This window comes from Ruegeria sp. BF12 (assembly GCF_056538705.1).
The window spans coordinates 1-82828 of sequence record NZ_JBQFTP010000016.1 but is presented as its reverse complement, the minus strand read 5'-3'; the positions used below and the strand labels follow the sequence as shown (position 1 = coordinate 82828).

Here is an 82828-nt window from a genome sequence, read left to right as displayed (position 1 = left end):
CCGATCGCGATGGAAGACGGCCTGCGTTTCGCCATCCGCGAAGGCGGCCGCACCGTCGGCGCCGGCGTCGTCTCGAAAATCATCGAGTAATCACGGTAAGTCGGGTTTCGACCCGACATAGCGTTGAAACTAAAGAAGGCCGCTCCCTTGGGGGCGGCCTTTTTTGCGTTTTCCTAACTCCGAAAACACCCTTTTCTAGTCGTTTTGATTTGTCCGGAACTCCGCGCCACTTTTTTGAATCGCAGGTCTTCGAATTCGGGAGTTTTCTGGTTGCCTCGACGGCTGTCAGGAGTGACGGTATGTTGTTTCATCACTTGACCTGATCCGCTTTTGAGGAGCTTGTTTGATGCAAACTTTGGTTCAAATCCATTAATTCATGGAAGACTACCTTCTTCTTTCTTTTATTCTTCTTGGGTCAGGCATCGCCATTGTCCCGATTGCCGTGTGGCTTGGGCTCGGGTCAGTTCTGGGTTTCCTCATTGCCGGGATGCTTCTTGGTCCTGTCCTGACTGCGCTGAATGTCGATGTCGTTAGCATGGAGCAGTTCGCAGAATTTGGCGTTGTCATGATGCTGTTTCTGATCGGGTTGGAACTGGCGCCAAAGAAGCTCTGGGACTTGCGGCGCAGGCTATTGGGGCTAGGCGGGCTGCAACTGCTTTGCACGACCCTGGCGATTATGGCGCCGGTGATGGCACTTGGCCAACAATGGCAGGTGGCGCTGGCTATCGGACTGATCTTTTCATTGTCGTCCACAGCCATCGTGCTTCAGACACTGCACGAAAAAGGTTTGCTCATGGGCAGTGGCGGGCAATCCAGCTTTTCGGTCTTGTTGATGCAGGACATCGCCGTGATCCCAATTCTCGCGATGTTGCCGCTTTTGGCGCTGCCCGACCTTGCCGCGATGGGGGGCAGCTCTGTTAGTCACGGACCCACGACAAGCACCGGGCATTCGTTGAATCTTGTGCAGGGCCTGCCCGGATGGTTGAGAGCGCTTGTCACGCTTGGTTCGATCACACTGGTCATTGTCGGCGGGTCTTATCTGATCGGACCAGTGTTCCGGTATGTCGAATCCGCCAATCTGCCTGAGCTGTTCACAGGTATGGCGCTTACCATTGTCGTCGGGGTTGCCGTGTTGATGATGGCCGTTGGTCTGACCCCGGCATTGGGCGCGTTCATTGCAGGTGTGGTGTTGGCCAACAGCGAGTATCGCAATGCACTGGAAAAAGAGATCACTCCGTTCAAGGGGCTGTTTCTTGGGTTGTTTTTTGTCAGCGTCGGGGCCTCGGTGAACTTCAGATTGATGGTTGATCACATCGGTCTGGTTGTCGCGCTGACCCTTGGTGTGATGATCATCAAGGCAGTGGTTCTTTTCGCTCTGGGCCGATTGTTTGGCATTTCCGGCGCAGGCAATTGGCTGTTTGCGCTGGGGATGGCGCAGGCCGGAGAGTTCGGGTTTGTGCTGTTGTCTTTTTCGGTCGCTACGCATGTATTGAATGCTGATCTGGCGAATACTCTGATTATTGTCGTTGCCTTGTCGATGGTGCTGACTCCGCTGTCTTTTTTGTTTTACGACAAGGTCATTTCACCCCGGTATGCGCCGTCTGCCGCGTCTGAAGATTAGCGGCACCGTGGCCCCGGCCGAGGGCACTGAGATAGTCAGCCTAGAGACATGGTGCCGCTCGGTGTTGAATTGATCGCCCCGATCGCGATGGAAAACGCTCTGCGCTTCGCGATCCGCGAAGGCGGCCGCATCGTCGGGGGCAGCGTTGTCTCGAAAATCATCGAGTAAGTCGCTCCCGCGAATACCGACAGAAAGGGCACCCAAAAGGGCGCCCTTTTTTGTTAACCCTCTCCCAGGCCATAGTGAGACGAGGGCTGGTGAAATCTGCGATCGACAACCACACCGACGCAAACTACCCGAACAGGCGTTCATTGGGCCGTTTTGTAGTTTGGGTAGGGCTATAGCTGCGGTGAGTTTTGCAAGTTGCATTGTCCAAAAAAGTGCTCATAAATATCTCAGTCGATCCACTCTGAAGCGAACGTTCAGGGAATTCTTTACAATGCACGAAATCGTACAAAGGCTGTCCAGGCGTTTGAAGCGCAGCTATGAGGTTCTGCCGAACAAAGAGACAGGCAAATACATCCGCAGTCTAGGTTTTGACGTCCGAACCGTCATTGATGTTGGGGTCGCCGGTGGAACCGCGCATCTGTATGAGGCATTCCCCGACGCCAAGTTCGTTTTGATCGAACCGATTGCAGAATACGAAACAAAGCTTCGAAGAAACTGGTCGGGCAAAATCGACTTCGACTTTCATGCCTGCGGTGTCGGGGCGGAGGGCGGGCTGACAACGCTGCGTATCCCAACGGTTGGTACCCGGTTGATGGGGACACGCGCGACCATGCTGGAATTCGAAGAATCCGCCACAGCGCAGATGTCAAAAATCGAAGAACGGCAGGTGCCGGTGAAGACTCTTGACGAGGTTGCGTCAAACTACGAAGGGCCATTCGGTTTGAAAATTGATGCGGAGGGTTACGAAATCGAAGTCATTCGGGGCGCCTCAGAATTGTTGAAAAACTGCGCCTTCGTCTTGTCCGAAGTTTCAATTCGCCGCCGTTACCGCGGCGGCTATAAGTTCAGTGATTTCGTCTCGGTTATGGCCGGTCATGGGTTTGAGTTGCACGAGTTCATTCGGCTTCCGTCACCGCAAGCAACCGATTGCGACGCGATTTTTGCGCCTTTTGACAGCGCTTTGTTCGACTATCGGGATTTGAAGCTTTCGCGCATGGCAAAGAGGAGGCGCTAGGTCGCAGCGCTGAGACGAAAATCACGGCATAAGGCAACTTACCGACTGGTAGGCGGTCGTTGCTCTGCAGGGGCAAGGAGAGCCCGCCCCGTTGAACAGTAAAAGGCCGTCCCTCGGGGGGCTTTTGTTCTTGCCTACGCTTTTCAACTATGGCTTTTCCAACGGCAATTAATCGAATGGCGTTCGGAAACGTAATCCAGAACAAAACCGTGGCTGCCAACCCTGGCCCAAAAAGGACAATGATGATCATCCAACCGGGTGCTTGTATTAGGCCGAACCACGCTCCTGACAGTGCAAAGAACAGAAAAGTCAGAAGTAGCACTACACCTCCGATTTTCTTCGAACAGTAAATGACTTCTTGGGGAACTGCCGTTGTGTTGTGTCGTCTGAAGTAGAATATCGCTGCCAAGTATGACCCAATCGCAAACGGTAATACCGCAGTGAAATCTGGGCGAAAGTCTCGACTATGCCAAAGCGACCGAAAGGCACGCCCCGAGTTATACCCATTAAATCGTGGGAGAAAATGGAAACGAGATGGGATTCCGCAATGCCGGGTATCAAAAATGACCAAAACTGCCAGAATGATTTTGACACGATCTCTGCTCGCTTAGAACAGCCACCTCTGTTCAATCGTGGTTATGTCGTCGCTTTGGGAAAAGGTAAGAAATACACCCTTGCCAAACCCCGCCAACCCCACTAATACGCGCGAGTTCTCAACAAGAACATCAAGGCGGGGAGATTCCCGCCTTTTGGGTTCGAAGAGGGTTGGCGATGCGCGTCTGTCCTCCTCTCAACCTCAACGCCTGATAAAAGGCTGTTAATATGCAAAGCCAAAACATCCGTATTCGGCTGAAGGCATTTGACTATCGCGTTCTGGATGCCAGCACGCAAGAGATCGTCAACACTGCCAAGCGGACCGGCGCGAACGTGCGCGGCCCGATCCCGCTGCCGAACAAGATTGAGAAGTTCACGGTTCTCCGTGGCCCTCACGTTGACAAGAAATCCCGCGACCAGTTCGAGATCCGTACGCACAAGCGTCTGCTCGACATCGTTGATCCGACCCCCCAGACCGTTGACGCGCTGATGAAGCTCGACCTCGCGGCTGGTGTGGACGTCGAGATCAAGCTGCAGTCGTAATCGGAGGGTATGAGAATGCGCTCTGGTATTATCGCAAAAAAAGTCGGCATGACCCGCCTGTTCATGGAAGACGGCAAGCAGATTCCTGTGACCGTACTTCACCTGGACAACCTGCAGGTCGTTGCACAGCGCACCGCTGACAAAGACGGCTACACCGCCGTTCAGCTGGGTGCCGGTGCTGCCAAGGCAAAACGCACCTCGAAGGCCATGCGCGGTCACTACGCCGCTGCCAAGGTCGAGCCCAAGCGTAAGCTGGCCGAGTTCCGCGTCTCCGAAGATGGCCTGATCGAAGTGGGCGCCGAGATTTCGGCAGAACACTTCCTGGAAGGTCAGAAAGTTGACGTTTCGGGTACCTCGATCGGTAAAGGCTTTGCCGGTGCAATGAAGCGCCACAACTTCGGTGGTCTGCGCGCTTCGCACGGTGTTTCGATCAGCCACCGTTCGCACGGTTCGACCGGTCAGTGTCAGGATCCGGGCAAGGTGTTCAAAGGCAAGAAGATGGCCGGTCACATGGGTGCTGCCCGTGTTACCACCCAGAACCTGGAAGTCGTCAAAACCGACGCCGACCGTGGTCTGGTCTTCATCAAAGGCGCCGTTCCCGGACCGAAATCGGGCTGGGTTACCGTCAAGGACGCCGTGAAGAAGAAAGCACCGGAAGGCCTGCCTTTCCCGGCTGCTGTGAAATCGGCTGCAACCGAAGCACCTGCGGAAGAAGCTCCCGCGGAAGGTGGTGAAGCATGAAACTTGATGTAATCAAACTGGACGGCGGCAAAGCCGGCGACATCGAGCTGAACGCCGATCTGTTCGGTCTCGAGCCGCGCGCGGACATCCTGCACCGTGTGGTCCGTTGGCAGCGCAACAACGCGCAGGCTGGCACCCACAAGGTCAAGACCCGCTCGGAAACCAGCTACTCGACCAAGAAGATCTATCGCCAGAAGGGCACTGGTGGCGCACGCCATGGTGACCGTAACGCGCCGATCTTCCGCAAGGGTGGTATCTACAAGGGCCCGACCCCTCGTTCGCACGGCCACGACCTGCCGAAAAAGTTCCGCAAGCTTGGCCTGCGCCACGCTCTGTCGGCAAAAGCCAAAGCAGGTGAACTGGTTGTGATCGAGAACGCCGAAGCCGAAGGCAAGACTGCCGCTCTGGCCAAACAGGTTGCAAACCTGGGCTGGAAACGCGCTCTGGTCATCGACGGCGCGACTGTGAACGAAGGTTTCCTGAAGGCGTCGCGCAACATCGAAGGTCTGGATATCCTGCCGTCGATGGGTGCAAACGTTTATGACATCCTCAAGCGTGACACCCTGGTGCTCACCAAAGCGGCTGTCGAAGCACTGGAGGCTCGTCTGAAATGAGCGCGAAGGCAGAACACTACGACGTGATCCGCAAGCCGATCATCACCGAAAAGTCGACCATGGCGTCCGAAAACGGCGCGATTGTCTTTGAAGTGGCGATCGACAGCAACAAGCCGCAGATCAAAGAGGCCGTTGAGGCGCTGTTTGGTGTGAAGGTCAAAGCGGTGAACACCACCGTGACCAAAGGCAAGGTCAAGCGGTTCCGCGGCCAACTGGGCAAGCGGAAGGACGTCAAAAAAGCATACGTCACCCTGGAAGAGGGTAACACCATCGACGTTTCCACCGGTCTCTGATCGGACCGTCTTTGGAAATAGATGAAAACCCCCGCGAAAGCGGGGGTTTTTCGTTTCTGGACCCGACGTTTTGGGGGGCGGTGGTTTTCTCACCCGGTTATGGTATTCTGATCTTTGAATGCCTGGATTGGGGGATTAGAGATGTTCGTTTTATCGCGACAGCAAGGTTTCGTTTGTGCCAGCGCAATGGTGGTCGCTTTCATGTCCTTCGGTGCGCATGCTTTCGAAGGATCCGTCGATCCCGAGGCAGTGGGTCTGGAAGAAACGTACTCGCCCTTTGTGGGGCGCTCGTACCCGGACACCGTTTTGTTCGGTGATCTGCACTTTCATACCGAGATCTCATTTGATGCCGGGCTGATCGGCACTTCTCTGACCATTCACGACGCGTTCCGCATTGCCCGCGGTGACAAGATCATCTCAAACACCGGTCAGCCAGTGCAACTTATCCGCCCGTTGGATTTCCTGGCGATCACAGAACATGCCGAAATGCTTGGTCTGGCGACGGCGATCCGAACGTCGAACCCGCGGTTGCTGCAGGATGAATGGGGCAAACGCATACATGATCAGTTCCGGGAAGGGCAGGAGGCCCGAATGTCGGCTTTTGCGGAAATCATCGACATTGGCACCGTTCAGGGCCGCGATCCAACGGCTGGTCTGAATCTGGATGGGGACCTTTGGCTGGAAATCGTCGAGGCGGTGGATCAGTATAACGAGCCGGGGCAGTTTACTGCGTTGAGCGGCTTCGAATGGACCTTTACCCCTAAGGGCGACAACCTGCACCGCGTGATCTTGTTCGGTGACGGTGCGGACAAAACCAGCCAAACAAAGCCGCTTACATTCTTCGAAGCGCCGGACCCACAGATGCTGTGGGAGTATCTTGAGGGATACGAGGCAAGCACCGGAGGGCAAGCCATCGCGGTGCCCCACAATGCCAACATGTCGAACGGGTTGATGTTCAGCAAAAACAAGTTTGATGGTTCGCCCATGGACGCTGAATACGCAACGCAGCGGATCCGTTGGGAGCCGATGCACGAAATGACGCAGATTAAGGGCGATGAGGAAACCCATCCGAGCCTTTCGCCGGATGACGAGTTCGCGGATTTCGAGAGCTGGGACGTCGCCAATCTTTCGGGCACGGCTGCCAAAACGCCAGAGATGTTGCGGTATGAATACGCGCGGTCTGCCCTGAAGGTTGGTCTGGAGTTGGGGCGTGAGATTGGCGTCAATCCCTACAAATTCGGTCTCTACGGAACAACCGATGCTCATACGGCTATTCCAACGACCAGAGAGGATAATTACTTCGGCAAGTACCAGCACACCGAACCCTCGGCCAATCGCCACAACATCGATGTGATCCCGGCCGAAGACCCGGCGTTGCGGATCATAACCGCGCAAGAGTCGGCTGCCGGGCTGACAGCGGTTTGGGCTCGGGAAAACACGCGGGCCGAAGTCTTTGGGGCCATCACCCGGAAAGAGGCTTATGCAACCACCGGCAGCCGTATTCGCGTGCGTGTGTTCGGCGGCTGGGAGTTTGAAGAAGCGGACCTGAACGCTTCGGACTTTGTTTCCAACGGATACCAGAATGGCGTGCCGATGGGGGGCGATCTGACCAGCGCTCCTGTGGGCGGCACGCCGAGTTTTCTGATCCGGGCCTTGCGCGACCCTGACGGCGCAAATCTGGATCGGATTCAGGTCATCAAAGGTTGGCTGGATGCCGAAGGCAAATCGCACGAACGCATCTATGACGTCGCCGTGTCAGACGGTCGGGAAATCGATGAGGATGGGCGTGCACGCGCGCCGGTCGGAAACACGGTTGATGTTGAAACAGCCACCTACACCAACTCAATTGGCGCGACCGCGTTGGCGGGCCATTGGCAAGACCCCGAATTCGACCCGGCCGAGGATGCGTTCTACTACGTGCGTGTCATCGAAATCCCCAAGCCCAGATGGACAACCTATGACGCGGCGTTTTACGGAGTTCCACTGCCCGAGGCCGTTCCGCCAACCGTTCAAGACCGGGCCTATACCTCGCCAATCTGGTACACGAGCGGAAACTGAGTTGTCAAAAGGACGCCCCGGTAAGCCCGATGACCGAGAAACCAGGCGGCGCTTTGAAGCCAAAAACGGGTCCTTGGTGCAGCGTATTCTGAGACTGTTTTCTGGCCGGGCCGAGCAGCCCATTGGGGCTGAACCTGCCCAGGAAACCGAAGCAGCGCGCGCGCAGGTGATCGAACAGATGCGCGCGTTTAGCGCCGAGCCCTATTTCCAGATTGCGGATGAAACTCTGGGGCTATTGTCGGTTTTTGATGATCTGAAATGCGACCGGGCGGATGTGGACATGGTGTCTCCGGCAATGCGCAAGCACGTGGTCGGCAAGCTCGGCCCGCTGGGGTTTCGTCAGATTTCCGGCGCAGTGTTGGAGCATCCGCAGGCCGACATGCGCGTGCACATCCCCAAGTTCCACGCTCTTGGCGCGTCGCCCTTTGACATCACGCGCTACACTGACAAACGCCCGCAGGACTACTGCCTGCTGACGCCTACGCAGGTGGCTTGTCAGTACGTGGATCACTATGAGCTGGACGACGCGGTGCAACGGATCGAGGCGTTGATTGCGAAGCACCCGATCAACCTGCTCAAACTGGCGGATTATCTGGAAGGCAAACCCAAACACCGCGCCTTTCGCGAGGTGCTGGGCCATATCAAGCTCAAGCAGAGGATCGCGGTGGAGTCCGAACCGCTGTGCCGCAGGCGGTCCCTTGGATAAGAGCACAAGCCGCGCCAGCGACTGCCCGTGGGATGGCGCTACTACGACAGATCAGTGCACTTTATTGTGACACATACATCCGAACTCAAACCGAGGCGCAAACGGCCCCAAAGCGCCAGCCCGGCGGGACGGGCAGTCGCTGGCGCGGCGGCCTTCGGCCTTGGCTCCGTAGTTTGGTGCGTGACTAAAAGCAATTAGGTAAGCAAGTGTGACCGAAGAAAAGGGTGGCACCATCGGAGTGTCTAACGGTCTCTGATCGGACCTGTTTTTGGATAGAATTAATCGTCGGTGCGCATTAGTTGATGACAAAAGGCACCATGGGTTTGTTTGCACGGCCATATTTAAGTCAAGAAAACAGACTATCGGGCGTGTTCGGTCCAATTTATGAAATGAGAGACTTGGAATTAAAATTTATGTCTACCGACAATGCTCGTCTGCGAGACTGGCCTTCATTCGGGCCGATTTGTAAAAAAGTTGAGTTTGAGTTGATTCCGAAACTCGAAGGGTTCGGGTTTGCGAAGGATAGTTCTGACTCAGCCCAGAAGGTCCCACGCTATGCTCTATTTTGGTGGCCAATGTACTACAGGCTCTCACCGGGAGTAATGTGTTACATCGAAATGTTTGCATCGGCACCTATAAACCCGGAGCTTTCACTTGTGGCTTCTGCTTTTGAAGTTCGGAATTTGAAACTCACTGATGAAGAGGTTTTAGAGAGTATTCACGGGGATCAAAGTAGTGTGCGCCCCATCACTGATTTAAAGGGGCGTATAGAATACCTCGAGCTCTATCGCAGCAATACAATCCCTTTGGGTAGAGTTTTGAAGCTATGCATAACTCCGCTTTCCTATCTTGATTCGAGCGGCTTCAAACCAAAATTACGCATCATTCGACGTATCGCAGTCTATTTCGCATTTTTGCTGTGCGCTCTACTGACGTTAATATTGCTGCCGGTCATTGGATATTGCGGGTTGAGAAATGCAGCATGGTGCGAAGCAATTGAAAATGGAACCTTTCACGGTGTCTCAGGCATAGTAGATCGCGCTTGCAAGGCTTCCAAAGGGTTTGTCCCAAAGATTAAGAGTACCTTTCTGCCCTGACTGACCGAATAAAGCGCGTGATCGCTCGTTTCCCATCGCTGTCGGATTAGCGACCAGCCAAGAAGCTTCAAAGTTCCTATAGACACCCACCCCCAACACTGCTAAACGCTCCCAATCTTGCGGCCTCGGATTCGTTCCGGGGCCTCTGATATTTGTAACCGGGGACCTTCGGGGCCCTATACCCTTGGCACCTACGGGGGCCTATCACATAGCGGGGAAACTCCCTGCACTTGCTAAACGGAAGACAGAAAGCATGGCACTCAAGTCGTACAAGCCGACGACGCCGGGCCAGCGCGGGCTGGTGCTGATCGACCGTTCGGAGCTTTGGAAAGGACGTCCGGTCAAGTCTCTCACTGAGGGTTTGACCAAATCGGGCGGCCGGAACAACACCGGACGGATCACTTCACGCCGCCGCGGCGGTGGCGCAAAGCGTCTCTACCGGATCGTTGACTTCAAACGGAACAAATTTGATGTCGCGGCAACCGTCGAGCGGATCGAATATGACCCGAACCGGACCGCATTCATCGCACTGGTAAAATACGAAGACGGCGAGCAGGCATATATCCTGGCTCCGCAGCGTCTGGCTGTTGGTGACAAAGTCGTGGCATCCGCCAAGGCCGACATCAAGCCGGGCAACGCAATGCCGTTCTCGGGCATGCCGATCGGTACCATCGTCCACAACATCGAGATGAAGCCTGGTAAAGGCGGTCAGATCGCACGTGCGGCCGGTACTTACGCTCAGTTCGTTGGTCGCGATGGCGGCTACGCTCAGATCCGTCTGAGCTCGGGCGAGCTGCGCATGGTCCGTCAGGAATGCATGGCCACCGTTGGTGCCGTGTCCAACCCCGACAACTCGAACCAGAACCTCGGTAAAGCCGGTCGTATGCGCCACAAAGGCGTTCGTCCGTCGGTTCGTGGTGTTGCAATGAACCCGATCGATCACCCGCATGGTGGTGGTGAAGGTCGTACCTCGGGTGGCCGTACACCGGTTACGCCGTGGGGTAAGGACACTAAGGGTAAGCGTACCCGCAACAAGAACAAAGCGTCCCAGAAGCTGATCATCCGCTCGCGGCACGCCAAGAAGAAGGGACGTTAATCCATGTCTCGCTCTGTTTGGAAGGGTCCTTTCGTCGATGCTTACGTGCTGAAAAAAGCCGAAGCAGCGCGCGAGTCGGGCCGCAACGAAGTCATCAAAATCTGGTCGCGTCGTTCCACCATTCTGCCCCAGTTCGTGGGTCTGACCTTTGGTGTGTACAACGGCCAGAAGCATATCCCGGTAAACGTCTCGGAAGACATGATCGGTCAGAAGTTCGGTGAATACTCGCCGACCCGCACCTATTATGGCCACGCCGCAGACAAAAAAGCGAAGCGGAAGTAAGTCATGGGCAAGGAAAAGAACCCCCGCCGCGTGGCTGAAAACGAAGCAATGGCGAAAACGCGCATGCTTCGCACCAGCCCGCAGAAACTGAACCTGGTTGCGCAAATGATCCGCGGCAAGAAAGTTGAGAAGGCTCTGACCGACCTGACTTTCTCGAACAAGCGTGTCGCGCAGGACGTCAAGAAGTGCCTGCAGTCCGCAATCGCGAATGCCGAAAACAACCACAACCTGGACGTTGACGAGCTGATTGTCGCCGAAGCATGGGTTGGCAAGAACCTGGTCATGAAGCGTGGTCGTCCGCGTGCCCGTGGCCGTTTCGGCAAGATCATGAAGCCGTTCTCGGAGATCACCATCAAGGTGCGTCAAGTTGAGGAGCAAGCCTAATGGGTCATAAAGTAAATCCGATCGGCATGCGCCTGCAGGTCAACCGCACCTGGGACAGCCGCTGGTACGCCGACACCAAGGACTACGGTGATCTTCTGCTGGAAGACCTCAAGATCCGTGAGTTCATCAACAAAGAGTGCAAGCAGGCCGGTGTTGCCCGTGTGATCATCGAACGTCCGCACAAGAAGTGCCGCGTTACGATCCACACTGCACGTCCCGGTGTCATCATCGGCAAGAAAGGTGCGGACATCGAAGTTCTGCGCAAAAAGCTTGCGCGGATGACCGACAGCGAACTGCACCTGAACATCGTCGAAGTGCGCAAGCCCGAGCTTGACGCGCAGCTGGTTGCCGAGTCCATCGCTCAGCAGCTGGAGCGCCGCGTCTCGTTCCGCCGCGCGATGAAGCGGTCGGTTCAGAACGCCATGCGCATGGGCGCCCTGGGTATCCGGGTGAACGTCGCTGGTCGTCTGGGCGGCGCCGAAATCGCACGGACCGAGTGGTACCGCGAAGGCCGCGTGCCTCTGCACACCCTGCGTGCCGACATCGATTACGCACATGCCGAAGCGATGACCCCCTACGGGATCATCGGGATCAAGGTCTGGATCTTCAAAGGTGAGATCATGGAGCACGATCCGCAGGCACGTGACCGTAAAGCACAGGAACTCCAGGACGGCCCTGCACCTCGTGGTGCTGGTGGCGGTCGTCGCTAAGGAGGGAAAGATATGCTTCAACCAAAGCGTACTAAATTCCGCAAGATGCACAAAGGCCGGATCAAGGGCGAAGCCAAGGGCGGCTCTGATCTGAACTTTGGCACCTACGGCCTGAAAGCTCTTGAGCCTGAGCGTGTAACTGCACGCCAGATCGAAGCTGCACGTCGTGCCATGACGCGTCACATGAAGCGTCAGGGTCGTGTCTGGATCCGCATCTTCCCCGACACTCCGGTCACTGCAAAGCCGATCGAAGTTCGTATGGGTAAAGGTAAAGGTTCGGTCGACCGCTGGGCATGCAAAGTCAAGCCTGGCCGCGTGATGTTCGAGATCGACGGCGTCAATGACGACATCGCCCGCGAGGCCCTGCGCCTGGCCGCGATGAAGCTGCCGATCAAGACTCGCGTCGTGGTTCGCGAAGACTGGTAAGCGATTGGGGGAAACCCCGCTCGTGACAAGACTATCCCCCGTCGGGAAACCGGCGGGGGTTTTCGTTTTGATTGGGGCCGCAAATTAGTTCGACGCGACGGCAAAGCGTACTTAGGCTGACAGCGAAAAAATCGGGAGGCTATCATGGTACGACTGCGAAAGAAGGTGTTCGTCAAGGAAGTGATCACCACAGATCAACTGGGGCAGCCTTGCGCCCCTATCAGCCGCGTCGCCGCATTGGCGGTGGTTCGAAACCCTCTTGCTGGCACTTATACAGAAGACCTCTCAGAGTTGTTTGAGATCGGGGCTTTGCTTGGTGAAGAACTCGCCAGAGAAGCCATCGAACAGTTGGACGGTGAGACAATCTCGTACGGGAAGGCAGCGATTGTTGGTGTGAACGGCGACCTTGAGCAGGGCGGGGCGGTTATCCATCCAAAACTTGGCGCTCCGATGCGTACTGCGGCTGGTGGCGGTGAGGCTGTAATCCCCTCGAATGCCAAGCTGGGCGCACCGGGCTGTGCGATTGACCTGCCGCTTGGGCACAAGGACAATCCATGGTCGTTCGACCATTTCGACACAATGACGCTGAACATTCCCGATGCACCAAAACCGGATGAGATCGTACTGTGCCTGGCCTATGCGGATGGGGGTCGCCCGATACCGCGCTGCGGCAAAGGGCCTATCAAGACGTAACCCGCCAACATGGGCTGGCCTTGTCGAAGGGGCTGGGTTATGCCCGGCCCATGGCACAGATTGAATCACTTTTCGTAACCCGTCTTTACCGCGCAGCTTTGTCCGAGTTCGATCCCAAGATCGACACAGAGGAATTGGAAAGCTCCTGCCTTGTCATCGCCGAGGATGATGAGGCCGGGCAGGAATGGTGTGAGGAGAACGGTTATCCCGGTTACACTAGCTATGCCTCACTGACCGATCTGCCCTGGCGTTTCCCGATCTTCGCCGATCTGGTCAAGGCGCTGGATCAACACGTGGCGGCCTTTGCCAAGGATCTGGAGTTCGATCTGGGCGAGGGGGAGCTGAAGCTTGAGGACCTATGGATTAATATTCTGCCCGAGGGCGGAATGCACTCCAGCCACCTGCATCCGCACAGCGTAATCTCGGGCACGACCTATGTGGCGATGCCCGAAGGGGCCAGCGCGCTGAAACTGGAAGACCCCCGCTCAGGCCGCATGATGGCGGCACCGACGCGGATCAAGGGTGGTCGGCGAGATTTACAGCCGTTCATCTATATGAAGCCACAGGTGGGGGACGTCCTGCTGTGGGAAAGCTGGTTGCGCCACGAAGTGCCGATGAACATGGCCGAAGAAGAGCGGATTTCGGTGAGTTTTAATTACAAATGGGAGTGAAGCGTTGTTTTTGCCTGCACGCAATTCCCCTCTGTTTGTCATAGATGAACAAGCTACATTGATAACAGTGACTTCCGCATGAATTGATCCTATGGGCTAAACTGCAAACTTGGGTTGTGACTGATCCAGTTGAAGGCAGCTAATATGCCCATAAAGATCGGAAGGATCATCGATAAAATGTCAAAGGCAGTAATTCACTATATTTTTGCAGTTTTCTTAGCTTGGGCAGCCGTCCTGCTTTATTTGTCTGTGGCGAGTAAGCCGGCCTATTTAGGGATGGTTTTAAGACTTGCCGCGTTAGCGCCGATCTTTCTGGGCCGTGTGGCACGCGTTCAACTGATGCAATTACCCGAGGTTGAAAAGAAACCTCTTTGGGGTTTCCAATTGCCAACTGTCGCGGCTGTTTTCAGTTTGGCTTTCTTATTCGAAGCAGCTGTCAGCTACCTTTTGGCCCAATCCGCCGGATTGCCGATTGATCTCCTCGACGTCATTGGTGCGCCCATGGACAAGCGTTACTTTCTGCCAGTGTTTGGAAGCGTTAGTTTTTGGTTTAGCGCCACCGCTGTAGCCCTGATCGCGACATTCATTACAATTCCATTCGGGCTGGCGTATCGGCCGCGTCATGATGACGGCGATATTGGTGCGAATATACAAGGCTAAATCTTTCCCTTGCCACCCACCCGCCAAACCCTTATACGGCGGCATCCTGCGATCTCCCGGCGTTGTCGGGCGATTCGTATGTCTATCATTCATCCACCAGGTCCAAGGTGACCCTGTCAGGGGGCCTTCTGGTGTTTTGAGCAAAGGAAAAAGGCGATGAACGCCCAAGAACTGCGTGACAAGACCCCGGACCAGCTCCGCGAGGAACTGGCCAACCTGAAGAAAGAAAGCTTTAACCTGCGCTTTCAACAGGCAACCGGTCAGCTGGAAAACACCGCCGGCATCAAAGCGGCCCGCCGCAATGCTGCCCGCGTCAAAACCATTCTGAACGAAAAGGCCGCTGCTGCGGCATCCGAGGAGTAATCTGATGCCCAAGCGTATCCTGTCCGGCACTGTAACAAGCGACGCAAACGAACAGACCGTAACCGTTCTGGTCGAGCGCCGTTTCAAGCACCCGCTGCTGCACAAAACCGTTCGTAAGTCCAAGAAGTACCGGGCTCACGACGAAAAGAACGCCTTCAAGGTCGGCGACACTGTACGTATCATCGAATGCGCGCCGAAATCGAAGACGAAACGTTGGGAAGTTCTGGAAGCGTAAGCTTCCGGGATTTTTCCATTTGTCGAAACCCTGGGGGATCTAACGAGACCAGCCCCCACAGGTCGGGAGAAACCACATGATCCAGATGCAGACCAATCTGGATGTCGCTGACAACTCCGGCGCTCGCCGAGTTCAGTGCATCAAGGTCCTGGGTGGTTCCAAGCGTAAATACGCCTCCGTTGGCGACATCATTGTCGTCTCGGTGAAGGAAGCCATCCCACGCGGCCGCGTAAAGAAAGGTGACGTCCGCAAGGCCGTCGTCGTACGCACCGCCAAAGAAGTCCGTCGCGAAGACGGCACCGCGATCCGTTTCGATCGCAACGCCGCCGTCATCCTGAACAACAACAACGAGCCCGTAGGTACCCGTATCTTTGGCCCCGTTGTTCGCGAACTGCGCGGCAAGAACTTCATGAAAATCATCTCGCTGGCTCCGGAGGTGCTGTAATCATGGCTGCTAAACTCCGCAAAGGCGACAAGGTCGTCGTGCTGGCCGGCAAGGACAAGGGCAAAGAGGGAACCATTTCCTCGGTTGACCCGAAAGCCGGTAAAGCTGTTGTCGATGGCATCAATATCGCCATCCGTCACACCCGTCAGACCCAGAACAGCCAGGGTGGTCGCCTGCCTCAGGCAAATCCGATCGAGCTGTCGAACCTGGCTCTGCTGGACAAGAACGGCAAAGCAACCCGCGTTGGCTTCCGCATGGAAGGCGACAAGAAGGTTCGCTTCGCCAAGACCACAGGGGACGTGATCGATGCTTGATAACGCAACCTACACCCCGCGTCTGAAAGCTCAGTACGCTGAAACCATCCGTGCCGCTCTGAAAGAAGAGTTCGGCTACAAGAACGACATGCAGCTGCCCAAGCTGGAAAAAATCGTTCTGAACATCGGTTGTGGTGCTGAGGCCGTCAAAGACTCTAAGAAAGCGAAAGCTGCTGTCGAGGATCTGACTGCAATTGCTGGTCAACAGGCCGTTGCGACCAAGGCGAAAAAGTCGATCGCGGGTTTCCGCGTCCGTGAAGATATGCCGCTGGGTGCGAAAGTGACCCTGCGCGGTGACCGGATGTACGAATTCCTGGATCGCCTGATCACCATCGCGATGCCGCGTGTTCGTGACTTCCGCGGTGTTAAGCCGTCTTTCGATGGTCAGGGCAACTTTGCCATGGGCATGAAAGAGCACATCGTGTTCCCGGAAATCGACTTCGACAAAGTCGACGAAGTCTGGGGCATGGACATCGTAATTGCCACCACAGCGAAAACCGACGCTGAAGCAAAGGCACTGTTGAAAGCTTTCAACATGCCGTTCAACGCGTAAGCGCCGGGAGGATTGAGACATGGCTAAAAAAGCAATGATCGAACGCGAGAAGAAGCGCGAACGCCTGGTGGCCAAATATGCCGCAAAGCGTGCCGAGCTGAAAGAAATCGCGAATGACGAGAGCCGCCCGATGGAAGAGCGCTTCAAAGCGCGTCTGAAACTGGCGAAACTGCCGCGCAACAGCTCGGCTACCCGTCTGCACAACCGCTGTCAGCTGACCGGTCGTCCCCACGCTTACTACCGTAAGCTGAAGGTCAGCCGTATCGCGCTGCGCGAGCTGGGTTCTGCTGGTCAGATCCCCGGCATGGTGAAATCGAGCTGGTAAGGGAGACATAGATATGAATGATCCTATCGGCGATATGCTCACCCGTATCCGCAACGCGCAAATGCGCGGCAAGTCCACCGTTTCCACCCCGGCTTCCAAGCTGCGCGGTTGGGTTCTGGACGTGCTGGCGGACGAAGGTTACATCCGTGGCTACGAAAACACGACCGGTGAAAACGGTCATCCGGCCATCGAAATCAGCCTGAAGTACTACGAAGGCACCCCTGTTATTCGCGAACTGAAGCGGGTCTCGAAGCCCGGTCGTCGCGTGTACATGGGCGTCAATGACATCCCGCAGGTCCGTCAGGGTCTGGGTGTGTCGATTGTCAGCACTCCGAAAGGTGTGATGTCGGACGCAAACGCTCGCTCCAACAATGTTGGTGGCGAAGTGCTCTGCACCGTCTTCTAAGGAGGTCTGCAATGTCTCGTATTGGTAAAAAACCGGTCGAGCTGCCCAGCGGCGTTTCCGCCTCTGTGTCGGGTCAGACCATCGAAGTCAAAGGTCCGAAAGGCACCCGTAGCTTCACCGCCACTGACGATGTGACCCTGTCGGTCGAAGACAACGTGGTCAAAATTGATCCGCGTGGTTCGTCCAAGCGTGCGCGTCAGCAGTGGGGCATGAGCCGCACCATGGTTGCCAATCTGGTAACCGGTGTGACTGAAGGCTTCAAAAAAGAGCTGGAGATCCAGGGTGTTGGTTACCGGGCACAGATGCAGGGCAACACCCTGAAGCTGAACCTGGGCTACAGCCACGACGTTGATTTCACTGCTCCGGAAGGTGTCACCATCACCGCGCCGAAGCAGACCGAGATCGTTGTGGAAGGTATCGACCAGCAGCAGGTGGGCGAAGTCGCGGCCAAAATCCGCGAGTGGCGCCGTCCCGAGCCGTACAAAGGCAAGGGCATCCGCTATAAGGGCGAGTTCATCTTCCGCAAGGAAGGCAAGAAGAAGTAAGGACGCAGACAATGGCAAACAGCAAAAGAACCCTGTTTCTGAAGCGCCGCCTGCGCGTTCGGAACAAACTTCGCAAGGTCAACGCGGGTCGTCCGCGTCTGTCCGTACACCGTTCGAACAAGAACATCAGCGTTCAGCTGATCGACGACGTACGTGGCGTGACCCTGGCATCTGCCTCGACCCTGGAAAAAGATCTGGGTGTTGTTGGCAAGAACAACGTCGAAGCGGCCACCAAAGTGGGCGCGGCCATCGCCGAGCGTGCCAAGAAGGCAGGCGTCGAAGAGGCCTATTTCGATCGTGGTGGCTTCCTGTTCCACGGCAAAGTGAAGGCTGTCGCCGACGCTGCGCGTGAAGGTGGTCTGAAGATCTAAGACCTGCGGGCGGGTTTCGATCCGCCCCGATGATCCGGGGGCCCTGGCGTTAGTCGGGGCTCACTTGGATTGAAGAAAACGGCGCCGAGAGCGCCACATGAGAAAAGGGATGCCAAATGGCAGAACGTGAAAACCGTCGGGGCCGTGGCCGCGACCGTGAAGAAGCACCGGAATTTGCAGATCGTCTGGTCGCAATCAACCGTGTGTCGAAAACCGTAAAAGGTGGTAAGCGCTTTGGCTTCGCCGCTCTGGTGGTTGTCGGCGATCAGAAAGGCCGCGTCGGCTTTGGCAAAGGTAAAGCGAAAGAAGTACCTGAAGCTATCCGTAAAGCGACTGAACAAGCCAAGCGTCAGATGATCCGCGTGCAACTGCGCGAAGGTCGGACCCTGCACCACGATATCGAGGGCCGTCACGGCGCCGGTAAAGTGGTTATGCGCACTGCACCTGAAGGTACTGGTATCATCGCCGGTGGTCCGATGCGTGCTGTGTTCGAAATGCTGGGCGTTAAGGACGTTGTTTCCAAGTCGCTGGGCTCGCAGAACCCGTACAACATGATCCGCGCCACCATCAACGGCCTGCAGAAAGAGCAGAGCCCGCGTTCGGTTGCCGCACGTCGTGGCAAAAAGGTTGCCGACATCCTGCCCAAGCGGGACGAAGCACCGGCTGCTGCTGAAGCAGAAGCGTAAGGAGAGCGAACCATGGCAAAAACCATCGTCGTAAAGCAGATCGGTTCTCCGATCCGTCGCCCCGCCGAACAGCGCGCAACCCTGATCGGTCTGGGCCTGAACAAGATGCACCGCACCCGTGAGCTGGAGGATACGCCTTCGGTCCGCGGCATGGTCAACAAGATTCCGCATCTGGTTGAGATCATCGAAGAGCGCGGCTAAGCCACTTTTAGGCTTTAGCCCGACTTCGGGAAAATCACGACGCCCCGGTCAGAAATGGCCGGGGCGTCTTGCTTTATTACGGGTGTCAAAGCTGTGTTGCGCGTTCGATAATCTCGATAAGGCGTTCGGAATACGTGCCCCATTCATTGTCTTGCCGCGCGTTATGATACGCCAGAACCGCGTCGCGCTTGGCGGTGATTTCTTCTGCGTTTTTGGGATTCAGAAGATATTGCAGTTTTGCGATGTTGGCATCGCGCTGCGCCGGGTCATACGAAATGACTGTTTCCTCAAATCCATAACCATCCCACCAGTCGGAATGCCCAACGACGACGCAACCGCGATGCAGGCATTCAAGCAGATTGACCGGCCCACTTTCCGAGGTTGAAAGGGAGGCGACCATCCCAAAACGTTTGAGCGTTGCGATTTCCCGGCTTGCCGTACTTTTGTCCAGCCACTTGGTACGGCGCGCGCGCCAACGCGTGCGCCAGCCGGTTTTGGCCATGTAATTCAGCAGCAGAGTCGAGTTTTTGCGCCACCCGCGATCCAGGATCAGCATGCGCATGTTTCGACGATCCAGTTGTCCTACGACCTGTTTGAACTCGGATTTGTCGACAAGATGGGGCCCATAAGCAAAATTCCCGTCAAACTGCTCGGTGAGCCTTTCGATACGGGCAATTGCATCTGGGTCGCTGTTTTGAACGCGATTTATGGCTACGTCATTCGTGAGGAAGTATGCGCCGGCCTTTCCCGTGAATAAACCTTCCAGTGGGCGTATGTCATCGATTTTGAACGTCTGCCCGAAATGTGTGACTTCGCTGCTTTCCCAACGGCTTTGTAGCAACGTGTCGTTCTCAAGGCCGATTATCTTGTCCGTCCGGTGATAGTTTTGGTTGGGCAGACATGTGAGAAGGTATTCGCCTTGATTGAGGTCCACAGGGCTGTTCCAGGGAACGACTTCAAGCGGCCATGATGTCCGGTTCTTCAAGCCCCAATAGGTGTTATACGCCAGTTGAGAATGCCAGGACCGGTCGTTTGGATAGGCGTCAGGCGGTTTGGGCAGAGAGAGAAACAACTTCAAGAGTCTGACACCTTTCGGACGAGAGCAGTAGGGCTGCTGGTAGGCTGTAGCAGTACAATATTCAAGCAATGGCCCGCTTCAAACGATGTGTGTTCAGGAACCGGGCCGTAAAGCAACCGCTGTCGCCGCATGTGTGTCCAGTGCGTCGCGTTTGAGGTGGAGCCTCAAACAAGACCGAGCAAACTGCGCCCCGTGTATTGGGAAAGATGTCCGCTGATGAGCGACCAAGCCTTGATGCACACGGCAACCACGCAGTCAAATGGAGAGATACATGGCAACCTGTGGGCAGTGCCTATGCGGGCAGACCCGATGGGTCTATGACGGAGAGGTCAACTGGGCGTGCTATTGTCATTGTGACGATTGTCGGCGCAACTGTGCTGCTCCGGTGGTCGCGTGGCTCGGCGTTCCTTTGAAGAATTTCCGGTGGATGGGGCATCCACCCAAGACTCTCGAGAGCTCAAAAGGAGTGCATCGGCATTTTTGTGAGAAATGCGGGTCACCAATGGGCTTTGAGGCGGATCACTATCCCGGGGGTATGCACCTTTATGCCGCGTCGATGGACGATCCCACAGAGTTCACGCCAACTTTCCATGTGAATTACGAAAGTAAGCTTCCATGGCTTCAGATGAACGACGGCCTCCCGAAATACCATGGCACGCTGCTGAATGCGCCAGACGATTTGAGGGATTATTGAGCCATACAGGCTCCGCCATTCCCAAAACGCATGGCGGCTAGACCAAAATCTGCGTTGTTAGCGATATCAAGCGCGCCTATCTGACGCTTGTCCAACCAAGGAACAAGAAAGCAATAACCGGGGAATACGCCTCGGTTCAGAAAGGAAGTTGATATGGCACATACAGCAACACAAACACATGGTGGCTTTAACCTGAGCGCCCGCATTGCAAACCTGATCGAAGGCATCCGGGAAACCCGCGCACAGGCGATTGAGTATCATCGCACCTATACCGAGCTTCAGCGGCTTACCAATCGTGAGCTTGATGACATCGGAATTCGTCGCTGTGATATTGCGGACATCGCTCGTGAGCACGTTTACAAAGCGTAAGCGCAGTTAAAGACGACCCGAAACAGAGGCGCCAATTCGGCGCCTTTTTTTCGTCCGGGTTGTGTGCGCGACACAGCCGCTTCGAAACGTTCATGGAACTGTTGCGAGTGAACGGGAAATCGGTCATGTGCCAATAGGGCAGCCGGATCCGGCCGCATCGAACTGAACGAAAAAAGGCCGGGCGACGTGCAAGATCAACAGATCGGGATGCTTTGGGTGGATGGCCCGCTGAGCTTTCTGGAACAGCTGTGCATCAAGTCTTTTTTGGATGCTGGTCAGCTGGTTCGACTCTATACCTACGGAGATGTTACAAATATACCCGATGGCGTAGAGCGCTGCGACGCACGGGACGTTTTGCCCGACAGCGAATTCGTAACGCACGGTCGCACAGGCAGCCCCGCGCCGCATTCCGACAAGTTTCGGTATCGTATGCTGGCGGCTGAGCCGGGCCTCATTTGGGCGGACACCGACGCCTATTGTGTAAAGCCGTTCTCAACACAGAACGGTCACTACTACGGCTACCTTGAAGGTGAGGTCGCGATCGGGGTTTTGGGGTTGCCAGAGGATAGTGAAACTCTGGGGCTGCTGAATGAGTACACGAATGACCCGTTCCGTATTCCCCCGTGGTTGCCCAAGCGGCAGATGCAACCGCTGCTGGAAGCTCAGGAGGCTGGACGGCCCGTCAACGTACCGGAAACGTATTGGGGCGTTTGGGGACCAAAGGCCATTACTTGGGCGTTACATCAGACAAATGAGATCCGTTTTGCGCTGCCCGAACACGTGTTTTACCCGGTGAATTTCACGCGCCGAAGGGCTTTGGCGCGTCCAAATGTGAGTTTGTCCCGTTTCTTCAAGGAAGATACGGTTTCCATCCATTTCTATGGTCGCCGGATGCGGTCGATACTTGCCAACAGGTACGATGGAGTTCCGCATGAGGACAGCCTGATTGGGAAATTGCTGGCAAAACATGAAATAGACCCGCGAGAAGCCCCAATTTTCCCACATGGCGCTCCGGCCGCGGCGCAATAGGTCGGATATCAAAACTTGCATACCGGGTCGCAAAGCTGTATCGGGCTCCGGTGGCAACCTGTCCACGAGAATCAAAACCAAGAAATGCCGTGTTTGGCCCATCACGCTTCGGGGGTCACATCCGGCTTAGGAGAAGCGAAATGAAACTGCACGAACTGCGCGATAATCCTGGCGCCGCACCGAAACGCACCCGCGTTGGCCGTGGTCCGGGTTCCGGCAAAGGTAAAATGGGTGGCCGTGGTATCAAAGGCCAGAAATCCCGTTCGGGTGTGGCCATCAATGGCTACGAAGGCGGCCAGATGCCACTGTACCAGCGCCTGCCCAAGCGTGGCTTCAACAAGCCGAACCGCAAGGAATTCGCCGTTATCAACCTGGGCCTGATCCAGAAATTCGTCGACGCCGGCAAACTGGACACCAAAGCTGCAATCACCGAGGATGCACTGGTTGCCTCCGGTCTGGTTCGTCGCAAGCTGGACGGTGTTCGCATTCTGGCCAAAGGCGAAATCAGCGCCAAAGTGAACCTGGAAGTCACCGGCGCCTCGAAATCTGCTGTAGAAGCAGTCGAGAAAGCGGGCGGCTCACTTAAGGTCACAAAAGCTGCTGCGGCAGAGTAAGCGCTTGTGAGCGGGCAAAGACCCGCTTACATAGACCTCAGAGTTTTCCAAGACGCCGCCCGAGCCGGAAAACGGTTCCGGGCGGTGTTTTCATAAGAGAGACCGATTTATGGTATCAGCAGCAGAACAAATGGCAGCCAACACAAGCTGGTCTGCCCTTGGTAAAGCCACCGATCTGCGCAACCGCATTCTGTTCACGCTTGCATTGCTGATCGTCTATCGTCTGGGCACCTTTATTCCGGTGCCGGGGATCGACGGACAGGCACTGCGCGAGTTCATGGAGCAGGCGGGGCAAGGCATCGGCGGCATGGTTTCGATGTTCACCGGCGGGGCACTGGGGCGGATGGGTATCTTTGCCCTCGGCATCATGCCTTACATTTCGGCCTCGATCATCGTGCAGCTGCTGACATCGATGGTTCCCGCGCTCGAACAACTCAAGAAAGAGGGCGAGCAGGGGCGCAAGAAGATCAACCAGTATACCCGTTTCGGTACCGTGGCTCTGGCGACCGTGCAGGCGTACGGTCTGGCCGTTTCGCTGGAATCGGGCGATCTGGCGACCGATCCGGGCATGTTCTTCCGTATGTCCACCATGATCACTCTGGTCGGTGGTACGATGTTCCTGATGTGGCTGGGTGAGCAGATCACCGCGCGCGGCATCGGTAACGGGATCTCACTGATCATTTTCGTTGGTATCATCGCAGAAGTTCCGGCCGCTCTGGCGCAGTTCTTTGCCTCGGGTCGTTCGGGCGCAATCAGCCCCGCCGTGATCATCGGCGTGATCGTCATGGTCATCGCGGTCATCACCTTTGTGGTGTTCATGGAACGCGCTCTGCGCAAGATCCACATCCAGTACCCGCGCCGTCAGGCCGGTATGAAGGTATACGAGGGCGGCTCCAGCCACCTGCCGGTCAAAGTGAACCCGGCGGGCGTTATCCCGGCGATCTTTGCCAGCTCTTTGCTGTTGTTGCCGGTAACGATCTCGACCTTCTCGTCGGGTGCCACCAACGGTCCGATCATGTCGTGGCTGCTGGCCAACTTTGGCCCAGGACAGCCGCTGTACCTGCTGTTCTTTGCGTCGATGATCGTGTTCTTTGCGTACTTCTACACCTTCAACGTGTCGTTCAAACCGGACGACGTTGCGGACAACCTGAAAAAGCAGAACGGCTTTGTGCCGGGTATCCGCCCGGGCAAGAAAACCGCCGAGTATCTGGAATACGTGGTCAACCGCGTGCTCGTTCTAGGTTCGGCTTATCTGGCGGCTGTCTGTCTGTTGCCTGAAATTCTGCGGAACCAGTTCGCCATCCCGTTCTATTTCGGCGGCACGTCGGTTCTGATTATCGTCTCTGTGACCATGGACACGATCCAACAAGTCCAGAGCCATTTGCTGGCGCATCAATACGAAGGGCTTATCGAAAAGTCCCAACTGCGCGGTAAAAGCAAGAAACGCGGCAGGAAGGGACCCTCTCGTCGATGAACATCATTTTGTTGGGCCCCCCGGGGGCAGGTAAAGGGACGCAAGCGCAACACCTGGTCAAGACACGCGGCATGGTCCAGCTGAGCACCGGCGACATGTTGCGCGAAGCTAAGACCTCGGGCACCGATATGGGCAAGAAGGTTGCGGCTATCATGGACGCGGGCAAGCTGGTCACCGATGAGATCGTGATCGGCCTGATCGAAGAAAAGCTGATGACCGAAAAAGGCGCTGGTTTTATCTTTGACGGCTTCCCACGCACGCTGGCGCAAGCCGACGCGCTGGCGGCTCTGCTCGCCAAGTTGGGTCAGTCGTTGCACACCGTGATCGAAATGCGTGTTGATGACGAGACGCTGGTCAAGCGCATCGTCAACCGGGCCGAAGAGGCACGCGCTGCCGGTGAACCTGTTCGGGCAGACGACAATGAAGAGAGCGTTCGCATCCGCCTGATGGAGTACTACAAGAAAACCGCTCCGTTGATCGGCTACTACTACGCCAAGGGCGATTTGCGCCCGGTCAATGGCCTGGCCAGCATTGACGAAGTGACCGCTTCGATCGAGGCTGTTCTCGGCTAAATCTTAAATGGGCTTGACGGCACCGCCAAAAGCCCATATCGACCCCCATCCCTTTTGGGAATCAACTGTGCATTCGGGATTCGTCCTGTTTGTCGCAACTACCTCGTACAAATGCTGGATCCTCTGGCGTCACTGCCAAGATCAAGTGTTGTGAAAAAAGGTTCCGGAGCTACGGAACCGCAACAAAAAGGAAAGTGACACGTGGCACGTATTGCCGGCGTAAACATCCCGACTGCAAAGCGGGTACCTATCGCCCTCACATATATCACCGGTATCGGTAACACCTCGGCCAAAGCGATCTGCGAGGCCGTGGGCATTGAAGCGACCCGTCGCGTCAACGAACTGTCCGACGCCGAAGTTCTGAAAATTCGCGAATACATCGACGAAAATTTCACCGTCGAAGGTGATCTGCGTCGTGAAGTTCAGATGAATGTCAAGCGCCTGATGGACCTGGGCTGCTATCGCGGTCTGCGTCACCGCCGCAACCTGCCGGTTCGCGGTCAGCGTACCCACACCAATGCTCGTACCCGTAAAGGCCCCGCAAAGGCCATTGCTGGTAAGAAGAAATAAGGGAGGGTCTGACTGATGGCACGTGATAAGACTCGCGTTAAGCGCAAAGAGCGTAAGAACATCGCATCGGGCGTCGCCCATGTGAACTCGACCTTCAACAACACCAAGATCCTGATCTCGGACGTACAGGGCAACGCCATCTCGTGGTCGTCTGCCGGTACCATGGGCTTCAAGGGATCGCGGAAATCGACACCCTACGCCGCTCAGATGGCTGCAGAAGATGCAGGCAAAAAGGCGCAGGAACATGGCGTCAAGACGCTGGAAGTCGAAGTTCAGGGCCCCGGATCGGGCCGTGAATCGGCTCTGCGCGCGCTGGCTGCAGTGGGCTTCAACATCACGTCGATCCGCGACGTGACTCCGATCGCTCACAACGGCTGCCGTCCGCCGAAGCGTCGTCGCGTCTAAGCGATTTTGAATTGAGCTGGGGCTGTGTTTTTGCACGGCCCCAGCACGTCATTTTGAACCTCGGGCGTCTGCACCTTGTTGGTCATGGGGCGCGGACAGGAATGGAGGGATTACATGATCCATAAGAATTGGGCTGAATTGATCAAGCCGACCCAGCTGGAAGGCAAGCCGGGCAACGATCCCGCACGTCAGGCGACTCTGGTTGCCGAGCCGCTGGAGCGTGGCTTTGGTCTGACTCTGGGCAACGCGCTGCGCCGCGTTCTGATGAGCTCGCTGCAAGGCGCGGCCATCACCAGCGTTCAGATCGACAACGTCCTGCACGAGTTCTCCTCGGTTGCGGGCGTACGTGAAGACGTCACCGACATCATCCTGAACCTTAAGCAGGTTGCTTTGCGCATGGAAGTCGAAGGCCCCAAGCGCCTGTCGATCAATGCCAAAGGCCCTGCAGTTGTCACCGCTGGTGACATCAGCGAGAGCGCTGGTATCGAGGTTCTGAACCGCGATCACGTCATCTGCCACCTGGACGATGGCGCTGACCTGTTCATGGAGCTCACCGTCAACACCGGTAAGGGTTATGTCTCGGCTGAGAAGAACAAGCCGGAAGACGCACCTATCGGCCTGATCCCGATCGATGCGATCTATTCGCCCGTCAAAAAGGTTGCCTATGACGTTCAGCCGACCCGTGAAGGTCAGGTTCTGGACTATGACAAGTTGACCCTGAAGATCGACACCGACGGTTCGATCACGCCGGAAGACGCGCTGGCTTTTGCCGCACGTATTCTGCAGGATCAGCTGTCGATCTTCGTCAACTTCGACGAACCGGAATCGGCTGGCCGCCAGGACGAAGACGATGGTCTGGAGTTCAACCCGCTGCTGCTGAAGAAAGTAGACGAGCTGGAACTGTCGGTCCGTTCGGCAAACTGCCTGAAGAACGACAACATCGTTTACATCGGCGATCTGATCCAGAAAACCGAAGCCGAGATGCTGCGCACCCCGAACTTCGGCCGCAAGTCGCTGAACGAGATCAAAGAAGTGCTGTCTGGCATGGGTCTGCACCTCGGCATGGATGTCGAGGATTGGCCGCCCGACAACATCGAAGATCTGGCGAAGAAATTCGAAGACGCGTTCTAAGCGCGTCTTCACCAATGCCCGGGCTTCCGGGGACTGCATGGGCACTTCCGCCCCAAGGAGAGCCGGTGACACGCATCGCCGGCCAGACAAAGCAAAACGCGAAAGAAGGAACTAGAAAATGCGTCACGCACGTGGTTACCGCCGCCTGAACCGTACTCATGAGCACCGCAAGGCGCTGTTTGCGAACATGGCTGGCTCGCTCATCGAGCATGAGCAAATCAAAACAACTCTGCCCAAGGCAAAAGAACTGCGCCCGATCATCGAAAAGCTGGTCACTCTGGGCAAGCGCGGCGACCTGCACGCCCGTCGTCAGGCCGCAGCACAGCTGAAAGAAGACAAAGACGTCGCAAAGCTGTTCGAAGTTCTGGGCCCCCGCTACGCCGAGCGTCAGGGCGGTTATGTCCGCATCCTGAAAGCTGGCTTCCGCTATGGCGACATGGCGCCGATGGCGATCATCGAATTCGTTGATCGTGACGTAGACGCCAAAGGCGCAGCTGATAAAGCGCGCGTTGCCGCTGAAGAGGCTGCTGACGAAGAATAAGAAAGCCTGGCTTTCTAACTTGAACCCCTGCGTCCCGGACGCGGGGGTTTTTTCTTTTTTACCCCGCAGTGTCGCAATCAAAGCATTTGCGGCGGTATCCGTTGATGAAATCCAGAACGTCGCAGATCATGCTGTATGCTGAGCGTGGAGGACGGATGATGGCAATCCCAACGGAAACACCGAACGAACTGACAGGGCCGTCTGTCTGGATCGGTCAGGACATGCGCACGCGCCAGAGTGAATGGATCATCGACCTGACGGCGGACGACATCGACGACCTTGAGCAAGCCGCCCGTCATTACCTGAGCCTTGGAAGAGATATCGGTGAGATCACAAAGGCCGCTTTCCCGCTGAAACGATTTGACCAGCATCTGGCGATGCTGCGCGACAAGCTGATCAACGGGATTGGGTTCGAAGTGATCCGTGGCCTTCCGGTGCAGGATTACACGCAACAGATGGCAGCTACGATTTTCTGCGGCGTCGGTGCCCATTTGGGCTCGGCCCGGTCGCAGAACGCTCAGGGTCACATTCTGGGGCACGTTCGGGATATCGGTGCGGATGCGAACGATCCGAACACCCGGATTTATCAGACGCATGAGCGTCAAACCTTTCACACAGACAGCGCCGACATCGTCGGCCTTTTGTGCCTGCGCGAGGCCAAGGAAGGAGGGGACTCGCTGCTGGTGAGTGCAGAGACGATTTTTAACAGGATGCGGTCCGAGTGCCCGGATTTGTTGAAACTGTTGTTCGATCCGATTGCGACTGATCGACGAGGTGAAGTGCCCGACGGTATGGAACCATATATGACGATCCCGCCGTTTTCCTGGCATGATGGCAAATTGACGGTGTTTTACCAAAGGCAATATATCGACAGTGCTCAGCGTTTTCCGGACGCGATGCGGCTTACATCGGACCACGTCGAGGCGCTGGATCGCTTTGACGCGTTGGCGAATGATCCCGACCTTTGCCTGACCATGCGGCTACAACCGGGGGACATGCAATTCGTGTACAACCACTCGCAATTGCATGACCGAACCGGATTCGTGGACTGGCCGGACCCCGCTGAGCGCCGTCATTTGCTACGGCTCTGGCTTTCGCCCGAAGGGGACCGCGAATTGCCCGAAGTCTTCAGACAACGGTATGGCACAATTGAAGTAGGACAACGCGGTGGGATCATCACGGAAGGTACCCGCCTGCACGCCCCTTTAGATTGACGGCCCAACGCGCTGAGCTGATGCTTGCATTACGGCCCATGTAGACGCATATCCGATGGGCGAGTAATCGACGGATGGATCATGCGCAAAATTCTCTGTTCTCTGATGTTGGCGACGTTTGCTGTTTCAGCAAGCGCCGAAACGAAAGTTCCGACATCGCAGGCCGAAATCAGCCTGGGTTTTGCCCCTGTGGTGAAACAGGCCTCGCCGGCAGTCGTCAACATCTATGCCAAGATCGTGCGGCAGGGGCGATCCAATCCCTTCTTTTCGGATCCGTTTTTTGAAGACTTTTTCGGCCGAGGTTTTTCCGAACCGCGCCCACGGGTTCAGAACTCGCTGGGGTCTGGCGTCATCCTGTCAGCAGACGGCTATGTGGTGTCGAACTATCACGTGGTTGGAACGGCCACGGAAATCCGCGTGGTGACAACGGATCGGCGCGAATATTCGGCGCAGGTGGTTCTGGGGGATAAAGAAAGCGACATTGCCATTCTTCGTCTGGAAGAGGCCGAAGATCTGCCGCATCTGAACTTCCGCGACTCCGATCAGGTAGAGGTGGGAGAGCTGGCGCTTGCCATCGGCAACCCGTTTGGTGTGGGCCAGACTGTGTCGTCAGGTATTATTTCCGGGCTGGCACGTACAGGAACGGCCACGGGCAATGCGCGTGGGTACTTCATTCAGACTGATGCCGCGATCAACCCGGGCAACTCCGGCGGGGCATTGATCGACGTGAATGGCGATCTGATCGGGATCAACACTTCGATCCTGACGCGTTCGGGTGGTTCCAACGGCATTGGGTTCGCGATCCCGGCCAATTTGGTCGCCGAATTCCTGCGCCAGGCCAAGGCTGGCAATGACAGTTTCGTCAGCCCTTGGGCAGGCGTCGCTGGTCAGCATATGAGCGCAGACATTGCAGAATCCCTTGGGCTGGTAATTCCGATGGGTGTTGTGATCTCTGACCTGCACAGCCTGAGCCCGCTGGCTGAGGCCGGTCTGCGCGTAGGTGATGTGGTGACTCATGTGGACGGGGATGAGGTAAACTCGCCGGCCGAGATGAAGTTCCGCATGTCTGTCGCTGGTGTAGGGGGCACTTCGGTCCTGACCCGGTTGCGAGGCGAGGATAGCGCTGACGTCGAAGTCGATTTGATCCGAGCGCCGGAAACACCGCCAGCAGATGAAACCGTACTGGACGACAACACCGTGATGCCCGGTTTAAAGGTGTCCCGCGTGAACCCTGAGGTGATTACCCGGATGGGGCTGTTGCTGTCGCAAACCGGTGTCGTCGTGGTGGACGCGGGCCGGTATGGTGGTCGCTCGGGCCTGCGTGCAGGTGATGCCGTCATCAGCATCAATGGCGCGGATATTGAGCACCCCCAAGACGTCGTGGATGCGTTGACGGATCCGGGGCGCAGGCTGACTTTGGATGTGATGCGGCGCGGACAGGCCGTGTCCTTGCGGTTCCGTCTGTGACCTCGTGAGCGATCTGTTCGACACCGGGGCCACCGAGCCCGCTGCGACACCGCATCGTCCGTTGGCTGACAGGCTGCGACCGAAATCGTTGGCCGAGGTCATTGGGCAGGAACAGGTTCTTGGTCCGGACGCGCCTCTGGGGGTCATGCTGGCATCGGGCAGTTTGTCCAGTTTGGTGTTCTGGGGTCCTCCGGGTGTCGGAAAGACCACCATAGCGCGTCTTTTGGCGCAGGAAACCGACCTGCATTTCGTGCAGATCAGCGCGATCTTCACAGGTGTTCCGGACCTGAAGAAAGTATTCGAGGCCGCCAAGATACGGCGTCAGAACGGGCAGGGGACGCTGTTATTCGTGGATGAAATCCATCGTTTCAACAAAGCACAACAGGACGGGTTTCTGCCGCATATGGAAGATGGCACCATCCTGTTGGTTGGTGCGACGACCGAGAACCCGTCATTTGAACTGAATGCCGCTGTGCTCAGCCGGGCGCAGGTTCTGGTTCTGGAACGCCTCAGCCTGGCTGATTTGGAGCGTCTGACACAACGCGCTGAGAAAGAATTGGATTGCGCGTTGCCGCTGACAGGGGCAGCCCGCGAGGCCTTGCAAGAGATGGCGGATGGCGACGGGCGCGCGCTTTTGAACCTGATCGAACAGGTCGCGGCGTGGTCTGTGGATGCGCCATTAGACCCGGATGCTCTTTCAACAAGACTGATGCGGCGCGCGGCAAAGTACGACAAATCCGGAGATGAGCATTACAATCTGATCTCGGCGCTGCACAAGTCGGTGCGCGGGTCCGACGCGGACGCGGCGCTTTATTGGTTTGCACGAATGCTGACCGGCGGCGAGGACCCTCGGTATCTGGCGCGGCGGATCACGCGGATGGCGGTCGAAGATATCGGCCTCGCCGATCCGCAGGCGCAGGCGATTTGCCTGCAGTCGTGGCAGACCTATGAACGGCTTGGCAGCCCTGAAGGGGAACTGGCGTTGGCGCAGGCACTGGTGTATCTGGCTTTGGCACCGAAATCGAACGGGGCCTATGTCGGGTACAAGGCAGCCATGCGATTGGCCAAACAATCGGGTAGCGAGCCGCCTCCGAAACACATCCTGAACGCGCCGACCTCATTGATGAAGGATCAGGGATATGGTGCGGGTTATGCCTATGACCATGATGCCGAGGATGGGTTCTCGGGCCAGAACTATTTCCCCGATGGCATGGAACGCCCCGAGCTGTATCAACCGGTCGAACGCGGCTTTGAGCGTGAGTTGAAAAAGCGGCTGGACTATTTCGCCAAGCTGCGCGCACAGCGGAACAGCTAAGACGCCGCTGCGTCACAGGCGACAGAGCGCAAAAATCCAGCTTCCCTGAGATCGTGAGAGTCGAGGGAGGAAGCTCATGACCGTAACTATCGACAAAACGGATGACGTCTGGACCATCATTCACGACAGGCCAGAGGCGCGGAACGCCGTGGACAGTGATCACGCCAAGGCGCTGACCGATGCTTTTCTGGAATTCGAGCGGAGCCCGGCCAAGGTGGCCGTGTTCTGGGGAAAAGGCGGCAATTTCTGCGCCGGTTGGGACCTGAAGATGGCCGCGACCCTGTCTGACCCGGATTTGGGAGAGCCTTACTATGAAAAACATGCATTCCCGATTGGCTCTGCTCCATCGACCCTCGGTCCGATGGGGCCATCGCGTCTGGAGTTGTCCAAACCGGTGATCGGCGCAATTGAAGGTGCAGCGGTGGCAGGTGGAATGGAGCTGGCTCTTTGGTGTGACATCCGGGTAATGGCCGAAACCGCCTATCAGGGTGTCTATTGCCGCCGCTGGGGCGTTACCCTGATGGACGGAGGAACCGTGCGGCTGCCGCGATTGGTTGGGCAGGGCAAGGCGTTGGAAATTGCCCTGACGGGCCGCAAGGTCGAAGCCGAGGAATGCTATCGGATCGGGTTGGCCGAGAAGATCGTCCCGCATGGCGAAGCGCGTGCCGCGGCTGAAGCCATGGCCCATGAGATCGCCCGTTTCCCGCAAGAGGCCGTACGTGCCGACCGCCGCTCGATCATCGAGACGCGGGGAATGCCGGTGCGTGAGGCGCTGAAAGTCGAATGGGCCAACGGGTTAGAGGCGATCCGGCGCGAAGGCACGACCGGGGCAGGGCGTTTCCGCGATGGTGCAGGACGGCACGGGGATTTCTCGAACATCTGACCGGCTTGACTCTTGGCCCCTTGCACGCCACAGACGCGCATGTTTTCTAGGGCACTTACACACTGGTTTACCGGGCGGATAATCCGCGCGACGCAGGGGATATCGGCATGAGCGGCGTACAGATGATCACCGTGGCAGAAGGTGACGGCGACCAACGGCTGGATCGCTGGCTGCGCCGTCTGTTTCCACATGTCAGTCAGGGCCGGATCGAGAAGATGTGCCGCAAGGGTGAACTGCGCGTCGAAGGCGGGCGGGTCAAAGCCTCGACCCGACTTGAGGCTGGTCAGGTCGTGCGCGTACCGCCCTTGCCGGATGCCGACCACAAGCCCGCTGAAGTCAAACGGAGCATCTCGGACGCCGATGCCAAGATGATCCAGTCCTGCGTGATCTACCGCGACGATCATGTGCTGGCGCTGAACAAGCCGCATGGCCTGCCGGTTCAGGGCGGCAGCGGTCAGACCCGCCACGTGGACAGCCTGTCCGAGGCGCTGCGGTTCGGCTATGACGAAAACCCCCGCCTTGTGCACCGGCTGGACAAGGACACCTCGGGCGTTCTGCTGCTGGCCCGGACCCGTGAGGCAGCTAAGGGGCTGACGGCTGCGTTCCGTCACCGCGACACGCGCAAGATATACTGGGCTTTGGTGGCTGGCGTACCGACCCCCTATCTCGGCGAGATCAAGACCGGGCTGGTCAAGGCTCCGGGTCATGGCAAGCAAGGTGAGGGTGAAAAGATGGTCGCCGTTCACCTAAACGAGATCGACGACAATCCCGGCGCAAAACGGGCGCACACGCTCTATGCGACGCTCTACCGCGTGGCCGGGCGTGCAGCCTGGGTGGCGATGGAGCCGATCACCGGCCGCACGCACCAGCTGCGGGCACATATGGCAGCGATCGGGCATCCGATTATCGGTGACGGCAAATACGGCGGTTCGGGGCAAGAGAATCTCGGCGACGGCTGGGGCGCGCAACTGGGCGGGATCATCAGCAAAAAGCTGCACCTGCACGCGCGGCAAGCCTCGTTCCAGCACCCGGTGACGCGTAAGACCGTCACAGTCAAAGCACCTTTGCCCGAGCACATGAAGCACAGCTGGGACACGTTCGGCTGGACCGAGGATTTGGCCGCGGACGACCCGTTCGAGGAATTGCAATGAGCGCACCCTTGCGTTTGGTGTTGTTTGACGTCGACGGCACTCTGGTCGACAGTCAGGGCAGCATCGTTGCGGCCATGACCGCCAGTTTTGACGCATTGTCTTTGCAGGTTCCCAACCGCCAGGCGATTCTGTCCATCGTTGGCCTGTCTCTTCCTAATGCGATGGCGCAATTGGCACCCGACCTGTCCGGTGCTGTCCAGCAACGCCTTGTCGAAGGTTACAAGCAGGCCTACCACGCGCATCGCCTTGACCAAGGTGTTGCAAGCTCGCCGCTTTACCCCGGAGCAAGAGAGGTGATCGAAGCCCTGCACGCGATCCCCGAAGTTCTGTTGGGCGTGGCCACCGGAAAATCTCAGCGAGGGCTGGATGCCTTGATCGAAGGGCATGCTCTGGAGCGCTATTTCGTAACGCGGCAGGTTGCAGATCACCATCCCTCCAAGCCGCACCCGTCGATGATCGACACGGCGCGCGCAGAGACCGGCGTTAAGGCGGCAGATACGGCAATGATCGGCGATACCATGTTTGACATGGAAATGGCCAAGGCCGCCGGGGTTGCGGGCATTGGTGTGTCCTGGGGCTATCACGACCGATCCGCCCTGGATGGCGCAACCTGCGTAATTGAGACTTTTGACCAGCTGCCGCGCGCGCTGGATGACATCTGGACCTGAAGACATGAGCGACTGGAAGCCTAAACGATTTTGGACTGCGAGCGCCGTTGTTGAAGCGGACGACGGATACACGGTCGAACTGGACGGTCGCCGAGTGAAAACGCCTGCCAAAGCCGGGTTGATATTGCCGACACGCGCAATGGCCGAAGAGGTCGCGGCAGAGTGGGACGCACAGGAAAAAGAAGTCGACCCGACCCTGATGCCGTTCACCCGGTCTGCCAACGCAGCCATCGACAAGGTGCGTCACCAGCACGCCGAGGTTGCAGATATGCTGGCCGATTACGGCGATTCGGACTTGCTGTGTTACAGGGCGACCCACCCGCACGAGTTGCAAGAGCGGCAGGCAGATCAATGGGACCCGGTTCTGGATTGGGCGGCGGAAACCTTTGCTGTGCGCCTTGTTCCTGTGGCCGGTGTGCTGCATCAGCCGCAATCTGCGCCTGCGCTGGATACGCTTCGGCAGCGCGTTCATGAATTCAACGACTTCCAGCTTGCCGCTTTTCACGATCTCGTCAGCCTGTCCGGATCTTTGGTTCTGGGCTTTGCGTCGGCCTTGAATTGGCGCACTCCGGGTGAAATCTGGAAAATCTCAAGATTAGATGAGGATTGGCAAATCGAACAATGGGGCCACGATGACGAGGCCCACGCGGTTGCCGAAACCAAAAAAGCTGCCTTTTTACACGCTAAACGGTTCTTTGATATCTCGATTTGAGCCTATTCTGCCTGATTTTGTGTTGCAGACGAGGTCATCTCTGAATTGACTCATCGTTTTCACTGATCCGACCCTTGACGTTTGTTTATGAATGCGCCCAAACTCGTGGCCACTAAAGGGGAGACACCTTTGGGGAAACCTTTCTGGTGCCAAGGGTGCCGGACAGAGCCGTCCCGAACCGGGGCGGATAATCAGGAAGAGGTAAAAATGAAAAAATCCGTAATCTTGGGCGTGGCAACTGTCGCCGGCCTGGCTGCTGGCGCAGCGGCGGCGGGCACTGTTGATGATGTCAAGGCGCGCGGCAAACTGAACTGCGGCGTGGCGACTGGCGTACCCGGCTTTGCCAGCCCGGATGCCAATGGCGAATGGCAGGGCTTTGACGTGGCTGTCTGCCGCGCAGTAGCAGCCGCCGTTCTGGACGACCCGACCGCTGTTGAATTCATCCCGACCACCGGTAAAACACGTTTCACCGCGCTGGCTTCGGGCGAGATCGACATGCTGGCCCGTAACACCACCTGGACCTTCAGCCGCGATGTCGACCTGAAATTCGAATTCGTCGGCATCAACTACTATGATGGTCAGGGCTTCATGGTTCCGAAGGCTCTGGGCGTAAGCTCAGCCAAGGAACTGGACGGTGCGACTGTCTGCATTCAGACCGGTACCACCACCGAGCTCAACCTGGCGGACTTCTTCCGCATCAACAACATGAGCTACGAGCCGGTTCCGATCGAAACCAACGCTGAAGCGCAGCAGCAGTATCTGGCTGGTGCATGTGACGTCTACACCACTGACGCATCCGGTCTGGCCGCAACCCGCGCCACCTTCGAGAACGCAGCAGATCACGTGATCCTGCCCGAGATCATCTCGAAAGAGCCTCTGGGCCCGCTGGTTCGTCACGGTGACCACGAGTGGGGCGACGTTGTTCGCTGGACTCTGAACGCGCTGATCGCCGCTGAAGAAATGGGCGTGACCTCGGCAAACATCGACGAGATGGCTGCAGGTACCGACAACCCCGAAGTGAACCGTCTGCTGGGCAGCGAAGGCACTCTGGGTGAGATGCTTGGCCTGGACGCAACCTGGGCACAGCGCGCGATCAAAGTCGGCGGCAACTATGGTGAAGTGTTTGCCAAGAACATCGGTGAAGAAACTCCGATTGGTCTGGCACGCGGCCTGAACGCACAATGGACCGATGGTGGTCTGCTGTACGCACCGCCGTTCCGCTAAAATCCACGGAAAAGGGCGCAGGGCAACCTGCGCCCTTTTTCCATCAATAAGAAACACTCCCGGTTAGATTGAGCAAAGAACAACTTTGCCGGCAAAAAACGGGATGCACGGGGATATACATAGGTCATGACGACTCTCACTGACCCGCCGAAGGAGCAGTTCCGGCTGTCCATGCTCCTTTATGATACGCGGTACCGATCTGCGACCATTCAGGTCATAGCGATGATCGGTTTCATGCTTCTGGCAGCCTGGATTATCAACAACACCATTCAAAACCTCGAAACGCTGGGCAGAACAGTCGGATTCGACTTTTTCGCCGAACCGGCCAGTTATGACATCAACCAGCGTCTGCTGGAATACGATTCACGCGATACCCATCTGCGCGCGGCGTTCATAGGCCTGCTGAACACGCTGGTTGTCGCAGTTCTGGGCTGTATCACGGCGACAATTATCGGCGTCATGGTCGGCGTCCTGCGCCTGTCCAACAACTGGCTGATCGCCCGGATCATGACCGTCTACGTCGAGATGTTCCGTAACGTGCCGGTGCTGCTGTGGATCGTGTTCGCCATGGCCATCCTGATCGAAAGCCTGCCTGCACCGCGCGCCTTCCGGGGTGAAAACCCAGAAGCCACTATGGATCTGTTCGGCACAGTCGCTGTGACCAATCGCGGGGTCTATATCCCCGAATTCCTGTTTTCGCGTGGTTTGGGTGACATCCACCTGTTCGGCACATCAAGCCTGCGGTTCGATGTTTCGCTGGACCTCATCGCCTTCCTGATCGTGCTTGGCGGCAGCATCTTCGCAATGCGCAAAGTGTCGGCCTGGGCCAATGCGGCGCAGGAAAAGACGGGCGACCGTCCAACCATCTGGCACATCCAGTTGGGCTTGCTGTTCGTTCCGTCGATCATTCTGCTGACTGTGCTGGGCTTTCATCTAGGCTACCCCGAGTTGAAAGGCTTTAACTTCACCGGCGGCACTCATTTGCGGAACTCGCTGATTGCCCTCTGGCTGGCCCTGTCGCTGTATACAGCGGCTTTCATCGCCGAGATCGTTCGCGCTGGTATCCTGGCCATCTCGAAAGGTCAGACCGAGGCCGCATCCGCTCTGGGTCTGCGCCCGGGTCGGACCATGCGCCTTGTGATCCTGCCTCAGGCGCTGCGGGTGATCATCCCGCCGATGATCTCGAACTATCTGAACCTCACCAAGAACTCGTCGCTGGCGATTGCGGTCGGATATATGGACATCACGGGGACCCTTGGCGGCATCACCATGAACCAGACCGGCCGCGAGCTGGAATGCGTTCTGCTGCTGATGCTGGTCTATCTGACCATCTCGCTGAGCATTTCGGCGGTGATGAACTGGTACAACAACCGTGTCAAACTGGTGGAGCGGTAATATGAGTGATGTTTCATTTGTCCGCACGGAAATGTTGCCGGAACAGGCGCCACCTGCCTCAGAAGTAGGCGTACTGGGCTGGATCCGGCACAATCTGTTCTCAAGCTGGCTTAACGCGATCCTGACCGTTATCTCGCTGATCTTCATCTATTATGTGCTTTCCAACATCCTGACCTGGACGTTTGAATCCGTTTGGAACGCCAATTCACTGTCGGAATGCCGTGAGATCATGATGGCGACGTGGGGCGATACGCATGGTCATGCCTGCTGGGGAGTTATCAAGGACCGGTGGCTGCAATTGCTGTACGGTTTCTATCCGCCTTATCCGGCGCATCCGGATGCAACGTGGTCTAACCCACCCGAAACCGGCGGTTGGCCCGCATATTTCCGGCCGAACCTGACCTTCATCCTGTTGCTTGTCGCGATAGCACCCGTGCTGTTCACCAACGTACCGCGCAAATTGCTTTTTGTGACAGCGGCCTATCCGTTCCTGTTGCCTTGGCTGATGTGGGGCGGCAGCATCTGGGGACCGCTGATGGTCGCGGCTGGGCTGGCCATTGGGTTTCTTGCATACAAGTTTGTTCTCCCAGTCGCTGGTTCACTGACAGCGATCATCGTTGCGGTCGCGCTACCTATTCTTTGGTGGTTGTTTGCTTCCGGTTCGGTTGCCGACGCGATCAACTCCGTCATTCCGATCGGCATTGCCCCAGTCGAAAGCCGCGACTTTGGTGGCTTCATGCTAGCGATCCTGTTGGGTGTTGTGGCCATTGGTGTCTCGTTGCCCATCGGCATCCTTCTGGCGCTGGGTCGTCAGTCGGATCTGATGATCGTTAAGTATCTGTGCGTGGGCTTTATTGAGTTCATCCGCGGCGTGCCGCTGATCACCCTGCTGTTCGTGGCATCTCTGCTGTTGAACCTGTTCCTGCCGCCGGGCACCAATTTCGATATCATCCTGAGGGTGATGATCATGATGACCCTGTTCTCGGCGGCCTATATGGCCGAGGTGATCCGGGGTGGTCTGGCTGCACTGCCGCGCGGTCAGTACGAAGGGGCCGACAGTCTGGGCCTGAACTACTGGCAGGCGCAGCGGCTGATCATCATGCCGCAGGCTCTGAAAATCTCGATCCCGGGCATCGTGTCGACCTTTATCGGCATTTTCAAGGATACCACGCTGGTCTCGATCATCGGTCTGTTCGACGTGATCGGCCTGACAAACGGCATCCGCGCTGATACCGCGTGGAATGGCATCTACTGGGAACTGTTTGCCTTTATTGGCGTTCTGTTCTTCGTCGTCTGCTTCTCCATGTCCCGTTATTCCATGTATCTGGAGCGCAAGCTTCAGACTGGCCATCGTTAAGGAGTTCAACACATGTCTGAACTTGCAATTGAACGCGAAATCGACCGCTCCAAGATGCAGGTGAGCGACGAGGTCGCCATCGAAATCACCAACATGAATAAGTGGTACGGGTCCTTCCACGTGCTGCGCGACATCAATCTGACCGTCAATCAGGGCGAGCGGATCGTGATCGCGGGGCCTTCGGGCTCGGGCAAGTCCACCCTGATCCGCTGCCTGAACGCGCTGGAGGAACACCAGCAGGGCACGATCATCGTGGACGGGACCGAGTTGTCGAATGACCTCAAGAACATCGACAAGATCCGTTCCGAGGTTGGCATGGTGTTCCAGCACTTCAACCTGTTCCCACACCTGACCATTCTGGAGAACTGCACGCTGGCACCGATCTGGGTACGCAAGACGCCCAAGAAAGAGGCCGAGGAGCGTGCGATGCACTTCCTGGAAAAGGTGAAGATCCCCGAGCAGGCCGACAAGTATCCCGGTCAGCTTTCGGGTGGTCAGCAGCAGCGTGTGGCGATTGCCCGCTCGCTCTGCATGATGCCGCGGATCATGTTGTTCGATGAACCGACATCGGCGCTGGACCCCGAAATGATCAAAGAAGTGCTCGACACCATGATCGAGCTGGCCGAGGAAGGCATGACCATGCTCTGCGTGACCCACGAGATGGGCTTTGCCCGTCAGGTCGCCAACCGCGTGATCTTCATGGACGCCGGTCAGATCGTGGAGCAGAATGAACCGGAAGAGTTCTTCAACAACCCACAGAGCGAGCGGACCAAGTTGTTCCTCAGCCAGATTCTGGGGCACTGATCCCGATCACATGCGCAAAGAAAGGCGGGGCTTTGGCCTCGCCTTTTTCTATTCTAGCAGCTCGCGAGGAGTAACAAATCCCAGAACGTCGCCGCTGTGCCACTGAATATCTGCCCAATTATTGGTGTTGAATCGGATCACGGCCGTCGCACAGGTCGGATAGTCGCAGAAACGAGCGTGTTCTGGCGGCTTTCGGACAATTTGACTGGCAAATGCCGCAATTCCGGGGTTGTGCCCCAGCATCAAAACCGTCTGCTCAGTGGCCCCGGACAGTTCGGTCAACATGTCTACTGGGCCAGCGTGATAGAGCGTTCGGCGAAAACACACTTTGTCAGCTTGCAAACCCATGCGGTCCCAGGTTTCCAGCGTTCGGGCTGAACTTGAGCTGAGAATCTCATCCGGTAACCAGCCGTTTTCCTGCAACCACGATGCAATCGCCGGGGCAGACTTGCGTCCACGCTTGTTCAGCGGCCTGTCATGATCGGAAAGGGCTGGGCTGTCCCAGCTGGACTTTGCATGGCGGGTCAGGATCAGGGTGCGGGTCATGACGGATGAAAAGCTCTCATATGGTGGGCGGATTGCTCCGGATCCCGCCCCGCGCCAGAACTGAGGGGACAGGACAGTCGCGCCAGGCAGCCTCCGGTCATGCAGGTCTGGCCGTCGACCGTGGAAAGGTGGTCGTGGCAGGCCGCCACATCGTAGAAGTCATGGCTGTTCAGCGCGCCGACTGGGCAGGTTTGCGTACACGGGGCTGGGCAGGTGGTGCAGGGTGATACGCCCGGCGTCTCGGGCAGAGGAAACTCTTGGGCGAAGTGCAGCGCGCCTCGGAATGAGATCATCATGCCGACCTCATCCTGCACCAAAGCACCAACGGGGCTGCTGAAAGTGCGCCCTGATTTCAACGCCCAGTCGATGAATGGCACGTAGGGAGGACCACCAAATGGGAAATGGGCCTCGGCGGATAACTCTTGCGCCATTTGGCCGACCACGCGCGACGACCAACGGTCCACAGGATCGCCGGACTGCCACTCGGGCGAGGATTTCAGCGCCGACCAGAACTCCGGACCAGCCCCCAACAGAATCAACGTACCGCCGTCCAGTTGCTTGGCATCTGTGAGGCGGGGATGCAGCGCACCCATGACGATCAGACCGGCCGCTTTTGCCGCCTGTTCGACCAGATCATAGGTTATAACCACAGTGTCAGAGGAGAGTGGGGCGCGATCTATCATGTCTCCTCCACCACTGAATCAATCCGGTCGGATCAGTGATCCGGCACCGTGTTCTGTGTAAAGCTCAAGCAAGACCGCATTCGGCGCGCGCCCGTCCAGGATGACAACCGCGCGAACACCGCTGTGAAGCGCGTCCAGCGCTGTTTCGGTCTTGGGGATCATGCCGCCTGCAATCGTACCGTCCAGCGTCATCTCGCGGATCTGACCAGCCTTCAATTCGGTCACAACGTCCCCAGCGGCATTCTTAACGCCCGAGACATCCGTGAGCAGCAGAAGGCGATCGGCCTTCAGCGCAGAGGCGATGGCCCCTGCCGCGGTGTCGCCATTCACGTTGAAGGTTTCTCCGTTGCGACCTGCGCCCAGCGGGGCGATGACCGGGATCACATCGTGTGCAAACAGGTCATGCAGGATTTTCGGGTTCATCTCTGCCGGGCTTCCAACGAAGCCCAGAGACTCGTCCGTCTGATCACAGAGCATCAACTGCGCATCCTTGCCCGACAAGCCAACGGCCATGCCACCCTGATCGTTGATCGCCTGAACAATACGTTTGTTCACCAGACCCGACAGCACCATCTCAACCACTTCTACGGTGGCTTTGTCGGTGACGCGCTTGCCGTTCACAAACTCGGACTGGATATCCAGTTTGTCCAGCATCGCGTTGATCATGGGCCCGCCGCCGTGAACGATCACCGGGTTCACACCGACCTGACGCATCAGGACGACGTCGCGCGCAAAGCTTTCCATCGCCTCGTCGCTGCCCATGGCGTGGCCGCCGAGTTTGATGACGACAATTGCGCCGTCATAGCGTTGCAGATAGGGCAATGCGCTGTTCAGCGTTGCGGCGGTGGCGATCCAGTCCCGGTTCATATCTCTTGTCTTCATGGCTGCAGTCCCTCTGGGAACCCGTGTTAGGAGTTTTGTGCAGCTCTGCCAAGACCGGATCGCGTGTAGGGCCGCGCCGGGTGGTCCGGAGCGGCCTGTTTTTAGATCAGCTCATCGCGCGTTTCATGGCCGGGATGTTGCTGACCAGCAGAAGGTCAAAGGCCAGCACGACCAGCAGCGTCAAACCCACCAGCGGGAAGGCCATCGCGGTGAACAGGCCGATCAGGACAGCCCCTTTCCACAATGGCAGTTCCGCAGGCATCGGCGGCGCGGCCAGACGCCCGGCACGCTGCGGCCGACGCTTGATCCACATCACAACGCCAGAGACGCAGACAAAGATGACCGACAGGCAGAACACCACGTTCAGGATGAAGTTCCACGTGCCCATCAGACCCATGTGAAACGGGATACCAACCGCCATGGATTTGCCCATAAGCGAGTAATCCTCATAACGGACATCCGCTAGAATCCTGCCAGTGTACTGATCCACGTGAACAGTGCGGTCATTCACCGGATCGGTCGAATCGCTGCTCATACTGTCCCGGTTCAGGGTCCAGACACCGTCCTCACCACCGGGATAGGCCACACGGAACCGTCCTGTCATGTCCAGCGCGGTGCCAAGCGCCACCAGCGCGTCAATATCGACCGTTGAGCCTTGTGGTACTCCATCGATCCCGGCGCCGGAGCCCGAGGCAGGCATTGGTGTCTGCTCCAGCGCCCAAGGGACGTCGTTCTGGTGCCCGTGGTTCATACTGGCGTGGATATCATCGGACAACGGGACATTGTCCCATTTCTCGGCCGGGAAACTGCTCCAAGGCTGGACGATCATTCCACCCCAAACACCGGCCCAAGAAAGGCCTGAGATCAGGAAGACCACCAACAGCCCGGACATCCAGAATCCGACAACAGCGTGCAGCGACTTCCACATTGCGCGACCGCGTGCGCGCATATTTGGCACCAGCGCTGCCATAGTGTTTCCGCGCGGCCACCACATGTACAGCCCGGTAAAGACCAGCAGCAGGCTGAGCCCCGCCGCGATTTCAAGAATACGGTCTCCGGTCGTGCCGATCATCAATGTGGAGTGGATGTTGTCGGCCAGATCGTACCAGCCCGCGCGGCGATCCCATACGTCAAGAACTTCTCCGGCATAAGGGTCGACGGCCACAAGGCGCTGACCCACTTCGGTTTTGATGCGGAAGACGGTTGCCAGATCGGCGGCTTTGGGGCCGATCCATTCCACGACCGTACCGGGCACCTGTTCAAGGGCGACCTCGGCCTGTTGGGACACAGGGAGCGCGTGCCCCTGAATGGTCACCCCGATTTTCTCTCCGTCGCGTCCGTCAAGCTGAGTGATGAACATCATCATCATCCCGGTGACGGCCAGAATGATTAGGAATGGGATGACGAAGATCCCCGCGTAGAAGTGCCACCGCCAGGCGGCAAAGTAGAATTTTTGCGCAGCAGTAGTCTGCGCCGGGGTATCCCCCAGGTTTTGGCTATTCATTGCCATGATAGTCTCCGGATTCGCTAATTGCCCTACGCAGTGCCTGCGTAGGTTCAAACTTTGTTGAGGTGAATCAGGAGATAAGAGGTGGCCCGCGGGCGTCGTAGCGGGTGTAGAACCCGGCACTGCGGTGTGTGAAATCGCGATGTTCCCAGCGGGCCTGGATTGGCGCGGTGAATGGGACAACCACTTGGGTGGAAGGCAGCTCGATATCCGCTGTCATGCCCGCGAAGGGACACAAGACGCGCGAGTCGGTATCGTCGTGAACTGGACCGTCGGGGTTCAGATCGACCCATTGCTCGACCGTACCTTCCCCGGTGCACAGCACCAGCAGTACTTTTCCGTCATTCCCCATTGCAGGCATCCAGCCTTGCGGAATCGCGCTGGTCACCAAAAGCGCGAGCAACATGAATGCAGGGAAAATGCGGCTGATCAGGATCATTCCAGATGCGCGATGATTGAGCGGAGTGTTGGAATACCATCACCCTTTTCGGACGAGGTCAGAACGATTTCCGGAAAGGCTGCCGGGTGTTTCGACAGCGCGCCGCGCACTTGATCCAGCACTTTCTGGCGCTCATTGGCCTTGACCTTGTCAGCCTTGGTCATCACGCATTGGAACGTGACTGCGCTGGTGTCCAGCAGCTTCATGATCTCGGCATCAACCGGTTTCACACCATGGCGTGAGTCGATCAGAACAAAGGCGCGGCGCAATGTCTGCCGCCCACTCAGATATTGTTTCAGCAGCCGCTGCCATTTCTCCACGACCTTTACCGGGGCATTGGCGTAGCCATAGCCGGGCAGGTCCACGAGATAAAGCTCGGGGCCTTGTGTGAAAAAGTTGATCTCTTGCGTGCGGCCCGGAGTGTTCGACGCACGGGCCAACCCCTTGGTGCCGGTCAGCGCGTTGATCAGGCTGGATTTGCCCACATTGGATCGGCCTGCAAAGCAAACCTCAAGCCGATCAGGCGCTGGCAGGCCGTTCATGGCAACCACGCCTTTTACAAACTCGGACGGTCCTGCAAACAGCTTACGCCCGCGCTCCAGCGCGAACTCGTCCGGGTCTTCGACCAGTGGGAAGGGAAGAGTGCTCATAACAGGTGAACCTTATCGCCGACGGAGATTGTGCCACCACGAACCACTTCGGCATAGACGCCGAAATCCTGATGGCCCCAGCTGTTCAACGTGCCCAGTGTATCGGCATCACGAGCGCCGGTTTCGGGATTGGCCGTCGTTGCCAAGCAGCGGGTGATACGTTCACGCACGCGGAACACGGTCTCGCCAACCTGAACCTCTCGGTTGAGCCAATCGAATTCTTCCCACAGGGGAAGGCCATCGAACCAGATGTTGCCGCGCCAGCGATGGAACGACAGGTACTGGCCCAACTTTTGTTCAACGGCCCGATGCGACGCCAAGTTGCACAAGCTGATCGAAGGGAAATCGCTGTCGGTCATGCCCCGTCCGGGGACCCGAATGATCCGCGCCGATGCCGCGCGATCAGCGGGCATAAGCGGTTTGACCCAATCCAGAAACACCTGTTGATTTGTGTCGGGGTCAAAGCTGAGTTCCGGCAGATCCGGGTGCATCAGAGTCACTGTATCGCCGTTCAGCCGTGCCGAAATCGCCATCAACTGAGGTGCTTTCGCCCCTCGGCTGAAATTAGCACAAGGCACCCATTGTGACCCATCCGCGGCGGAGGCCTCATGCGCGACCGCCCAAACACGATCCCCGGGCAAGGTCTGCCCGGGGGTTGCTGTTACGGTCTGGACGGCTTCACGACCATGACTTTTGATCGGATGCCGCCAGATATGGGTCACTTTGGCATTCATTTGTCGTCCGTCTTGGGCGTACGCTTGAAGCCGGATTTGATGTTGCCGAACACGTCGGGCTTATAGCCTTGACTGCGCATGATCAGATACTGCTGCGTGAACGTGATCGTGTTGTTCGCGATCCAGTAGACGACCAGCCCGCTGGCAAAACTGCCCAGCATGAACATGAATACCCACGGCATCCAGGCAAAGATCATCGCTTGTGTCGGATCGGTTGGCGCCGGGTTCAGTTTCTGCTGCAGCCACATCGAGATACCCAGCAGCAGCGGCAGAATACCAATGAAGATCAGCGCCATCAGCGTGTCAGGCTGCGGACCGGCCCAAGGCAACAAGCCGAACAGGTTCATAATCGAGGTCGGGTCCGGCGCGCTGAGGTCCTGGAACGGGCCAAACCATGGGGCTTGACGCAGTTCGATCGTGACGAAGATCACTTTGTACAGCGAGAAGAAGATCGGGATCTGCAGCAGGATTGGCAGACAGCCTGCGGCCGGGTTCACCTTTTCCTTCTTGTACAGCTCCATCATGCCCTGCTGCATCTTCTGGCGGTCGTCGCCAGCAGCCTCTTTCAGGGCCTCCATCTGCGGTTGGAGTTCTTTCATCTTCGCCATCGAGACGTAGGATTTGAACGCCAGCGGGAACAGGATTGCCTTGATGATCAGGGTCAGGCCGATGATCGACCAACCCATGTTGCCGATCAGGGCATTGATGTTGTGCAGCAGCCAGAAGATCGGCTTGGTCAGGAAGTAGAACCAGCCCCAGTCGATGCTGTCGATGAACTTCTGCACGCCCTCTTGCTGATACTCGCGGATGGTCTCCCATTCCTTGGCACCGGCAAACAGTTGAGTGGTGACTTCCTCGGTTGCGCCCGGAGCAACAGTCAGCGTCGGCAGAACGGTTTCCGTCTGGTAGATCTTGCGGCGAGAGTCGTATTTTGCTGCGGCCTTGAAGGCAGACCCTTCTTCAGGGATCAGGGTGGTCATCCAGTAGTGATCAGTGAAGCCGATCCAACCGCCTTCTTTGATCTGAAAGACCTCGGCTTGCGCACGCTCATTCGGGTCGATGTCAAAATCGCGTACATCGCCATAGTCGATTTCGTCCAGAACGCCGTCAGCCATGACCATCACGCCTTCATGCAGGATGAAGAAGTTCTTCAGATCAGGCAGTTCGCCGTCTTCACCCATACCATGGCGGGCAAGGATGCCGTAAGGGGCCATGCCGACCTCGGACTGGGTGTTGTTCTGAACCGACTGGGTAACGGTGAACATAAAGTCTGCGTCAACCGAGATCGTGCGGCGAAAGGTCAGACCCTTTTCGTTATCCCATTTCAGGGTAACCGGAGTATCGACGCTCAGTGCATCACCGTTTTCGACGGTCCACAGCGTGTTCGGGCCGGGGACGTCAGCCCCTGCCACACCCGCGCCCGGGGCCCATCCGTATAGGGCGTAGTATGCCGAGTCCGAGCCCACGGGCGACAGCAGCTCGACAATGGGTGCGCCTTCTTCGATCGAAACTTTGTAGTCCTTCAGAAACAGCTCATCGATGCGGCCGCCGGACAGGGACAGGCTGCCCTTCAGACGCGGCGTGTCGATTTCGATCCGAGGTGCCTCAGCATCGGGCTCGACTTCGGTCGCGTCTGCCGTCGCTTCGCCGACAGTGCCGGTGCTGGTGGCGCTGGGGGTCTGAACGTCTGTACCCTCTGTTGCGCTGATCTCGGTCGTTTCTGGCGACGTGGTCTGCTCGGGCGGTGGGAACAGCACGAACCAAACCAGGATCACGAGAAAGCTGAGCGCGGTTGCGAGGATGAGATTCTTGTTCTGATCGTCCATCTGGGACAGCCACCTTGAGCAGTGAAAGACACCCGCTGGGTTCAACAGAGTGCAAGCCCAAAGGTCAAGCGGAATCGCCCCTTATTTCCTCACGGATCGCGGTTCTGTGGCGTTAATTCGCGGTTATGGCCGCGCCTGGCGCCCGATTTGCGGCATTCCGTTGATCTTGTTTTGATGCGCCAGCATCCAGTCGATGGTCTTTTCAAAAGGCATCGGCTTCCCAATTCCAAAGCCCTGAACATGATCGCAGCCCAACTGAGCCATCAGTGCATGTTCGCCGGGGGTTTCAACGCCTTCGGCCAAAGTCTCGACATTCAGCCGTTCCGCCATGGTCAAAATTGCGGCAACCAACTGTTGCTGGCTGGCATCGCGATCAGCCTTGCCAACAAAGGACCGGTCGATTTTGATGCGCGAGACGTCAAAGCGTTTGATCGAGGCAATGGACGCATGACCGGTGCCAAAATCATCCAGATCAATGCAGCAGCCCAGATTGGACATGCTGGTTACATTGCGGGTGATCACGTCATCCGGACGTCTGGAAAATACGGTTTCAAGAATCTCGGCGGCCAGTCTGTCGGGGGTGAGGTCATTCTGATCAAGTTCCCATTTCAGACGCTCGATCAGCGCCGGATCGCGCAGTTCGTCTGATGAGAAATTTACTCCGATCCGAGGCACGATCACTCCGGCGCGGTCCCACTCTCGCATGGCGGCAAAGGCGTGATGCCGCATCACCTGACCCAGCCGTTCCATCAGGTCGGCCTGTTCGGCAAAAGGCAGAAAAACCTGCGGGCCCAACACGCCCTTTTGGGGATGTTCCCAGCGGGCCAGAGCCTCGAACCCTGTCACATGCCCGGTATCCGTAGAAATTTGTGGTTGAAACCATGGACAAATCTCACCGCTGTCCAGGGCCGCAATAAACTCATTGCGCAGATTGGCGCGAATGCGGGCCCGCCGTTGTGTTTCCGAAGAATAGGCGCGGATGGTCGAAGGGCCGTTTCTTTGTGCTTCGTCCAAAGCCGCGCTTGCGGCGTCGATCCACTCGGCAAAGGCGGCATCAGGGAGTGAGGATTGAAGACAAAACCCGATCGAGCAGGACATGTATACGCTGGTGCCATTCAAAGTAATCGGCTCTTCGACAGCTGCCTGAAGTCGGCCCGACATCTGAATACAGGCTTCAAGGTCCAGATTCTGCGACCCACGCAAACCGATGGAGATCTTGCTTTGATCCAAGCCCGTGGCAATGTCCTGGGAACGGATGACGGAGAGAACGCGAGCACGGAACTGGTCCGCCATCAGGTTGCCAGCGGTATTGCCGTGGAGATCCAGAAAATCAGGAAACCCGTCCAGTTCCACAACCATGCAGGCGGCTTCGTGACCAGTGCGCCGATTGTCCTGGAAAACGGCTTCCATCTCGGCAGCGAAAACATCGATCGGCAACAGTCCGCTTTGGCGTTTTGACCGGTCATCGACTTTGTTCGCGACTGAGACCGCCACCGCAAACACCAGCGGAAGCGCCAGCGCGACGATGACTAGCGCGCGTTCTCCGCCAATCCAATATGCGGCGAGGCTGATCGCCGGTGCAAAGGCTAGCGCTGGAGGCCCGCTTAGCGCCGTGGCGAGAAAGTCTAGAATTCTGTTGACTGAGATATGTTTCCACATCGGTTATCCGGGCCTCTACCTTGAGCATCGCTCGCTCAGGTCGACCCTAGAAAACCAATCTGAGTCACTCGTTAACGCAACTGCGGAATTTCGTCAGAATTTTCGTCTTTTTTGCCCGGACTCAGCGCAAGGTTCTGAAAATCAAACAGTTTCGGGTCCAGAAGATGCGAAGGACGCGCGTTTGTCAGCGCCCGGAACATCACCTGGCGACGTCCGGGGCTGTTCTTTTCCCACTGGTCGAGAATCTGTTTCACCTGCTGGCGCTGCAGGCCGTCCTGGCTGCCGCACAGGTCGCAGGGGATGATGGGATAGTTCATCGAGATGGCGAATTTCTCGCAATCGGCCTCGGCCACATGGGCGAGGGGACGGAAGACGAACAGATCGCCTTCTTCGTTCACCAGTTTTGGAGGCATGGTAGCCAAACGCCCACCGTGGAACAGGTTCATGAAGAATGTCTCAAGGATATCGTCGCGGTGATGGCCCAGTACGACGGCACTGCAGCCTTCTTCGCGGGCAATGCGGTACAAGTTGCCACGCCGCAGTCGCGAGCACAGAGCGCAATAAGTGCGGCCCTGCGGAACCTTGTCCATCACAACGGAATAGGTGTCCTGATACTCAATCCGATGGGGGACGCCCATTCGTTCCAGGAACTCGGGCAGGACGGTCGCCGGAAAACCAGGCTGACCCTGATCCAGATTGCAGGCCAGAAGATCGACTGGCAGCAGCCCGCGCCATTTCAGCTCATAAAGGACCGCCAGCAGGGTATAGCTGTCCTTGCCGCCGGACAGGCAGACCAGCCAACGTGGCGGTTTGCCATCCTTGTCATGGGCGGCCGGGTCCACCATCCCGTACTGCTCGATGGCCTCACGGGTCTGGCGCACGATGCGCTTGCGCAGCTTTTTGAACTCGGTGGTCGAGGGCGCGCCGGCAAAGAGCGGGTGGATATCGTCAGCTTCGTCAAACATGCGCAGCCCCTACAGCAGTTGTGGCAACCGGGCAAGTGGGCGGGTCATCCCAGACGCCCCAGCAGGGCTTCCGTGTCCAGTCCTGTGACCGATCCCGGGATGCGACCGCTTTCACCTGACAGACGCGCGGCAATAAAGCCGTCGGCAACCTCGCTCGGAGCGTGGCGCAGTAGCTGCGATGCGGTCAGCAACAGGGCCGCGTTCTCAGCGAACCAACGCGCTTCGCTCTCTGGCGGAATTTCCGGCCAGCGACCACGATGCGCCTTCAGAGCTTCGTCGTAACCTCTGTCGGTGCCTGCTGCGGCGTCCAGCTCGGCCTGCAGAACGTCGGCAGCCAACGGATCGCGGGTGAGGGTGCGCAGAATGTCGAGGCAGATCACATTGCCCGACCCTTCCCAAATGCTGTTTAGGGGCGCTTCGCGATAGATCAGGGGCAGGGGGGTGTCTTCGACGTAGCCCATGCCGCCCAGAACCTCCATCGCTTCGACCACGACGACGGGGCAGCGTTTGTTGTTCAGGAACTTGGCCAGTGCGACGCCGATGCGGGCAAAGGCTTTGTCCTCGGGCGACTGGCCGTCGAACGCCCGTGCGACACGCATACCCAACGTCATCGCGCCTTCCCAGTCCAGCACAAGATCAGCCAGCACGGCGCGCATCAGGGGTTGGTCGATTAACCTGCGCTGAAAGGCGTTGCGGTGCGACACCCAGTGATGCGCCTCGGCGAGTGCGGCGCGCATCAGGCCGGCCGGCGCCACGGCCGTATCCAGCCGCGTGTGGTGCACCATCTCGATGATCGTCCGAACGCCCGCCCCTTCTTCGCCTAGCTGATAGGCGAGTGCGTCGTGGTATTCGATCTCGGACGAGGCGTTGGATTTGTTGCCCAGCTTGTCCTTCAACCGCATCAGGTGGATCGCGTTGCGCTCACCATCAAGCCAGCGGGGCACGAGGAAACATGTCAGGCCGCCCGGCGCTTGCGCCAGTGTCAGGAACCCGTCTGACATTGGGGCGGAACAGAACCATTTATGCCCGCGCAATCGCCAGTGCTCGCCATCGCGGATCGCGACGGTCGTATTGGCGCGCACGTCCGAGCCACCCTGTTTCTCGGTCATCGCCATGCCTAGCGTAGCGCTGGCCTTCTGCTTGATCGGCTTCATCGACGGATCATAGCTGCGTGCCATGAGCTTTGGCCGCCAGACCGACGCGACCTGCTCATTGGCCGCAAGGGCCGGAATTGCCGCATAGGTCATGGTCATCGGGCAGCAGTGCCCGGGTTCGACCTGGCTGGCCAAATACACCATCGCTGCATGCGTGGCGTGGCCTCCGGGCTGCCCGTCCCAGGCCAATGACGGGTAGCCGGCGGATTGACTGGTCTGCATCATCTGGTGATAGGCGGGGTGAAACCGAACCTCGTCCAGACGTCTGCCGCCCTGATCGAACAGTCGTAGTTCCGGGGGGTGCCGATTGGCCTCGCGCCCCAGTTCGCGGGTCTCTGCACGCCCAAGCGTTTCTCCATAAGCCTCTAATGGAGCGGAACGCCCGCCTGCAAAATGCACGGTGTTTCGCAGCACGGGATCAGACGTCCAGAGGTTGGAGTCGCCACGCAATGGCGGCTGATTCAGAACATCATGTGTAGGCAGTGAGTGGCGGGCTTGGGATGTCATCTGGACCTCAGGTAGTACGGGTCCAAGTGTTTAGCGGTGCTCGGAACGGGTCAAGTCTGACGGAAGGTCACGAACAGCCGCCGCCGTCGTCTTTGCGATCCGGAACAGGATCATACCCGTCGCCGCCCCAGGGATGGCAACGGCCAATCCGCCGTGCCGCCAGCCAGCTTCCCCTGATCGCACCGTGCTTTTCCAAGGCTTCCAGCGCATAGGCCGAGCAGGTCGGTTGATACCGGCAATTGAAACCGACCCAGGGGCTGAACACCAGCCGATAGACCCGGACGGGCAGGGCGACGATATGTGAGAACAGGGTCATTTCCGAGCGGTGTGCACTTTGCGCAGCGCATAACGCAGATCGTCCAGAAGCGCCTCATAGGGCCGTTTGGCTGTGGTTTCGGCCCGGCCGATCAAGACGTAATCCCACCCGTCTTGGCCGCTGATGGGCAGAACAGCCCGCGCGGCCTCGCGCAGCCGACGCTTGGCGCGGTTGCGGGCAACTGCATTGCCGACCTTTTTGGAGCAGGTGAAGCCCACCCGAATCCCAATTGCCTCGTCAGGTGCGCGTTTGCGGGCCTGCACCATCATCGAAGATGTGCCCTGCCTGCGCGCGCGCGCGGCTTTCAGGAAGTCGGATCGCTTCTTGAGAACGGTCAGAGTATCAGGCGCGCAAACGGACGCCGCCGGGGGCGTATCCCCGGGCTGGTTCTTACCATCCACAGGGGCCTCCGGCGGCGTCATGTTCATAACCTGATCGGTGAGCGGTTTACGCGCTCAGCGACTTGCGGCCACGTGCGCGGCGCGCGTTCAGGATCTTGCGGCCGGCCTTGGTGGCCATGCGCGCGCGGAAACCGTGGCGGCGTTTGCGAACCAGGTTCGAAGGCTGATAGGTGCGTTTCATCGCTCCGTCTCCAATCTATGCGGTCGGGTGCGGCGCGGATTCGCCTGCCCGTGGTGTTCGAAGCCCGTCCTCTACTGGGTAGCGGGGGGTAAGTCAAACCCCTAGGTGGGGTTTTCGCGCCTTTTGCAACAATTCTGTAACCGCAGCGCACAAAAGGTTTCAAAATGCCCGGTTTACGGTCCCAAACCCTCACATTCCCAGCCAAAAACATCAAGGCAGCGTGAGGCCCCTGTTTCTGGCGCTGCTTGCGGCGCATGTTATTCGCACAATGAAACGCACAAAACCGGACAGCCTCATGAGCGACACAACTCAGGCCCCACGCAGCGGGCTTGCGCGACATATACCATTGCTGGTGATTCTCGCCGTGGCGGCGGTCGGGTTTTTCACACTGGGCGATTACCTGACCTTTGAGACGCTGCGCGACAATCGCGAGGCGCTGTTGGCCTGGCGTGATGCCAATTACTGGGCCATGGCCGGTGCTTTTGTGGCGATCTACATTATCATCGTGGCGTTTTCACTGCCGGGTGCTGCGGTAGCCTCAATGACCGGAGGCTTTTTGTTTGGCCTGTTCGCCGGAACGGTCTTCAACGTGTTCGCGGCTACAATCGGTGCATCGGCGATCTTTCTGGCCGCGCGTTGGGGGCTGGGCGAATCTCTGACTGCCCGGCTTGAGGCTTCGGAAGGGGCTGTGAAAAAACTGAAGGATGGCCTGCGCGAGAATGAAATCTCGGTGCTGTTCCTGCTGCGTCTTGTTCCCGTCGTGCCGTTTTTTGTCGCCAATCTGGTGCCTGCGCTGGTCGGTGTGAAGTTCCGCAATTTCCTGATCACCACAGCTCTGGGTATCATTCCCGGAGGTATCGTCTACACTTGGATCGGCGTCGGGCTGGGCGGCGTGTTCGACAGGGGTGAATCACCAGACGTATCGCTTCTGTGGGAGCCCTTTGTGATCGGCCCCATCATTGGATTGTGTGTCCTGGCCGCTTTGCCGATCGTCATAAAATCCATTCGTGGCCGAAAGGACGCCTGATTCATGCAAGAACTGAAGACCGATATCCTGGTGATCGGTGCCGGGTCGGGTGGGTTGTCGGTGGCCGCAGGTGCAAGCCAGATGGGGGCAAATGTCATCCTGCTGGAAGGACACAAGATGGGCGGCGACTGCCTGAATTTCGGCTGCGTGCCGTCCAAAGCCCTGATTGCCAGTGGCAAGGCAGCTTATGGGCAGGCGCATTCAAAAGCGCTGGGCGTGGCTGACGTGGTGCCTCAGGTCGACTACGCGGCCGCCAAGGACCATGTGCATGATGTGATCGCGCAGATTGAACCAATGGACAGTCAGGAGAGGTTCGAAGGCTTCGGCGTCAAAGTGATCCGGGAATACGGCAGTTTTGTCTCTCAGACCCAGGTGCAGGCGGGTGACAACCTGATCGCCGCCCGGCGCGTTGTGATCGCAACAGGCTCTTCCCCGTTGGTGCCGCCGATTCCCGGTTTGGATCAGGTGACGTTTTACACCAACGAGACCATCTTTGACCTGCGCGACAAACCCGAGCATCTGTTGATCATTGGCGGAGGTCCCATCGGCATGGAAATGGCGCAGGCTCATATCCGGCTGGGTAGCAAAGTGACCGTGATCGAGGGGCTGACGGCGCTGGGCAAAGATGATCCCGAAGCGGCCGAGATTGTCTTGGAGACTCTGCGCGCCGAAGGTGTGGCGATTCACGAACAGGCGATGGTCGCGCAGATCAGGCACAATAACGGTGCAATTGAGGTTGTGACCGAGAACGGAGACATCTTCTCGGGCTCTCACCTGCTTTTGGCTGCAGGACGCAAGGCGAATTCCGACCGCCTGAACCTTGAGGCCGCCGGGATCGAGCCGACCCGCACCGGGATCAAAGTGGATGACACGCTGCGCACCACGAACAGAAAGGTTTACGCCATTGGCGACGTTTCCGGTGGGCTGCAATTCACCCATGTCGCGGGGTATCACGCTGGGATCATCATTCGCTCGGCCCTGTTTGGACTGCCGTCGAAAGCGAAGACAACGCATATCCCTTGGGCAACCTACACGGATCCCGAACTGGCACAGGTCGGCCTGACCGAAGCACAGGCACGCGCCCAACATGGCGACAGGTTCGAAATCGCGCGGTTTGACTACCACCACAACGACCGCGCGATCACTGAGCGTAAGACGAAAGGTTTTATCAAGGTCATGGTTGTAAAAGGTCGCCCCGTGGGTGCTACAATCGTGGGTCACCAGGCAGGCGAATTGATCAACTTGTGGTCGCTGGCATTGGCCAATAACCTGAAGATGGGCCAGATCGCCGCGATGGTTTCACCCTATCCAACGATCGGAGAGCTTAACAAACGGGTGGCGGGAGCCTATTTCTCGCCAAGGCTGTTTGAGAATCAGACGGTTAAACGAGTGGTCAGGTTCGTCCAGCGCTGGATCCCCTGACCGGGAAAGGAGCGCCATTTGAACTCGCTGTCGGGCCGTTTTCTGATCCTGACGACGGTCTTCGTGATGTTGGCCGAGGTCCTGATCTTTGTCCCTTCGATCGCGCGGTTTCGAGAGGATTTCCTGCTGAACCGGCTTGAGCGCGCTCAGATCGCCTCGCTGGCTTTATTGGCAGACGACATGCTGGCCGAAGAGCTTGAGGCTGAGTTGCTGGCTAACGCGGGCGTCTATAACGTTGTGCTTCGGCGCGATGAGGTCCGGCAGCTTATGCTGTCGTCACCCATTCCCGAGCAGATCACCAAGACATATGACCTGCGCGATGCCGGGCCGTGGATATTGATCCGGGACGCCCTGACGCGCCTGTTCACACCGGAAAACGAGGTTATTCGTGTGATAGGTGAGCCGGTCAAAGGCGCTGGGCTGCTGATCGAAGTCACTATGGACAGCATGCCTTTGCGCATGGCGATGACCGATTATGGCCTTCGCATTCTTGGCCTGTCTTTCGTTATCTCGATCATCACTGCATTCTTTCTGTTCCTGGCCGTGCGTGTCGTTCTGGTCAAACCGATCAAGAGCGTCGTTGGTTACATGCAGCGCTATGCGGGGGCCCCGGAGGATGCGCGGGGAATTATTTCCCCCAATTCCAAAGTGACCGAGCTGCGAGAAGCCGAGGAGGCACTGCAGCAGTTGCAGACTGAGTTGACGCAAGCCCTGAAGCAGCGCGAACGTTTGGCTCAGTTAGGTGGCGCCGTGGCAAAGGTCAGCCATGACCTAAGGAATATTCTGACTTCGGCTCAGCTTTTTACCGACCGGATCGAGGCCAGCGATGACCCGCTGGTGCGCCGCATGGCTCCGAAGCTGGTGAATTCGATTACGCGGGCTGTGTCCTTGTGCGAAAGCACGCTGGCCTTTGGACGCGCCGAAGAGCCCGCCCCGACCCTAACCATGGTACGTTTGCGGGATGTGGCCGAGGACGTTGTGGCCAGTGAAATGCTCGCCGTTGCGGATGCCTGTGTCGAGATCGTCAACGAAGTGCCGGAGGACCTGGTTGCCCGTGCCGATCCCGAGCAGATTTTCCGCGTCATAATGAACCTCGTGCGCAACGCGCGTCAGGCGCTGGTGGCGTCCGGTAAGCCTGGCAAGATCACAATTGCCGGCTGCGTACACGAAAACGACTGGTGCATCGAGATCAAGGACAATGGCCCGGGCCTGCCGCCCAAAGCGCGTGAAAACTTGTTTACGCCGTTTCAGGGTGGCGTACGAAAAGGTGGCTCTGGCCTTGGGCTTGCAATCGCGCAAGAACTTGTGCGCGGACACGGCGGAGATCTGGTTTTGGCCGAGACAGGACCACAAGGGACGACCTTCGAAATCAGGCTTCCGCAGGGCGACGTGACTTTTTGAAAAATTTTTCAAGAATCGACTTGCACGTCCCGGAACCTGGGTCTACATAGCGCCTCACCAACGCGGACCGATAGCTCAGCTGGATAGAGTACTTGACTACGAATCAAGGGGTCGGGGGTTCGAATCCTCCTCGGTCCGCCACTTCCCCCTTGTTGAACGTCACACGAACCTGACCCAACCGTCACAGTTGCACCAGAAACGGGGTGAACGTTCGACATCGGAAGGCACCCCGATTTTGGACATCATTTGATTTTGACCTTTACGTCATCAACTAAAACGCCGCCCGCATTTTGTACTCCCGCAGACAGTTTGGTTTGATCTGACTTCCCTTTCGGAAATCAGGGCTGATTTGCAGACCAGACGGTGAAGCCGCCTGTTCCTACGGATCTGCCTCGTGGCGATCGCGGGAGGGGGAGGGCCGCGCCCTCACCCTGTCGGTGAAGGGCGTTTGGCTTGTCCAAAACCCGCTGGCTCAAAAATGGAAAACGGTGTGGAAGAAAGCCTGCCGCCATTTGCGATTGTGCCATTCTGTCGAACTGCAATAAGTAGACCACCTTCCGGACATTCGATGTGGTCGCAAATCCTTTTGCACTTAACGGCAGCTTCTCGCGGAGTGGCATTTCACAGATGCTCCAGGCCCGCCGCGGGTCTGGCCAAAGCTCGTCGAACAGTTTCTCGGTCATTACGACATGTGTCACCCGCCCTGCGTGGCGCAGGAATGTCGGACCCTCATCCGCTTGTTTCATCAAGCTAATGGTATTGTATTGAAGCATTTCGATATCGAAGCGTTTGCCTTGAATCGGAGGAAGATCTAAAAGTTTCATGTGTTTTCCTTTCATACGCGCATTTCAAAGGTCACGGAAACGTCCGTGTGGAATGCGGATAATTGGAAAGCGCTCAGATCATGGCGTCAGCTAACACATCGCCATGTAGCTGTCACCATCGTTGCAGAAATCTGGAAACATGCCGTTCGATGCCGTTCGATACCGGTTGATGAGATCATCGCGACGCGGACTAAACGGACAACCGACGAATAAACCAAACGAGCCGCTTTGCCTTGAATAACTGTCGCAGGGATATCACAGTCATATGATGAAGCTTTTGATGCACCGATATCGTCTAGTTCGTCTCAGCATCGAAAATTCACGGATTTGGGAATTTGCCACAAAGACCAACTTAAGACTTGTAATCAGTTCATTGGTTGTCTTCACGGCTGCAATGCTCACGATGCTTGTCTCTGTCTTTCTCTTCACTTGGAGCAAGGTTCTCGGTTTATTGGCCTGCGCCGCATTTGTAGCGCTATTGTTAGTCGTCAACATTTTGGCAGATGAAGGTCGTCGGCGGGAAAAGGGGCGCTAGGGGCTCGAAACAGACGTTCTCCGCGCGCAGGATCAATGACTGCTGTCCGACAGATTGAAGTGATGGTTCGTTTTGTCCGCAGAGGAGCTCACCACTCAGCCAGAGATCGCTTCACATAACACCCGTACTGCGATGTTCCTGGTTTGTTATGGCGCCGCCAGTCATCCAATGGTTGCGAAAACCTGCCATTTTATGCGCTTTTTACTGATAACTGGGATACGCAACACGTGGGTCAAGGTAAGGGTTTTGCTCACCATTTTTTTGTCAAAAATGCCGTGTTGAATTTCGTTAGCAGTTAGCCTGCAAACGAAAACAAAATGTTACCTCCAGACAAATGCCAAAATGATGATCGTGCTTTCGGTTTGTCCAATCGGCTTTGAGCATCGATAACTTGGCCTCTTCGTTTCGGGGGCTAACTTGCTTTTGAAACCTCTAAACCTCCCCCTTTCACAAGCAGATCCACAATAGCGTCGACCCCGCTTCTGTGACGAAGTGACGAAAACAGAAAGGGCCGTCCTTTACGCATCATTTTCGCATCACGTTCCATAACCTGCAGCGAAGCGCCAACATGCGGCGCAAGGTCGGTCTTGTTGATTATGAGGATGTCCGATTTCGTAATTGCCGGCCCGCCTTTCCTGGGAATCTCCTCGCCTGCGGCGACATCGATCACGTAGATGGTCAGATCCGCCAGTTCCGGGCTGAATGTGGCCGATAGATTGTCGCCTCCGCTTTCAATCAAAACAACGTCGAGATCCGGATGGCGTGTCTGCATCTCGGCGACGGCGGCCAAATTGATCGAGGCGTCTTCGCGAATTGCTGTATGCGGGCAACCGCCGGTTTCGACGCCGATGATCCTGTCCTGCGGCAGGACCTGCATACGCATCAGCGCTTCGGCATCCTCCTGCGTATAAATGTCGTTGGTAATAACACCCACCGAGCAGACATCGCGCAGCGCTTCAGACAAGGCAGCGGTTAAAGTGGTTTTTCCAGCGCCTACCGGGCCTCCAATACCTACGCGAAGCGGGCCGTTCATACTCGTCATGTGCGGAATATCCTCGAATATTGTGTTTCGTGTTTCATGGACGCAATGTCCGCCAAAAATGCCGTTGAACTCAGCTGATGCAAATCAGCTTCTTGGGCACTCAGGGCAATCCGCTCGCACAATGGCGTTAGAGTATGGATCAGCCTTTGCGCGTCAGTCTGTCCCAGTGGTACAAGGCGCGTCGCACATGCGACAAGGTTGCTTGCGAACGCCTGCAGAAACATCTTGGTCGTCAGCAGCGAGGGAAGGTTTTGTTGTCTTGCGGCCTGTCCAATCGAGACGGGGTAGGTGAACTGTCCAAGGTCCAAATTCCAGACGCCATTGGTAACATTTCCGAATGCCTGACCCAGTAGCTCGGTTTCCATGAGCCTTTCGGATGACCCGCAAAAGGCCCGCGCCATGACATCGACGTTGATCAGTTCATCTTTGTTCTGCGCATTAAAGGCCGCCACGGCGAACACAGCATCATTCCACCCAGAGCCATGTTCCAGCACATCTGAAATCCAAGCTTCGGTATCTTGTGAACTCGTGACAGCTCCCACGTCAATTGCGGCCTCCAACCCGTGAGAATACGCGTACCCCCCCACAGGATATGCAGGGGACAACCATTGGGTCAGCGTCAGGATATCGGCGTCAGTGGGTATGACCATGGGTCCTGCCGTGGCCATAGGCCCCGCCTTCGGGTGTGAACGGCTCGTGCACCTCTCGCACGGTGGCGCCAATTTTGAGAAGCATGTCTCGGATAACGTGATCGACCTGGATCAACAGGCGATCCTTTTCGATCTGGCAAGGCGTGTGGCGATTGCCGATATGCCATGCGATGCGCGTCAGGTCCGGGGCAGTTACCGCCAGCAGAGGTTCGGCTGCAGCTTGTATTTCTACTTCGCGGCCGTCATCCAGAACCAAAGCGCCACCGTGGTTCAACGACGTCGTTTGCGCCAGATCGACAAGAATCTGTTCGCCACTTTCGCATGTCAAAACCTTGCGGCGCAAAAACCGGTCTTCATAGGTCAGCGACAGGGCGTCCGCAGGCTCGCCGTGTAGATGATCAGAATACTGCCGTGCTGTACAAAGGAGGATGGTCATGCCAGCGCCCCCTCTTTGGGACGGGCAGCTTTTACCAGATAGAACCCGCGAAAACGTGTTGTACGATCCGGTCGCGGGACAGACCGCGTTTGCGCAGTTCTTCGTCGCTCAGCGATTGCAGGAACTGGATTTGATCGGTGCGCGATCGTGCTTCGGCCAATCGAGCAAGAGCCGAATAGATCGACGAACCAACCGCCGAGAACATACCGAATACGGAAAAACCGGAATGCGGTTGATTTTCTGTGTGTGCCATTGGGACCCTCGTAAGCTTGCGAGACGTTGGTCCTCCCTTGTGTTCTAATATCTGTCATCTTTCACTCGCTCAGTAGTGGGTGATTGGTCATGCCCGGGATGCGCTTGCTGCAATGCAGCGTAATTTTTAATCAGAACATGAAGTATCGCTGTGCCATCGGTAGAACTTCGGCAGGCTGACACGTTAGCAATTCGCCATCAGCGCGCACCTCATAGGTTTCCGGGTCGACATCGACATGCGGTGTCGCGTTGTTCAGCAGCAGATCCTGCTTGCCGATTTCCCGCGTGTTTTGGACGGCGACGGTCTGCTTTGCCAATCCCAGTGTATCACCGATCCCGTCGGCATGGGCCGCCTGCGAGACAAATGTGATCGCCGAGTTTTCCACCGACCGTCCGTAAGCCCCAAACATTGGGCGGCTATAAACTGGCTGCGGTGTAGGGATCGACGCGTTGGGATCGCCCATCTGCGCGCAGGCTATGGTACCGCCCAGCAGAACCATCTCGGGCTTCACACCGAAAAAGGCCGGGTTCCACAGGACAAGGTCGGCGCGTTTGCCTTCCTCGATACTGCCAATCTCGTGGCTCAGGCCATGTGCGATGGCCGGGTTGATGGTGTATTTTGCGATATACCGACGGACGCGCAAATTGTCGTTGTCGCCGGTTTCCTCCGCCAATCGCCCACGCTGTTTTTTCATCTTGTCAGCGGTTTGCCATGTGCGGATTAAAACCTCTCCGACCCGGCCCATTGCCTGACTGTCGGACGCGATGATCGAGAACGCGCCCATGTCGTGCAGGATATCTTCGGCGGCAATCGTCTCGCGCCGGATGCGGCTTTCGGCAAAGGCCACGTCCTCGGGGATAGATTTGTCGAGGTGGTGGCAGACCATCAGCATGTCCAAGTGCTCCTCGACCGTGTTGACGGTGAAGGGCCGTGTGGGGTTCGTCGAGGACGGCAGAACGTGGTTCTCGCCGCAGATCTTGATGATATCCGGAGCATGTCCGCCGCCTGCGCCTTCGGTGTGGAAGGCGTGAATTGTGCGACCCTTCATGGCCGCTACTGTGTTTTCGACAAAGCCTGATTCATTGAGCGTGTCGGTGTGGATCATAACCTGAACGTCCATCGCGTCCGCTACCGACAGGCAGCAGTCGATGGCGGCTGGGGTGGTTCCCCAATCCTCGTGCAGCTTAAGCGCGCAGGCTCCGGCCTTGACCTGTTCTTCGAGCGCGGCGGGCAGCGAAGCGTTGCCCTTACCCGCAAAGGCCAGATTCAACGGGAAAGCATCCGCCGCCTGCAACATCCGCCCGATATGCCATGGGCCGGGGGTGCACGTGGTCGCCAGAGTGCCATGTGCCGGCCCGGTGCCACCGCCAAGCATGGTGGTCAGGCCGGAATGCAGCGCATCTTCAATCTGTTGCGGGCAGATGAAGTGAATATGACTGTCGAACCCACCTGCTGTTAAGATACGACCCTCGCCAGCAATGGCCTCGGTACCGGGTCCGATTATGATGTCGACACCAGGTTGCGTATCGGGGTTTCCAGCCTTGCCGATCTTTGCGATCCGCCCGTCTTTCAGGCCTACGTCAGCCTTGTAGATGCCCGAGTGATCAACGATCAGAGCATTGGTGATGACCGTATCCACAGCTCCTTCGGCGCGCGTGGCCTGAGACTGCCCCATTCCGTCGCGGATTACCTTTCCGCCACCAAACTTGACCTCTTCGCCATAGCTGGTCAGATCACGTTCGACCTCGATCACTAGGTCGGTGTCGGCCAGCCGCAGCTTGTCCCCGGTGGTAGGGCCGAACATCGCGGCATAGTCTGAGCGCTGGATTGTTGCTGGCATCAGAGTGCCCCCATGACCTTTTGATTGAAGCCGTAGACCTTGCGCGCACCGCTGATCGGGATCAGCGAAACTTCGCGTGCCTGACCTGGTTCGAACCGCACAGCGGTGCCTGGCGCAATGTCCAGACGCAGGCCATGCGCGGCAGCACGGTCGAAGTCGAGCGCCGGGTTGGTTTCGGCGAAATGGTAGTGTGAGCCGACCTGAACCGGGCGGTCGCCGGTATTGGCGACCATCAAAGTGATCGCATCAGCGTCGGGGTTCAGGGTAATTTCACCATCAGCCGGGAACACCTCTCCGGGGATCATTTGTTCAGCTTTGTGATCAACGCGACAGCGGCCACCGCGACAACAGCCAACCCGACGCCCATCGCGGCATAATCGGTGCCGTGCGCGTGGATATGCGTTCCGTTGTGGGCTGCTGCGGGGCCAGCGAAGATCAGGGCAGGGAAAAGCATGCGTGTCATATTGGTTTCCTTTTCAGCGAATGGGATTGTGGACGGTCACCAGCTTGGTGCCATCTGGAAAGGTGGCTTCGACCTGAACCTCGTGGATCAATTCGGGCACACCCTCCATGCATTGGTTGCGGGTGATCACCTCGGCTCCGGCTTGCATCATGTCAGCAACTGAACGCCCATCGCGCGCGCCCTCGACTACAGCATCGGTGATCAAGGCGACAGCCTCGGGGTGGTTCAGCTTGACGCCGCGTGACAGTCGCTTTCGGGCGATCTCGGCGGCCATGGCGACCAGAAGTTTGTCTTTTTCACGAGGTGTCAGGTTCATGTCAGAGCATCCAGCATCGGGGGAGGGTGTCTTTGTTCAACCGGCGCAAAATCGGCATCAATGTGCGGCGAAGAGCCAAGCTGTTGTCGGCCAGAATACGGATAGCCAGAAGACCGTCTTGGATCAGTGTTGCCCCTGCGTCCTCGGGCAGCAATTTGCGAATGGAATCCAGATGACCTTCGGCTAACTCCGAAGCAAAGACGATCAGCGCCATCACCCCTGCACCGTTTGCAATATGAGGCTTGGACAGATGCTTGTGCCAATCACCAGAGAACCGGATCGCGTCAAGGAACACCGTCTTTCCTTGGCGTTGTATCTCGATCCGATCGTTCAGGCGGATATCGGTAAGCGTCTCGCCCATAGCGAGGCGCCCGAAGACGAGCGGTTCTACCATCAGCAACTCGGCATCCGGCGCCATCTCGACTTTCAGGCGTCGGTCCAGAGCACTGCCGTTGAACAAGATGGTCTCTTGCGGCAACCAGTTCAGCCGGGCTTCAGCCTCAACAGTCAGATGATTAATAATCTGGCCACATTCTTGCGGCTGAGCCTTATAGGCGCGCTCGCAGGCTTGTGTTGTCAAGGTCAGCGCGGTTCCTTTCGCCGCCTTACCGGAAAATCGAAATGAATCGCCCCCGGTTACGCCGCCAGCCGTGTTTAGGAGAACCGCGTCAAGATCAGGCATATTGGTTCTGGGGAACAGGCACTTAAAAGACCCGGACTGGCGAAACTTGTTCAGCACCGTCCTGTTGCCCAATTGCTTGGTGCTCAGGCTGACGGCACCTGTAGCACGCGGTGGAACAGCACTGTGCGTGGGCAATATGGCTGTAACTTGGGTTATAGGGCACCTTTAGAGCTTGATTTGGTGGCACCTGTTTCTCTGTTGAAGGGGCGGAACACTAATCTACAGTGTCGAAATCTGCTTATTTCGACGTCGTGCGTCTAAATTTTAGACAGCGACCCCGGTCTTGGATGAAAAAATAGGCGCATCTCGCCGATTTCCCAAATTGGGTTAATGGTAAGTTGCCAAGCTTGCTGCGATGCAGAAACCGTATGGGTGCCACCGCGGAAACGACCCGGAGGTGTGTGACGGCTGCGCGAATTGGATCTCGAACACAACCGCCACACGGAACGCAACAACAGTTGCGGGGATCAGGTAGAAGAAGAGTGTGCCTTTGCGCAAGCCCTCTCTCCCGGCCCCGCCAGGAGGATTACATGAAATCGCTCAAATCCACGCTCGCCGGATCGGTTGTCTTTGCTGCCATGGCCACCGCAGCCTTGTCGGACGAAGACAAGATCAAGGTTGGAGTGCTGCATTCGCTGTCGGGTACCATGGCTATCTCGGAGACAACGTTGAAAGACACTATGCTGATGCTGATCGATCAGCAAAACGCCAAGGGTGGCCTGCTGGGTAAACAACTTGAGGCGGTTGTGGTGGATCCTGCATCGGATTGGCCGTTGTTCGCTGAAAAAGCGCGCGAACTGCTGACCGTCCACGAGGTGGATGTGATCTTTGGTAACTGGACTTCGGTCAGCCGCAAATCGGTTCTGCCGGTCATCGAAGAACTGAATGGTCTTTTGTTCTACCCGGTTCAGTATGAGGGTGAGGAAAGCTCGAAGAACGTGTTCTACACCGGTGCCGCTCCGAACCAACAGGCCATTCCCGCCACGGATTATTTCCTGGAGGAACTGGGGGTTGAGAAATTTGCTCTGCTCGGTACGGACTATGTCTACCCCAGGACCACCAACAATATTCTTGAAAGCTACCTGAAACAGAAGGGTATCGCGGATGACGATATCTTCGTCAATTACACGCCTTTCGGCCACTCCGACTGGTCCAAGATCGTGGCTGACGTGGTCGCGCTGGGCGCGGATGGCAAGAAAGTCGGTGTGATTTCGACCATCAATGGCGACGCCAATATCGGTTTTTACAAGGAACTGGCCGCCGCTGGCGTTTCGGCGGACGATATTCCAGTCGTAGCCTTCTCGGTCGGCGAGGAAGAACTGTCCGGTTTGGATACCACCAACCTCGTCGGTCACCTTGCCGCTTGGAATTACTTCCAGTCGGCGGATACAGAAGCCAACGCGGAATTCGTGGACACCTGGAAAGCCACCATGGGCGTCGAGCGTGTGACCAATGACCCGATGGAGGCGCATTACATCGGTTTCAACATGTGGGTGAACGCCGCGACCGAGGCCGGCTCGACCGAAGTCGATGCTGTGCGCGCGGCGATGTACGGGCAGGAATTCCCAAACCTGACCGGTGGCACTGCTGTGATGTTGCCGAACCACCACCTCGCTAAACCGGTTCTGATCGGCGAGATTCAGGAAGACGGCCAGTTCGATATCATCAGTGAGACTGATGTCGTGCCGGGTGATGCATGGACCGACTTCCTGCCGGAATCGGCGGTGCTGGTCTCGGATTGGAAAGAGCTGGGTTGCGGTATGTACAACACCGAGACCAAGACCTGCGTTCAGACCCTGTCGAACTACTAATCCTCCCGCAAGGCGGGAGTAATCGCCCGCCTTGCCCAAGACATTCGGGTTTCTCCACATGTTACGACTTTTCCTTGCGGGACTCGCAATCCTGTGCGCCTGCCTGACCGCCAATGCGCAAGAGGGTAGTCTGCAACCGATCCTGCAAGAGCATCAGGAGATCATCGCCAAAAGCTCGCGCAAGACCATCAAGCCAGCGATTGATGCGATCGCGGCCAGTGGCTTGCCGCAGGCGCAAGTGATGCTTGAGACATGGGCCGCTAAAAACATGTGGATGCGCAAGTCTGACGGTCTGTTCTTTTCTGGACAGAAAGGTGAGGGGCGGTCGTATGAATTGACCGACTTCGATACAGGCAAGGTCGTTGGCACGTTCGAGAAATCCGAGCTTAAGCAGTTGAAGCCCAACAGCGGTATTCGCGCGATGATTGGGACAGCGTTGGTGCAGTTCCAACTGACCGATCCCAGCCGCGAGAAGCGGCTGGCGGCCCTGCAATCCATTCAGCGTGATCCTGAAAGTGCACTCTTAGAGCCACTTCGGGCTTCGATAGGCGATGAACCCGACGCAGAATTGAAGGCGCAAAAGCGACGGCTCGAACGGTTGCTCACGATCGGATTCGACGAAGATACCGCAGCCCGCGTGGCCGCGATCGAAGAAATGTCCGGCGATCTGGGCGTAGATGTTCGCGCCGCTTTGAACCCGTTGGTCGTCACCTCCCGGCATGCCGCTACTGAATTACCCTCGGACCTGAACGTCGCAGTTATTCTTGAAGCGGGCTCAAATGCCTTAACGTCTGACGAAGCATATGACTTGCTCGTTGCGGGAAACCTCGCCCCACCGCGTGTTTCTGCGGAAGATATCAGAGCGGCACTATCGGCTAATATTGTCAGGGGGCGTGTAGGTGACATTCCAGTCGCTCAACTGAATTCAGACGCAATGCGCGAGCGTGCGTATGCCGCCCTAGCAGAGGCGGGGCTCGTGCCAGTCTTATTCACGAACGCGGACGTCAACGCTGCAGTTAACACGCATATATTCTTTGAAACGTACAGCGAGCCGTCTGCCGAGGTCACTGAAGTAGCCGAGAAAGCCCTAGAGCAGATCGAACTGAAGGTCGGTCTGAACCAAACACTCGACTTGACACTGGACGCGATCTCACTGGCGTCGATCTATTTCCTTGCCGCCATTGGTCTGGCCATCACCTTCGGTGTGATGGGCGTGATCAACATGGCCCATGGCGAGTTCATCATGATGGGCGCCTATACCGGTTACGTGGTGCAACAGTTCATCCCTGATCACACGCTTTCGATCATCGTCGCAATCCCGATGGCCTTTGCCGTTACCTTCGCCATGGGCGTCGCGATGGAGCGGCTGGTGATCCGCTGGCTCTACGCTCGCCCGCTGGAGACGCTGCTCGCGACTTTCGGTATTTCGATTGCCCTGCAGCAACTGGCCAAGAACATCTTCGGCACGCAAGCCCGCCCGCTGACCGCGCCCGGTTGGCTGGATGGGGCATGGGTGCTGAACGATGTGGTTTCGATCAGCTATATCCGGATTGCGATCTTCGTGCTGGCGATGATCTTTCTGGGGCTGTTCCTTTACATCATGAAGCGGACCCGGCTGGGGCTTGAGATGCGCGCAGTGACGCAGAACCCGCGCATGGCGGGGTCAATGGGCATCAATCCGGGGCGGGTAAATATGCTGACCTTTGGGCTGGGTTCCGGCATCGCCGGGATCGCGGGTGTCGCCATCGGTCTCTTTGCCAAGGTCACATCGGATTTGGGCAACGATTACATCGTACAAAGCTTCATGACCGTGGTTGTCGGCGGTGTCGGCAACATCTGGGGGGCGCTGGCGGGTGCCGGAATGATCGGCTTTCTGCAGAAAGGCATCGAGTGGATGAATCCATCGAACACTCTCGCAGCCCAAACCTACATGATCATCTTCATCATCATTTTCATCCAATTCCGGCCGCGGGGCATCATCGCCCTCAAGGGCCGCGCGGCGGGGGATTGAGCCATGGAACGCAGCTTTATCGCCAAGAACCCATCCGTGCTGATGTTTCTTGCCATCCTATCCCTGTTCACCCTGAGCGTGACCATCCTGTCCGAGGGTTTCGGGGTTGGTGTGATCTCGACCAGCTTCGTCAAAACGCTAGGCAAAACCCTGTGCCTGTGCCTGATCGCAGTGGCGATGGATCTGGTCTGGGGCTTCACCGGCATCCTGTCGCTGGGTCACTTCGCCTTCTTCGGGCTAGGAGGCTACATGATCGGCATGTGGCTGATGTACGAACGCACGCGCCTGATCGTGGTCGAGTCGCTGTCGCAAGCCGAAATCCCTCCTACGCCGACCGAGGTCGTGGACGCCATCGGAACGCAGATTTTTGGCGTGGTCGGATCATCGGACTTCCCGCTGATCTGGGCCTTTGCCCATAGTCTGACCCTGCAACTGATACTGGTCGTTTTGGTGCCCGGAATTCTGGCGCTGATCTTCGGCTGGCTGGCCTTCCGCAGCCGGGTGACGGGTGTATACCTGTCGATCCTGACCCAAGCCATGACGCTGGCGCTGGCGCTGTACCTGTTCCAGAACGACAGCGGATTGCGCGGCAATAACGGCCTGTCGGGCTTGCAAAACCTGCCTGGTGTCTCCGCCTCGCAGGATGTGGTGTCGATCTGGTTCCTCTGGACTTCGGCACTGGCACTGGGGCTGGGCTATATGCTCGCTGCGTGGATCGTTTCGGGCAAGTTCGGCTCGGTCATCCGTGGCATCCGAGACAACGAGGCGCGTGTGCGCTTCCTTGGCTATTCGGTCGAGGTCTACAAGCTGGCCGTCTTTACCCTGACTGCCTGTATCGCGGCCATTGCCGGCGCGCTTTATTACCCGCAAGCCGGCATCATCAACCCCGAGGAGATGGCCCCCATCGCCTCGATCTATTTGGCCGTCTGGGTCGCCATCGGTGGACGAGGTCGCTTGTACGGCGCGGTAATTGGCGCAGCTTTTGTCAGCCTTCTGAGTACGTGGTTCACGGGCGGGCAGGCCCCGGATATTTCGCTTGGGTTTTACACGATCAAATGGGTCGACTGGTGGCAGGTGCTTCTGGGCGTAACTTTCGTGTTGGTTACGTTGTTCGCCCCGCAGGGCATCGGAGGATTGTTCGACTTGTGGACCGACCGCCGCCACCCGGACAGGCATGGGGCAAATCTGGGACCGGATGACGGAGCCCTGCGAGAGAAGGAGGCCATCGAATGAGCACTTTGCTTGAAGTTAGCGGCGTTACGGTCACATTCGACGGTTTCCGCGCTATCAACAACTTGTCGTTCCAGATCGGCGAGGCCGAGCTTCGCGCCGTGATCGGCCCGAACGGAGCAGGCAAGACCACATTTATGGATATCATCACAGGCAAAACCCGGCCTGATAATGGACGCGTCATCTGGGGCAAGAAGTCTGTATCTTTGCTGAAAATGTCCGAAGCAAAAATCGCGCAGGCTGGCATCGGGCGGAAGTTTCAGAAGCCGACGGTTTTCGAAGACCAGACCGTGCACGGGAATCTGCTTATGGCGCTTCAAAACAAACGCGGCTGGCTTCGCGTGCTTTTCTTCCGACCCTCCACAGACGATTTGCGGAAAGTTGACGACCTGAGCGTCGAGATCGGTCTAAATCAGCACCTAAGCCGCAAAGCTGGCGAACTGAGCCACGGTCAAAAGCAGTGGCTGGAAATCGGCATGTTGCTGGCTCAGGAGCCACGACTCTTGCTGGTGGATGAACCTGCCGCCGGCATGACGCCGCAGGAGCGCGAACACACCACCGACCTGCTGGTGCAGGCGGCCAGAACCCGCGCGGTGGTCGTGGTGGAACACGATATGGAATTTGTCCGACGCCTGAATTGCAAGGTCACGGTTTTGCACGAAGGGTCTGTCTTGGCTGAGGGCAGTCTTGATCACGTGACATCCCATCAGGACGTCATCGACGTTTATCTGGGGCGCTAAGCAATGCTGAAACTGACCGATCTGACTTTGCACTATGGACATTCGCAAATCCTCAACGGGATTTCCATGGAAGCCAGGCAAGGTGAAGTGACTTGTGTCATGGGAACCAATGGTGTCGGGAAAACCAGCCTGATGAAGGCAATCTCCGGGACGCATCCGCGTTCGGGTGGCAATCTGGAACTGGATGGGGAACCTTTGGGTGTCCTGCCTGCTCATCAAATGGCTTGGAAAGGCGTGGCCTATGTCCCGCAAGGTCGTGAAATATTCCCCTTGCTCACAGTTCGCGAAAACCTGGAAACTGGATTCTCCTGTCTACCCGCCAGCGAGCATTTCATTTCAGACGAAATATATGATTTGTTTCCGGTTCTTAAGCAAATGCGATACCGGCGCGGAGGTGACCTTTCTGGCGGTCAGCAGCAACAGCTGGCGATCGCCCGGGCACTGATCACGCGGCCACGCCTGCTGCTGTTGGACGAGCCGACCGAAGGTATTCAGCCCAACATCATCCAACACATAGGCGAAGTGATCCGGCACCTCAGGGCTACGAGCGGAATGACAATCATCCTAGTGGAGCAATACTTTGACTTTGCCTATGACCTTGCCGACAGATTTATCGCGTTGCGACGTGGAGAAGTCTTGATCAACGGCACAAGGGTAGACGTGCCACGCGATAAGTTGTTGCAGGCCGTAACCGTCTAGCGCTGATACCTGAAAATTGTTTCGGGATTGAAGAATGAAACCCAAAATTTGGCTTAATAAAAGCTCGGGGTATGGTTTGATCCTCTGAAAACGTTCAATTGATACAGTATTTTGTTCGGAAATCCCGTTGTTCGGTGTCTCCTGCCTAAAAGGGCAAATTTTTTTATCAGATGACGGACTTCACTTCGTGCTGAGGTTCGACGTGGAAGCTCCTCCAACTTGCACCGCAATTTAGGTAGTGACGGCTTTCTAGACGCACCTATATTGTGGAAGGATTTTGAGTCGCAAATGGCAAAACCTGTACGCCGAAGAATTTCCGCATGATTGAAAATCAATACTTTAGGTGTCTCTAAATGGTAAATCAATGTGTCGCCTTACAGTCTTTGTAAGGCGACACATAGTTCTGCCACCAGCGACAGAACCTTGCCATTTCGCCTTAATTCCTTCATCCAGCACCTAAGCCGATTTCACTGATCCTGACTTCCTTTTTGGAAAATCAGGGCTGATTTGCAGATCAGACGCCGAAGGCGCCTGTTCCTGCTGATCTGCCACGTGGCGAACGCGGATGGGGGCGAGGCAATGCTATTCGACAATAGTGGTGCGGCCCGCAGGTGCAGCCGAGGACACGGTTTTGTCTAATAGGGTTGCCCGAGGGGGAAGGCAGCGTCTTACCCCTGATGGCCGGGGGCGTTTGGCTTGTCCAAATCCCGCTGGCCCAAAGCCAATCCGGCTATTGCGAGATGGTGGATACCTGAAGCAGATAAAACTGCGAAACCCAGACACGCAGCACTACCGTTGCTACATCACTGAAGAGAGTATTCAGACGTTTGAAGAGTCCTACGTAACGCTGGGCCAAATGGCAGAGCAGTTTGAGATCGCCGCGATCCATTTGGGTCCGGCACTGGATCGTAGAGAAGTTGAGACAATCCCCTGCGAGGCTGGGTTTGTTCGTGCCTACCCGAACGAGACACGAGATGTGGTTCGGGAACTGATGATTGGGGGGGGCAAAACGTCAATCTAAACTGACTGGTTGAGTCAACAAAAGCTGGTAGCGGAGCTAAGTTGATGCTCCGCCGCTCATGCTCATCAGTAGTAGTGGCGGTCTATCGATTGGGCCAACTACGTTGAATTGCTGTACAGCGAGGTGAAGAAACATGACTAGCAGTCGAAGAAATCTTACTGAACGGCTTCAACCAATATGGGAGGCCGTAGGCAAGCTGGGCTCGAATAGTCCCGCGCTTAATCTAAAGGCCTATCTCGATGAGATGTGGAGCGAAGACAAAACAACTACTGCTTCTTTGGGGACGGGAAAGGGTCTCGCTCGACGAGACGAAAAAATTGCGGAAGATCTTGAGGCCCAATTCAAGATGATTGCGGTCGCCTATGCCACTGGAGAATTGGATGAGATCGACCGCGTAGTTAACTACCTATCGTTCATACGTCGCATGAAAAAGCAGGGCGATTACGAGATTGGACACTGGAGTGATGAGGACCCAGATGGGTGAAGATGCAACTAGAAGTTGGTTCACGTAACACCCGTTCAGCAATGTCCAATGGCTTTTATCTAAGGCCTTCCCTCCGAGAACTCAAAACCTGACATTTAGGCGGGACGCGGCGAATGACTCGAAGGAGCCCGAAGTGTTGGATGCTGCACGTCGCCGGAAGTAGTGAGATGCGCTCAAAGCTGCCGTTGCTCAATCTCACTGCTGTTAATGACGCCTTGCAACAGACCATCAATATGGTGGTGAGATTCAATTACTTATCCAATAGGCTATCTTTTTCTTGACGCACCCTTCCGAATTCAATTACTTAGCTATATGGAAAACCATTTGAGCAATGTCTTTTCGGCCCTTGCCGATCCGACCCGTCGCGCGGTTATCGAGCGCCTTATCACCGGCCCCGCCCCGGTTTCAGAACTGCACGCACCCCACGACATGGCTTTGCCATCGTTCTTGAAGCATCTGAGCAAGCTCGAATCTGCTGGGATAATCCGGTCCGAAAAGATCGGCCGTGTTCGAACAGTACATATGGAAGCTGCCCCGATTGCGGAGGCCGAACACTGGCTGCATCGCCAGCACAGTATCTGGAGAGGCCGACTGGATCGCCTATCCGCCCTTGCCGAGCAACTTGAGAAGGAAGGCGATGATGGCTGACTTTGAAACCCTGATTTTGGAACGCGACATCGCCTGTTCCCCCGAACGTCTTTTTCAAGTGATTACCGACCGTGCCTCCCGACAGAAGTGGAGCGCACCAAATGACGACAGTGTGGTAATCATTGACGAATATGATTGTCGCGCCGGAGGTCAAGAAAAGACCCGCTGCGGCCCCAAAGAAGCGCCCGAGTTCAACACTATCGGTTTGTTTCACGTTGTCACACCTGATTTCTTGTCATTCACAGAAACACTTGTTGTCGCTGGGCAGACAGTGTCGATCTCGCTTTGCAGCCACGAAATATCGAAGAGCAAGACAGGCAGCGCGCTGCGAGTCACTCTGCAAATCGCCAGCCTTGCAGGTTCTGATCTCTTCAGAGACTACAACAATGGCTGGTCTGCGGCGCTCGATAACCTCGCTGCGCTTGCTTCCGGCTCAGATCAGTCCTGACCGACCTCCCAGCCGTTGGTCCGTCTCGGTGGTTCACGAGGTTGGAATGCGTGCATTGTGGTCATTTGCGACAACGCGGCGCAGGTCCTCTTTGTCCGCGAGGCAGCCTTTTGTACTCGTTCCACTGAATGGCCACTCCTCAACCAGAGATCGCTTCACATAAAACCGCTACTGCGATGTTCCTGGTTTGTTATGGCGCTGCAATTCGTGCATTGGTTGCGAAACCAGCCATTTGTGGTGCCGAACCGCTACGACCGCAATGCGGACATGGCGTGAATTCACGTCGCGGACCCCAACTTCTGCAGTCTGCGCATCGCGACCTCGATCTCCGGCACCAAGATCGGGAAGCTGACGTTCTCCGCAGGAGCAAATTTGAGGGTCTTTCTATCGCAGAGCGGTCATTTAACCTCCCAGCTGTTCACAAAGCGAACCGCCGCTCACCAAATTGCTACGGATCATACCCATCATTGGCAAAAGGGGGTGGGTCGACCTAAGTCGGCCAAATACTCATTGCGTAGTATATAATTGATGAAAGAATGCACCGACCGGTAGGTTTGCACGATCCAGTGGCAGAGCACGGCCTTCGAGCATAAGTTTCGAAGCTTCTTGAGCCAATCGGTTTTCATAATGCGCGGAGGCGCAAGGGGGGAGTTTTGACTAAAGTTCTGTTGGTTGAAGACAATGAAATGAACAGCGATATGCTGTCGCGCCGGTTGGAACGCAAAGGTTTTCACGTTGTCGTTGCGAAGGACGGGCTGGAAGGCGTGTCAATGGCTGGAGAAGAACGTCCAGACATCATTTTGATGGATATGAGCCTGCCTGAGATTGATGGATGGGAGGCTACGCGACGTATCAAGGCGGCGCCCGAGACGGCGTCGATTCCGGTGGTGGCCCTGACCGCGCACGCGATGGCCAGTGATCGGGAAAAGGCGCTAGAAGCAGGTTGCGACGACTTCGATACCAAACCGGTTGAGTTGAGCCGTTTGCTGGACAAGATGGGGAACCTTCTGCCTACGACCTGAGGAAGAACCACTCAATCCGCCGCCTTTTTGCGTTGGGTGACATAGTAGGTTCTAATCTGACCCTTGCCTTTCACCCTTGTTTCGACAGGTTCAGAGATGTCAAAGCGATGTTCGACCCGTCTGGCGGTAGCCTCAGAAACTTGCACCCGGCCCGGCGCCCCCGTTGACTCAAGGCGGCTGGCAAAATTAACAGTGTCCCCCCAGACATCGTAAAGGAAACGGTGCGATCCGATGATACCAGCAACCACCGGCCCGGTATGCACGCCGACCCTGATATGCATCGGGTGGTCCGTTTCAAGGTTCAGCGCCTCGACCTGATCGAGCATCCGAAGCGCCATCTCGACGATCACTTCGGCATGATCTGCGCGACCATCCGGCACCCCGGCGGCAACCATATAAGCGTCGCCAATCGTCTTTATCTTTTCAACGCTAAGTTCCTTCGCCGTTTTGTCGAACCCCGAGAAAATCCGGTTCAGATAGGAAACCACCTGTGCCGGGGCGAGCCTGGCTGACATCTCAGTGAAGCCGACGATATCGGAAAAGAGCACGGTGACGTCGTTGTGGCGGTCGGCAATTGTAGCCTCGCCGTCATTAAGGCGCGTCACGATCTGTTGCGGCAGGATACTGAGCAAAAGGTCTTTGTACTTTTGCTTTTCCGCCTCCATGATCTCAAGGTACTGGCGTTCGCGCTTTCGCCAGCGGTTTTTTTCCAGCGCCGCGCTGATCCGGGCTTGTAACAGGATCGGGTTGAAGGGTTTGGGCAGGTAATCCTCGGCACCGGCCTCGATGCAGCGCGCGACGCTTTCGATCTCATCAAGAGCAGAAATCATAATGACGGGGATATCATGAAGGGCGTCATCCTGTTTCAACCGGGCCAGGACCTCGAAACCGTTGATATCCGGCATCATCAGATCAAGCAGAACCAGATCGAACGGTTGGCGGGACAACTTATCCAGAGCAGAATAGCCGCCGTCGGCAGTCCAAACGCGATGCCCGTCCCGTTTTAACCGGCGGGCGAGCAAGTCCCGGTTGGCCTCGGCATCATCGACGACAAGGATGTCGCCGGTTGATCCAGATGCATCGGCGATTGAAGGCAGGGGCTGCATGCTCTTGACCAGATTGGCAAACATCGCGGCCGTTTCGCGCGGTGTGTCAGAGATTTTGTGGCCATCACCGAACGATCCCGAGAGTGTGTCGATACGTTGCAGCAAGGTGTCGGTGTGATCCAAAAGCCCAAGCAAGTCCGGCTCAAGATGTTCTGCATTCAGGTCCTCCAGATCCTCCAGCATCATCTCGCTGTAGCCTTTGATAGCATTCATCGGGGTACGCAGATCGTGACGAAGCCGCTTCACGCCCTCATCACCGCTGACTGTCAGCTTAATCGCCATCTCAGGATGCAGAAGCTGATCCACCAAGGCACTCAGTTCCGTAGTCGCCTGAGAAATCCGGTCTAGATCTGAAGTGACTTCATCCAGGTTCAGCCGTCTGGATTCGCTTTGAAGCAACTCGCAAAACCCAACGATGGCGCTGATCGGAGAGATGAGGTTTTGACGCAAATTGGCCAGCCATACGGCCTGTGCTTTTTGTGCTTCGTCTTCTGGGCCGCCATTCACAACTTATGTTTCCTCTGCAGAGGCAGGCCGGTGTTTGATCAGAATGTCGTTTAACTGATTGAGAATGGTTTCAATTTCATCCCCGTCCTTGCTGATAAGCGTCTCGACCGAGCCGCTCAGTCGCGCGCGGTCATCGTTTGACAGAGTCTTAGCGGTGACAACGATGACAGGTATGTCTTTCCAGTCCGGGTTCTTCCTCATCCCCGCCAGAAATTCAAACCCGTCCATCTCGGGCATCATGAGATCCAGCAAAATGACGTCCGGTACGGATGTAGAAAGATGTTTAAGGGCGTCCAGCCCGTTGACGGCCTGCTCGATCTGCCAGCCTTCTTTGCCCAGAACGCGGCTGATCATTTCACGCGTTGCAGCCTCGTCTTCCACGACAAGGGCTCGGGGCGCCGGCAGGGGTGGACAATGGTCTTTCAGCGCGTTCAGAAGTGCGACCGTGTCGATGGGTTTGCCCAGATATTCACTGGCACCCAGCGACAATCCTCGAGTGCGGTCTTCTGCGAATGTCAGCATGATAACCGGGATGTCTGCCAGATCCGGGTCGTTTTTTAGCTTTGACAATACCGCCCAACCGTCAATCTCGGGCATGAACACGTCCAGCGTGATGGCGTCAGGCCTGAATTTGCGCGCCAATTCCAAAGCCTCGTCACCCTTGGCCGAAGCAAGAACGCGGTATCCTTCCCTGCGCAGCCGTCGCCCCAAAAGGTCATGTACCGTCGGGTCGTCATCGACCAGTAGAACCAATGGGGCGTCTGAAGCGCCGCCCTGATCGTCCCCCGAATACCCTTTTTCCCGCAGCAGGTCTGTAGACGGATCTGTGCAGATACTCGGAAGACGAATGGTGAAGGTTGAACCTTCGCCGAGAGTACTGGCGCAGTGAATGTCACCCCCCAGCTGTTCACAGAAGACCTTGGTGATCGACAGCCCAAGACCGGTACCACCATAGTTGCGGGTAGTGGAGGAATCCGCCTGAGTGAACGCCTCGAAAACTTTGTCGACTTGTTCGGGCGACATGCCGATGCCTTGATCGGCGACTGAAAATTCCAGCTGATCCTGTTTCTTCGATCGTAGAACGGACAGCGTGATTGTCGCGTTCTCGGTGAACTTGCAGGCGTTGGACAAAAGGTTGAGCAATGCTTGCCTCACCTTGGTCAGATCGCAAACCATATCCCCGATGTTCTCGGCGCACACAATCTTCAGTGTATTGTTGTTTTTTTCGGCCAGCGGTCGCACCGTTGTTCCGACATCTTTGATCATTTGAAGAACATCGAAGGCTTCCAGATTGAACTCCATCTTTCCGGCTTCGATTTTGGACAAATCCAGAATGTCGTTAATCAGGGAAAGCAAGTGCTTCCCGGCAGATTGAATCTTCCGGAGATCGCTCAGGTTTGCCTCGTCATTCTGGTCGATGGATTCCTCGAGCATCAGTTCGCTGTATCCAATGATCGCATTCAGCGGTGTGCGAAGCTCGTGGCTCATGTTGGCGAGGAATGTGCTTTTGGTTTTGTTGGCCGTTTCCGCGATATCCTTCGCTACGCGCAGCTCGCTTTCAACTTGTTTCTGAGTGGTAATATCGCGGCCGTAAATATTCGCATAACCGCCTTCCGGAACCGGCCACAGCAACAGGGCATAGATCAGACCACCTGCCTCGTACTCGAAATCCTGCCGTTGATCTTCGCGCAAACCTTTGGCAACACGTTTGCGCCAACCTGTTCCCACACGGTCGCCTACCTTCAGCTGCAGCGCTTTGATCAAGGGCGCGCTTGCCCTGTTGGCATAGACAAGCTTGCCCTGATCGGTGATGCGCAGAACCGGGTTGGGATTCTCTTCGGGAATACGCGCCAGTTCGCGCATCCGCTTTTCTGCCTGCTTAAGCTGCGTCACGTCCCGCCCGTAGAGGTTGACGTGCCGGGCGTCCGGCACCGGCCAGAGCAGTAATGCGTAGACCATGCCGTCGGCGTGACATTCAAAGTCCTGTCGCTTGTCTTCCTGCAGTCCCTTCCTAACGCGGACCAACCAGTCCTCGGTGACATCCGCCCCGACTTTCAGGCCCAACGCATCCAGCATGGGATCGCTGGCCTTGTTCGCAAAAAGCAGCTTTCCGTCACTGCTGATACACATCACCGGATTGGGGTTTTCCTCGGGGATCTGGGCAAGCTCGGCGTTGCGTGCTTCGACCTTCTTCAGTTCAGTGACATCGCTGTAGATCGCGACTGTTCCGTTATCGCCGGTCTTGCGCTCGCTGATCTTGATCCACCCGCCAGATGTCCGGCTTTGCATCTGGGTGCCTTCCGGATTGTCGTGGCGTTTCAGCCGTTGCGCCAACCATTCTTCTTCACGTCCGACCGCATCTGTGATCACGTTGAGCGACAGCGCTTTTCGAACGACCTGTTCGAACGTCATCCCCGGTTTCACCAGATCTTCGTGCCCCGGATACAGCATCTTCCGATACGTCTCGTTCGCCAGAACCAAACGATCATCGGAATCGTAAAGGGCAAAGCCCTCGGGGATCGTGTCTATGGCATCGACGATCCGGTCCAGCGCGTGTTTCGCTCCATCCGGTTTTGGAACTCGGTGATCGTCGGATTGGTTCATTCTGCGCTCTCCATTTGGCGAGACCGGCAAGTCAGTAAATCACTGTTTTCAGTTGAATTGAAATGCGGGATCAAAACAAGGCTGTTTTGGCTCGTCTGTGTGTGCCTTTGGATTGATGTTGACAGAGCCGCTATTCTGCCGGGCCCCGTGAGACCAATGGAAATCGCCGAACGGCGGGCTTGGTCGTTCCAACTTTTGCGCACCGCGGCGCGGCGAAAACCATGGAATCGGCAGGATTGGGCCGCGTTCACCGGTTCAAGCCTGCCGCGCGCAAACCTTGTTTATAGCGCTCGTGATCTTCCGATCGCGCGAAGGGGTGTGTGCGTTCTGCCAACTGGAGCGAGGCGCCGGGATTCAGGCGCTTTAGGTCGAGAACAGCCTGCCTCGCCTCATCCAGCTTGCCGCAAAGGGCATTGTTCACGGCAAGATCAAGATAAGAGCTGCTGCGGTTTGGCTGGGCCCGGATTGACGCCTCGGCCCACTCGATCGCTTCTTCGTGCTGGCCAGCCACAAACCCACAGAGTGAGCGAATGGAGTACCACAAAGCCATAAAAGGATCGCGCGGGCTGAGCCTAATCGCGGTCATGATGTTATCGAGCGCTTCCTTGCCGTCGCCCAGATAAACCTGAGCTCTGGCAAGCAAAGCATAGGCATGGGGGTCGTTGGGGTTTAGGTCTATAGCGTCCCGCAACTTCCTTACGGCGTCCTGATGATGGCCTGAAAACAAATCCGCCGCACCAAGTAAGGCCATGGCATAGGCGTCGCGGCCGTTCATCGAAACCGCCCGTTGCGCCAAACTTACCGCCTCGGCCTTGGAAGTGTCAGGATCATCACTCCAGCCGTTCACGCATTGCATCAGATGCGTAAATGACAAATCCGCCAGCCCGAATGAGCTTTGCGGGTCCAACTCGACGGCTTTCATGAGCAGGTTCTGGGCTTCGTCTACGTCTGCTTTTGTGAACTGCGAGATATGCCAATGGGCGCGCGCAGACAATTCCCAGGCATCCATCCGTGGGACCACCTTGCGCCGTGCGCGTTGCATTTCAGCAGCCAGGTATTCAGGTGCAACAGCGCCTACAATTTTCTGCGTGATCTCGTCCTGCAGATCGAAGATGTCTTCGATTACGCCGTCAAATCGTTCGGTCCAGACGTAGTGGTTTGCAGTCGCGTCGATCAGTTGCACCGAAACACGAACCCTGTTGCCGACCCTTCGAACGCTGCCCTTAAGAACGTATTGCACGCCCAGATCGCGAGCAATTTGCTCCGTCCCGATGACGCGGCCCCGGTAGGAAAAGCTCGTATTTCGAGAGATCACGAAGAACCAGTGAAACCGGGACAGCGCGGAAATCACATCTTCGGCGATACCTTCGGCAAAAAAGGTCTGATCCGCGTTTTGGGACACGTTGTCAAAGGCCAAAACCGCAATCGAAGGTCGTTCCGGCACCTCCAAAAGGTAGCTCTGGATGGCTGATGCAGACATTCCCCAACCATAGGCGACCAAAGGCTCTGCGATGTTTTTTAGTTTCTGAGAACCGAGACAGGTGAAGTGATCTGAAAGCCTGGCATCAAGGCTGCGCCGCGCAGTTTCGGATATCACCAGTGATCCGGGTTCGGCCAGATCTTGAAGACGTGCGGCAACGTTGACGCCGTCACCATAAACATCTTCATCAGCAAAACTGACATCTCCGCTGTGCAATCCCATCCTCAACTTGAACTGAGGACTATCGGTCAGTTCGTTTTGGATAGCGATCGCGCACTTGATCCCACTGACTACGCTGGGAAATTCAACCAACCAGCCGTCCCCCATGCTTTTTACCACTCTGCCTTCATACTTACGAGCGGCTGGAGTAAGAATGTCGTTTCGAAAAAGGCGCAGGGCGGTTAATGTGGCAGCTTCATCCTCCCCCATGAGTGTGGAGTAGTTTGCCACATCCGCAGCCAGAATAGCGGTCAGCCGTCGTTCAGAGGCATTCGACATGGATAAAGCATAGCCGACGGCGGGCGAATGGGAAACTTCAGTAATTTTGGGTAAAACGTTAATGCCTCCGCTCCAGTTTCGGCTGCGAACGCCAAGGGTTCGATGACAGCGGCTGAAGACCGGGACCACTTCGCGCAACCGACCATATTTGTTGTTTAAGTATGTTTTCATCTATGGTGAGCGCACGCGATCTTTGGACCGGGGGGGGCTGCCAAATGACAACGCACACAGGTTACCTGCTGATTGCCGACATTACCGGCTACACTCAGTTTCTGACATCTTCGGAAATGGACCATGCCAATCCCATTCTGCAATCCCTTCTTAGCGTTTTGCTCGAGCAGGTCGGAGATCCGCTGCACTTCTGGAAAACCGAAGGCGATGCCGTTCTGGCCTATTCGACACGACAAGATTTCCCGTCAGGAGAGACATTTCTGACCATTTGCGAAAATCTCTACAACGCGTTCACCCTCAGACGGCAGGATATAATCGCCAACACGACATGTCCGTGTCGGGCATGCGCCAATGTCGGCGGTCTGGACCTCAAGATCATCGCCCATCACGGTCAGTTCGATGAAATGCAACTGGGGCCAGCCAAAGACATCTCCGGCGCCGATGTCATTCTTGTTCACAGATTGACCAAGACGGATGTGGCCGAGCGCACGGGCATTCGCAGCTATGCCCTGTTTAGCGAAGCGGCCGCAAAAGCCATGGATATTGGCGACATAATGGAGCCGTTTTCCCAGGATATAGAACATTTTGGTGAAGTCGGAATGAAGGTCTACGATCTGGCCAAATCATGGGAAAAGATGCGCGCTGATCGCCCGCGCGATTTTCTCGAAGAAGAAGATGGCGTGTGGACCCTGCGCTACCATTTCGATTCGCCCATAGGCCTCGTGTGGGAGGCCCTCGTTGCTCCTGAACACAAGCTGAAATGGATGAACAGCGTCAGCGACATCAAGATGGAGAACCCTTTGGGACGTCTTGGCCCGGGGTCAGGCTATCATTGCGCGCATGAAATGGCCCAGTTCTTTTATCGGGTCACGGATTGGGAACCCTTTGAGTATTTCTCCACCCGCATTCTGGACCCTGCGCGCCCCGATGTTAGCTTTCCCGAGACCTACCATCTGACGGAAACAGATACGGGTACCGAACTGCGCTACACAATGGGTATGGCAACTGATGGAGACGGTGCGCGTTCGGAAATTTCCGAACAGGAATGTTCCGCGTTTTTAGCGGATTTCTGGGCAGTGTCTTTTGCGGATATGAATGACCAACTCAGCCATTCCAAATAGCGTCGTGCGGCTTAACGTCGGGCTACAGATCTGACTGGTAGATGATCCCAGCGCTGCCTGATCAAAAGAGTAGGCTATGAAAAGCTTCACTCCATCAGTTGCGCTGAGCAAACAGTGGTGACGTCATCGCGGCACGCAAGCCAAGTTCGGTGGATGCGACCTGCCAGCACAAATCAGTAGATTTAACCGTTAAGCCATCGCCGACACTCTATGCGTCGAAGTTCCAGATGTCGCGCTGTACCTTCCAGCCGTCGTCGCCTTTTCGGAAGTAGAGAACGTACTTCCCAGCAAGTTTTTGCCCTCCCATCGAGCCCGTCAGGGTTCCCATAGTAACGGCACAATCTCCGCCGACATGGGCATCGGTCAGATTGGCCACAACATTACTCAGGCCGCCGTCAATAGCTGCCTGCCAATATTCCCGAATGGCTGTATGACCTGTCATTATCGGCGCACCCGGCGGCATGGCCGCGCCATCTTCAGCATAGGGTGCTGTCGCCTTACCTGCGTCCTTTGAATTGATCCCCTCGATGATAGCCGCGTCGAGTGCTTTTACAGTATCAATATCCGACATTGTTTACTCCCGAGTTTTTACTGGTGCCCTCAGGTTATCACAGGAGATCGGGTTGACGTTCATCTCTGGTGTTCAACCTTCGACGCCGCATCGCCGCAAGTCTGGACCGAGGCCTTAGTGACTATCTCTTGTCCTCAGTTGGGAGAGCATTGGGCAGGATATGTTTCCGCTATCGCAGTTAGCAGTAAGTTCATTCAACGCCGCTTCCAGAACTGTTAACTCCTTGATCTTACGACGCACATTGGAGACATGACGCTCTGCCATCTCCTTCACGGTTTGGCAGTCTGCACCACTGCTTTCTGACAGGTCGAGCAGCGTCTTCGCGTCTGCAAGTGGGAATCCTAAATCCCGGCACTTTCTCAAAAAACGCAACCTTCCAACATCACGTTGTGAGTAGAGACGGCGATTGTTGGAGGCGCGCTCGGGTTTGGGCACAATTCCTTCGCGTTCATAATAGCGGATGGTTTCAATACCTACTCCACTTTGCCGGGAAGCCTCTCCAATCGCAATCATATGAAATTGTCCTGCTTGATCCTGTAGTGGCTACAGGATTTATACACCGCTTGGGTCATCACTGCAAAGCCGTGCCGTGAAGACCAGTGGAGAAGAAGAATGCAGAAATACCTTGGCCTCAGTTATTTAGGATCGGTTTCAGCGCTTGGCGTGGCGACCTGCTGTGTTCTACCCATGGCCATGATGTTGCTCGGGTTGGGCGGCAGTTGGCTGGCAATATTCGGGAATATTGCGGCAGCAAGTTTTTATGTACTGACAATATCGACTGCGCTGGTCGCGTTGTCCTGGTCGGTATCGCATCGACGCAGATCAATTGGGCGGCTGAAATGGTGGCTTGCCGGAAGCACAGCAATGACCGGACTGGCATGGGTCATCGTGTTCAATGAGGCTCGGATCAACGACTATCTGATTATGCAGATGTGAGACTATGACGGAACAAAACGTGGTGCTTGAAAGCACATTGACGTGTCCCAAATGCGGACATGCCGAGACCGAGGAAATGCCGACAAACGCCTGCCAGTGGTTCTATAAGTGCAAAGCGTGCGAGACAGTATTGAAACCGCTCGAGGGCGACTGTTGCGTATACTGCTCCTATGCCACCGTTCCGTGCCCGCCAATTCAGACGGGCGATAGTTGTTGCGGTTGAGTTAAAGGGCAGGTTTGTTGCGCGATGAGTGAGTTCATCAGCTTCAAAATCTCGCACCGGAGGCGAACGTCCGAATTGCGGGCTGCACTGGCAAAATCTATTTGCACGTTCAGTGTCAAATATGGGCCAACATTGATTATCCATTCTTCAGCGATGACCAAGATGCTGCGCCGTCTTGGACGGCAGGTGCGAGTCTGAAGAAGATGACAGAATACCAACAACTAATGCCCATCTGGCGTCATTTCCGGGCATTCAGTTCCTGTGCCTGAACTACGTTGCTCGGAACAAATTCGTTGTCTACCATATGTATTGACGCGCGAAATTGGGATCTTTGTGACTATGTCTATTCAGTCAGGCTATCTGCTCATCGCCGATATCACCGGTTACACTGGATATTTGACCCGGTCAGAGTTGGAACACGCCAACCCGATCATCCATTCTTTGCTGGAAGCAATTGTGATGGAATTGAAGGACCCAATGAAGTTGCGGGGCCTCGAGGGTGACGCCGTTCTCGCTTATTCGAGTGGGCCATTCCCTTCTGGCGAAACTTTCCTCAATATATGTGAAAGCCTTTATCGGGCGTTCGCCGAACGTCGACGGAACATTGTGCAAAACACGACTTGCCCCTGCAACGCGTGCCGCAACGTAGCCGATCTCGATCTGAAGATCCTTG

Annotated in this window: 96 protein-coding genes, 1 tRNA gene and 1 pseudogene; 68 read left to right on the top strand and 30 right to left on the bottom strand. The window is 56.7% G+C overall.

The window, feature by feature from the left end:
* The 30 genes and pseudogenes from ACR0J0_RS20325 to rpmD form a co-directional block, all read left to right on the top strand.
* Positions 1–90: EF-Tu C-terminal domain-related protein (locus tag ACR0J0_RS20325; RefSeq protein ID WP_211330766.1), on the top strand; the 90-nt coding region annotated here is incomplete at its 5' end.
* A gap of 286 nt (positions 91–376) precedes the next feature.
* Positions 377–1621 (top strand): cation:proton antiporter domain-containing protein, encoded by a 1245-nt coding sequence (locus tag ACR0J0_RS20320; RefSeq protein ID WP_480665814.1) that lies wholly within the window; start codon positions 377–379, stop codon positions 1619–1621.
* Positions 1617–1789 (top strand): annotated as a pseudogene (locus ACR0J0_RS20315) (EF-Tu C-terminal domain-related protein); the annotation flags it as partial. The gene ACR0J0_RS20320 and the pseudogene ACR0J0_RS20315, both read left to right, overlap by 5 nt.
* A gap of 271 nt (positions 1790–2060) precedes the next feature.
* On the top strand, positions 2061–2804 hold the full coding sequence (locus tag ACR0J0_RS20310) for an FkbM family methyltransferase (RefSeq protein ID WP_480665813.1): 744 nt from the start codon (positions 2061–2063) through the stop codon (positions 2802–2804).
* 822 nt (positions 2805–3626) lie between these two features.
* Positions 3627–3941 carry a 30S ribosomal protein S10 gene (gene rpsJ / locus ACR0J0_RS20305; RefSeq protein WP_008756422.1) on the top strand — a complete coding sequence of 105 codons (315 nt, stop codon included), beginning with the start codon at positions 3627–3629 and terminating at the stop codon, positions 3939–3941.
* A 15-nt stretch (positions 3942–3956) separates the two neighbouring features.
* The gene (rplC, locus tag ACR0J0_RS20300) at positions 3957–4682 is read left to right on the top strand and encodes a 50S ribosomal protein L3 (RefSeq protein ID WP_170351686.1); all 726 of its coding nucleotides are present in this window, start codon (positions 3957–3959) and stop codon (positions 4680–4682) included.
* A complete protein-coding gene (gene rplD, locus ACR0J0_RS20295) occupies positions 4679–5296 on the top strand; it encodes a 50S ribosomal protein L4 (protein ID WP_155148664.1) in 618 nt (205 codons plus the stop codon). Before rplC ends, rplD begins: the two co-directional genes overlap by 4 nt.
* A complete protein-coding gene (locus tag ACR0J0_RS20290; RefSeq protein WP_480665812.1) occupies positions 5293–5589 on the top strand; it encodes a 50S ribosomal protein L23 in 297 nt (98 codons plus the stop codon). The genes rplD and ACR0J0_RS20290 overlap by 4 nt, the downstream gene beginning before the upstream one ends.
* Positions 5590–5730: 141 nt before the next feature.
* The gene (locus ACR0J0_RS20285; RefSeq protein ID WP_480665811.1) at positions 5731–7647 is read left to right on the top strand and encodes a DUF3604 domain-containing protein; all 1917 of its coding nucleotides are present in this window, start codon (positions 5731–5733) and stop codon (positions 7645–7647) included.
* Position 7648: 1 nt separating this feature from the next.
* The gene (locus ACR0J0_RS20280) at positions 7649–8353 is read left to right on the top strand and encodes a hypothetical protein (RefSeq protein ID WP_480665810.1); all 705 of its coding nucleotides are present in this window, start codon (positions 7649–7651) and stop codon (positions 8351–8353) included.
* 302 nt (positions 8354–8655) lie between these two features.
* The gene (locus ACR0J0_RS20275; protein WP_480665809.1) at positions 8656–9450 is read left to right on the top strand and encodes a hypothetical protein; all 795 of its coding nucleotides are present in this window, start codon (positions 8656–8658) and stop codon (positions 9448–9450) included.
* 253 nt (positions 9451–9703) lie between these two features.
* Positions 9704–10546, top strand: a complete 843-nt coding sequence (gene rplB / locus ACR0J0_RS20270) for a 50S ribosomal protein L2 (RefSeq protein ID WP_008757664.1) — start codon at positions 9704–9706, stop codon at positions 10544–10546.
* 3 nt (positions 10547–10549) lie between these two features.
* The gene (gene rpsS / locus ACR0J0_RS20265; RefSeq protein WP_005980699.1) at positions 10550–10828 is read left to right on the top strand and encodes a 30S ribosomal protein S19; all 279 of its coding nucleotides are present in this window, start codon (positions 10550–10552) and stop codon (positions 10826–10828) included.
* 3 nt (positions 10829–10831) lie between these two features.
* Positions 10832–11212 carry a 50S ribosomal protein L22 gene (gene rplV / locus ACR0J0_RS20260; RefSeq protein ID WP_039538267.1) on the top strand — a complete coding sequence of 127 codons (381 nt, stop codon included), beginning with the start codon at positions 10832–10834 and terminating at the stop codon, positions 11210–11212.
* A complete protein-coding gene (gene rpsC, locus ACR0J0_RS20255; protein ID WP_008758042.1) occupies positions 11212–11922 on the top strand; it encodes a 30S ribosomal protein S3 in 711 nt (236 codons plus the stop codon). The genes rplV and rpsC overlap by 1 nt, the downstream gene beginning before the upstream one ends.
* 12 nt (positions 11923–11934) lie before the next feature.
* Positions 11935–12348: a 50S ribosomal protein L16 gene (gene rplP / locus ACR0J0_RS20250; protein ID WP_085823145.1), complete on the top strand. Its 414-nt coding sequence runs from the start codon at positions 11935–11937 to the stop codon at positions 12346–12348.
* Between the two features lie 144 nt (positions 12349–12492).
* Positions 12493–13041 (top strand): amino acid synthesis family protein, encoded by a 549-nt coding sequence (locus ACR0J0_RS20245; protein WP_480665808.1) that lies wholly within the window; start codon positions 12493–12495, stop codon positions 13039–13041.
* Between the two features lie 50 nt (positions 13042–13091).
* A complete protein-coding gene (locus tag ACR0J0_RS20240) occupies positions 13092–13712 on the top strand; it encodes a 2OG-Fe(II) oxygenase family protein (protein ID WP_480665807.1) in 621 nt (206 codons plus the stop codon).
* Between the two features lie 144 nt (positions 13713–13856).
* A complete protein-coding gene (locus ACR0J0_RS20235; protein WP_480665806.1) occupies positions 13857–14372 on the top strand; it encodes a hypothetical protein in 516 nt (171 codons plus the stop codon).
* A 156-nt stretch (positions 14373–14528) separates the two neighbouring features.
* Positions 14529–14735, top strand: coding sequence for a 50S ribosomal protein L29 (rpmC, locus tag ACR0J0_RS20230; protein ID WP_010437082.1), 207 nt, complete (start codon positions 14529–14531; stop codon positions 14733–14735).
* Between the two features lie 4 nt (positions 14736–14739).
* On the top strand, positions 14740–14970 hold the full coding sequence (gene rpsQ / locus ACR0J0_RS20225; RefSeq protein ID WP_170495397.1) for a 30S ribosomal protein S17: 231 nt from the start codon (positions 14740–14742) through the stop codon (positions 14968–14970).
* Positions 14971–15046: 76 nt separating this feature from the next.
* The gene (rplN, locus tag ACR0J0_RS20220) at positions 15047–15415 is read left to right on the top strand and encodes a 50S ribosomal protein L14 (protein ID WP_008757934.1); all 369 of its coding nucleotides are present in this window, start codon (positions 15047–15049) and stop codon (positions 15413–15415) included.
* Between the two features lie 2 nt (positions 15416–15417).
* Positions 15418–15729 (top strand): 50S ribosomal protein L24, encoded by a 312-nt coding sequence (gene rplX, locus ACR0J0_RS20215; protein ID WP_155148683.1) that lies wholly within the window; start codon positions 15418–15420, stop codon positions 15727–15729.
* The gene (gene rplE, locus ACR0J0_RS20210; protein WP_170334098.1) at positions 15722–16282 is read left to right on the top strand and encodes a 50S ribosomal protein L5; all 561 of its coding nucleotides are present in this window, start codon (positions 15722–15724) and stop codon (positions 16280–16282) included. The genes rplX and rplE overlap by 8 nt, the downstream gene beginning before the upstream one ends.
* A 19-nt stretch (positions 16283–16301) precedes the next feature.
* Positions 16302–16607 (top strand): 30S ribosomal protein S14, encoded by a 306-nt coding sequence (rpsN, locus tag ACR0J0_RS20205; RefSeq protein WP_068340744.1) that lies wholly within the window; start codon positions 16302–16304, stop codon positions 16605–16607.
* 13 nt (positions 16608–16620) lie between these two features.
* Positions 16621–17013 (top strand): 30S ribosomal protein S8, encoded by a 393-nt coding sequence (gene rpsH, locus ACR0J0_RS20200; protein ID WP_155148687.1) that lies wholly within the window; start codon positions 16621–16623, stop codon positions 17011–17013.
* Positions 17014–17024: 11 nt separating this feature from the next.
* On the top strand, positions 17025–17558 hold the full coding sequence (gene rplF / locus ACR0J0_RS20195) for a 50S ribosomal protein L6 (protein ID WP_475228290.1): 534 nt from the start codon (positions 17025–17027) through the stop codon (positions 17556–17558).
* Positions 17559–17569: 11 nt separating this feature from the next.
* A complete protein-coding gene (gene rplR / locus ACR0J0_RS20190; protein WP_010437103.1) occupies positions 17570–17929 on the top strand; it encodes a 50S ribosomal protein L18 in 360 nt (119 codons plus the stop codon).
* Between the two features lie 116 nt (positions 17930–18045).
* The gene (gene rpsE, locus ACR0J0_RS20185) at positions 18046–18615 is read left to right on the top strand and encodes a 30S ribosomal protein S5 (RefSeq protein WP_155148691.1); all 570 of its coding nucleotides are present in this window, start codon (positions 18046–18048) and stop codon (positions 18613–18615) included.
* A 12-nt stretch (positions 18616–18627) separates the two neighbouring features.
* Positions 18628–18816, top strand: coding sequence for a 50S ribosomal protein L30 (gene rpmD, locus ACR0J0_RS20180; protein WP_074736195.1), 189 nt, complete (start codon positions 18628–18630; stop codon positions 18814–18816).
* Positions 18817–18901: 85 nt separating this feature from the next.
* Here rpmD and ACR0J0_RS20175 read toward each other — a convergent pair whose 3' ends face one another.
* Positions 18902–19894 (bottom strand): glycosyltransferase, encoded by a 993-nt coding sequence (locus ACR0J0_RS20175; protein ID WP_480665805.1) that lies wholly within the window; start codon positions 19892–19894, stop codon positions 18902–18904.
* A gap of 259 nt (positions 19895–20153) precedes the next feature.
* On the opposite strand from ACR0J0_RS20175, the gene ACR0J0_RS20170 reads away from it, so the two are divergent.
* From ACR0J0_RS20170 to ACR0J0_RS20070, 21 genes are all read left to right on the top strand, one after another.
* On the top strand, positions 20154–20588 hold the full coding sequence (locus ACR0J0_RS20170; RefSeq protein ID WP_480665804.1) for a GFA family protein: 435 nt from the start codon (positions 20154–20156) through the stop codon (positions 20586–20588).
* 153 nt (positions 20589–20741) lie between these two features.
* Positions 20742–20957 carry a DUF1127 domain-containing protein gene (locus tag ACR0J0_RS20165; protein ID WP_480665803.1) on the top strand — a complete coding sequence of 72 codons (216 nt, stop codon included), beginning with the start codon at positions 20742–20744 and terminating at the stop codon, positions 20955–20957.
* Positions 20958–21143: 186 nt separating this feature from the next.
* Positions 21144–21986: a hypothetical protein gene (locus tag ACR0J0_RS20160; RefSeq protein WP_480665802.1), complete on the top strand. Its 843-nt coding sequence runs from the start codon at positions 21144–21146 to the stop codon at positions 21984–21986.
* Between the two features lie 140 nt (positions 21987–22126).
* A complete protein-coding gene (rplO, locus tag ACR0J0_RS20155) occupies positions 22127–22600 on the top strand; it encodes a 50S ribosomal protein L15 (protein WP_480665801.1) in 474 nt (157 codons plus the stop codon).
* A 109-nt stretch (positions 22601–22709) separates the two neighbouring features.
* A complete protein-coding gene (gene secY, locus ACR0J0_RS20150; RefSeq protein ID WP_480665800.1) occupies positions 22710–24074 on the top strand; it encodes a preprotein translocase subunit SecY in 1365 nt (454 codons plus the stop codon).
* Entirely contained in the window at positions 24071–24646 is a 576-nt protein-coding gene (locus ACR0J0_RS20145) for an adenylate kinase (RefSeq protein ID WP_155150038.1), read from the top strand. Before secY ends, ACR0J0_RS20145 begins: the two co-directional genes overlap by 4 nt.
* 201 nt (positions 24647–24847) lie before the next feature.
* Positions 24848–25216 (top strand): 30S ribosomal protein S13, encoded by a 369-nt coding sequence (gene rpsM / locus ACR0J0_RS20140; protein WP_170332212.1) that lies wholly within the window; start codon positions 24848–24850, stop codon positions 25214–25216.
* 15 nt (positions 25217–25231) lie between these two features.
* Entirely contained in the window at positions 25232–25621 is a 390-nt protein-coding gene (rpsK, locus tag ACR0J0_RS20135; RefSeq protein ID WP_008757289.1) for a 30S ribosomal protein S11, read from the top strand.
* Positions 25622–25735: 114 nt separating this feature from the next.
* Complete coding sequence (locus ACR0J0_RS20130; protein WP_068340717.1) at positions 25736–26752, top strand: DNA-directed RNA polymerase subunit alpha; 1017 nt, start codon at positions 25736–25738, stop codon at positions 26750–26752.
* Positions 26753–26870: 118 nt separating this feature from the next.
* Entirely contained in the window at positions 26871–27293 is a 423-nt protein-coding gene (gene rplQ / locus ACR0J0_RS20125; RefSeq protein ID WP_039538314.1) for a 50S ribosomal protein L17, read from the top strand.
* Between the two features lie 104 nt (positions 27294–27397).
* Positions 27398–28507 carry a TauD/TfdA family dioxygenase gene (locus ACR0J0_RS20120; protein WP_480665799.1) on the top strand — a complete coding sequence of 370 codons (1110 nt, stop codon included), beginning with the start codon at positions 27398–27400 and terminating at the stop codon, positions 28505–28507.
* A gap of 78 nt (positions 28508–28585) precedes the next feature.
* Positions 28586–29974, top strand: a complete 1389-nt coding sequence (locus ACR0J0_RS20115) for a trypsin-like peptidase domain-containing protein (protein WP_480665815.1) — start codon at positions 28586–28588, stop codon at positions 29972–29974.
* A 4-nt stretch (positions 29975–29978) separates the two neighbouring features.
* A complete protein-coding gene (locus tag ACR0J0_RS20110) occupies positions 29979–31289 on the top strand; it encodes a replication-associated recombination protein A (protein ID WP_480665798.1) in 1311 nt (436 codons plus the stop codon).
* A 76-nt stretch (positions 31290–31365) separates the two neighbouring features.
* The gene (locus ACR0J0_RS20105) at positions 31366–32172 is read left to right on the top strand and encodes a crotonase/enoyl-CoA hydratase family protein (protein WP_480665797.1); all 807 of its coding nucleotides are present in this window, start codon (positions 31366–31368) and stop codon (positions 32170–32172) included.
* 107 nt (positions 32173–32279) lie between these two features.
* Positions 32280–33323: an RluA family pseudouridine synthase gene (locus tag ACR0J0_RS20100; protein ID WP_480665796.1), complete on the top strand. Its 1044-nt coding sequence runs from the start codon at positions 32280–32282 to the stop codon at positions 33321–33323.
* On the top strand, positions 33320–33991 hold the full coding sequence (locus ACR0J0_RS20095; RefSeq protein WP_480665795.1) for an HAD-IA family hydrolase: 672 nt from the start codon (positions 33320–33322) through the stop codon (positions 33989–33991). Before ACR0J0_RS20100 ends, ACR0J0_RS20095 begins: the two co-directional genes overlap by 4 nt.
* A gap of 4 nt (positions 33992–33995) precedes the next feature.
* Entirely contained in the window at positions 33996–34703 is a 708-nt protein-coding gene (locus ACR0J0_RS20090; RefSeq protein ID WP_480665794.1) for an ATP12 family chaperone protein, read from the top strand.
* Positions 34704–34910: 207 nt separating this feature from the next.
* Complete coding sequence (locus ACR0J0_RS20085; protein ID WP_239344774.1) at positions 34911–35927, top strand: amino acid ABC transporter substrate-binding protein; 1017 nt, start codon at positions 34911–34913, stop codon at positions 35925–35927.
* A gap of 126 nt (positions 35928–36053) precedes the next feature.
* Positions 36054–37322, top strand: a complete 1269-nt coding sequence (locus ACR0J0_RS20080) for an amino acid ABC transporter permease (RefSeq protein ID WP_480665793.1) — start codon at positions 36054–36056, stop codon at positions 37320–37322.
* A 1-nt stretch (position 37323) separates the two neighbouring features.
* Positions 37324–38679: an amino acid ABC transporter permease gene (locus tag ACR0J0_RS20075; protein ID WP_480665792.1), complete on the top strand. Its 1356-nt coding sequence runs from the start codon at positions 37324–37326 to the stop codon at positions 38677–38679.
* A 12-nt stretch (positions 38680–38691) separates the two neighbouring features.
* Complete coding sequence (locus ACR0J0_RS20070) at positions 38692–39483, top strand: amino acid ABC transporter ATP-binding protein (protein ID WP_302477163.1); 792 nt, start codon at positions 38692–38694, stop codon at positions 39481–39483.
* A 48-nt stretch (positions 39484–39531) separates the two neighbouring features.
* Here ACR0J0_RS20070 and ACR0J0_RS20065 read toward each other — a convergent pair whose 3' ends face one another.
* From ACR0J0_RS20065 to rpmH, 14 genes are all read right to left on the bottom strand, one after another.
* The gene (locus ACR0J0_RS20065; protein ID WP_480665791.1) at positions 39532–40029 is read right to left on the bottom strand and encodes a SixA phosphatase family protein; all 498 of its coding nucleotides are present in this window, start codon (positions 40027–40029) and stop codon (positions 39532–39534) included.
* A complete protein-coding gene (locus tag ACR0J0_RS20060; protein WP_480665790.1) occupies positions 40026–40712 on the bottom strand; it encodes a ferredoxin in 687 nt (228 codons plus the stop codon). Before ACR0J0_RS20060 ends, ACR0J0_RS20065 begins: the two co-directional genes overlap by 4 nt.
* 18 nt (positions 40713–40730) lie before the next feature.
* Positions 40731–41594, bottom strand: a complete 864-nt coding sequence (argB, locus tag ACR0J0_RS20055) for an acetylglutamate kinase (RefSeq protein ID WP_480665789.1) — start codon at positions 41592–41594, stop codon at positions 40731–40733.
* Between the two features lie 106 nt (positions 41595–41700).
* Positions 41701–43104, bottom strand: a complete 1404-nt coding sequence (locus ACR0J0_RS20050) for a PepSY-associated TM helix domain-containing protein (protein ID WP_480665788.1) — start codon at positions 43102–43104, stop codon at positions 41701–41703.
* A gap of 67 nt (positions 43105–43171) precedes the next feature.
* Positions 43172–43540, bottom strand: a complete 369-nt coding sequence (locus tag ACR0J0_RS20045; protein ID WP_480665787.1) for a DUF2946 domain-containing protein — start codon at positions 43538–43540, stop codon at positions 43172–43174.
* Positions 43537–44190, bottom strand: a complete 654-nt coding sequence (gene yihA / locus ACR0J0_RS20040) for a ribosome biogenesis GTP-binding protein YihA/YsxC (RefSeq protein WP_480665786.1) — start codon at positions 44188–44190, stop codon at positions 43537–43539. The genes ACR0J0_RS20045 and yihA overlap by 4 nt, the downstream gene beginning before the upstream one ends.
* The gene (locus ACR0J0_RS20035) at positions 44187–44924 is read right to left on the bottom strand and encodes an MOSC domain-containing protein (RefSeq protein ID WP_480665785.1); all 738 of its coding nucleotides are present in this window, start codon (positions 44922–44924) and stop codon (positions 44187–44189) included. Before ACR0J0_RS20035 ends, yihA begins: the two co-directional genes overlap by 4 nt.
* Positions 44921–46750: a membrane protein insertase YidC gene (gene yidC, locus ACR0J0_RS20030; RefSeq protein WP_480665784.1), complete on the bottom strand. Its 1830-nt coding sequence runs from the start codon at positions 46748–46750 to the stop codon at positions 44921–44923. The genes ACR0J0_RS20035 and yidC overlap by 4 nt, the downstream gene beginning before the upstream one ends.
* 123 nt (positions 46751–46873) lie before the next feature.
* Positions 46874–48409 (bottom strand): putative bifunctional diguanylate cyclase/phosphodiesterase, encoded by a 1536-nt coding sequence (locus ACR0J0_RS20025; protein ID WP_480665783.1) that lies wholly within the window; start codon positions 48407–48409, stop codon positions 46874–46876.
* Positions 48410–48480: 71 nt separating this feature from the next.
* A complete protein-coding gene (gene ttcA, locus ACR0J0_RS20020) occupies positions 48481–49374 on the bottom strand; it encodes a tRNA 2-thiocytidine(32) synthetase TtcA (RefSeq protein WP_480665782.1) in 894 nt (297 codons plus the stop codon).
* Between the two features lie 44 nt (positions 49375–49418).
* Complete coding sequence (locus tag ACR0J0_RS20015; protein ID WP_480665781.1) at positions 49419–51035, bottom strand: acyl-CoA dehydrogenase family protein; 1617 nt, start codon at positions 51033–51035, stop codon at positions 49419–49421.
* 67 nt (positions 51036–51102) lie between these two features.
* A complete protein-coding gene (yidD, locus tag ACR0J0_RS20010) occupies positions 51103–51351 on the bottom strand; it encodes a membrane protein insertion efficiency factor YidD (RefSeq protein WP_480665780.1) in 249 nt (82 codons plus the stop codon).
* Complete coding sequence (rnpA, locus tag ACR0J0_RS20005) at positions 51348–51773, bottom strand: ribonuclease P protein component (RefSeq protein WP_480665779.1); 426 nt, start codon at positions 51771–51773, stop codon at positions 51348–51350. The genes yidD and rnpA overlap by 4 nt, the downstream gene beginning before the upstream one ends.
* Before the next feature lie 25 nt (positions 51774–51798).
* Positions 51799–51933 (bottom strand): 50S ribosomal protein L34, encoded by a 135-nt coding sequence (rpmH, locus tag ACR0J0_RS20000; RefSeq protein WP_005980833.1) that lies wholly within the window; start codon positions 51931–51933, stop codon positions 51799–51801.
* Between the two features lie 295 nt (positions 51934–52228).
* Between rpmH and ACR0J0_RS19995 the strand changes: the two genes are divergently transcribed.
* The 4 genes from ACR0J0_RS19995 (at position 52229) to ACR0J0_RS19980 (ending at position 55924) form a co-directional block, all read left to right on the top strand.
* The gene (locus ACR0J0_RS19995) at positions 52229–52960 is read left to right on the top strand and encodes a TVP38/TMEM64 family protein (RefSeq protein WP_480665778.1); all 732 of its coding nucleotides are present in this window, start codon (positions 52229–52231) and stop codon (positions 52958–52960) included.
* Between the two features lie 3 nt (positions 52961–52963).
* Positions 52964–54382: a dihydrolipoyl dehydrogenase family protein gene (locus ACR0J0_RS19990; RefSeq protein ID WP_480665777.1), complete on the top strand. Its 1419-nt coding sequence runs from the start codon at positions 52964–52966 to the stop codon at positions 54380–54382.
* A gap of 18 nt (positions 54383–54400) precedes the next feature.
* Positions 54401–55783 (top strand): sensor histidine kinase, encoded by a 1383-nt coding sequence (locus ACR0J0_RS19985; RefSeq protein ID WP_480665776.1) that lies wholly within the window; start codon positions 54401–54403, stop codon positions 55781–55783.
* A 64-nt stretch (positions 55784–55847) separates the two neighbouring features.
* Positions 55848–55924 (top strand) — tRNA-Arg (locus tag ACR0J0_RS19980).
* Positions 55925–56121: 197 nt separating this feature from the next.
* Here the strand turns inward: ACR0J0_RS19980 and ACR0J0_RS19975 are convergent.
* From ACR0J0_RS19975 to ACR0J0_RS19930, 10 genes are all read right to left on the bottom strand, one after another.
* Positions 56122–56607 carry a hypothetical protein gene (locus ACR0J0_RS19975; protein WP_480665775.1) on the bottom strand — a complete coding sequence of 162 codons (486 nt, stop codon included), beginning with the start codon at positions 56605–56607 and terminating at the stop codon, positions 56122–56124.
* A 947-nt stretch (positions 56608–57554) separates the two neighbouring features.
* Positions 57555–58184 carry an urease accessory protein UreG gene (ureG, locus tag ACR0J0_RS19970; protein ID WP_480665774.1) on the bottom strand — a complete coding sequence of 210 codons (630 nt, stop codon included), beginning with the start codon at positions 58182–58184 and terminating at the stop codon, positions 57555–57557.
* Positions 58181–58852 (bottom strand): urease accessory protein UreF, encoded by a 672-nt coding sequence (locus tag ACR0J0_RS19965; RefSeq protein WP_480665773.1) that lies wholly within the window; start codon positions 58850–58852, stop codon positions 58181–58183. The genes ureG and ACR0J0_RS19965 overlap by 4 nt, the downstream gene beginning before the upstream one ends.
* Positions 58818–59270 carry an urease accessory protein UreE gene (locus ACR0J0_RS19960; protein WP_480665772.1) on the bottom strand — a complete coding sequence of 151 codons (453 nt, stop codon included), beginning with the start codon at positions 59268–59270 and terminating at the stop codon, positions 58818–58820. The genes ACR0J0_RS19965 and ACR0J0_RS19960 overlap by 35 nt, the downstream gene beginning before the upstream one ends.
* 31 nt (positions 59271–59301) lie before the next feature.
* The gene (locus ACR0J0_RS19955; RefSeq protein WP_480665771.1) at positions 59302–59523 is read right to left on the bottom strand and encodes a DUF1127 domain-containing protein; all 222 of its coding nucleotides are present in this window, start codon (positions 59521–59523) and stop codon (positions 59302–59304) included.
* A 130-nt stretch (positions 59524–59653) separates the two neighbouring features.
* A complete protein-coding gene (gene ureC, locus ACR0J0_RS19950; protein WP_480665770.1) occupies positions 59654–61363 on the bottom strand; it encodes an urease subunit alpha in 1710 nt (569 codons plus the stop codon).
* Positions 61363–61668, bottom strand: a complete 306-nt coding sequence (locus tag ACR0J0_RS19945; protein ID WP_480665769.1) for an urease subunit beta — start codon at positions 61666–61668, stop codon at positions 61363–61365. Before ACR0J0_RS19945 ends, ureC begins: the two co-directional genes overlap by 1 nt.
* On the bottom strand, positions 61665–61826 hold the full coding sequence (locus ACR0J0_RS19940; RefSeq protein ID WP_480665768.1) for a peptidase M23: 162 nt from the start codon (positions 61824–61826) through the stop codon (positions 61665–61667). Before ACR0J0_RS19940 ends, ACR0J0_RS19945 begins: the two co-directional genes overlap by 4 nt.
* Positions 61827–61839: 13 nt before the next feature.
* On the bottom strand, positions 61840–62142 hold the full coding sequence (locus ACR0J0_RS19935; RefSeq protein WP_480665767.1) for an urease subunit gamma: 303 nt from the start codon (positions 62140–62142) through the stop codon (positions 61840–61842).
* Between the two features lies 1 nt (position 62143).
* A complete protein-coding gene (locus ACR0J0_RS19930; protein WP_480665766.1) occupies positions 62144–62824 on the bottom strand; it encodes an urease accessory protein UreD in 681 nt (226 codons plus the stop codon).
* Positions 62825–63354: 530 nt separating this feature from the next.
* On the opposite strand from ACR0J0_RS19930, the gene urtA reads away from it, so the two are divergent.
* The 9 genes from urtA to ACR0J0_RS19885 all read left to right on the top strand — a co-directional run bounded on the left by urtA (position 63355) and on the right by ACR0J0_RS19885 (position 72938).
* Positions 63355–64635: an urea ABC transporter substrate-binding protein gene (gene urtA, locus ACR0J0_RS19925; RefSeq protein ID WP_480665765.1), complete on the top strand. Its 1281-nt coding sequence runs from the start codon at positions 63355–63357 to the stop codon at positions 64633–64635.
* A gap of 58 nt (positions 64636–64693) precedes the next feature.
* Positions 64694–66646, top strand: coding sequence for an urea ABC transporter permease subunit UrtB (gene urtB / locus ACR0J0_RS19920; protein ID WP_480665764.1), 1953 nt, complete (start codon positions 64694–64696; stop codon positions 66644–66646).
* Between the two features lie 3 nt (positions 66647–66649).
* The gene (urtC, locus tag ACR0J0_RS19915) at positions 66650–67879 is read left to right on the top strand and encodes an urea ABC transporter permease subunit UrtC (RefSeq protein WP_480665763.1); all 1230 of its coding nucleotides are present in this window, start codon (positions 66650–66652) and stop codon (positions 67877–67879) included.
* Positions 67876–68616 (top strand): urea ABC transporter ATP-binding protein UrtD, encoded by a 741-nt coding sequence (gene urtD, locus ACR0J0_RS19910; protein WP_480665762.1) that lies wholly within the window; start codon positions 67876–67878, stop codon positions 68614–68616. The genes urtC and urtD overlap by 4 nt, the downstream gene beginning before the upstream one ends.
* A 3-nt stretch (positions 68617–68619) precedes the next feature.
* Positions 68620–69315, top strand: a complete 696-nt coding sequence (gene urtE / locus ACR0J0_RS19905; RefSeq protein ID WP_480665761.1) for an urea ABC transporter ATP-binding subunit UrtE — start codon at positions 68620–68622, stop codon at positions 69313–69315.
* Between the two features lie 1154 nt (positions 69316–70469).
* Positions 70470–70820 carry a hypothetical protein gene (locus ACR0J0_RS19900; protein WP_480665760.1) on the top strand — a complete coding sequence of 117 codons (351 nt, stop codon included), beginning with the start codon at positions 70470–70472 and terminating at the stop codon, positions 70818–70820.
* A gap of 324 nt (positions 70821–71144) precedes the next feature.
* The gene (locus ACR0J0_RS19895; RefSeq protein ID WP_480665759.1) at positions 71145–71468 is read left to right on the top strand and encodes an ArsR/SmtB family transcription factor; all 324 of its coding nucleotides are present in this window, start codon (positions 71145–71147) and stop codon (positions 71466–71468) included.
* Entirely contained in the window at positions 71461–71916 is a 456-nt protein-coding gene (locus ACR0J0_RS19890; RefSeq protein ID WP_480665758.1) for an SRPBCC domain-containing protein, read from the top strand. The genes ACR0J0_RS19895 and ACR0J0_RS19890 overlap by 8 nt, the downstream gene beginning before the upstream one ends.
* A 653-nt stretch (positions 71917–72569) precedes the next feature.
* On the top strand, positions 72570–72938 hold the full coding sequence (locus ACR0J0_RS19885) for a response regulator (protein ID WP_170558829.1): 369 nt from the start codon (positions 72570–72572) through the stop codon (positions 72936–72938).
* An 11-nt stretch (positions 72939–72949) separates the two neighbouring features.
* Here ACR0J0_RS19885 and ACR0J0_RS19880 read toward each other — a convergent pair whose 3' ends face one another.
* From ACR0J0_RS19880 to ACR0J0_RS19870, 3 genes are all read right to left on the bottom strand, one after another.
* A complete protein-coding gene (locus ACR0J0_RS19880; protein ID WP_480665757.1) occupies positions 72950–74551 on the bottom strand; it encodes an adenylate/guanylate cyclase domain-containing protein in 1602 nt (533 codons plus the stop codon).
* A gap of 3 nt (positions 74552–74554) precedes the next feature.
* Positions 74555–77155 (bottom strand): response regulator, encoded by a 2601-nt coding sequence (locus tag ACR0J0_RS19875; RefSeq protein WP_480665756.1) that lies wholly within the window; start codon positions 77153–77155, stop codon positions 74555–74557.
* 247 nt (positions 77156–77402) lie between these two features.
* Positions 77403–79133 carry a tetratricopeptide repeat protein gene (locus ACR0J0_RS19870; protein ID WP_480665755.1) on the bottom strand — a complete coding sequence of 577 codons (1731 nt, stop codon included), beginning with the start codon at positions 79131–79133 and terminating at the stop codon, positions 77403–77405.
* Between the two features lie 215 nt (positions 79134–79348).
* Here ACR0J0_RS19870 and ACR0J0_RS19865 point away from each other — a divergent pair, with 215 nt between their 5' ends.
* Complete coding sequence (locus tag ACR0J0_RS19865) at positions 79349–80425, top strand: DUF2652 domain-containing protein (RefSeq protein WP_480665754.1); 1077 nt, start codon at positions 79349–79351, stop codon at positions 80423–80425.
* Between the two features lie 208 nt (positions 80426–80633).
* Here the strand turns inward: ACR0J0_RS19865 and ACR0J0_RS19860 are convergent, their stop codons facing one another.
* Positions 80634–80996: a YybH family protein gene (locus tag ACR0J0_RS19860; RefSeq protein ID WP_480665753.1), complete on the bottom strand. Its 363-nt coding sequence runs from the start codon at positions 80994–80996 to the stop codon at positions 80634–80636.
* Between the two features lie 114 nt (positions 80997–81110).
* Positions 81111–81509, bottom strand: coding sequence for a MerR family transcriptional regulator (locus ACR0J0_RS19855; protein WP_480665752.1), 399 nt, complete (start codon positions 81507–81509; stop codon positions 81111–81113).
* 99 nt (positions 81510–81608) lie between these two features.
* Here ACR0J0_RS19855 and ACR0J0_RS19850 point away from each other — a divergent pair, with 99 nt between their 5' ends.
* The 3 genes from ACR0J0_RS19850 to ACR0J0_RS19840 form a co-directional block, all read left to right on the top strand.
* Positions 81609–81932, top strand: coding sequence for a hypothetical protein (locus ACR0J0_RS19850; RefSeq protein WP_480665751.1), 324 nt, complete (start codon positions 81609–81611; stop codon positions 81930–81932).
* A 4-nt stretch (positions 81933–81936) separates the two neighbouring features.
* On the top strand, positions 81937–82155 hold the full coding sequence (locus ACR0J0_RS19845; protein WP_480665750.1) for a GDCCVxC domain-containing (seleno)protein: 219 nt from the start codon (positions 81937–81939) through the stop codon (positions 82153–82155).
* Positions 82156–82494: 339 nt separating this feature from the next.
* On the top strand, positions 82495–82828 hold a 334-nt coding region (locus ACR0J0_RS19840; protein ID WP_480665749.1), incomplete at its 3' end, for a DUF2652 domain-containing protein.

What these genes read in the sequence shown, in the direction of transcription:
- ACR0J0_RS20060 (WP_480665790.1), bottom strand. Translation starts at nt 40,712, where the DNA reads ATGATAGATCGCGCCCCACTCTCCTCTGACACTGTGGTTATAACCTAT.
- rpsE (WP_155148691.1), top strand. Translation starts at nt 18,046, where the DNA reads ATGGCAGAACGTGAAAACCGTCGGGGCCGTGGCCGCGACCGTGAAGAA.
- ACR0J0_RS19975 (WP_480665775.1), bottom strand. Translation starts at nt 56,607, where the DNA reads ATGAAACTTTTAGATCTTCCTCCGATTCAAGGCAAACGCTTCGATATC.
- ACR0J0_RS20070 (WP_302477163.1), top strand. Translation starts at nt 38,692, where the DNA reads ATGTCTGAACTTGCAATTGAACGCGAAATCGACCGCTCCAAGATGCAG.
- ACR0J0_RS20130 (WP_068340717.1), top strand. Translation starts at nt 25,736, where the DNA reads ATGATCCATAAGAATTGGGCTGAATTGATCAAGCCGACCCAGCTGGAA.
- ACR0J0_RS19855 (WP_480665752.1), bottom strand. Translation starts at nt 81,509, where the DNA reads ATGATTGCGATTGGAGAGGCTTCCCGGCAAAGTGGAGTAGGTATTGAA.
- ACR0J0_RS20105 (WP_480665797.1), top strand. Translation starts at nt 31,366, where the DNA reads ATGACCGTAACTATCGACAAAACGGATGACGTCTGGACCATCATTCAC.
- ACR0J0_RS19995 (WP_480665778.1), top strand. Translation starts at nt 52,229, where the DNA reads ATGAGCGACACAACTCAGGCCCCACGCAGCGGGCTTGCGCGACATATA.
- rplO (WP_480665801.1), top strand. Translation starts at nt 22,127, where the DNA reads ATGAAACTGCACGAACTGCGCGATAATCCTGGCGCCGCACCGAAACGC.
- ACR0J0_RS20235 (WP_480665806.1), top strand. Translation starts at nt 13,857, where the DNA reads ATGCCCATAAAGATCGGAAGGATCATCGATAAAATGTCAAAGGCAGTA.
- urtB (WP_480665764.1), top strand. Translation starts at nt 64,694, where the DNA reads ATGTTACGACTTTTCCTTGCGGGACTCGCAATCCTGTGCGCCTGCCTG.
- ACR0J0_RS20050 (WP_480665788.1), bottom strand. Translation starts at nt 43,104, where the DNA reads ATGGCAATGAATAGCCAAAACCTGGGGGATACCCCGGCGCAGACTACT.
- ACR0J0_RS19850 (WP_480665751.1), top strand. Translation starts at nt 81,609, where the DNA reads ATGCAGAAATACCTTGGCCTCAGTTATTTAGGATCGGTTTCAGCGCTT.
- ACR0J0_RS20080 (WP_480665793.1), top strand. Translation starts at nt 36,054, where the DNA reads ATGACGACTCTCACTGACCCGCCGAAGGAGCAGTTCCGGCTGTCCATG.
- ACR0J0_RS19875 (WP_480665756.1), bottom strand. Translation starts at nt 77,155, where the DNA reads ATGAACCAATCCGACGATCACCGAGTTCCAAAACCGGATGGAGCGAAA.
- ACR0J0_RS20015 (WP_480665781.1), bottom strand. Translation starts at nt 51,035, where the DNA reads ATGACATCCCAAGCCCGCCACTCACTGCCTACACATGATGTTCTGAAT.
- ACR0J0_RS20090 (WP_480665794.1), top strand. Translation starts at nt 33,996, where the DNA reads ATGAGCGACTGGAAGCCTAAACGATTTTGGACTGCGAGCGCCGTTGTT.
- rpsC (WP_008758042.1), top strand. Translation starts at nt 11,212, where the DNA reads ATGGGTCATAAAGTAAATCCGATCGGCATGCGCCTGCAGGTCAACCGC.
- rpsQ (WP_170495397.1), top strand. Translation starts at nt 14,740, where the DNA reads ATGCCCAAGCGTATCCTGTCCGGCACTGTAACAAGCGACGCAAACGAA.
- rpsK (WP_008757289.1), top strand. Translation starts at nt 25,232, where the DNA reads ATGGCACGTGATAAGACTCGCGTTAAGCGCAAAGAGCGTAAGAACATC.
- ACR0J0_RS20035 (WP_480665785.1), bottom strand. Translation starts at nt 44,924, where the DNA reads ATGAATGCCAAAGTGACCCATATCTGGCGGCATCCGATCAAAAGTCAT.
- rplB (WP_008757664.1), top strand. Translation starts at nt 9,704, where the DNA reads ATGGCACTCAAGTCGTACAAGCCGACGACGCCGGGCCAGCGCGGGCTG.
- yihA (WP_480665786.1), bottom strand. Translation starts at nt 44,190, where the DNA reads ATGAGCACTCTTCCCTTCCCACTGGTCGAAGACCCGGACGAGTTCGCG.
- ACR0J0_RS20310 (WP_480665813.1), top strand. Translation starts at nt 2,061, where the DNA reads ATGCACGAAATCGTACAAAGGCTGTCCAGGCGTTTGAAGCGCAGCTAT.
- rpmC (WP_010437082.1), top strand. Translation starts at nt 14,529, where the DNA reads ATGAACGCCCAAGAACTGCGTGACAAGACCCCGGACCAGCTCCGCGAG.
- rplQ (WP_039538314.1), top strand. Translation starts at nt 26,871, where the DNA reads ATGCGTCACGCACGTGGTTACCGCCGCCTGAACCGTACTCATGAGCAC.
- rplX (WP_155148683.1), top strand. Translation starts at nt 15,418, where the DNA reads ATGGCTGCTAAACTCCGCAAAGGCGACAAGGTCGTCGTGCTGGCCGGC.
- ACR0J0_RS20240 (WP_480665807.1), top strand. Translation starts at nt 13,092, where the DNA reads ATGGCACAGATTGAATCACTTTTCGTAACCCGTCTTTACCGCGCAGCT.
- ACR0J0_RS20065 (WP_480665791.1), bottom strand. Translation starts at nt 40,029, where the DNA reads ATGACCCGCACCCTGATCCTGACCCGCCATGCAAAGTCCAGCTGGGAC.
- yidD (WP_480665780.1), bottom strand. Translation starts at nt 51,351, where the DNA reads ATGACCCTGTTCTCACATATCGTCGCCCTGCCCGTCCGGGTCTATCGG.
- urtC (WP_480665763.1), top strand. Translation starts at nt 66,650, where the DNA reads ATGGAACGCAGCTTTATCGCCAAGAACCCATCCGTGCTGATGTTTCTT.
- ACR0J0_RS20075 (WP_480665792.1), top strand. Translation starts at nt 37,324, where the DNA reads ATGAGTGATGTTTCATTTGTCCGCACGGAAATGTTGCCGGAACAGGCG.
- secY (WP_480665800.1), top strand. Translation starts at nt 22,710, where the DNA reads ATGGTATCAGCAGCAGAACAAATGGCAGCCAACACAAGCTGGTCTGCC.
- ACR0J0_RS19935 (WP_480665767.1), bottom strand. Translation starts at nt 62,142, where the DNA reads ATGAACCTGACACCTCGTGAAAAAGACAAACTTCTGGTCGCCATGGCC.
- ttcA (WP_480665782.1), bottom strand. Translation starts at nt 49,374, where the DNA reads ATGTTTGACGAAGCTGACGATATCCACCCGCTCTTTGCCGGCGCGCCC.
- ACR0J0_RS19960 (WP_480665772.1), bottom strand. Translation starts at nt 59,270, where the DNA reads ATGACCATCCTCCTTTGTACAGCACGGCAGTATTCTGATCATCTACAC.
- ACR0J0_RS19965 (WP_480665773.1), bottom strand. Translation starts at nt 58,852, where the DNA reads ATGGCCACGGCAGGACCCATGGTCATACCCACTGACGCCGATATCCTG.
- ACR0J0_RS19900 (WP_480665760.1), top strand. Translation starts at nt 70,470, where the DNA reads ATGACTAGCAGTCGAAGAAATCTTACTGAACGGCTTCAACCAATATGG.
- ACR0J0_RS19955 (WP_480665771.1), bottom strand. Translation starts at nt 59,523, where the DNA reads ATGGCACACACAGAAAATCAACCGCATTCCGGTTTTTCCGTATTCGGT.
- rplP (WP_085823145.1), top strand. Translation starts at nt 11,935, where the DNA reads ATGCTTCAACCAAAGCGTACTAAATTCCGCAAGATGCACAAAGGCCGG.
- ACR0J0_RS20100 (WP_480665796.1), top strand. Translation starts at nt 32,280, where the DNA reads ATGAGCGGCGTACAGATGATCACCGTGGCAGAAGGTGACGGCGACCAA.
- rpsH (WP_155148687.1), top strand. Translation starts at nt 16,621, where the DNA reads ATGAATGATCCTATCGGCGATATGCTCACCCGTATCCGCAACGCGCAA.
- rplR (WP_010437103.1), top strand. Translation starts at nt 17,570, where the DNA reads ATGGCAAACAGCAAAAGAACCCTGTTTCTGAAGCGCCGCCTGCGCGTT.
- ACR0J0_RS19990 (WP_480665777.1), top strand. Translation starts at nt 52,964, where the DNA reads ATGCAAGAACTGAAGACCGATATCCTGGTGATCGGTGCCGGGTCGGGT.
- ACR0J0_RS20320 (WP_480665814.1), top strand. Translation starts at nt 377, where the DNA reads ATGGAAGACTACCTTCTTCTTTCTTTTATTCTTCTTGGGTCAGGCATC.
- rplV (WP_039538267.1), top strand. Translation starts at nt 10,832, where the DNA reads ATGGGCAAGGAAAAGAACCCCCGCCGCGTGGCTGAAAACGAAGCAATG.
- ACR0J0_RS20285 (WP_480665811.1), top strand. Translation starts at nt 5,731, where the DNA reads ATGTTCGTTTTATCGCGACAGCAAGGTTTCGTTTGTGCCAGCGCAATG.
- ACR0J0_RS19860 (WP_480665753.1), bottom strand. Translation starts at nt 80,996, where the DNA reads ATGTCGGATATTGATACTGTAAAAGCACTCGACGCGGCTATCATCGAG.
- ACR0J0_RS19870 (WP_480665755.1), bottom strand. Translation starts at nt 79,133, where the DNA reads ATGTCGAATGCCTCTGAACGACGGCTGACCGCTATTCTGGCTGCGGAT.
- ACR0J0_RS20290 (WP_480665812.1), top strand. Translation starts at nt 5,293, where the DNA reads ATGAGCGCGAAGGCAGAACACTACGACGTGATCCGCAAGCCGATCATC.
- ACR0J0_RS20170 (WP_480665804.1), top strand. Translation starts at nt 20,154, where the DNA reads ATGGAGAGATACATGGCAACCTGTGGGCAGTGCCTATGCGGGCAGACC.
- rpsS (WP_005980699.1), top strand. Translation starts at nt 10,550, where the DNA reads ATGTCTCGCTCTGTTTGGAAGGGTCCTTTCGTCGATGCTTACGTGCTG.
- rplC (WP_170351686.1), top strand. Translation starts at nt 3,957, where the DNA reads ATGCGCTCTGGTATTATCGCAAAAAAAGTCGGCATGACCCGCCTGTTC.
- ACR0J0_RS19945 (WP_480665769.1), bottom strand. Translation starts at nt 61,668, where the DNA reads ATGATCCCCGGAGAGGTGTTCCCGGCTGATGGTGAAATTACCCTGAAC.
- rplN (WP_008757934.1), top strand. Translation starts at nt 15,047, where the DNA reads ATGATCCAGATGCAGACCAATCTGGATGTCGCTGACAACTCCGGCGCT.
- ACR0J0_RS20145 (WP_155150038.1), top strand. Translation starts at nt 24,071, where the DNA reads ATGAACATCATTTTGTTGGGCCCCCCGGGGGCAGGTAAAGGGACGCAA.
- ACR0J0_RS19890 (WP_480665758.1), top strand. Translation starts at nt 71,461, where the DNA reads ATGGCTGACTTTGAAACCCTGATTTTGGAACGCGACATCGCCTGTTCC.
- rpmH (WP_005980833.1), bottom strand. Translation starts at nt 51,933, where the DNA reads ATGAAACGCACCTATCAGCCTTCGAACCTGGTTCGCAAACGCCGCCAC.
- rpsJ (WP_008756422.1), top strand. Translation starts at nt 3,627, where the DNA reads ATGCAAAGCCAAAACATCCGTATTCGGCTGAAGGCATTTGACTATCGC.
- argB (WP_480665789.1), bottom strand. Translation starts at nt 41,594, where the DNA reads ATGAAGACAAGAGATATGAACCGGGACTGGATCGCCACCGCCGCAACG.
- rplD (WP_155148664.1), top strand. Translation starts at nt 4,679, where the DNA reads ATGAAACTTGATGTAATCAAACTGGACGGCGGCAAAGCCGGCGACATC.
- rplE (WP_170334098.1), top strand. Translation starts at nt 15,722, where the DNA reads ATGCTTGATAACGCAACCTACACCCCGCGTCTGAAAGCTCAGTACGCT.
- ACR0J0_RS20165 (WP_480665803.1), top strand. Translation starts at nt 20,742, where the DNA reads ATGGCACATACAGCAACACAAACACATGGTGGCTTTAACCTGAGCGCC.
- urtE (WP_480665761.1), top strand. Translation starts at nt 68,620, where the DNA reads ATGCTGAAACTGACCGATCTGACTTTGCACTATGGACATTCGCAAATC.
- urtD (WP_480665762.1), top strand. Translation starts at nt 67,876, where the DNA reads ATGAGCACTTTGCTTGAAGTTAGCGGCGTTACGGTCACATTCGACGGT.
- rpsN (WP_068340744.1), top strand. Translation starts at nt 16,302, where the DNA reads ATGGCTAAAAAAGCAATGATCGAACGCGAGAAGAAGCGCGAACGCCTG.
- ACR0J0_RS20025 (WP_480665783.1), bottom strand. Translation starts at nt 48,409, where the DNA reads ATGTGGAAACATATCTCAGTCAACAGAATTCTAGACTTTCTCGCCACG.
- ureG (WP_480665774.1), bottom strand. Translation starts at nt 58,184, where the DNA reads ATGACGAGTATGAACGGCCCGCTTCGCGTAGGTATTGGAGGCCCGGTA.
- ACR0J0_RS19845 (WP_480665750.1), top strand. Translation starts at nt 81,937, where the DNA reads ATGACGGAACAAAACGTGGTGCTTGAAAGCACATTGACGTGTCCCAAA.
- urtA (WP_480665765.1), top strand. Translation starts at nt 63,355, where the DNA reads ATGAAATCGCTCAAATCCACGCTCGCCGGATCGGTTGTCTTTGCTGCC.
- ACR0J0_RS20275 (WP_480665809.1), top strand. Translation starts at nt 8,656, where the DNA reads ATGACAAAAGGCACCATGGGTTTGTTTGCACGGCCATATTTAAGTCAA.
- ACR0J0_RS20245 (WP_480665808.1), top strand. Translation starts at nt 12,493, where the DNA reads ATGGTACGACTGCGAAAGAAGGTGTTCGTCAAGGAAGTGATCACCACA.
- rplF (WP_475228290.1), top strand. Translation starts at nt 17,025, where the DNA reads ATGTCTCGTATTGGTAAAAAACCGGTCGAGCTGCCCAGCGGCGTTTCC.
- ACR0J0_RS19930 (WP_480665766.1), bottom strand. Translation starts at nt 62,824, where the DNA reads ATGCCTGATCTTGACGCGGTTCTCCTAAACACGGCTGGCGGCGTAACC.
- yidC (WP_480665784.1), bottom strand. Translation starts at nt 46,750, where the DNA reads ATGGACGATCAGAACAAGAATCTCATCCTCGCAACCGCGCTCAGCTTT.
- ureC (WP_480665770.1), bottom strand. Translation starts at nt 61,363, where the DNA reads ATGCCAGCAACAATCCAGCGCTCAGACTATGCCGCGATGTTCGGCCCT.
- ACR0J0_RS20045 (WP_480665787.1), bottom strand. Translation starts at nt 43,540, where the DNA reads ATGATCCTGATCAGCCGCATTTTCCCTGCATTCATGTTGCTCGCGCTT.
- rpmD (WP_074736195.1), top strand. Translation starts at nt 18,628, where the DNA reads ATGGCAAAAACCATCGTCGTAAAGCAGATCGGTTCTCCGATCCGTCGC.
- ACR0J0_RS19940 (WP_480665768.1), bottom strand. Translation starts at nt 61,826, where the DNA reads ATGACACGCATGCTTTTCCCTGCCCTGATCTTCGCTGGCCCCGCAGCA.
- ACR0J0_RS19865 (WP_480665754.1), top strand. Translation starts at nt 79,349, where the DNA reads ATGACAACGCACACAGGTTACCTGCTGATTGCCGACATTACCGGCTAC.
- ACR0J0_RS20120 (WP_480665799.1), top strand. Translation starts at nt 27,398, where the DNA reads ATGAAATCCAGAACGTCGCAGATCATGCTGTATGCTGAGCGTGGAGGA.
- rnpA (WP_480665779.1), bottom strand. Translation starts at nt 51,773, where the DNA reads ATGACGCCGCCGGAGGCCCCTGTGGATGGTAAGAACCAGCCCGGGGAT.
- ACR0J0_RS20095 (WP_480665795.1), top strand. Translation starts at nt 33,320, where the DNA reads ATGAGCGCACCCTTGCGTTTGGTGTTGTTTGACGTCGACGGCACTCTG.
- ACR0J0_RS20085 (WP_239344774.1), top strand. Translation starts at nt 34,911, where the DNA reads ATGAAAAAATCCGTAATCTTGGGCGTGGCAACTGTCGCCGGCCTGGCT.